Origin of the sequence: Streptomyces sp. WMMB303 (assembly GCF_029351045.1) — a bacterium.
Classification (GTDB): domain Bacteria; phylum Actinomycetota; class Actinomycetes; order Streptomycetales; family Streptomycetaceae; genus Streptomyces.
Genome location: NZ_JARKIN010000001.1, coordinates 1,252,220 through 1,367,562 on the forward strand (window position 1 = coordinate 1,252,220; position 115,343 = coordinate 1,367,562).

At 72.5% G+C, this 115,343-nt stretch carries 86 protein-coding genes, 1 tRNA gene and 3 pseudogenes (1 of these 90 cut by a window edge); 45 read left to right on the plus strand and 45 right to left on the minus strand.

Annotated features, from left to right (window positions below):
• Window positions 1–771 carry the 5' portion of a heme o synthase gene (locus P2424_RS05745; protein ID WP_276474703.1) on the minus strand. The gene continues 174 nt to the left of window position 1, outside the view, so the window shows 771 of its 945 coding nt (coding positions 1–771); the start codon lies at window positions 769–771; the stop codon falls past the left edge of the window.
• 581 nt (window positions 772–1,352) lie between these two features.
• On the opposite strand from P2424_RS05745, the gene tkt reads away from it, so the two are divergent.
• The 5 genes from tkt (at window position 1,353) to pgl (ending at window position 8,106) form a co-directional block, all read left to right on the plus strand.
• Window positions 1,353–3,428 carry a transketolase gene (gene tkt, locus P2424_RS05750; RefSeq protein WP_276474704.1) on the plus strand — a complete coding sequence of 692 codons (2,076 nt, stop codon included), beginning with the start codon at window positions 1,353–1,355 and terminating at the stop codon, window positions 3,426–3,428.
• A gap of 130 nt (window positions 3,429–3,558) precedes the next feature.
• Window positions 3,559–4,677 carry a transaldolase gene (gene tal, locus P2424_RS05755; RefSeq protein ID WP_276474705.1) on the plus strand — a complete coding sequence of 373 codons (1,119 nt, stop codon included), beginning with the start codon at window positions 3,559–3,561 and terminating at the stop codon, window positions 4,675–4,677.
• 5 nt (window positions 4,678–4,682) lie between these two features.
• Window positions 4,683–6,218, plus strand: coding sequence for a glucose-6-phosphate dehydrogenase (gene zwf / locus P2424_RS05760; RefSeq protein ID WP_019358350.1), 1,536 nt, complete (start codon window positions 4,683–4,685; stop codon window positions 6,216–6,218).
• Complete coding sequence (opcA, locus tag P2424_RS05765; RefSeq protein WP_276474706.1) at window positions 6,215–7,333, plus strand: glucose-6-phosphate dehydrogenase assembly protein OpcA; 1,119 nt, start codon at window positions 6,215–6,217, stop codon at window positions 7,331–7,333. The genes zwf and opcA overlap by 4 nt, the downstream gene beginning before the upstream one ends.
• A complete protein-coding gene (gene pgl, locus P2424_RS05770) occupies window positions 7,330–8,106 on the plus strand; it encodes a 6-phosphogluconolactonase (RefSeq protein WP_276474707.1) in 777 nt (258 codons plus the stop codon). Before opcA ends, pgl begins: the two co-directional genes overlap by 4 nt.
• 102 nt (window positions 8,107–8,208) lie before the next feature.
• Here pgl and pgi read toward each other — a convergent pair whose 3' ends face one another.
• From pgi to P2424_RS05830, 12 genes are all read right to left on the minus strand, one after another.
• On the minus strand, window positions 8,209–9,864 hold the full coding sequence (gene pgi / locus P2424_RS05775; protein WP_276474708.1) for a glucose-6-phosphate isomerase: 1,656 nt from the start codon (window positions 9,862–9,864) through the stop codon (window positions 8,209–8,211).
• 675 nt (window positions 9,865–10,539) lie between these two features.
• Window positions 10,540–10,875 carry an RNA polymerase-binding protein RbpA gene (locus tag P2424_RS05780; protein ID WP_078565500.1) on the minus strand — a complete coding sequence of 112 codons (336 nt, stop codon included), beginning with the start codon at window positions 10,873–10,875 and terminating at the stop codon, window positions 10,540–10,542.
• A 232-nt stretch (window positions 10,876–11,107) separates the two neighbouring features.
• The gene (secG, locus tag P2424_RS05785; protein WP_074998704.1) at window positions 11,108–11,338 is read right to left on the minus strand and encodes a preprotein translocase subunit SecG; all 231 of its coding nucleotides are present in this window, start codon (window positions 11,336–11,338) and stop codon (window positions 11,108–11,110) included.
• Between the two features lie 146 nt (window positions 11,339–11,484).
• Window positions 11,485–12,276: a triose-phosphate isomerase gene (tpiA, locus tag P2424_RS05790; RefSeq protein WP_276474709.1), complete on the minus strand. Its 792-nt coding sequence runs from the start codon at window positions 12,274–12,276 to the stop codon at window positions 11,485–11,487.
• 96 nt (window positions 12,277–12,372) lie between these two features.
• On the minus strand, window positions 12,373–13,584 hold the full coding sequence (locus P2424_RS05795; protein ID WP_276474710.1) for a phosphoglycerate kinase: 1,212 nt from the start codon (window positions 13,582–13,584) through the stop codon (window positions 12,373–12,375).
• Window positions 13,585–13,701: 117 nt separating this feature from the next.
• On the minus strand, window positions 13,702–14,706 hold the full coding sequence (gap, locus tag P2424_RS05800; RefSeq protein WP_276474711.1) for a type I glyceraldehyde-3-phosphate dehydrogenase: 1,005 nt from the start codon (window positions 14,704–14,706) through the stop codon (window positions 13,702–13,704).
• Between the two features lie 211 nt (window positions 14,707–14,917).
• The gene (whiA, locus tag P2424_RS05805) at window positions 14,918–15,895 is read right to left on the minus strand and encodes a DNA-binding protein WhiA (protein WP_276474712.1); all 978 of its coding nucleotides are present in this window, start codon (window positions 15,893–15,895) and stop codon (window positions 14,918–14,920) included.
• A complete protein-coding gene (gene yvcK, locus P2424_RS05810; protein WP_026004935.1) occupies window positions 15,886–16,938 on the minus strand; it encodes a uridine diphosphate-N-acetylglucosamine-binding protein YvcK in 1,053 nt (350 codons plus the stop codon). The genes whiA and yvcK overlap by 10 nt, the downstream gene beginning before the upstream one ends.
• A gap of 5 nt (window positions 16,939–16,943) precedes the next feature.
• Entirely contained in the window at window positions 16,944–17,885 is a 942-nt protein-coding gene (gene rapZ, locus P2424_RS05815) for an RNase adapter RapZ (RefSeq protein WP_276474713.1), read from the minus strand.
• A 56-nt stretch (window positions 17,886–17,941) separates the two neighbouring features.
• A complete protein-coding gene (gene uvrC, locus P2424_RS05820; RefSeq protein ID WP_276474714.1) occupies window positions 17,942–20,032 on the minus strand; it encodes an excinuclease ABC subunit UvrC in 2,091 nt (696 codons plus the stop codon).
• Window positions 20,033–20,136: 104 nt separating this feature from the next.
• Complete coding sequence (locus P2424_RS05825) at window positions 20,137–20,793, minus strand: MBL fold metallo-hydrolase (RefSeq protein ID WP_276474715.1); 657 nt, start codon at window positions 20,791–20,793, stop codon at window positions 20,137–20,139.
• 9 nt (window positions 20,794–20,802) lie between these two features.
• A complete protein-coding gene (locus P2424_RS05830; protein ID WP_276474716.1) occupies window positions 20,803–21,516 on the minus strand; it encodes a maleylpyruvate isomerase family mycothiol-dependent enzyme in 714 nt (237 codons plus the stop codon).
• Window positions 21,517–21,712: 196 nt separating this feature from the next.
• On the opposite strand from P2424_RS05830, the gene uvrA reads away from it, so the two are divergent.
• The 3 genes from uvrA to P2424_RS05845 all read left to right on the plus strand — a co-directional run bounded on the left by uvrA (window position 21,713) and on the right by P2424_RS05845 (window position 28,830).
• Complete coding sequence (gene uvrA / locus P2424_RS05835; protein WP_276474717.1) at window positions 21,713–24,703, plus strand: excinuclease ABC subunit UvrA; 2,991 nt, start codon at window positions 21,713–21,715, stop codon at window positions 24,701–24,703.
• 67 nt (window positions 24,704–24,770) lie between these two features.
• A complete protein-coding gene (locus P2424_RS05840; protein WP_276474718.1) occupies window positions 24,771–25,202 on the plus strand; it encodes a Rieske (2Fe-2S) protein in 432 nt (143 codons plus the stop codon).
• Between the two features lie 226 nt (window positions 25,203–25,428).
• Entirely contained in the window at window positions 25,429–28,830 is a 3,402-nt protein-coding gene (locus tag P2424_RS05845) for a phosphodiester glycosidase family protein (RefSeq protein ID WP_276474719.1), read from the plus strand.
• A gap of 167 nt (window positions 28,831–28,997) precedes the next feature.
• Here P2424_RS05845 and P2424_RS05850 read toward each other — a convergent pair whose 3' ends face one another.
• The 4 genes from P2424_RS05850 to uvrB form a co-directional block, all read right to left on the minus strand.
• Window positions 28,998–29,993, minus strand: coding sequence for a TerC family protein (locus P2424_RS05850; RefSeq protein ID WP_276474720.1), 996 nt, complete (start codon window positions 29,991–29,993; stop codon window positions 28,998–29,000).
• 292 nt (window positions 29,994–30,285) lie between these two features.
• Complete coding sequence (locus tag P2424_RS05855) at window positions 30,286–32,262, minus strand: TerD family protein (RefSeq protein WP_276474721.1); 1,977 nt, start codon at window positions 32,260–32,262, stop codon at window positions 30,286–30,288.
• Between the two features lie 170 nt (window positions 32,263–32,432).
• Entirely contained in the window at window positions 32,433–33,011 is a 579-nt protein-coding gene (locus P2424_RS05860) for a TerD family protein (protein WP_276474722.1), read from the minus strand.
• Window positions 33,012–33,168: 157 nt separating this feature from the next.
• Entirely contained in the window at window positions 33,169–35,289 is a 2,121-nt protein-coding gene (gene uvrB, locus P2424_RS05865; protein WP_276474723.1) for an excinuclease ABC subunit UvrB, read from the minus strand.
• A 205-nt stretch (window positions 35,290–35,494) separates the two neighbouring features.
• Between uvrB and P2424_RS05870 the strand changes: the two genes are divergently transcribed.
• The 3 genes from P2424_RS05870 (at window position 35,495) to P2424_RS05880 (ending at window position 38,616) form a co-directional block, all read left to right on the plus strand.
• A complete protein-coding gene (locus P2424_RS05870) occupies window positions 35,495–36,502 on the plus strand; it encodes a glycerophosphodiester phosphodiesterase family protein (RefSeq protein WP_276474724.1) in 1,008 nt (335 codons plus the stop codon).
• A gap of 68 nt (window positions 36,503–36,570) precedes the next feature.
• Window positions 36,571–37,134: a methylated-DNA--[protein]-cysteine S-methyltransferase gene (locus P2424_RS05875; protein ID WP_276474725.1), complete on the plus strand. Its 564-nt coding sequence runs from the start codon at window positions 36,571–36,573 to the stop codon at window positions 37,132–37,134.
• Window positions 37,135–37,299: 165 nt separating this feature from the next.
• Window positions 37,300–38,616, plus strand: coding sequence for an MFS transporter (locus tag P2424_RS05880; RefSeq protein WP_276478839.1), 1,317 nt, complete (start codon window positions 37,300–37,302; stop codon window positions 38,614–38,616).
• A gap of 121 nt (window positions 38,617–38,737) precedes the next feature.
• On the opposite strand, the gene P2424_RS05885 is transcribed toward P2424_RS05880, so the two are convergent.
• The 4 genes from P2424_RS05885 to P2424_RS05900 all read right to left on the minus strand — a co-directional run bounded on the left by P2424_RS05885 (window position 38,738) and on the right by P2424_RS05900 (window position 45,203).
• Window positions 38,738–39,520: a PIG-L deacetylase family protein gene (locus tag P2424_RS05885; protein WP_276474726.1), complete on the minus strand. Its 783-nt coding sequence runs from the start codon at window positions 39,518–39,520 to the stop codon at window positions 38,738–38,740.
• A 320-nt stretch (window positions 39,521–39,840) separates the two neighbouring features.
• Window positions 39,841–40,569 (minus strand): hypothetical protein, encoded by a 729-nt coding sequence (locus P2424_RS05890; protein ID WP_276474727.1) that lies wholly within the window; start codon window positions 40,567–40,569, stop codon window positions 39,841–39,843.
• Window positions 40,570–40,740: 171 nt separating this feature from the next.
• Window positions 40,741–42,150: an SWIM zinc finger family protein gene (locus tag P2424_RS05895; RefSeq protein WP_276474728.1), complete on the minus strand. Its 1,410-nt coding sequence runs from the start codon at window positions 42,148–42,150 to the stop codon at window positions 40,741–40,743.
• A complete protein-coding gene (locus tag P2424_RS05900) occupies window positions 42,147–45,203 on the minus strand; it encodes a DEAD/DEAH box helicase (RefSeq protein ID WP_276474729.1) in 3,057 nt (1,018 codons plus the stop codon). The genes P2424_RS05895 and P2424_RS05900 overlap by 4 nt, the downstream gene beginning before the upstream one ends.
• 223 nt (window positions 45,204–45,426) lie before the next feature.
• Here P2424_RS05900 and P2424_RS05905 point away from each other — a divergent pair, with 223 nt between their 5' ends.
• The gene (locus P2424_RS05905) at window positions 45,427–46,674 is read left to right on the plus strand and encodes an amidase (RefSeq protein ID WP_276474730.1); all 1,248 of its coding nucleotides are present in this window, start codon (window positions 45,427–45,429) and stop codon (window positions 46,672–46,674) included.
• A 31-nt stretch (window positions 46,675–46,705) separates the two neighbouring features.
• Here P2424_RS05905 and P2424_RS05910 read toward each other — a convergent pair whose 3' ends face one another.
• From P2424_RS05910 to rpsA, 4 genes are all read right to left on the minus strand, one after another.
• Complete coding sequence (locus P2424_RS05910; RefSeq protein ID WP_276474731.1) at window positions 46,706–47,101, minus strand: tetratricopeptide repeat protein; 396 nt, start codon at window positions 47,099–47,101, stop codon at window positions 46,706–46,708.
• Window positions 47,102–47,236: 135 nt separating this feature from the next.
• Window positions 47,237–47,833, minus strand: a complete 597-nt coding sequence (gene coaE, locus P2424_RS05915) for a dephospho-CoA kinase (RefSeq protein WP_276474732.1) — start codon at window positions 47,831–47,833, stop codon at window positions 47,237–47,239.
• Window positions 47,834–47,938: 105 nt separating this feature from the next.
• Window positions 47,939–48,892 (minus strand): PAC2 family protein, encoded by a 954-nt coding sequence (locus P2424_RS05920; protein ID WP_276478840.1) that lies wholly within the window; start codon window positions 48,890–48,892, stop codon window positions 47,939–47,941.
• 231 nt (window positions 48,893–49,123) lie between these two features.
• Window positions 49,124–50,647 carry a 30S ribosomal protein S1 gene (rpsA, locus tag P2424_RS05925; protein WP_276474733.1) on the minus strand — a complete coding sequence of 508 codons (1,524 nt, stop codon included), beginning with the start codon at window positions 50,645–50,647 and terminating at the stop codon, window positions 49,124–49,126.
• Window positions 50,648–51,041: 394 nt separating this feature from the next.
• Between rpsA and P2424_RS05930 the strand changes: the two genes are divergently transcribed.
• Together P2424_RS05930 and hrpB are read left to right on the plus strand one after the other, a co-directional pair.
• Window positions 51,042–52,004: a class I SAM-dependent methyltransferase gene (locus P2424_RS05930; RefSeq protein WP_276474734.1), complete on the plus strand. Its 963-nt coding sequence runs from the start codon at window positions 51,042–51,044 to the stop codon at window positions 52,002–52,004.
• Between the two features lie 190 nt (window positions 52,005–52,194).
• On the plus strand, window positions 52,195–54,729 hold the full coding sequence (gene hrpB, locus P2424_RS05935) for an ATP-dependent helicase HrpB (protein ID WP_276474735.1): 2,535 nt from the start codon (window positions 52,195–52,197) through the stop codon (window positions 54,727–54,729).
• A 255-nt stretch (window positions 54,730–54,984) separates the two neighbouring features.
• On the opposite strand, the gene P2424_RS05940 is transcribed toward hrpB, so the two are convergent.
• Complete coding sequence (locus tag P2424_RS05940; RefSeq protein WP_276474736.1) at window positions 54,985–56,718, minus strand: lytic murein transglycosylase; 1,734 nt, start codon at window positions 56,716–56,718, stop codon at window positions 54,985–54,987.
• A gap of 289 nt (window positions 56,719–57,007) precedes the next feature.
• On the minus strand, window positions 57,008–59,671 hold the full coding sequence (gene polA, locus P2424_RS05945) for a DNA polymerase I (protein ID WP_276478841.1): 2,664 nt from the start codon (window positions 59,669–59,671) through the stop codon (window positions 57,008–57,010).
• Window positions 59,672–59,842: 171 nt separating this feature from the next.
• Here polA and P2424_RS05950 point away from each other — a divergent pair, with 171 nt between their 5' ends.
• The gene (locus P2424_RS05950; protein WP_276474737.1) at window positions 59,843–62,125 is read left to right on the plus strand and encodes an FdhF/YdeP family oxidoreductase; all 2,283 of its coding nucleotides are present in this window, start codon (window positions 59,843–59,845) and stop codon (window positions 62,123–62,125) included.
• A gap of 79 nt (window positions 62,126–62,204) precedes the next feature.
• Window positions 62,205–62,657 carry a PaaI family thioesterase gene (locus tag P2424_RS05955; protein WP_276474738.1) on the plus strand — a complete coding sequence of 151 codons (453 nt, stop codon included), beginning with the start codon at window positions 62,205–62,207 and terminating at the stop codon, window positions 62,655–62,657.
• Here P2424_RS05955 and P2424_RS05960 read toward each other — a convergent pair.
• Window positions 62,593–63,351 (minus strand): annotated as a pseudogene (locus P2424_RS05960) (RNA-guided endonuclease TnpB family protein); the annotation flags it as partial. The gene P2424_RS05955 and the pseudogene P2424_RS05960 overlap by 65 nt on opposite strands.
• Between P2424_RS05960 and tnpA (P2424_RS05965) the strand changes: the two are divergent.
• The 7 genes and pseudogenes from tnpA (P2424_RS05965) to P2424_RS05995 all read left to right on the plus strand — a co-directional run bounded on the left by tnpA (P2424_RS05965) (window position 63,323) and on the right by P2424_RS05995 (window position 71,262).
• Window positions 63,323–63,775 carry an IS200/IS605 family transposase gene (gene tnpA, locus P2424_RS05965; protein WP_276474739.1) on the plus strand — a complete coding sequence of 151 codons (453 nt, stop codon included), beginning with the start codon at window positions 63,323–63,325 and terminating at the stop codon, window positions 63,773–63,775. The pseudogene P2424_RS05960 and the gene tnpA (P2424_RS05965) sit on opposite strands and share 29 nt — an antisense overlap.
• A gap of 152 nt (window positions 63,776–63,927) precedes the next feature.
• Window positions 63,928–64,734: pseudogene (locus P2424_RS05970) on the plus strand (transposase family protein).
• 700 nt (window positions 64,735–65,434) lie between these two features.
• On the plus strand, window positions 65,435–66,679 hold the full coding sequence (locus P2424_RS05975; protein WP_276474740.1) for a branched-chain amino acid ABC transporter substrate-binding protein: 1,245 nt from the start codon (window positions 65,435–65,437) through the stop codon (window positions 66,677–66,679).
• A 94-nt stretch (window positions 66,680–66,773) separates the two neighbouring features.
• The gene (locus tag P2424_RS05980) at window positions 66,774–67,703 is read left to right on the plus strand and encodes a branched-chain amino acid ABC transporter permease (protein WP_276474741.1); all 930 of its coding nucleotides are present in this window, start codon (window positions 66,774–66,776) and stop codon (window positions 67,701–67,703) included.
• Between the two features lie 5 nt (window positions 67,704–67,708).
• A complete protein-coding gene (locus P2424_RS05985; protein WP_276474742.1) occupies window positions 67,709–69,565 on the plus strand; it encodes a branched-chain amino acid ABC transporter permease in 1,857 nt (618 codons plus the stop codon).
• A gap of 6 nt (window positions 69,566–69,571) precedes the next feature.
• On the plus strand, window positions 69,572–70,549 hold the full coding sequence (locus tag P2424_RS05990; RefSeq protein WP_276474743.1) for an ABC transporter ATP-binding protein: 978 nt from the start codon (window positions 69,572–69,574) through the stop codon (window positions 70,547–70,549).
• The gene (locus P2424_RS05995; RefSeq protein WP_276478842.1) at window positions 70,546–71,262 is read left to right on the plus strand and encodes an ABC transporter ATP-binding protein; all 717 of its coding nucleotides are present in this window, start codon (window positions 70,546–70,548) and stop codon (window positions 71,260–71,262) included. The genes P2424_RS05990 and P2424_RS05995 overlap by 4 nt, the downstream gene beginning before the upstream one ends.
• 69 nt (window positions 71,263–71,331) lie before the next feature.
• Here P2424_RS05995 and P2424_RS06000 read toward each other — a convergent pair whose 3' ends face one another.
• Window positions 71,332–72,015, minus strand: a complete 684-nt coding sequence (locus P2424_RS06000; RefSeq protein ID WP_276474744.1) for a response regulator — start codon at window positions 72,013–72,015, stop codon at window positions 71,332–71,334.
• A gap of 91 nt (window positions 72,016–72,106) precedes the next feature.
• Here P2424_RS06000 and P2424_RS06005 point away from each other — a divergent pair.
• From P2424_RS06005 to pyk, 7 genes are all read left to right on the plus strand, one after another.
• Window positions 72,107–72,193, plus strand: a tRNA-Leu gene (locus tag P2424_RS06005).
• 81 nt (window positions 72,194–72,274) lie between these two features.
• The gene (locus P2424_RS06010) at window positions 72,275–73,078 is read left to right on the plus strand and encodes a helix-turn-helix domain-containing protein (RefSeq protein WP_276474745.1); all 804 of its coding nucleotides are present in this window, start codon (window positions 72,275–72,277) and stop codon (window positions 73,076–73,078) included.
• A 43-nt stretch (window positions 73,079–73,121) separates the two neighbouring features.
• Window positions 73,122–75,674, plus strand: a complete 2,553-nt coding sequence (pepN, locus tag P2424_RS06015; protein ID WP_276474746.1) for an aminopeptidase N — start codon at window positions 73,122–73,124, stop codon at window positions 75,672–75,674.
• Between the two features lie 347 nt (window positions 75,675–76,021).
• Window positions 76,022–77,524 carry an aminotransferase class V-fold PLP-dependent enzyme gene (locus P2424_RS06020; protein ID WP_276478843.1) on the plus strand — a complete coding sequence of 501 codons (1,503 nt, stop codon included), beginning with the start codon at window positions 76,022–76,024 and terminating at the stop codon, window positions 77,522–77,524.
• A gap of 5 nt (window positions 77,525–77,529) precedes the next feature.
• Window positions 77,530–78,999, plus strand: a complete 1,470-nt coding sequence (locus P2424_RS06025; RefSeq protein WP_276478844.1) for a SidA/IucD/PvdA family monooxygenase — start codon at window positions 77,530–77,532, stop codon at window positions 78,997–78,999.
• A gap of 113 nt (window positions 79,000–79,112) precedes the next feature.
• Window positions 79,113–79,814: an SIMPL domain-containing protein gene (locus P2424_RS06030; protein WP_276478845.1), complete on the plus strand. Its 702-nt coding sequence runs from the start codon at window positions 79,113–79,115 to the stop codon at window positions 79,812–79,814.
• A 199-nt stretch (window positions 79,815–80,013) separates the two neighbouring features.
• On the plus strand, window positions 80,014–81,441 hold the full coding sequence (pyk, locus tag P2424_RS06035) for a pyruvate kinase (protein ID WP_276474747.1): 1,428 nt from the start codon (window positions 80,014–80,016) through the stop codon (window positions 81,439–81,441).
• Between the two features lie 117 nt (window positions 81,442–81,558).
• Here the strand turns inward: pyk and P2424_RS06040 are convergent, their stop codons facing one another.
• From P2424_RS06040 to P2424_RS06060, 5 genes are all read right to left on the minus strand, one after another.
• Window positions 81,559–81,891, minus strand: coding sequence for a chorismate mutase (locus tag P2424_RS06040; protein WP_276474748.1), 333 nt, complete (start codon window positions 81,889–81,891; stop codon window positions 81,559–81,561).
• Window positions 81,892–82,007: 116 nt separating this feature from the next.
• A complete protein-coding gene (locus P2424_RS06045) occupies window positions 82,008–82,955 on the minus strand; it encodes an AraC family transcriptional regulator (protein ID WP_276478846.1) in 948 nt (315 codons plus the stop codon).
• Between the two features lie 167 nt (window positions 82,956–83,122).
• Window positions 83,123–86,236 (minus strand): endo-alpha-N-acetylgalactosaminidase family protein, encoded by a 3,114-nt coding sequence (locus tag P2424_RS06050; protein ID WP_276474749.1) that lies wholly within the window; start codon window positions 86,234–86,236, stop codon window positions 83,123–83,125.
• 70 nt (window positions 86,237–86,306) lie between these two features.
• Window positions 86,307–87,320 (minus strand): Ppx/GppA family phosphatase, encoded by a 1,014-nt coding sequence (locus P2424_RS06055; protein WP_276474750.1) that lies wholly within the window; start codon window positions 87,318–87,320, stop codon window positions 86,307–86,309.
• An 89-nt stretch (window positions 87,321–87,409) separates the two neighbouring features.
• A complete protein-coding gene (locus tag P2424_RS06060; RefSeq protein ID WP_276474751.1) occupies window positions 87,410–87,721 on the minus strand; it encodes a hypothetical protein in 312 nt (103 codons plus the stop codon).
• Between the two features lie 271 nt (window positions 87,722–87,992).
• Between P2424_RS06060 and P2424_RS06065 the strand changes: the two genes are divergently transcribed.
• The 3 genes from P2424_RS06065 to P2424_RS06075 all read left to right on the plus strand — a co-directional run bounded on the left by P2424_RS06065 (window position 87,993) and on the right by P2424_RS06075 (window position 89,784).
• Window positions 87,993–88,883, plus strand: a complete 891-nt coding sequence (locus P2424_RS06065; protein ID WP_276478847.1) for a hypothetical protein — start codon at window positions 87,993–87,995, stop codon at window positions 88,881–88,883.
• Between the two features lie 105 nt (window positions 88,884–88,988).
• On the plus strand, window positions 88,989–89,453 hold the full coding sequence (locus tag P2424_RS06070; protein ID WP_276474752.1) for a PPOX class F420-dependent oxidoreductase: 465 nt from the start codon (window positions 88,989–88,991) through the stop codon (window positions 89,451–89,453).
• A gap of 67 nt (window positions 89,454–89,520) precedes the next feature.
• Window positions 89,521–89,784 (plus strand): hypothetical protein, encoded by a 264-nt coding sequence (locus P2424_RS06075; RefSeq protein WP_276474753.1) that lies wholly within the window; start codon window positions 89,521–89,523, stop codon window positions 89,782–89,784.
• Between the two features lie 123 nt (window positions 89,785–89,907).
• On the opposite strand, the gene P2424_RS06080 is transcribed toward P2424_RS06075, so the two are convergent.
• The 3 genes and pseudogenes from P2424_RS06080 to P2424_RS06090 all read right to left on the minus strand — a co-directional run bounded on the left by P2424_RS06080 (window position 89,908) and on the right by P2424_RS06090 (window position 92,427).
• The gene (locus P2424_RS06080; RefSeq protein ID WP_276474754.1) at window positions 89,908–90,831 is read right to left on the minus strand and encodes an aminoglycoside phosphotransferase family protein; all 924 of its coding nucleotides are present in this window, start codon (window positions 90,829–90,831) and stop codon (window positions 89,908–89,910) included.
• A 116-nt stretch (window positions 90,832–90,947) separates the two neighbouring features.
• Entirely contained in the window at window positions 90,948–91,172 is a 225-nt protein-coding gene (locus tag P2424_RS06085; protein WP_276474755.1) for a Tn3 family transposase, read from the minus strand.
• Window positions 91,169–92,427 (minus strand): annotated as a pseudogene (locus tag P2424_RS06090) (RNA-guided endonuclease TnpB family protein). The gene P2424_RS06085 and the pseudogene P2424_RS06090 overlap by 4 nt, the downstream one beginning before the upstream one ends.
• A 25-nt stretch (window positions 92,428–92,452) precedes the next feature.
• Between P2424_RS06090 and tnpA (P2424_RS06095) the strand changes: the two are divergent.
• Window positions 92,453–92,881: an IS200/IS605 family transposase gene (gene tnpA, locus P2424_RS06095; RefSeq protein ID WP_276474756.1), complete on the plus strand. Its 429-nt coding sequence runs from the start codon at window positions 92,453–92,455 to the stop codon at window positions 92,879–92,881.
• A gap of 480 nt (window positions 92,882–93,361) precedes the next feature.
• On the opposite strand, the gene P2424_RS06100 is transcribed toward tnpA (P2424_RS06095), so the two are convergent.
• Window positions 93,362–94,669 carry an NAD(P)-binding domain-containing protein gene (locus P2424_RS06100; RefSeq protein ID WP_276474757.1) on the minus strand — a complete coding sequence of 436 codons (1,308 nt, stop codon included), beginning with the start codon at window positions 94,667–94,669 and terminating at the stop codon, window positions 93,362–93,364.
• Window positions 94,670–95,057: 388 nt separating this feature from the next.
• Here P2424_RS06100 and P2424_RS06105 point away from each other — a divergent pair, with 388 nt between their 5' ends.
• From P2424_RS06105 to P2424_RS06135, 7 genes are all read left to right on the plus strand, one after another.
• Window positions 95,058–95,441, plus strand: coding sequence for a hypothetical protein (locus P2424_RS06105; RefSeq protein ID WP_276474758.1), 384 nt, complete (start codon window positions 95,058–95,060; stop codon window positions 95,439–95,441).
• Window positions 95,438–97,093 carry a multicopper oxidase family protein gene (locus tag P2424_RS06110; protein ID WP_276474759.1) on the plus strand — a complete coding sequence of 552 codons (1,656 nt, stop codon included), beginning with the start codon at window positions 95,438–95,440 and terminating at the stop codon, window positions 97,091–97,093. The genes P2424_RS06105 and P2424_RS06110 overlap by 4 nt, the downstream gene beginning before the upstream one ends.
• A gap of 257 nt (window positions 97,094–97,350) precedes the next feature.
• Window positions 97,351–98,547 carry a nucleotide disphospho-sugar-binding domain-containing protein gene (locus P2424_RS06115; protein ID WP_276474760.1) on the plus strand — a complete coding sequence of 399 codons (1,197 nt, stop codon included), beginning with the start codon at window positions 97,351–97,353 and terminating at the stop codon, window positions 98,545–98,547.
• Window positions 98,535–100,391 carry an asparagine synthase (glutamine-hydrolyzing) gene (gene asnB / locus P2424_RS06120; RefSeq protein ID WP_276474761.1) on the plus strand — a complete coding sequence of 619 codons (1,857 nt, stop codon included), beginning with the start codon at window positions 98,535–98,537 and terminating at the stop codon, window positions 100,389–100,391. Before P2424_RS06115 ends, asnB begins: the two co-directional genes overlap by 13 nt.
• A 26-nt stretch (window positions 100,392–100,417) precedes the next feature.
• Entirely contained in the window at window positions 100,418–101,086 is a 669-nt protein-coding gene (locus P2424_RS06125) for a TenA family transcriptional regulator (RefSeq protein ID WP_276474762.1), read from the plus strand.
• Between the two features lie 52 nt (window positions 101,087–101,138).
• Window positions 101,139–102,338, plus strand: coding sequence for a cytochrome P450 (locus P2424_RS06130; RefSeq protein WP_276474763.1), 1,200 nt, complete (start codon window positions 101,139–101,141; stop codon window positions 102,336–102,338).
• Between the two features lie 2 nt (window positions 102,339–102,340).
• Window positions 102,341–102,538 carry a ferredoxin gene (locus P2424_RS06135; protein ID WP_276474764.1) on the plus strand — a complete coding sequence of 66 codons (198 nt, stop codon included), beginning with the start codon at window positions 102,341–102,343 and terminating at the stop codon, window positions 102,536–102,538.
• A gap of 84 nt (window positions 102,539–102,622) precedes the next feature.
• Here the strand turns inward: P2424_RS06135 and P2424_RS06140 are convergent, their stop codons facing one another.
• From P2424_RS06140 to P2424_RS06155, 4 genes are all read right to left on the minus strand, one after another.
• The gene (locus tag P2424_RS06140; RefSeq protein WP_276474765.1) at window positions 102,623–103,810 is read right to left on the minus strand and encodes a glutathionylspermidine synthase family protein; all 1,188 of its coding nucleotides are present in this window, start codon (window positions 103,808–103,810) and stop codon (window positions 102,623–102,625) included.
• 30 nt (window positions 103,811–103,840) lie between these two features.
• The gene (locus P2424_RS06145) at window positions 103,841–104,260 is read right to left on the minus strand and encodes a hypothetical protein (protein WP_276474766.1); all 420 of its coding nucleotides are present in this window, start codon (window positions 104,258–104,260) and stop codon (window positions 103,841–103,843) included.
• A 227-nt stretch (window positions 104,261–104,487) separates the two neighbouring features.
• Complete coding sequence (locus P2424_RS06150; protein WP_276474767.1) at window positions 104,488–106,119, minus strand: FAD-dependent monooxygenase; 1,632 nt, start codon at window positions 106,117–106,119, stop codon at window positions 104,488–104,490.
• Between the two features lie 31 nt (window positions 106,120–106,150).
• Complete coding sequence (locus tag P2424_RS06155) at window positions 106,151–107,167, minus strand: methyltransferase (protein WP_276474768.1); 1,017 nt, start codon at window positions 107,165–107,167, stop codon at window positions 106,151–106,153.
• Window positions 107,168–107,376: 209 nt separating this feature from the next.
• On the opposite strand from P2424_RS06155, the gene P2424_RS06160 reads away from it, so the two are divergent.
• Window positions 107,377–109,011, plus strand: a complete 1,635-nt coding sequence (locus P2424_RS06160; RefSeq protein ID WP_276474769.1) for an FAD-dependent monooxygenase — start codon at window positions 107,377–107,379, stop codon at window positions 109,009–109,011.
• 18 nt (window positions 109,012–109,029) lie between these two features.
• A complete protein-coding gene (locus P2424_RS06165) occupies window positions 109,030–110,055 on the plus strand; it encodes a methyltransferase (protein ID WP_276474770.1) in 1,026 nt (341 codons plus the stop codon).
• A gap of 90 nt (window positions 110,056–110,145) precedes the next feature.
• On the opposite strand, the gene P2424_RS06170 is transcribed toward P2424_RS06165, so the two are convergent.
• Together P2424_RS06170 and P2424_RS06175 are read right to left on the minus strand one after the other, a co-directional pair.
• A complete protein-coding gene (locus tag P2424_RS06170) occupies window positions 110,146–111,072 on the minus strand; it encodes an NADP-dependent oxidoreductase (protein ID WP_276474771.1) in 927 nt (308 codons plus the stop codon).
• A gap of 155 nt (window positions 111,073–111,227) precedes the next feature.
• A complete protein-coding gene (locus P2424_RS06175) occupies window positions 111,228–111,701 on the minus strand; it encodes a MarR family transcriptional regulator (protein ID WP_276474772.1) in 474 nt (157 codons plus the stop codon).
• Between the two features lie 138 nt (window positions 111,702–111,839).
• Here P2424_RS06175 and P2424_RS06180 point away from each other — a divergent pair, with 138 nt between their 5' ends.
• On the plus strand, window positions 111,840–112,379 hold the full coding sequence (locus tag P2424_RS06180) for a hypothetical protein (RefSeq protein WP_276474773.1): 540 nt from the start codon (window positions 111,840–111,842) through the stop codon (window positions 112,377–112,379).
• 151 nt (window positions 112,380–112,530) lie between these two features.
• Complete coding sequence (locus P2424_RS06185; protein WP_276474774.1) at window positions 112,531–113,847, plus strand: cation:proton antiporter; 1,317 nt, start codon at window positions 112,531–112,533, stop codon at window positions 113,845–113,847.
• A gap of 141 nt (window positions 113,848–113,988) precedes the next feature.
• Here the strand turns inward: P2424_RS06185 and P2424_RS06190 are convergent, their stop codons facing one another.
• Window positions 113,989–115,191, minus strand: a complete 1,203-nt coding sequence (locus P2424_RS06190) for an IS110 family transposase (protein WP_276478848.1) — start codon at window positions 115,189–115,191, stop codon at window positions 113,989–113,991.
• Window positions 115,192–115,343: the final 152 nt, after the last annotated feature.

Sequence of the window (115,343 nt, forward strand, 5' to 3'; positions counted from 1 at the left end):
CGGGTAGAACCAGCCGACGTAGCCGAGGGGCCACAGCAGCAGGGAGACGACGACCATCACCCAGCTGTAGACGACGATCTGGTTGGCCACCACGACATTGCCCGCCACGGCCGGGAGCATCGGCACGCCGACCCGCTTGTAGTCCTCGGTGACCTTCATCGACAGCGGCCAGTAGTGCGGCGGGGTCCAGAAGAACATCACCAGGAAGAGGATGACGGCGGCCCAGCTCAGCTCGTTGGTCACCGCCGACCAGCCGATGAAGACCGGCAGGCAGCCGGCGATACCGCCCCACACGATGTTCTGCGAGGTGCGCCGCTTGAGGAGCATCGTGTAGACGACGACGTAGAAGAGCAGCGCTCCCAACGACAGCGCGGCGGACAGCCAGTTGACCAGCAGCCCGAACATGAGGGTGGAGACCACGGCCAGGCTGATGCCGAACGCCAGGCACTCGCGCGGGCTGACCATTCCGGTGACGACGGGGCGCCGCTCGGTGCGGTGCATCAGCGCGTCGATGTCCCGGTCGATGTACATGTTGAGCGCGTTGGCGCCGCCCGCCGACAGATAGCCGCCCAGGCAGGTGATCACCACGAGCCAGAGGTCGGGGACGCCCTGGGCCGCGAGGAACATGACCGGGATGGTGGTCATGAGGAGCAGCTCGATGATCCGCGGCTTGGTCAGCTCGATGAACGCCTTGACGCGGGCACCGGTGGGCCGGTGACCGCTGGGCTCCAGCGCCCCCGCAGGACGGGATTCGACGGCCGTCACGGACACCCCTGATCGCGTCATAAGGAATCAGCGAGCCCCACCGGCGCACAGAAGGAAAGGTGCAGGCCCGGGTCAAGCTCGCGCGTACCACGCCACTTTAGACGTTGGCGATACCTCGCCCGTCATGGGGGGTCACCGTGTTGGCCCCGGGGCCCGGGCACTGCTCCGGAGCCCGGCGCCACGCGTCCGCGCGGGCCCGGGCGCGGCTCAGGGGACGGCTCGGGGACGGAGCCCGGTGCGGCGGCGGAGGGACCCCGCCGGGCCGTGCGGACCGAGGGGGTGCCGCCCTCCCGCGTATCGGAGGAACCCGGCTTCCGCGGCAACCGGGTCGTGTCCGACGGGCGGATCGGGGGAACAGACGTCAGCCTGGGAGTGGTGTTCCGGCGTCGCACACCGCGGGCCGGGAGGACGCTCGGCTGTCCGGGCCGTCTCCCCGGTCGTCGGCCGTGGCGTGAGGGTGACCACCCGTGACGACCACAGAGTGAACTGTCGAAAAGTCGCACGTCCCGGCAGAGGTACGCTCGACACCGCCCGGTGAGCGCACAGACACCGGCCATCGAACATGTGGAGAGGAGCCCTGACGCAGGGTGAGCACCAAGCCGACCACCACAGACTTTGAGTGGACCGACCTGGACCAGCAGGCCGTGGACACGGTTCGAGTCCTGGCCATGGATGCCGTGCAGAAGGTCGGTAACGGCCATCCCGGTACGGCCATGAGCCTGGCGCCCGTCGCGTACCTGCTCTACCAGAAGCTGATGCGCCACGACCCGACCGACCCGGACTGGACGGGCCGGGACCGCTTCGTCCTCTCCGCGGGCCACTCCAGCCTGACCCAGTACATCCAGCTCTTCCTGGCCGGGTACGGACTGGAGCTGGACGACCTCAAGGCGTTCCGCACCTGGGGCAGCCGTACCCCGGGGCATCCGGAGCACGGGCACACGGCGGGCGTCGAGACGACGACCGGCCCGCTGGGCCAGGGTGTCGCCAACGCGGTCGGTATGGCGATGGCGGCCCGCTACGAGCGCGGGCTCTTCGACCCGGAGGCGGCCGAGGGCGACTCGCCGTTCGACCACACGGTCTGGGTCATCGCCAGCGACGGCGACCTGGAGGAGGGCGTCTCGGCCGAGGCGTCCTCGCTCGCCGGCCACCAGCGGCTCGGCAATCTGATCGTCATGTGGGACGACAACCACATCTCGATCGAGGGCGACACGGCGACCGCCTTCTCCGAGGACACCCTGCAGCGGTACGAGGCCTACGGCTGGCATGTGCAGCGCGTGGACCAGCAGGAGAACGGCGACCTGGACCCCGAGGCGCTGCACGCGGCGCTGGAGGCGGCACGGGCCGAGACGGAGCGCCCCTCCTTCATCGCGATGCGCTCCATCATCGCCTGGCCGGCCCCCGACGCGCAGAACACCGCGGCGGCGCACGGCTCCGCGCTCGGCGAGGAGGAGGTCGCGGCCACCAAGCGGGTCCTGGGCTTCGACCCGGACCAGCACTTCGCCGTCTCCGACGAGGTCCTCGCGCACGTCCGCAAGGCCAGCGACCGCGGCCGCGCGATGCAGGCCGAGTGGGACAAGCGGATGGCCGCCTGGCGCACCGCCGACCCGCAGCGGGCCGCCGAGTTCGACCGGATCCGCGAGGGCCGGCTGCCCGAGGGCTGGGAGAAGGCGCTGCCCGTCTTCCCCGCCGGTGAGTCGGTGGCCACCCGCAAGGCGTCCGGCAGTGTGCTCAAGGCGCTGGGCCCGGTCATTCCCGAGCTGTGGGGCGGCTCAGCGGACCTGGCGGGGTCGAACAACACCACGTTCGCCGACACCTCTTTCCTTCCGGAGGGCGGCCCGCTGCCGGGCGCCGACCCGTACGGGCGTACGGTGCACTGGGGCATCCGCGAGCACGCGATGGGTTCGACGATGAACGGCATCGCACTGCACGGGAACACCCGGATCTACGGCGGTACGTTCCTGGTCTTCTCCGACTACATGCGTCCCGCCGTCCGGCTGGCCGCGCTGCTGAAGGCGCCGGTCACCTACGTGTGGACGCACGACTCCATCGGTCTGGGCGAGGACGGTCCGACGCACCAGCCGGTCGAGCACCTGGCCGCGCTGCGCGCCATCCCCGGTCTCAACGTCGTCCGTCCGGCGGACGCCAACGAGACCTCCGCGGTGTGGGCGGAGATCATGCGCCGCCACACCAGCAAGCCGGCACCGCACGGCCTGGCCCTCACCCGGCAGGGCGTACCGACCTACGAGGCCGACCCGGCCGCGGCCAAGGGCGGGTACGTGCTCCTGGAGGCCGAGGGCGGTCACCCGCAGGTGGTCCTGATCGGTACCGGCTCGGAGGTGCAGCTCGCCGTCGAGGCGCGCGAGCGGCTCCAGGAGCAGGGGGTGCCCACCAGGGTCGTCTCGATGCCGTGCCTGGAGTGGTTCGAGGAGCAGGAGCAGTCCTACCGGGACAGCGTGCTGCCCCCGGACATCAAGGCGCGGGTCGCCGTCGAGGCGGGCGTGGGCCTGACCTGGCACCGGTACGTGGGCGAGGCCGGGCGGATCGTGTCGCTGGAGCACTTCGGTGCCTCGGCGGACGGCAAGGTCCTCTTCCGGGAGTTCGGTCTCACCGCCGAGGCCGTGCACCTGGCGGCGAAGGAGTCGCTGCAGGCGGCAGCACGCTGACCGGGCGGGGCACCTCCCCGGCTCCGGCCCGGAAGGTGCCCCGGCGGTCCGGCCGCCCCCGCCGGGCGGCCGGTCCCCGCGGCGCACCCGGCACCACAAGAAGCCAACAAGCACAGGAGATGCGAATCCCATGACAGACGCACTGAAGCGCCTCTCCGACGAAGGCGTCGCGATCTGGCTGGACGACCTGTCGCGCAAGCGCATCACGTCGGGCAACCTCGGCGAGCTGAAGGACGAGCAGCACGTGGTCGGGGTGACGACCAACCCGACCATCTTCCAGAAGGCGATCTCGGCGGGCGACGGTTACCAGCAGCAGGTCTCCGACCTGGCTGCCCGCCGCGTCTCGGTCGATGAAGCCGTCCGGATGATCACCACTGCGGACGTCCGCGACGCCGCCGACATCCTCCGCCCGGTCCACGAGGCGACCGGCGGCAAGGACGGCCGGGTCTCCATCGAGGTCGACCCGCGCCTGGCGCACAACACGCAGGCCACCATCGCCGAGGCCCGGCAGCTCGCCTGGCTGGTGGACCGTCCGAACACGTTCATCAAGATTCCGGCCACCGAGGCCGGTCTCCCGGCCATCACCGAGACGATCGGCAAGGGCATCAGCGTCAACGTCACGCTGATCTTCTCGCTGGAGCGCTACCGCGCGGTCATGGACGCCTACATGGCGGGCCTGGAGAAGGCCAAGGCGCTGGGCATCGACCTGTCCCAGATCCACTCCGTGGCCTCCTTCTTCGTCTCCCGTGTGGACACCGAGGTCGACAAGCGGCTGGCGGCGCTGGGCACGGACGAGGCCGCGGCGCTGAAGAGCAAGGCGGCCGTCGCCAACGCACGGCTGGCCTACCAGGCGTACGAGGAGGTCGTCACCTCCGACCGCTGGCAGGCGCTGGAGAGGGCCGGTGCCAACCAGCAGCGTCCGCTGTGGGCGTCGACCGGGGTGAAGGACCCCGAGCTGCCGGACACGCTGTACGTCACCGAGCTGGTCGCGCCCAACACCGTCAACACCATGCCGGAGGCGACCCTGCAGGCCGTGGGCGACCATGGCGAGATCGGCGGCGACGCCGTCCGCGGCACCTACGAGGAGGCCCAGGCGGTGCTCGACGGCATCGCGAAGCTCGGCATCTCCTACGACGACGTCGTGGCGGTCCTGGAGGACGAGGGCGTCCAGAAGTTCGCGGACTCCTGGAACGACCTGCTCAAGTCCACCGAGGCCGAGCTGCGGCGCCTGGCTCCGAAGGAGGCGTAACCGAATTGAGCAGCGCGAGCGGCACAGCCAACCCGCTGCGTGACGCTCAGGACCGACGGCTCCCGCGCATCGCGGGGCCGTCGGGCCTGGTCATCTTCGGCGTCACGGGCGATTTGTCACGGAAAAAGCTGATGCCTGCGGTGTACGACCTCGCCAACCGCGGGCTTCTCCCACCGGGCTTCTCCCTCGTCGGCTTCGCCCGGCGCGACTGGGAGGACGAGGATTTCGCCCAGGTGGTGCACGACGCGGTCAAGGAGCACTCCCGCACCCCGTTCCGGGAGGAGGTCTGGCAGCAGCTCGCCCAGGGCATGCGGTTCGTCCCCGGCGAGTTCCACGACGACCAGGCGTTCGAGACCCTCCGGACCACGATCGACGAGCTGGACAAGTCCCGGGGCACCGGCGGCAACTTCGCCTTCTACCTCTCGGTACCGCCCAAGTTCTTCCCCACCGTGGTCTCCCAGCTCAAGAAGCACGGGCTCTCGGACGCGGGCCCCGACTCCTGGCGGCGCGCCGTCATCGAGAAGCCCTTCGGCCACGACCTGAAGTCGGCGCAGGAGCTGAACGCCGTCATCCACGAGGTCTTCCGGGCCAGCGAGGTCTTCCGGATCGACCACTATCTCGGCAAGGAGACGGTCCAGAACATCCTGGCCCTGCGCTTCGCCAACACGCTGTTCGAACCGCTGTGGAACCGCAGCTATGTCGACCATGTGCAGATCACCATGGCCGAGGACATCGGGATCGGGGGCCGGGCCGGCTACTACGACGGCATCGGATCGGCCCGGGACGTCATCCAGAACCACCTGCTGCAACTGCTCGCCCTGACCGCCATGGAGGAGCCCACCTCCTTCGACGCCAAGGCGCTGCTGACCGAGAAGCTGAAGGTGCTCAACTCGGTGCGGCTGCCGAAGGACCTGGGCAAGCACACCGTGCGCGGCCAGTACGCGGCGGGCTGGCAGGGCGGCGAGAAGGTGCCCGGCTACCTCGACGAGGACGGGATCGACCCGCGCTCGAAGACCGACACCTACGCGGCGATCAAACTGGAGATCGACAACCGGCGCTGGGCCGGGGTGCCGTTCTATCTGCGCACCGGCAAGCGCCTGGGCCGCCGCGTCACCGAGATCGCGGTGATGTTCCAGCGGGCGCCGCACTCCCCCTTCGACGCCACCGACACCCAGGAACTGGGCCAGAACGCGCTGGTCATCCGGGTCCAGCCGGACGAGGGCGTGACCATCCGCTTCGGCTCCAAGGTGCCCGGCACCCAGATGGAGATCCGGGACGTGACCATGGACTTCGCCTACGGCGAGTCCTTCACCGAGTCCAGCCCGGAGGCGTACGAACGCCTCATCCTCGACGTCCTGCTGGGCGACGCGAACCTCTTCCCCCGGCACCAGGAGGTCGAACGCTCCTGGGAGATCCTCGACCCCGTCGAGGAGTACTGGGACAAGCACGGCAAGCCCGAGCAGTATCCGGCCGGCACCTGGGGGCCCCAGGCCGCCGACGAGATGCTCGCACGCGACGGACGGATTTGGCGGCGGCCATGAACATCGACCTGACGGACACCACGTCCAGCCGCATCAACGCCGAGCTGGTCAAGGCGCGCCGCTCCCTCGGCTCGCCCGCCATGGGCATGGTGCTGACCCTCGTCATCGTCACCGACGAGGGGAACCACTACGACGCGCTCAAGGCTGCCAGCGGCGCCTCCAAGGAGCACCCCTCGCGGATCCTCGTCGTCGTCCGCCGCCCGGGACGCTCCCCGCGCGACCGGGCCCAGCACCGGCTCGACGCGGAGGTCCGGGTCGGCGGCGACGCCCGCGAGGCGGGTTCCGGAGAAACGATCATTCTGCGGCTGCACGGGGAACTCGCCTCGCACGCCCACAGCGTGGTGCTGCCGCTGCTGCTGCCGGACGCCCCGGTCGTCGTGTGGTGGCCCGAGGACGCGCCCGAGAACCCGTCCGACGATCCGCTGGGCAGGCTGGCCCAGCGGCGCATCACCGACGCGGCCGCGACCGAGGACCCGGTCGGCGCGCTCAGCCTGCGCGCCAGCACCTACGCGCCGGGCGACACCGACCTGTCCTGGACGCGCATCACGCCCTGGCGCAGCATGCTTGCCGCCTCGGTGGACCAGAAGCAGCTCAGCATCAAGTCGGCCGTGGTCGAGGGCGAGGAGTACAACCCCTCCAGCGAACTGCTCGCCCTCTGGCTGGCCGAACGGCTGCGGATCCCGGTCGAACGCCGGATCTCCGAAGGCCCGGGCATCACGGGCGTGCAGCTGGAGACGGGCGAGGGCCAGATCTGCCTCGACCGGGCCAACGGCGCACTCGCCGAACTCGCCGTCCCCGGACAGCCCGACCGGCACGTAGCCCTCCAGCGGCGCAGCACGGCGGAGCTGCTCGCCGAGGAACTGCGGCGGCTCGACCCGGACGAGGCGTACGCCGAAGCCATCCACTTCGGCGTCAACCGGATCTCCGGCCCGGACCCGGCGCATCCCACCCCCTCCGCACCGGCTCCCGCACCGACCGAGGCCCGGAAGAAGCCCGCTGCCGCGGGCACCGCGGCCGGCGTGGAGAAGAACGCCCGGAAGGCGGCCGGCGGCAAGCGCGGGGGCGCCGCGGCGCAGCCGGCCCCGTCCCGGCCGGCGGGGAAGGCGGAGTCATGACGGGCGCCCGCGAAGTGGTCGTGCACGCCGACAAGGACGAGCTGGCCCGCTCCACGGCCGCGCGGCTGGCCGGCCGCCTGGCCGACGCGCAGGCCGCGCACGGGACCGCTTCGGTGGTGCTGACCGGCGGCCGGAACGGCAACGCGCTGCTGGCCGCGCTCACCGACTCGCCCGAGGCGCGTGCCCGGCTGGACTGGTCCCGGCTGGACGTGTGGTGGGGGGACGAGCGCTTCCTCCCCGAGGGGCATCCGGACCGCAACCACACCCAGGCCCGGGAGGCGCTGCTGGACGCGGTGCCGCTGGACCCGGCGCGGGTGCATGTGATGCCCCCCTCCGACAGCCGGTACGCGGGCGACGCGGAAGCCGCGGCCGAGGCGTACGCGACCGAACTCACGGCCGCGGCGGGGGCCGACCCGACCGTGCGAGTCCCGGTTTTCGACGTCCTGCTCCTCGGCGTCGGGCCCGACACCCATGTCGCCTCGCTCTTCCCCGAACACCCCGCGCTGCGGGAGACCGAGCGCACGGTCGTCGGCGTGCACGGAGCACCCAAGCCGCCGCCCACCCGGCTGTCGCTGACCCTGCCCGCGATCCGTGCGGCGGAGGAGGTGTGGCTGCTCGCGGCCGGCGACGACAAGGCCGACGCGGTCGCCCTCGCCCTCGCCGCGGACCCCGGACCGCTCCAGGCACCGGCCGCCGCGGCGTGCGGGCGCTCGCGGACGCTGTGGCTGCTGGACGAGCCGGCGGCCGCCGGCCTCCCGGCGACGGGAGCGTAACCGCGCCGAGCACCGCAGGGGCCCGCCTCTCGTGGCGGGCCCCTGCGGTGTGTCCGGGCCTTTGTGACCGCGGCGTCGCACTGCGGCCCCGGTGGAGCGCGTTCAGGGGGTGCGGCCCCGCAGCGACCGGTAGCGGGCGACCAGCGCGGAGGTGGAGGCGTCCAGGCCCGGCACCTGCGCCCCTTCGGTCAGGGCGGGTTCGAGGCGCTTGGCGAGCGCCTTGCCGAGTTCGACACCCCACTGGTCGAAGGAGTCGATGTCCCAGATCGCGCCCTGGACGAAGACCTTGTGCTCGTAGAGCGCGATCAGCTGGCCGAGCACGGACGGGGTCAGCGCGGCGGCCAGGATGGTGGTCGTGGGCCGGTTTCCGGGGAACGTGCGGTGCGGGACCTGGTGCTCGGGCACGCCTTCGGCGCGCACCTCGTCCGCGGTCCTGCCGAAGGCCAGCGCCTGGCCCTGCGCGAAGAGGTTCGCCATCAGCAGGTCGTGCTGGCCGCGCAGGCCGCCGAGTTCCGCAACCGGCTCGGCGAAGCCCAGCAGATCGGCGGGGATCATCTTGGTGCCCTGGTGCAGGAGCTGGTAGTAGGCGTGCTGGCCGTTGGTGCCGGGAGTGCCCCACACCACGGGTCCGGTCTGCCAGTCGACGGGCTCGCCGCCGCGGGTGGTCGACTTGCCGTTGGACTCCATGTCCAACTGCTGGAGGTAGGCGGTGAACTGGGACAGGTAGTGGCTGTAGGGCAGTACGGCGTGCGACTGGGCGTCGTGGAAGTTGCCGTACCAGAGGCCCAGCAGGCCGAGCAGCACCGGCGCGTTGGCCTCCAGGGGGGCGGAGCGGAAGTGCTCGTCCATGAGGTGGAAGCCGGCCAGCATGTCGCCGAAGCACTCCGGACCGATGGCCACCATGAGGGAGAGGCCGATGGCCGAGTCATAGGAGTAGCGGCCGCCGACCCAGTCCCAGAACTCGAACATGTTGTCGGTGTTGATGCCGAACTCGGCCACCTTCTCGGCGTTCGTGGAGACGGCCACGAAGTGCCGTGCGACAGCGGAGCGGTCGCCTCCGAGACCGGCGAGCAGCCACTCCCGGGCCGCTTCGGCGTTGGTGATGGTCTCCACGGTGGTGAAGGTCTTGGAGGCGACGACGAAGAGCGTCCGGGCCGGGTCCAGGTCCCGGACGGCCTCGTGCAGGTCCGCGCCGTCCACATTGGAGACGAAGCGGAAGGTCATGTCGCGGCGGGTGTAGGGGCGCAGCGCCTCGTAGGCCATCTTGGGGCCGAGGTCGGAGCCGCCGATGCCGATGTTGACGACGTTCTCGATCCGCTCGCCGGTGTGGCCGCGCCAGTGGCCCTCGCGGATCCTGTTGGCGAAGGTGCCCATCTTGATGAGGACTTGGTGCACCTTGCCCATCACGTTCTCGCCGTCCACCCGGACGGTGGCCGACTCGGGGGTGCGCAGCGCCGTGTGCAGCACGGCACGGTCCTCGGTGACGTTGATCTTCTCGCCCTCGAACATCGCGTCCCGCAGCCGCGTCACGCCCGCGGCCTCGGCGAGTTGCCGCAGCAGCCGCAGCGTCTCGTCGGTGACCAGGTGCTTGGAGTAGTCGATGGACAGGTCGCCGACGCGTACGGCATACCGCTCGGCACGCTCCGGGTCGTCCTCGAAGAGCTGCCGCAGGTGTGTCCCCCGGAACGCGTCGTGGTGCCGGGACAGCGCCTGCCACTCCGGCAGCTGATCGAGTCGGGTGCGGCCTTCAGCGTTCATCGCATCTCCTCTGGGTCATCCCGCCCGTCGGGAGCGGGGAAGGATCGGGCTCCTGCCGGAGCCGCGGGAACGGGTTCACCGGCGGAGCGACCCGTCACACCCGCAGCCCCGCGGCGAGCCGGGAGCCGGCCTGTTCGGTTGTGAGAGGTGGCGGCGACCCGGAGGCCGCCGGGCCCCCGCACCGGGCTCCGACCGGCGAGGACGGGCGCTCGGGGATGAGCCGGGCCCGGCGGCCGGGCGATCCGCGTCGGCGTGCGGACGACGTCGGCCGCAGTCGCCGGGGAACCCGGCAGCGGACGCACCGGGGGCGGCAGCGTGCGGGGTCGGCAGCGAAGTTTCCGGCGCCGGGGGCGGGTTCGTCTCCCGCGAGCGGCGCACGGACCGCGGAACCCGGGGCAGGGGGTGGCCGTCGCATTCCGGAATCGGGAGCCACGCCCGCGGCGCGCAACGGGACCGAGCGAAACCGGCCCATTCCGCTCCTCTCGCCACGAACCCCGCTGCCCCCAACCTAGACGATGGACGGCTCGGCAACGCACCGCCCCCCGGTGCGTTGCCGAGCCGTCCATCGTTCGGTGTCATGGCAGCATCGGCCCGGCCGTCCGGCACCCGGCCGACGGCGGCCTCCGCGGCGTCACAGGGCCCGCTTCCCTCCCCGGGTCACCGGGGGCGGGCCCGTCAGACCTCGCCCCTGAGCTTGGCGAGCGCCTCGGCGAGGATGGCCTCGCCGTCCGCGTCGCTGCGCCGCTCCCGGACATAGGCGAGGTGAGTCTTGTACGGCTCGGTGCGCGGCGGGTCCGGGGGGTTGTCCGGGTCCTTCCCGGCGGGGAAGCCGCAGCGGGGGCAGTCCCAGGTCTCCGGGATCTGCGCGTCGCTGGCGAAGCTCGGCTGGGTCTCGTGCCCGTTGGAGCACCAGAAGGGGATCCGGAGGCGGGGCGCGGAATCGCCTCGCTCGGCCTCTCCCATGGGGCCCGCTCCGACCCGGCTGCCCCGGATCGCGTTGCCACTTGCCACGGTCGTAACTCCCTGCCTCACGGTGCCACGGAGCGTCGGCACTGCGCGCTCCGCTGCGGGCGCCCTAGTGTACGTAGGGCCCAACGCGCGCCCGGGGACCGGAGTTACTGCGTCGGTACCGGACGCGGGCCCTCATCATAGGCAGGGGGTACGACAGCCTGTCAGCCGTTGTGCAGGCGACATCTGGGAATCGCGGCCCGGGTACCGGGGCGGTGCCGCGGCATGCGCCGGCTCAGTTGTTGAACTTCATCAGCAGGCCGAGCACGACGATGAGGGCGAACCACACCAGGCCGACGACGACCGTGATCCGGTCGAGGTTGCGCTCGGCGACCGACGAGCCGCCGACGGAGGACTGCATACCGCCACCGAACATGTCGGAGAGGCCGCCCCCCTTGCCCTTGTGCATCAGCACCAGCAGCAACAGCAGGGCGCTGAAGACGATGAGGGCGATTGAGAACCCCATGACCACGGCTGGACCAACTCTCTCGGATCGTGGCTGGACACTTGACGTTACGAACGCTTGCGGGAGCCGGAGCGCAGGTCCGGCCCCCGCAAGACTACGACGGGCGACGGCCCGGCGTCACACGCCGTGGGTCACCCGCGGACAGATCACTGGTCGCGGAAGCGGACGATCTTGACGAACTCGTCCGTGTCCAGCGAGGCCCCGCCGACCAGCGCACCGTCGATGTCGGGCTGCGCCATGATCTTGGCGACGTTGCCGGCCTTGACGGAACCGCCGTACTGGATGCGCACCCGCTGGGCCGTCGCCCCGTCGTCGTCGTACAGCTCCGCGAGCCGGCCGCGGATCGCGCCGCAGACCTCCTGGGCGTCCTCCTCACCGCAGACCTTGCCGGTGCCGATGGCCCAGACCGGTTCATAGGCGATGACCAGACCGGCCGCGGCCTCGGCCGAGACGTCCTGGAGGGCGCCGTCGAGCTGGCCGAGGGTGTGCGCGACGTGGTCGCCCGCCTCGCGAACGGCCAGCTCCTCGCCGACACAGACGATCGGGGTCAGCCCGTGCTTGAGCGCGGCCTTCACCTTGGCGTTGACCAGCGGCTCGTCCTCACCGTGGTACTGGCGCCGCTCCGAGTGGCCGATGGTGACGAAGGTGCAGTTGAGCTTCGCCAGCATCGGGCCGGAGATCTCACCGGTGTAGGCCCCGGAGTCGTGCGCGGACAGGTCCTGCGCGCCGTACCGGATGCGCAGCTTGTCACCGTCGACCAGCGTCTGCACCGACCGCAGGTCGGTGAAGGGCGGCAGGACCGCGACTTCCACGGCCTCGTAGTCCTTGTCCGTCAGCGCGAAGGCGAGCTTCTGCACATGGGCGATGGCCTCGAGGTGGTTGAGGTTCATCTTCCAGTTGCCCGCCATCAGCGGGGTGCGGGTGGGCGGTGTCGTCATGCCCTTCCTTCCATGTTCGCTGCTCCGCTCGCGCGGCGCGGTGCCAGTCTCGTAGTTGCCCGCGGCCCGGCAGCCGCGCGGGCGACGCCCACGGCGTCAGTCCTCCAGTGCGGCCAGGCCGGGAAGCGTCTTGCCCTCGAGGTACTCGAGGCTGGCGCCGCCGCCGGTCGAGATGTGTCCGAACGCATTCTCGTCGAAGCCGAGCTGACGCACCGCGGCGGCACTGTCACCGCCGCCGACGACGGTGAAGGCCGGGGAGTCGAGCAGGCCCTGCGCGACGGCCTTGGTGCCCTCGGCGAAGTCCGGGTGCTCGAAGACGCCCATCGGACCGTTCCAGAAGACGGTGGCTGCGTCGGCGAGCTTCGCGGCGTAGAGCTTACGGCTCTCCGGGCCGATGTCCAGCCCCTCCAGCCCGGCCGGGATGGCGTCCGCCGCCACCACCTCCGGGTCGGCCGGCGCCTTGGTCTTCAGGTCGGGGAACTCCGCGGCCGCCAGCACGTCCACCGGCAGCACGAACTCCACACCCAGTTCCTCGGCACGCTCCAGATAGCCCTTGACCGCCGGAATCTGGTCCTCCTGGAGCAGCGACCGGCCGACCTCGTATCCCTGGGCCTTGAGGAAGGTGTAGGCCATCCCGCCGCCGATCAGCAGCCGGTCGGCCTTGCCCAGCAGGTGGTCGATGACGCCGAGCTTGTCGGAGACCTTAGCGCCGCCCAGGACCACGGCGTAGGGCCGCTCGACGTCCTGGGTGAGCTTCCGCAGCACCCCCACCTCGGTGGCGATCAGATACCCGGCGGCGTGCGGGAGGCGGGCCGGCAGGTCGTAGACGGAGGCGTGCTTGCGGTGCACGGCACCGAAGCCGTCGCCCACGTACGCGTCGGCGAGCGCGGCCAGCTCGTCGGCGAAGGCACCCCGCTCGGCGTCGTCCTTGCTCGTCTCGCCGGGGTTGAAGCGGAGGTTCTCCAGCAGCGTGACCCCGCCGTCGGCGGTCCCGCCGACGGTGGCCTTCGCGCTGTCCCCCACCGTGTCGGCCGCGAAGGCGACCCGGATGCCGAGGAGTTCACCGAGCCGCGCGGCGACCGGCGCCAGCGAGAACTGCGGGTCCGGGGCGCCCTTGGGGCGTCCCAGGTGGGAGGCCACGACCACGCGCGCACCGCTCTCGGTGAGCTTCCGGATCGTGGGGACGGCGGCCCGGATCCGGCCGTCGTCGGTGATGGTGTCGCCGTCGAGCGGGACGTTGAGGTCGGCGCGGACGAAGACCCGCTTGCCGGACACGCCCTCGGCGACGAGTTCGTCGATCGTCTTCATGGATGGCTCCTGTCGTGGGCCCGGGGAACCGGCCCCGGGAGTACACAGCGCACGAGGCATGGGACAGGGCTCGTGCGCCGTGCACGAGCCCTGTCCGTCACCTCTGTCCGCCCGGGTTCAGAGCTGGGAGCCGACGTAGCTGGTGAGGTCGACCAGCCGGTTGGAGTAGCCCCACTCGTTGTCGTACCAACCGATGATCTTGGCCTGGTTGCCGTCGACCATGGTGAGCGAGGCGTCGAAGGTGCAGGACGGCGGCTGGTTGACGATGTCCGAGGAGACGATCTGGTCCTCGGTGTAGTCGACGATGCCCTGCAGCCGGCCGTCGGCGGCCTTCTTGAAGGCGGCGTTGATCTCGTCCTTGGTGGTCTCGCGCTTGAGGTCGAGCACCAGGTCGATGACCGAACCGGTGGGGACCGGCACGCGCATGGAGATGCCGTCCAGCCGGCCCTTGAGGTGCGGGAGGACCAGCGCGGTGGCCTTCGCGGCACCGGTGGTGGTCGGAATGATGTTCTCCGCGGCGGCCCGGGCGCGGCGCAGGTCCTTGTGCGGGAAGTCCAGGATGCGCTGGTCGTTGGTGTAGGCGTGCACCGTGGTCATCAGACCGCGCTCGATACCGAAGCTCTCGTCCATGATCTTGGCCATCGGCGCCACGCAGTTGGTGGTGCAGGAGGCATTGGAGATCACGTCGTGCCGGGCGGGGTCGTACTTGTCCTCGTTGACGCCCATCACCACGGTGATGTCCTCCTCCTTGGCCGGAGCCGAGATGAGGACCTTCTTCGCGCCCGCGGAAAGGTGCTTGGCGGCGTCGTCGCGCTTGGTGAAGATACCGGTGGACTCGATCACGATGTCGGCGCCCAGCTCGCCCCACGGAAGGTTGGCCGGGTCCTTCTCCGCCATCGTCCTGAAGGTCTGCTTGCCGACCGTGATGGTGTCCTCGGTGTGGCCGACCTGGTAGGGCAGCCGGCCGAGAACACTGTCGTACTTGAGCAGATGCACCAGTGTGGCGTTGTCGGTCAGGTCGTTGACACCGACGATCTGAATGTCCGCACCCTGGTCCAGCAGCGCGCGGAAGTAGTTACGGCCGATACGGCCGAAGCCGTTGATGCCTACGCGGATCGTCACGAACCGATCTCCTCGCTAGGTACGCCGGTCAGGAAACCGGCGAGGGCTGTTTGGGATGTCCCCGACCGACTCCGACCCTACCTCTCCGGCAGGGCGGAAATCACATCGGCCGGACGGACCGGAAACCGTCTGAACCCGCCGCTCAGTCGAGCATTTACCCGCTCGTCGGACGAGTTTTCCCGCCCTTCTCAGACGAGCATTTCCCCGCTCATCAGCCAACCATTTCCTCGGACAGATTCGATTCCGTTCCCGGAATTCCAAGATCCTGCGCGCGCTTGTCCGCCATGGCCAGCAGCCGCCGGATCCGCCCGGCCACCGCATCCTTGGTCAGCGGGGGGTCGGCGAGAGCGCCCAGCTCCTCCAGCGACGCCTGCTTGTGCTCCATCCGCAGCCGCCCGGCGGCGGCCAGATGCTCGGGGACCTCCTCACCGAGGATCTCCAGCGCCCGCTGCACCCGGGCACCCGCGGCGACCGCGGCCCGCGCCGAGCGGCGCAGGTTGGCGTCGTCGAAGTTGGCGAGCCGGTTCGCGGTGGCCCGCACCTCGCGGCGCATCCGCCGCTCCTCCCAGGCCAGCACCGACTCGTGGGCACCGAGCCTCGTCAACAGCGCGCCGATCGCATCACCGTCACGGACGACGACCCGGTCCACCCCGCGCACCTCGCGCGCCTTGGCGGCGATCTGCAGCCTGCGCGCCGCACCGACGAGGGCCAGCGCCGCCTCCGGGCCGGGGCAGGTGACCTCCAGCGAGGAGCTGCGCCCCGGCTCGGTCAGCGAGCCGTGTGCCAGGAACGCGCCGCGCCAGGCGGCCTCCGCGTCGCAGGTGGCCCCCGAGACCACCTGCGGGGGCAGCCCTCTGATCGGGCGCCCGCGACTGTCGACGAGTCCGGTCTGCCGGGCGAGCTGGTCACCGCCGGCAACCACCCGGACGACGTAGCGGCTGTTGCGCCGGAGTCCGCTGGGGGCCATCACCACCAGGTCGGAGGAGTGCCCGAAGATCTCCAGGATGTCCTTGCGCAGCCGCCGGGCGGCGATCCCGGTGTCCAGCTCCGCCTCGATCACGATCCGCCCGCTCACCAGGTGCAGCCCACCCGCGAAGCGCAGGATCGACGAGACCTCTGACTTCCGGCAGCAGGTCCGGGTGACGGGGAGCCGGGAGATCTCGTCCTTCACCGCAGGCGTCATCGCCATGGGCCGATCCTTCCATGCATCCGAAAAATACGGTCGTACGCGGCGGCCAGCAGCTCCGGGTCGTGCCGGGGAGTCCCCTCCCCGGACTCCGTCCGGGCGGCGCCCCCGGCTGCCGCTACGGGCGCCAGCTCGACCCTCCCGCCGAGCTGATCGGCGGCCTCGCTCAGGGAGTCCTGGTCGGGTACGGCATCCTGGTCGGCCAGCACCACGTCGAAGGTGAGTTTAGGGGCGTGTCGCCCCAAAACCTCCAAATGACGTTGCGGGGAAAAACCATCCGTTTCCCCCGGCTGCGGAGCGAGGTTGAGCGAGAGGACCTTTCGGGCCTTCGTCTCGGTCAGCGCCTCCAGCAGCTCCGGCACCAGCAGATGCGGGATGACGGAGGAGAACCAGGAGCCGGGCCCCAGCACCACCCAGTCGGCGTCCAGGACCGCGCGGACGGCCTCGGACACGGCCGGCGGGTCGCTGGGCACCAGGTGCACCTCCTGGACCTCGCCGCGAGTGAGCGCGACGGTGGCCTGGCCCCGTACGATCGACAGCTCGTCGGGGCGCGCGGGGTCATGCCCGCGCACGCTGGCGCGCAACTCCAGCGGCACGGCGGACATCGGCAGCACCCGGCCGTGCGCGCCCAGCAGCTTGCCGACCAGGTCGAGCGCCTGGACGTGGTCGCCGAGCTGCTCCCACAGCGCCACGATCAGCAGATTTCCGACCGCGTGTTCGTGCAGGTCGCCGCGGCTCTCGAAGCGGTGCTGGACGACCTGGGCCCAGGTGCGGCCCCACTCGTCGTCGCCGCACAGCGCCGCGAGGGCCTTGCGCAGGTCTCCGGGGGGCAGCACCCCCAGCTCGTCGCGGAGCCGCCCGCTGGAGCCGCCGTCGTCGGCGACGGTGACCACCGCGGTGAGGTCGCCGGTGATCCGGCGCAGCGCCGTCAGCGAGGCCGACAGGCCCATGCCGCCGCCGAGCGCCACCACCTTGGGCTGCTGGGAGCTCAGGCCGCGCAGCGTCGCACGCCGCCCCACCAGATGCCGCAGGCTCCGCCGGGCCATGGGCGTCACTCACGCCCCATGTCCCGGTGGACGACCACCGTCTCCACGCCCCCGTCGGAGAGCCTGCGGGCGAGCTTCTCGGACATGGCGACGCTGCGGTGCTTGCCGCCGGTGCAGCCGACGGCCACGGTCACGTACCGCTTGCCCTCCCTGCGGTAGCCCGTCGCGATCAGCTGCAGCAACTCGGTGTAGCGGTCCAGGAACTCCTTGGCACCGGGCTGGTTGAAGACGTAATTGGAGACCTCCTCGCTGGTGCCCGTGTAGGGGCGCAGCTCGGGGACCCAGTGCGGGTTGGGCAGGAAGCGGCAGTCGACCACCAGGTCGGCGTCCACCGGCAGGCCGTACTTGTAGCCGAAGGACATGACCGTGGCGCGCAGTTCGGGCTCCTCGTCGCCCGCGAACCGGGCGTCCAGCTTGGCGCGCAGCTCGTGCACGTTGAGGCCGGAGGTGTCGATCACCAGATCGGCGTCGCCGCGCAGCTCGCGCAGCAGGTCGCGCTCGGCCGCGATGCCGTCCACGATGCGCCCGTCGCCCTGGAGCGGGTGGGGGCGGCGCACCGACTCGAAACGGCGCACCAAAGCCTCGTCCGACGCCTCCAGGAAGACGACCCGCCGGGAGACGTGGTAGGCCGCCAGGTCGGCCAGGGCTCCCTTGAGGTTGTCGAAGAAGTTGCGGCCGCGCACGTCGACCACGACGGCGATCCGCGCCACGTTGCCCTGGGAGCGGGCCCCGAGCTCGACCATCGTGGGGATCAGCTCGGGCGGCAGGTTGTCGACGACGAACCAGCCGAGGTCCTCCAGGCATTTGGCTGCGGTGCTGCGGCCGGCGCCCGACATCCCGGAGATGATCACCAGCTCCGGGATGGTCGCGCCCGCCTCCTCCGACTGGGCCGGGTCGAGGGTACTCACCACTGCTCCGTCTCCGCGCTGCTCGCGTTCCGCGCTCATGCTGTCATCCCCCGATGTGTCAATCTTCGTACCGATGGCGGTCTCGGCGCCATATTTCACTCATCTTCAACGATCTCACCGGTCGCGGTATTCACCGCCGGGCCGGTGGCGGCACCGGAGAGCGCCGCGGCCACCGTCTCCGCCGTCTTCCGGCCCACCCCCGGGACCTCGGAGATCTCCTCCACCGAGGCCGCCCGTAGCTTCTTGACCGAGCCGAAGTGCTTGAGCAGGGCCTTCTTGCGGGTCTCCCCCAGTCCGGGGACGGCGTCCAGCGGGCTGCCGCGCAGCCGCTTGCCGCGCTTGCCGCGCTGGTAGCGGATCGCGAAGCGGTGCGCCTCGTCGCGGACGCGCTGCAGCAGGTAGAGGCCCTCGCTGCTGCGCGGCAGCACCACCGGGTCGCTCTCGCCCGGCAGCCAGACCTCCTCCAGCCGTTTGGCCAGGCCGCAGACGGCGACATCGTCGATGCCGAGCTCCTCCAGCGCCGCCTGTGCGGCCGCCACCTGCGGTCGGCCACCGTCGACCACGATCAGTTGCGGAGGGTAGGCGAACTTCTTGGGGCGGCCGTCCTCGTCCCGGCCAGCGCCCCGGGCCGGCTGCCGGGCGGCGGCCGGCTCTCCCGTCTCGGGCGGCTCCGGGGCGGGGGCGCCGCTCCCGGGCGGCTCCGCGGCGGGTCCGGACTCGAGCTCACCGCCGAGCTCCTCGTCCGGCCACTCGCCGGTGCGCTGCTTCTCCACCAGATAGCGGCGGAAACGGCGGCTGACGACCTCGTGCATGGCGCGCACGTCGTCCTGCCCCGCGAAGGACTTGATCTGGAAGCGGCGGTACTCGCTCTTCCGCGCCAGCCCGTCCTCGAAGACCACCATGGAGGCCACCACATCGTCGCCCTGCAGATGCGAGATGTCGAAGCACTCGACGCGCAGCGGCGCCGAGTCCAGGTCGAGCGCCTCGGCGATCTCCTCCAGGGCCCGGGAGCGGGTGGTCAGGTCGGAAGCGCGTTTGGTCTTGTGCAGCACCAGGGCGTGCTGCGCGTTGCGGTCGACCGTCTCCATCAGGGCCCGCTTGTCGCCGCGCTGCGGCACCCGCAGGCTCACCTGCGCCCCGCGGCGCTCGGAGAGCCACTGCGCTATCGGTCCGGCCGGCTCGGGCAGCGCCGGGACCAGCACCTCCTTGGGCACACCGCCACTGCCGCCGCCGGTGGCCGCGTCCCCCTGCTCGGCGCCGTAGAGCTGCTGCAGCGCGTGTTCGACCAGTTCGGCGGTGCCGACGGCCTCGACCTTGTCGGTGACCCAGCCGCGCTGACCGCGCACCCGGCCGCCGCGGACGTGGAAGATCTGGACGGCCGCCTCCATCTCGTCCTCGGCCACCGCGATCAGGTCGGCGTCGGTGGCGTCGGCGAGCACCACCGCGTTCTTCTCCATGGCGCGCTTGAGCGCGTCGATGTCGTCGCGCAGCCGCGCCGCCCGCTCGTACTCCAGCTCCTCGGCGGCCTCCTGCATCTCCCGCTCCAGGCGGCGCAGGTGAGTACCGGTGTGCCCGGCCATGAAGTCGCAGAACTCCTCGGCGAGTTCGCGGTGCTCCCCGGGGGTGATCCGGCCCACGCAGGGCGCCGAGCACTTGCCGATGTAGCCGAGCAGGCAGGGCCGGCCGATCTGCGCCGACCGCTTGAAGACCCCTGCCGAGCAGGTGCGCACGGGGAAGACCCGCAGCATCAGGTCGACCGTCTCCCGGATGGCCCAGGCCTGCCCGTACGGGCCGAAGTAGCGCACGCCCTTCTTCTTGGGGCCGCGCATCACCTGGACGCGGGGGAACTCCTCGTTCATCGTCACCGCGAGCGACGGATAGCTCTTGTCGTCGCGGTACTTGACGTTGAACCGGGGCGCGAACTCCTGGATCCAGGTGTACTCGAGCTGGAGGGCCTCCACCTCGGTGCCGACGACCGTCCACTCGACGGAGGCGGCCGTCGTGACCATCGTGCGGGTGCGCGGGTGCAGCCCGGCGAGGTCCTGGAAGTAGTTGTTGAGCCGCTGGCGCAGGCTCTTCGCCTTGCCGACGTAGATCACCCGGCGGTGCTCGTCGCGGAAGCGGTAGACCCCGGGCGAGTCGGGGATCTCTCCCGGTTTCGGACGGTAGGTGGAGGGGTCTGCCATGTGACCCACCCTACTGGCGCCCGGTGACAGCGATCAGCGCGTGGCAGCGGGGGACGGGCGCGCCGCGGCGGTGCCGGGCGCCCGTCCCGGCACCGCCGCGCGGGCTACCAGCCGCGCTCGCGCCACTCGGCCAGGTGCGGACGCTCGGCACCCAGCGTCGTGTCACCGCCGTGGCCCGGGTAGACCCAGGTCTCGTCGGGGAGTCGGGCGAACAGTTTGGTCTCCACGTCGTCGATGAGCCGGGCGAAGTGGTCGGCGTCGCCGAAGGTGTTGCCCACCCCGCCCGGGAAGAGGCAGTCGCCGGTGAACAGGTGCGGGTGGCCGCTCGGGTCGTCGTAGACCAGGGCGATCGAGCCGGGAGTGTGCCCGGTCAGATGGCGCGCTGTCAGCTCGACCTCACCCACCCGCAGCGTGTCCCCGTCCTCCAGCGGCACGTCCGTGGGGACCGGGATGCCCTCCGCGTCGTACCGTCCGGCGCAGGTGCGGGCTCCGGTGGCGTCCACCACCTCCGCGAGCGCCTGCCAGTGATCGCCGTGCCGGTGTGTGGTGACGACGGAGGCGATGCCGTCGTCACCGATGAGCTCCAGCAGGGTGCCCGCGTCGTTCGCGGCGTCGATCAGGAGCTGCTCGCCGGTGGCCCGGCAGCGCAGCAGGTACGCGTTGTTGTCCATGGGGCCGACGGCGACCTTGGAGATCATCAGGTCCCGCAGCTCGTGCACGTCCGCGGGGCCGCCGACCTGTACCGTTCCGCTGTAAGGCATGCGCCAACCCTAGAGCGCGGGCAGTGCGGGCAGCGAACCCCGCGCCGAGAGGCCGCTGCCGTTGGTCCGGCCGGTCAGCCAGCCGACCAGCGCGACGGGGCTCCCGGCGACGACGAAGGGCCCCTCGCCGCCCGGTTCGGCGGCGCCGGTGCGCCAGCTCCTGCCGTCCTCCGCGCGCAGCTCGACGGCGACGGGGATGTCGGGGTGCCCGGCGAAGCGGCGCGCCATGTTGGCCAGCTCGCGGTCCACGAAGGAGCCCGGCAGGTCCTCCAGCGTGTAGCCGACCCCGAGGTCCACGTGGTGCAGCTCGACCTCGATCCAGCGGCGGAAGGGCAGCGAGGAGGCGAGGTCCGTCACACCGTTGCGGAGGGTGACGGTGCGGCTCCACTCCTCGTCGCCGAGGGCCGCGAAGCCGCGCTCCAGGCGGGCCGCGCTGGTGCGCACGTCGTCGGCGAGCGCCTCGGGGGAGCGGCCGGCCCCGTGCGCGATGTCCGCGTCGCGGGCCTCGGCACTGGCGTACATGGGTCGGCCGGCGAGCACGTTGACGAGCGCGTCGGCGTTGCGGGCGAGGTGGGTGAGCACGTGGGCGCGGGTCCAGCCGGGAAGGTGGGAGGGCTCGGCCGCCTCGGCCGCCGTCAGCCCGGCGGCAGCGGCGAGCAGGTGACCGGTCGCGCTCCGCAGGAGTTCGGTGTCGTGGACGGGCGTGGTCGCAGGCGTGGTCATGATCCAAAGCTACTGGCGTCCCTCGTTCGAGGGGAAGACAGCCGGATCCGCCGCGATTCGAATGAACGTGCTATATGGTCGAGCCCGGCTCCCGAACCCGAGGCGAACGACACTCCGGGCGGCGCCGTCCTACTCTTGGTCGGGGACTCCCGCTCGACGCGGGCTCCCCCTTCCCACACGAAAGGTGCCAACAGGCGTGGCCGACCGTCTTCTCGTCCGTGGCGCTCGCGAGCACAACCTCCGCAACGTCTCGATAGACCTCCCCCGCGACTCGCTCATCGTCTTCACGGGGCTCTCGGGCTCGGGCAAGTCCTCGCTCGCCTTCGACACGATCTTCGCGGAGGGCCAGCGGCGCTACGTGGAGTCGCTCTCCGCCTACGCACGGCAGTTCCTCGGGCAGATGGACAAGCCCGACGTGGACTTCATCGAAGGGCTCTCCCCCGCCGTCTCCATCGACCAGAAGTCGACCTCGCGCAACCCGCGGTCGACGGTCGGCACCATCACCGAGGTCTACGACTACCTGCGGCTGCTCTACGCCCGGATCGGCAAGCCGCACTGCCCCGTCTGCGGCCGCCCGATCGCCCGCCAGTCGCCGCAGGCCATCGTGGACAAGGTGCTCGGCCTGGAGGAGGGCAGCCGCTTCCAGGTGCTCTCGCCGCTGGTGCGCGAGCGCAAGGGCGAATTCGTCGACCTCTTCAACGAACTCCAGACCAAGGGCTACAGCCGCGCCCGGGTCGACGGGCGGACCGTCCAGCTGTCCGAGCCGCCGAAGCTGAAGAAGCAGGAGAAGCACACGATCGAGGTGGTCGTCGACCGCCTGACCGTCAAGGGCAGCGCCAAACGGCGGCTCACCGATTCGGTGGAGACGGCGCTCGGCCTCTCCGGCGGCATGATCATCCTCGACTTCGTCGACCTGGAGCCGGACGACCCGCAGCGCGAGCGGATGTACTCCGAGCACCTGTACTGCCCCTACGACGACCTCTCCTTCGAGGAGCTGGAGCCGCGCTCGTTCTCCTTCAACTCGCCCTTCGGCGCCTGCCAGGTGTGCACCGGCATCGGCACCCGGATGGAGGTCGATCCGGAGCTGATCGTCCCCGACGAGGACAAGTCGCTGGACGAGGGCGCGCTGCACCCGTGGTCGCACGGGCACACCAAGGAGTACTTCGGCCGTCTGATCGGCGCGCTGGCGGACGCGCTCGGGTTCCGTACCGACATCCCGTGGGCGGGTCTCCCGGCGCGGGCCAAGAAGGCCCTGCTGCACGGCCACAAGACCCAGGTCGAGGTCCGGTACCGCAACCGGTACGGCCGCGAGCGCGCCTACACGACCGCCTTCGAGGGCGTGGTCCCGTTCGTGAAGCGGCGGCACTCCGAGGCGGAGACCGACAGCAGCCGGGAGCGCTTCGAGGGCTACATGCGCGAGGTGAACTGCCCCGCCTGCGAGGGCACCCGGCTCAAGCCGCTGGTGCTGGCCGTCACCGTGCAGAACAAGTCCATCGCGGAGGTCTCCGCGATGTCGATCACCGAGTGCGCCGACTTCCTGCGCGAGATGACGCTGACCGGGCGCGACAAGCAGATCGCCGAACGGGTGCTCAAGGAGGTCAACGAGCGGCTCCGCTTCCTGGTGGACGTCGGTCTGGACTATCTGACGCTCAACCGGGCCGCCGGCACCCTCTCCGGCGGGGAGGCGCAGCGCATCCGGCTCGCCACCCAGATCGGGTCCGGGCTGGTCGGGGTGCTGTACGTGCTGGACGAGCCGTCCATCGGGCTGCACCAGCGCGACAACCACCGGCTGATCGAGACCCTGGTGCGGCTGCGCGACCTGGGCAACACCCTCATCGTCGTCGAGCACGACGAGGACACCATCAAGGCGTCCGACTGGGTGGTGGACATCGGCCCGGGAGCGGGCGAGCACGGCGGCAAGGTGGTGCACAGCGGCCCGTTGAAGGAGCTGCTGGCCAACGAGGACTCGGTGACCGGCGACTACCTGACCGGCAAGCGCGAGATCCCCACCCCCGAGGTGCGCCGTCCCGCCGACCCCGCACGGCAGTTGACGGTCCGCGGGGCGCGGGAGAACAACCTGCGCAACGTCGACGTCTCCTTCCCGCTCGGCGTGCTGACCGCCATCACGGGCGTGTCGGGCTCCGGGAAGTCGACGCTGGTCAACGACATCCTCTACACGCATCTCGCCCGCGAGCTCAACGGCGCCAAGGCGGTTCCCGGCCGGCACACCCGGGTCGAGGGCGACGACCTCGTGGACAAGGTCGTCCACGTCGACCAGTCGCCCATCGGCCGTACCCCGCGCTCCAACCCGGCCACCTACACCGGCGTCTTCGACCACGTGCGCAAGCTGTTCGCGGAGACGACCGAGGCGAAGGTGCGCGGCTACCAGCAGGGCCGGTTCTCCTTCAACGTCAAGGGCGGCCGCTGCGAGAACTGTGCCGGCGACGGCACCATCAAGATCGAGATGAACTTCCTGCCGGACGTGTACGTCCCCTGCGAGGTCTGCCACGGTGCGCGCTACAACCGGGAGACCCTGGAGGTGCACTACAAGGGCAAGAACATCGCCGAGGTCCTGGACATGCCGATCGAGCAGGCCCTGGACTTCTTCGAGGCGGTGCCGGGCATCGCCCGCCATCTGCGGACGCTCAACGACGTCGGACTGGGATATGTGCGGCTCGGGCAGTCCGCACCGACCCTCTCGGGCGGTGAGGCGCAGCGGGTGAAGCTCGCCAGCGAGCTGCAGAAGCGCTCCACGGGACGGACCGTCTACGTCCTGGACGAGCCGACGACCGGTCTCCACTTCGAGGACATCAGGAAGCTGATCGGCGTCCTGGAGGGCCTGGTGGAGAAGGGCAACTCGGTCATGGTGATCGAGCACAATCTCGACGTCATCAAGACCGCGGACTGGGTGGTCGACCTCGGCCCGGAGGGCGGCAACGGCGGCGGCCTGGTCGTCGCCGAGGGCACCCCGGAGCAGGTCGCGGCAGTGCCGGCCAGTCACACCGGGAAGTTCCTCCGCGACGTGCTGGGCGACCGCGTCAGCGACGCGTCCGTCCCGGCGGGGCCCGCGGCCGGAAAGGCGCCCGCGAGGAAGACGGCGGCCAGGAAGGCCCCCGCGAAGAAGACCGGCGCCAAGAAGGCGCCCGCGAAGAAGGCCACCGCCAAGAAGGCATCCCGCAAGCCCTGACCCGGTGTGCAGCCCTGACCGTGCGAAGCGCCGGCCGGGTGCGCCGGGCCTGCGGCCCGGACGTAGAGTGCGGCGCGTGACGACGAGCGAGGAATCGCCGGCCACGCGCCGCACCGTACTGTGCGGGGCCGCACTGGCCGCACTGGGACTGACCACCGCCGGGTGCGCCGGTGACTCCGGGAAGGGTTCGTCGGGGTCCGGCCCCGACGAGCCGGTCGAGCTGGGCGAAGCCGAAGCCGTACCGGTGGGCGGCGCGAAGCTGTACGCCGAGCAGAAGGTGCTGGTCTCCCAGCCCGAGAAGGGCGACTTCAAAGGGTTCAGCGCGGTCTGCACCCATCAGGGCAGCGTCCTGGGCGAGATCGACGGCGAGGTGGCGGTCTGCCCGCTGCACGGGAGCCGCTTCCACGTGGACTCGGGGAAGGTCGCACAGGGCCCCGCCACCGAGGCACTGCCGACGGTGCCGGTGAAGGTGGAGCAGGGGAAGCTCGTCGCGGGCTGAGCCGCTCGTAGCGCAGGCGGGCCGGCCGGGTGCGGAACCCTGCGGCCAACCGGTGGAAGATGCGCGGTGTTTCCCCCGACTTCGCTCCGCACCTCTGGTGTGGGCCGGTCCCCCTTGGGACCCTGTGCGGCACTGTGCGCAGAAAGTGCCGAGAACACTGGTCTTTGTGGGGGACGTTGTGAGACAGGTCCACGCTCGCGCAAGACTCACCGCTCCGCTGCTCCCGGTGGCCACCGCCGCCGCGCTGCTGGCCGGTCTGCTGTCGGCCGGTACGGCCCGGGCCGCGGCGGAGCAGCACACGCCCCGGCCGGCCACGGCCGCCATCGCCGGAAGCCGGGCCGACCCCGGTCCGTCCGGCGACGGCATGGAACTCTCCCGCACCACCCGGCCCATCGCACCGGGTGCGAAGCTCACCTCCTTCGACCGGCTCGAACCGGACAGCTGGCTGCGCGCGGACGCGCTCACCCTCGAGCTGGGCCGGACCCGGACCGGTACGACGGCCGACTACCTCTCCTCCGGCAAGGTCACCGAACGCCGGACGGTCGGCGACCTGGCCGCCGAGCACGATCCCGGACCGGGACGCCGCACCATCGCCGCGCTCAACGCCGACTTCTTCGACATCGACGAGACCGGCGCCCCGCTCGGCCCCGGCCTCCGCGGCGGCAAGCCCGTCCATTCCCCCGCGCCCGGGGTCTCCGAGGCCGTCGGCATCGGGCCGGACGCGGCGGGCCGCATCCTGGACCTGTACTTCGAGGGCACCGTCACCCTCCCGGCGGGCGACGTACCGCTCGGCGGCCGGAACGCCGCAGATGTCGCGGAGGACGGCATCGGGCTGTACGACGCGGACTGGGGCGGCGCCGACCGGGCGCTGACGGTCGACCAGGATCCCCAGGTCACGGAGGTGGCCGTGCGGGACGGCGACGTCACCTCGGTGGCCCGGAAGCCCGGCAGGGGCGAGATCCCGGAGGGGGTGAGCGTCCTGCTGGGCCGGGGCGACGGCGCCGACCGGCTCGCCGCGCTGCACCCCGGCGACCCGGTCGAGGTGGCCTACCGGATGCGCACCGACGACGGTTCCCCGCTGCCGCGCACGGCAGTCGGCGGCCGCGGCGTGCTGGTCGAGGACGGCACTCCGCAGAACTGGGACGGCAGGCCGAACAACACGGCGGCACCGCGCACCGCCGTCGGCTTCTCCAAGGACGGCGGCACGATGCACGTGCTGACGGTGGACGGCAGGCAGGCGGCCTCGGGCGGGGTGACGCTGACCGAACTCGCCCGGATGATGAAGAAGCTGGGCGCCTACAACGCCCTCAACCTGGACGGCGGCGGCTCCTCCACCCTGCTGGCCCGGAAGCCGGGCGGCACCGCTCTCCGGTTGGAGAACGCGCCCTCCGACGGCGAGCAGCGGGAGGTCGCGGACGCGCTGGCGCTGACGGCGCCGAAGGGGTCGGGCCGACTGTCCGGCTTCTGGGTGGAGACGGCCCTCGACCCGCGCGAGGCGGCCACCGCCGACACCATGCCGGGCGGCCACCCCGACCGCGTCTTCCCCGGGCTGACGCGGGCACTGACCGCCGCCCCGTACGACGAGACCTACGGCCCGGCCCGGGGCGCGCCGCGCCCCCGCTGGCGGACGGCGCGGCCGGACGTCGGCCGGGTGGACGCGCAGGGCGTCTTCCGGGCCCGCCGACCGGGCAGCACCTCGGTCACCGCCCGCGCCGGCGCCGCCGAGGGCAGCACGAAGCTGCGGGTCCTGGGGCCGCTGGACCGGGTACGTGCGACGACGGACCGGGTGGGCCTGGCGGACGGCGACGCCGACGGGTCGTTCGGGCTGATCGGATACGACGCGCAGGGCAACAGCGCACCGGTCGAGCCCGCGGACGCACGACTGTCCTACGACCACGCGCTCTTCTCGATCACCGCGGACGAGGACGCCGCCGACGGCAGGTTCACGGTCACGACCCGCTCCGGACAGGAGTCCGCGTCCGGCACGGTGACCGTCACCGTACGGGGGCACACCACCCGGCTGGGCGTCACCGTGGGGTTGCGCGAGCAGCCGGTGGCCGGCTTCGGCGACGCGTCCGACTGGACGTTCAGCGCGGCCCGGGCCACCGGCTCGGTGGCCCCCGAACCGGACGGCAAGGACGGTGGCGGGCTCAAACTGAGCTACGACTTCACCCGCTCGACGGCCACCCGTGCCGCCTACGCGAACCCGCCCGCCGAGCGGGAGATCCCCGGGCAGCCGCGCAGCTTCACGCTGTGGATCAGAGGGGACGGTTCGGGTGCCTGGCCCTCGCTGCACCTCAAGGACGCGGCGGGCACCGACCAGGTGCTGCGTGGCCCGCTGGTGGAGTGGCGGGACTGGCGCCAGGTCACCTTCGAGGTTCCCGAGGGGGTTGCGTATCCGCTCACGCTGCACCGCTTCTACCTCGCCGAGACCCGGCCCGCCGCACAGTACGAGGGTTCGGTGGTGCTGGACGAGCTGGTCGCCAGGACGCCGCCGGACATCGACCTGCCGAAGGTCGGGCGGCCGCACGATCCGCTGATCTCGACGGCCGCGGACACCGCCGGGCGCGACTGGCGGTTCGCGGTGATGTCGGACGCGCAGTTCGTCGCCCGCGATCCGGACAGCGAGGCCGTGCAGCAGGCACGCCGGACCCTGCGCGAGGTCCGCGCCGCCCGGCCCGACTTTCTGATCGTCAACGGGGATCTGGTGGACGAGGGAACCCCCGCGGACCTGGCGTTCGCGCGCACGGTGCTGGAGGAGGAGCTGGGGGACGCGGTCGACTGGTACTACGTGCCGGGGAACCACGAGGTGATGGGCGGTTCGATCGACCACTTCGTCCAGGAGTTCGGGCCCGCGCAGCGCACGTTCGACCACCGCGGCACGCGGTTCATCACGCTGGACACCTCGTCGCTGACGGTGCGGGGCGGCGGCTACGCCCAGTTCCAGGAGCTGCGCCGGCAGTTGGACGACGCCGCACGGGACCGCGGCATCGACTCCGTCACCGTCATCGAGCATGTACCGCCGCGCGATCCCACTCCGGCGCGGGCCAGCCGGCTCACGGACCGGATGGAGGCCGACCTGCTGGAGGGCTGGCTGGCCGACTTCCGGTCCCGTTCGGGCAAGGGCGCGGCCCTGGTGGCGGGCCATGTCGGCGTCTTCGACGCCTCCCGGGTGGACGGTGTCCCGTATCTGGTGAACGGGAACTCGGCCAAGGCTCCGGCCGCTCCGCCGGGTGCGGGCGGCTTCACGGGCTGGTCGCTGCTGGGCGTGGACCGGGGTCGGCCGCGCGACGGTGACTGGCTCTCGGTGCAGACCCGCGCCCACGTGGACGCGCTGCTGCTGGACGCGCCCGAGCGGCTCTCGGTGGGCGGGCAGGGCACCGCGTCGGCGACCGTGCGGCAGGGCAGCGGGCCGACGGCACGCCGGGTTCCGGTCGACTGGCCGGTGAGCGCGGACTGGCCCGGCTCGCAGGGGCTGTGCGTGAAGGGCGCGGTGCCCCGCGGACGCTGTGTGGCCTCCTACGATCCGGCGGACGGCACGCTGACCGGGCGCAGACCGGGCACGGTCACCCTTGCGGTGCTGGTCAACGGGGAGCGGGCTGCACAGCGGGTGACCGTCAGCCGATGATCCGGCCGGGCGGCGGGGCACCGGCCACCGGCGCCGGACGCGGTCCCGGCCCCGCCCCCTACCGGAAGGAGTGGCGGGGCGGGGCCGGGGGACGGGGGCTCCGGGAGCGGCCGGAGGCCGGTGACCGGTCAGGGGCCGGGGCCGGTGACCGGTCGGGAACCGGAGGGTCAGGAACCGGTGCGGGTCCGCTCGTCGTGCTCGGCCTCCGCCGCGGCCCGTGCCTGCTTGCGGGAGGCCGCCAGTGAGGTGATCGTCGTGATGATCAGCACGGCGCAGATGACGCCCAGCGACACCGGGATGCTGATCTCCGGAACATGGACCCCGGTCTCGTGCAGCGCGTGCAGCACCAGCTTGACGCCGATGAAGCCGAGGATGATCGAGAGCCCGTAGGAGAGGTGCACCAGCTTCTGCAGCAGGCCGCCGATCAGGAAGTAGAGCTGCCGCAGGCCCATCAGGGCGAACGCGTTGGCGGTGAAGACGATGTACGGGTCCTGGGTGAGGCCGAAGATCGCCGGAATGGAGTCCAGCGCGAACAGCACGTCGGTGGTGCCGATCGCCAGCATGACGATCAGCATGGGCGTCATCAGCCGCTTGCCGTTCTCGACGACGAACAGCTTGGTGCCGTGGTACTTGTCCGTCGAGGGGAAGCGCCGCTCGACGGCCTTGAGCAGCCGGTTCTCCTCGAACTCCTCCTCGTCGTCACCGGAGCGGGCCTCCTGGACGAGCTTCCACGCCGTCCAGATCAGGAAGGCACCGAAGAGGAAGAAGACCCAGGAGAAGGTGGAGATGATCGCGGCCCCGGCGGCGATGAAGGCACCGCGCAGCACCAGGGCGATGAGCACACCGACCATCAGCACCCGCTGCTGGTAGATCGAGGGCACCGCGAACTTCGCCATGATCAGCACGAAGACGAAGAGGTTGTCGACGCTCAGGGACTTCTCGGTGATGAAGCCCGCGAAGAACTCGCCGGACGCCTGGCCGTTCCCGAAGAGGAAGAGGCCGAGTCCGAAGAGCGCGGCGAGGACGATCCAGACGGTCGTCCAGATACCGGCCTCCTTGAGGGAGACCTCGTGCGGCTTGCGGCCGCCGATGAAGAAGTCCACCGCGATGAGGGCGGACAGGCCGACGATGGTCAGCGCCCAGGTGGTCATGGATATGTCCATGCGTGATCCTCCGGCTTGCATTCGAGCATGGGCCGGAGGTCTCTTCCACCCGGGAGCCGCCGCCCGCAGCGGCCCGGGCCGGTGCCCCGGGGCCGTTTTGTCCGGCCCGTACTGACGGGATCACCGCATGGCTGGGAATACTCCCCTCCGATACAAGAGAGAGTAAAGTAAAACCATGTAAAGGTAAAGAGCATGGTCGAGCGGGTCCGCCCCCGCAAGGGGATCGGGTGCGGTCGGACCCGGTCCCGGGCTCAGGATTCGTCCCCGGCTTCAGGCGCCGGAGCGACGGTTCTCAGCCGCCGGCCGTGCGGCGCGCGGCAGCGGCGTGCCGCAGCACCTGCGGCACGACCTGGCTGCCGGCGGGCACCCGCAGCGGCTCGTACGTCCAGGCATGGCCCACCCACGGATCGGCCAGATGATCGTCCGGGACCGGAGTCAGCCGCAGCAGCGAACGCCACAGCGGATCGAGCAGCGGCCCGAAGCCGCGCGCCTCGTCCCGGTCGGCGACCAGCAGCAGGCTGACGCCGACCGCGGGCCCCTCGTCCGCCAGGTAGCGCAATTGGTTGACGGCGCGGTCGTCGAAGCCGTGCGGGAAGTCGTGGACGACCAGGAGCTGATCGGCCAGATCCAGGTCGGGCGGAAGTGCGTCGGTAGCCCCGCTGCGTACCGCCATCCGGACGAGGTCCACGCGTTGCGTCAGCCGCTCCAGGGTGCGGGCGACGCCGGAGGCGCCCGCGGCGGGCGGGTCCGGCAGCACCCCCGACTCCACCAGCGGAAGGAGCGCGGTCGCCGCCGCGCCCCCCGGGTCGATGATCCGGAGGGTCAGCTCGCCGGGCGGATGTACAGCCAGGATGCGGGCGGCCAGCGCGGCGGCGGTCGTCTGCGCGAGACGACGCAGCTCGTCCGCGTCCGCCGCCCCTGCCTCGGGGCTCCGCGGACGGCCGCTGTCGATCCACAGCCCCCGCTCCAGGGGCAGCCGCACCAGCAGGGGAACCCGCAGCCCGGCGCGCTCCGGGAGACTCAGATCGCCCACCCGGAGCGCCAGAGGGCGCTCGGTGGGCGGCCGGTAGGCGTGCCAGACGGGGTTGTCCCAGCGGGCCAGCGCCGGTGGCAGCGCCGGTTCGACCACCTCGGCCTCGGCCTCGAGCTGCGCCGCGTCCCGATCCAGCGCGGCACGGGCCTGCTCCACCAGCGCGCTGTGCTTGGCCTCGGCCCGGGCGCGGGCCTCCGTCGCGGCGGGGCCGACCCGGGACTGCGGATCGGCGAGCACCGCGTCGAGTTCGCGCTCCCTGCGTGTCTCGGCGAAGTCGACAGCCGAACGGTAGGCCGCCACGCTCCGGGCCAGGTCCTCGAAGATGCCCCACACCTGGTTGTAAAGCCGCTCCTCCATCGACCAGCCGGGGGCGTCGCCCGCCACCGGCTGCGCTCCCTCGCCCGCCCCGGACCCCGGCCCCGGGGCGGACGGCGCGGACGGCGGAGAGCCCCCTTGGGGCTGCGCGGCCCCGGTGGTCGCCGGTGCGCGACGCGGATGGCGGTAGTCGACCGCGCCCCCGGGCGAGGCACCACCGGACGAAGCGGCGGACGGAGCGACGGGAGGCGGATCCTCCCGCGCGGGGCCCTCGCCCCGGCCCGACGCCGCGGTGGGACCCTCCGCCGTACCGCGGATCGCCGCGGCGTGCCGGAGCGGCCCCTCCGGCGGGGGTGCGACCGCGTCGTCCGCACCGGCGGCGACCGCTTCCTGGACGGCGTCGGCGAGCGTACGCGCCTCGGCCAGTCCCTGGTCGGCGAAGAGGGCTGCGAGGCCGTCCGCGTATCCCTGTCCGACAGCTCGCACCTTCCATACGCCCCGGCGCAGATACAGCTCCAGAGCGACCACGGCGGACTCGGTGGTGAGTCCCGTCACCGTGTAGCCGGCGATCTCCGTGCCGTCCGGGCCGGTGACGGCGAGGAACGGCGCGGGGAGGCCGGCGAACCCGGCGGGAGCGCCCGGCCCGGCGGGCAGGGCCAGCAGGATGCACACCCGCTCGACGTCCTCGGGCAGCGCTCCCGGATCGAGGGCCAGGCGGTGCACGGCCGCCGCCCGGCGGGAGACCTCCACCCCGGGCAGCCGCGGGGCTGCGGGGTGGGCAGTCCACTCCGCCCCGCGGATCCGCCCCTGCGCGTCGTTGAGCGTCGCCCCGGCGACGACGGGGGTACCCGCCGTCACCCGGATCTCCATCCGGGTGCCGGGCAACGGGTGGTTCTGCCCCCGGACCAGCTCGGCCGTCATCGTCGTGCCTCTCCCCCTGTGGCTCTCGTACTCGGCGGCCGGGACCGCCCGGGACCCGGCAGTCCGGAACCGCTGCCGCTCGGGCGGGCCCGCGGCGGTCGCATCGACGGTCCGGGACCGGTCACCGCGGCGGCGGGACCGGACGGTTCACGGCCTCGGCGGCGCGCAGCTCACAGCTTCGGCAGGATCGTCGGCATCAGGTCCTGGAAGGTCCGGCCGTTGGCGGGCTCGCCGAGGGCGGTCATCTGCCAGCCGTTGCCCTGCCGGTGGACCTTGGCCATGATCTGCGCGGTGTACTGGCCGCCGCCGGTGAGCGTGTAGCGGGCCGTCTCCTGGCCGGTGGTCTCGTCGACGAGGCGGCAGAAGGCGTTCTCGACCTCGGCGAAGGTCTGACCGGTGAACGAGTTGACCGTGAAGACGATCTGGTCGATGTGGACCGGGACGCGCTGCAGATCCACCAGGATGGCCTCGTCGTCGCCGCCCTCGCCCGCGCCGCCCACCAGGTTGTCACCGGTGTGCTTGACCGAGCCGTCGTCGCTCACCAGATGGCGGAAGAAGACGACGTCGACGGGCTGCTTGTCGGCGAAGAGCACCGCCGAGGCGTCGAGGTCGATCTCCTTGGTGCGCTTGCCGAACAGCCCCCGCCGCGGTGCGGCCTTCCAGCCCAGGCCCATGCGCACCGCGGTGAGGCTGGCCCCGTCGCTCTTCTGCAGGCTGATGCCCTGGCCCTTGGACAAGTTGACCGACACGTGCGTCCCCTCTCTGAACCGGGGCCGCCACAGGCCGGCGGCCACCAGATTCAGCACCCTACGCAAGAGCGCGGAGCGGCCGGGAGGCCGACCGCGACTTGTGTCGGTCTTGCAACACTCCCGGCGGCGACCCCGGACCGCGAGTGGTCGTGCCCGGCTACTTCAGCCCGGCCTCCTTCATCTGGCGCAGCTCCTTCTTGAGCTCCCCCACCTCGTCCCGCAGCCGTGCGGCGACCTCGAACTGGAGCTCGGCGGCGGCTGCGCGCATCCGCTCGGTCAGATCCTCGATGGTCTGGGCGAGGTCGGCGGCCGGCCGGTCGGTCAGCTCGCCGGAGCCGGCGCCCTTGCCCTTGCCCAGTGCGGGGGTGGGGGCCTTCCCCTTGCCGCCCTTGCCCGTCTCGTCCCGCCGGCGGTAGCCGGTGTCCAGCAGCGCCTCGGTGTCGACCTCCTCGCGGGCGATGTCCGCGACGATGTCACCGATCTTCTTGCGGAGCGGCTCCGGGTCGATGCCGTGCTCCTGGTTGTAGGCGATCTGCTTCTCACGGCGCCGGTTGGTCTCCTCGATCGCCCGCTGCATTCCGGGGGTGACCTTGTCCGCGTACATATGAACCTGGCCGGAGACGTTGCGCGCCGCGCGGCCGATCGTCTGGATCAGCGAGGTGCCGGAGCGGAGGAAGCCCTCCTTGTCGGCGTCCAGGATCGCCACCAGGGAGACCTCGGGCAGGTCGAGCCCCTCCCGCAGCAGGTTGATGCCGACCAGCACGTCGTACTCCCCGGAGCGCAGCTCGCGCAGCAGTTCGATGCGACGCAGGGTGTCCACGTCGCTGTGCAGATAGCGGACCCGGATGCCCAGTTCGACGAAGTAGTCCGTCAGATCCTCGGCCATCTTCTTGGTGAGGGTGGTGACCAGCACCCGCTCGTCGCGTTCCTCGCGCAGCCGGATCTCGTGGACCAGGTCGTCGATCTGCCCGTCGGTGGGCTTGACGACCACCTCCGGGTCGACCAGACCGGTGGGGCGGATGACCTGTTCCACATAGCCGTCGGAGCGGGCCAGCTCGTACGGGCCGGGGGTGGCCGACAGATAGACCGTCTGGTCGGTCCGCTCCAGGAACTCCTCCCACTTCAGCGGGCGGTTGTCCAGCGCGGAGGGCAGCCGGAAGCCGTGGTCGATCAGCGTGCGCTTGCGGGCGGCGTCGCCCTCATACATGGCGCCGATCTGCGGGACCGTCTGGTGCGACTCGTCGATGACCAGCAGGAAGTCCTCGGGGAAGTAGTCCAGCAGGGTGTGCGGCGCCGTGCCCGGGTCGCGGCCGTCGATGTGCAGCGAGTAGTTCTCGATCCCCGAGCAGGTGCCGATCTGCCGCATCATCTCGATGTCGTACGTCGTCCGCATCCGCAGCCGCTGGGCCTCCAGGAGCTTGCCCTGCTTCTCCATCGACTCCAGCGTCGCGGCCAGCTCGGCCTCGATCGCCGCGATGGCGCGCTCCATCCGCTCCGGACCCGCCACATAGTGCGAGGCGGGGAAGACGTACAGCTCCCGGTCCTCCGTGATCACCTCACCGGTGATCGGGTGGAGGGTGGAGAGGGCCTCGATCTCGTCCCCGAACATCTCGATGCGGACCGCGAGCTCCTCGTACACCGGGAAGATCTCGACGGTGTCGCCGCGGACCCGGAAGGTGCCCCTGGTGAACGACATGTCGTTGCGCTGGTACTGGATGTCCACGAAGCGCCGCAGCAGCGCGTCCCGGTCGATCTCCTCGCCGACCCTCAGCGGCACCATGCGGTCGACGTACTCCTGCGGAGTGCCCAGGCCGTAGATGCAGGAGACGGAGGCGACCACCACGACGTCACGCCGGGTGAGCAGTGAGTTCGTCGCGCTGTGGCGCAGCCGTTCGACCTCCTCGTTGATCGAGGAGTCCTTCTCGATGTAGGTGTCCGTCTGCGGGACGTACGCCTCCGGCTGGTAGTAGTCGTAGTACGAGACGAAGTACTCGACCGCGTTGTTCGGCAGCAGCTCCCGGAACTCGTTGGCGAGCTGCGCGGCCAGGGTCTTGTTCGGCGCCATCACCAGCGTCGGGCGCTGCAGCTTCTCGATCATCCACGCCGTGGTGGCCGACTTGCCGGTGCCCGTGGCTCCCAGCAGCACGACGCCCTTCTCACCTGCGGTGACCCGCTGCGCGAGCTCCGCGATGGCGGTCGGCTGGTCACCGCTGGGCTGGTACGGACTGACGACCTCGAAGGGCGCCACCTTGCGTTCGATCTCGGTGTTGGGCCGCATGTCCACCACGGTACGACTCGGCACCGACAACGGGGTTCCGCGCGCAAACTACGCCCCACTGGCAGATAGCTGCCAATTTTCTTCGTCGCAGGTCAGCGGCTTGACCACGGTCCGTTCAGCGCCACGTCACTTTGTCCTGGCTTGGTTGTATTGCGCATCGGGAACTGTCTCGGCAGTCCGTGCAGGTACAAGCGAGGAGTCCCGCATGTCGATACGCCCGCTGACCGCTGCCGCCGCAGGTGCGCTGCTGGGTATGAGCGCGCTCTTCCTCACCGCCACGCCGACCGCAGCGGCCTCGCCCCGCCCGGCGGGACAGACGCCGGATCCGGTCGTAGACTTCTCCGGCTTCCCGGGCTTCGGCGGCGACGAGGACCCCGACCCGGAGCTGCAGCAGCCCCCCTCCGACGCCAGAAAGCCGCACCGGTCCCCGCTCCCCGTGGCCCACCGCGGGGCGTCCGGCTACGCGCCGGAGAACACGCTGGCCGCGGTCGACAAGGCACACGATCTCGGCATCGACTGGGTCGAGAACGACGTGCAGCGCACCAAGGACGGCAAGCTGCTGGTCATCCACGACACCACGCTCTCCCGCACCACGGACGTCGAGCAGCGCTTCCCGGACCGCAGCCCGTGGAAGGTCTCCGACTTCACGCTCGAGGAGATCAAGTCGCTGGACGCCGGAAGCTGGCTGGACAGCAAGTTCGCGGGCGAGCGGATCCCCACCCTGGGCGAGTACCTGGACCGGCTCACCAGGAACGGGCAGGACCTGCTGCTGGAGCTGAAGTCCCCCGCGCTCTACCCGGGCATCGAACGCGAGACCCTCGACGAGCTCGACCGGCAGGGCTGGCTGGACCGCCGACACACCAGGAGCCGGCTCATCATCCAGAGCTTCGACAAGGGCGCGGTGCAGAAGGTGCACCAGCAGCGTCCCGAGGTGAAGACCGGCTTCCTGGGCACCCCCAAGGCGGCCGAGCTGAAGGACTACGCCGGGTTCGCCGACCAGATCAACCCCACCCACACCGACGCCACGGCCGACTACGTGAAGGCCGTCCACGCACTCAAGGGGCCGCACCACAAGCGAATGGAGATCTTCACCTGGACCGTGAACGACGCCGAGACCGCCCGCAAGGTCGCCGACGCGGGAGTGGACGGCATCATCTCGAACAAGCCGGACGTGGTCAGCGACGCCGTGCAGGGGTCGGGGCCCACCGGCTGAGCACCCCGGGCGGGCGATCCGGACGGGTGCCGACGGCGACTGTCGGTGTGCCCCTCTAGGGTGCCGGTATGACAGACACCCCGGTGCGGCCGACGGCCTGGTCCCTGCGGGAGACGCCCATCGGACCGCTGCTGCTCGCGGCCACCGCCGAGGGCCTGGCCCACGTCGTCTTCCACGCGCGGGGACGCACGCTCGACCGGGCCCTCGCCCGACTGCACGCGCGGCTGGGCGCCGAGCCGCTGCCGGCGGCGCAGGCACCGGCGCCCGCCGCCGAGCATCTCGGTGCGGCCGCGGCCGCGCTGGACGGCTACTTCGCGGGCTCCCCGGCGCCCTTCACCGTGCCGCTTGACTGGTCGCTGACGGAGGGCTTCCCCGCGCGGGTGCTGCGCGAGCTGGCGACCGGTGTGCCGTACGGGACGACGGTCGGCTACCAGGACCTCGCCGTGCGCGCGGGCGACCCCGGTGCGGCCCGCGCGGTCGGCGCCGCCATGGGCGCCAATCCGCTGCCCGTGGTCGTGCCCTGCCACCGGGTGCTGGAGAGCTCCGGCGCGATCGGCGGCTTCGGGGGCGGGTTGGAGACCAAGCGTGCGCTCCTCGCGCTGGAGGGCGTGCTGCCGCAGCCGCTGTTCTGAGCCCCGGAACCGGCCATGAGTCCGTGGTGGCGGGCGGCGCCGGGTGCCAGACTGCACGGCGTGACTGACATTCGCGACACGGCTGACGGTGATGACACGCCCGACGCGCCCGGCGGACTGCCCGGCGGGCTCTCCCGGCGCAGCACACGGCGCGGGGGGCTCGCCGTGCGCGGTCCGGAGCAGCCCGCCGCGGGGGAACCGGAGGCGGACGGCGGGATCGATCTGCGGGCCGTCCGGCGACGGGCGCGGCTGGCCCTGGTCCTCAGCCAGATCCTCGGCGGACTGGGCGTCTCCACGGCGGTTGCGCTGGCCGCCGTGCTGGCCGAGGACATCGGCGGCTCCGAGGCGGTGGCGGGGCTGGCGTCCACCTCCTCGGTGATCGGGACAGCGCTGCTGTCCCTGCCGTGCGCGGCGCTGATGGCGCGGCGCGGGAGACGGGTCGGGCTGACGTCCGCCTACGCCGTGGCGGCCGTCGGCGGGCTCGTCGTGGTGGCCGGAGCCGCGCTGCGGAACTTCCCGCTGCTGCTGGTGGGCATGGCCGCCTTCGGCGCCAGCAACACCGCCAATCTCCAGGCGCGCTTCGCCGCCGCCGACCTGGCCGAGCCGCTGCACCGGGCGCGGGCCATCTCCACGGTGGTGTGGGCGACCACGGTCGGCGCGGTCCTGGGCCCGAACATCGCGGGGCCCGCCGGGAGGAGCGTGGCCGGCCTCGGGGTGCCGGAGACGGCCGGCCCCTTCCTGTGGGGCACGGCGGTCTTCCTGATCGCCGGAGGGCTGCTGCAGGTGCTGCTGCGGCCCGACCCGCTGCTGACGGCCCGCGCGCTGGCCCGGACGGCGGCGGGCGACCGGCGACCGGACCAGGACGGCGGAGGCCGGCGGGGGGACGAGGACGGCGGAGGCCGGTCGCTGCGGGCGGGGCTGGCCGCGGTGACGGACTCGGCGCCCGCCCGGGTCGCGCTGGCCGCGATAGCCGGCTCGCACACCGTCATGGTCTCGGTGATGGTGATGACCCCGGTGGACCTGGGCGGGCACGGCGCGGGAGTGGAGCTGATCGGGCTCGTGCTCAGCGGCCACATCGCCGGTATGTACGCCTTCTCGCCCGTGATGGGCTGGCTCGCGGACCGGATCGGCAGGTTCAGCGTCATCCTGGTGGGCGCGGGACTGCTCGGGTGCGCCACCGCGCTGGCCGGGACGGCGGACGGGAACCACGCGCAGTCCGCGGCCGGGCTGTTCCTGCTCGGGCTGGGCTGGTCCGCGGGGCTGGTGGCCGGGTCCGCGCTGCTGACCGACTCCGTACCGCAGCGGGCTCGCGCCGCCGTGCAGGGCTTCTCCGACCTGATCATGAACTCGGCCGCCGGTGTCGGCGGCGCGCTCTCCGGTCTGGTGGTCGCGCAGGCCGGCTACGGCTGGCTCAACCTGCTGGCAGCGGCGCTGCTGATCCCGGTCACGGTGCTGACGGTGACCGTCGCGGTACGGCGCTGAGAAAGGCCGTTCGCGGGCGTCGTCCACGCCCCCCAGCAGGTGCGGGGTCGCACGGCGGGCCCGTCGCCGCCCGACGAGGGCGGGGCGGGCGGCTCGGGTGCGCCGTCGGGTCGGCCGCGGGTCAGCGCGCGTGGAGTTCGAAGGCCACCGCGCGCCGCCCCTCGTTCCGGTCGGCGTACATGTCCAGTCCCCCGTGCACGATCGAGCGCGCGTATGTCTCCGGGTTCTGGTCGGTGAGCGCCTCGATATAGGCACGGTGTTCCAGCAACGAGGCGACCCCCTTGCGGGCCGCCTCCTCCCCCACCGAGACCGCGTGCGTGACGGCCGGTGAGGCGAAGACGGCCACCCACCGCACTCCGTCCCACGGCAGGAAGCCTTCCACGTCGAACTGCTCGCTGAAGATCCACCGGTTGCCCGCGTCCCCCACGGCGTCCAGGACCGAGCGGCCCAGCGCGCGGTGGTCGGGGGTGTTCCACGGACTGCCGGGGCCGCCGCCCCAGGTGTCGTGGTGATTGAGGGTGAGGACCAGCTCCGGGCGGTGCCGGCGGATCGCCGCGGCGATGTCGCTCCGCAGCGCCGGCCCCTCGGCCAGGACTCCGTCCCGGTGGTCGAGGAACTCCACCTCGGTCACGCCCACATGTGCGGAGCCGGCCCGCTGTTCGGCCTCGCGGACCCCGGCGGCCTCCGCCGGGTCCATGGTCTCGATACCCGCCTCGCCCCGGGTCGCGAGCAGATAGGTGACGTCCTTGCCCTGCGCCGTCCACTCGGCCACGGCCGCGGCGGCGCCGTACTCCATGTCGTCCGGATGGGCGACGACCGCCAGGGCCCGGGTCCAGTCCTCCGGCATCGCCGCCAAGCGCATCCGCGCTCCCTGCTCCTCGGCGCCTCCCGCTGTGGCCGTCATGTCCGCTCCGCCTCTCGTCGCCCGCGCCCCGTCGGCGCCGCTGTCCATGGCAACTCCCAGGCCCCGGGCGCCTGTTCCCCGGGGGGTACAGCGCGTCTCCGCGGCCCGCCGCCGGGCAGGGGCCGATGCCGGGTGGTTCCAGGGTTCCAGCCCGACGGCGGGTCGGCATGTCGGCGGCCCGGCTCGGTGCGTGGAGCTGCGGGAACGGTGCGCGGCGCCAGCGGGCCGGCCCGGTGCGCATGCCATGACGGCGCCGCGCGGTGGGAGCGCGGCGCCGTACGGGAAGGCGTGGTTCTGCGGCGCCGGAACGGCGGGCGGGATCAGCCGTAGGGGTTGCCGCGGGGGTCGGCGGGAGCACCGCCCTGCTGCTGGCCCGGGTTGCCGTAGTACGGGCCGGGCTGCTGCGGGTGCTGCTGGGGCGGGGCCGCCGGGGCTCCGGGCGCCTGGGGCTGACCGTAGTAGGGGCCCTGCTGCGGCTGGCCTCCGGGCTGGGGGTGGGCCTGCGGAGGCTGCTGCGGCGCGTAGCCCTGCTGGGGCTGCGGCGCGTAGCCCTGCTGGGGTGCGTAGCCCTGCTGCGGCTGGGCCGGAGGAGCGTACTGCTGCGGCGCGTGCCCCTGAGGGGCGCCCTGGGCGCCCTGCCCGCCGCCGACCACCGCGAGCAGTTCCTCCAACTCGTTGCGCCAGATGCGATGCACGTTGATGCGCACCGGCTTCGCCTCACCCGGGAGCGCCATGTGGTAGAAGCTCCACAGAGGGTTGAGCTGGATCTCGCCGAAGAGCGGGCGTGCCTGGTCGCGCGGGATCGCGTGCACGATTTCCTTCGGCCGCTGGGAGAACCGGGACATCCGCTGCACCAGCAGGGCCTGTTCGGTGACCGTAATGAAGTAGTACTTGATGAGGAACTGACCGATCAGGCCGAGGAAACCGACGCTGAGCCACGGTGTGGGACCCGCAACGGCCCCGACCGACACCAGCGGACGGTCTCCGGGCGCCTGTTGGGCGATGGCCTCGGCCACCTGCTTCTTCATCGTCGCCTTGCGAAAGGCCATCGGACCGCTCCTCGCTCCGTTCGCCGCGGGTACGGCGCTGTCTCTGCGTTCGGCGCAGAGTACTCGCTCCGGGTGACAGCACCCCTCCCGGGTCCGCGGATCGGCGGCGCGGAGCGCGCTCCGCACACGGGAACCCCGGCCCGCGGGGCGCTCCCCGGGCAGCCGCGCCCGTCACCGCTGCCCGAGCCCGGTGAGGGCCTGCACCGGATCGGTCGCGGAGGGGCCCTCGGGCCACCAGTCGGCTGCGTCAGCGCTTCCGTCCCGGCCGGAGCCGCAACGGTCCCCGGGCCCCGGGCCCGAGGCGTCCCGGTAGGGGTACCAGCGACCGTCGCCCCCGAAGCGGAGCTGGACGGGGCGTGTGGTGTGGGTGAGCTGATTGCGGTGGATGGTCATCCCTATCCCCAGGCCCGCCAGGGCGCTGCGCCCGCGGTCGAAGTCACCCGCCGGCGGATCCCAGGCGGCCTCCAGCACGGCCAGCCCCGCTGAACCGCCCTGTCGCCAGGCCGCGGCGGCCCGGGCCAGCTCCAGTGGGTCCCGGCCGACCGACCGCGCCAGACCGGCGAAGCGCGCGGAGAGGGTCCGTCGACCGGTCAACTGCGGGTGAGTGGCGGCGAGGCGCACCGCGTCGTGCCAGCGCGACAGCTCGGGCAGCGGATCGTGGTCCACCACGCGGCGGGGCCCCGCGCCGGCGTCCACCGGCACAGCCGAGAGCGCGCACCGGGCCCGGACCGCCGCGTCGGCCGCGAGGAAAGCGAGAGCGTCGGCGTCGGGTGCGCCGGGCAGCTCGGGATAGACCCCCGGCTCGCTCGCGACGTCCGGCAGCGGCTGCGGCTCCGGGAGCGGAGGGCGCACGGAGGTGGCGAAGACCTCGGTGGCGAGCCGCGTGGCGCGCGGCCGCCGCCCGTCGCACAGCGAGCCGCCGGCGTGCCCGCCGGACCGGCGCGGCGGCGCCCCGCCTCCACGCCTGCGGGGGCGCCCGGCGGACGTCTCGATGCGGTCCGCACCGAGACGCGCGACCTCCGTGCGCACCGCCTCCGCGCTGCGGCCCCGCATCAGCAGCAGCGCCCAGGGGTCGGCGTCCAGCAGCCGTCCGGTCTCGTAGCCGAGGGCCGCCGCGTGCTTGCACGGGTGTCCGTGGTCCGGGCAACTGCACGCGGGCAGCAGGTCCTCGGCGCCGGGCAGCAGCCGGACCCCCGCAGCCTGCGCCACGGACACCACGTCCCAGGGGACTTCACCGTCCAACAGCGCCGCCGCCAGCACCGGGCGGGCGGCGACAGCCGTCAGAAACGCCACCCACTCCTCCTCGGACAGCACCGGCAGCCGCCATTCGGCGCGGTAGGGGCGCGCGCGGCTGCCGCGCACATACGCCAGGACGCGTCCCGTTCCCACCCGCGGTGCGGACACCGCTCCGGCACCGGCCGCTCCCCGGGGCCCGCCCCGGCCCGTATCCGCGTAGGCCCGGCCGCGCGCCAACCGGGCGGTGTCCCGCGCCGCCCCCTCCATCGCCCGCGACCAGGCAGCGCCCCAACTCCCGGCCGGATGCGCCGGGGCGGCCCCGGACCCCGGTGCGATGCCGCTCACGGCTGCCTCCGCAGCGCCACCAGATCCGCCAGTTCCGCGTCGGTCAGCTCCGTCAGCGCGGCCTCTCCCCCGCTGAGCACCGAGTCGGCCAACTGCTGCTTGGCGGTCAGCAGCCGGGCGATGCGGTCCTCGACGGTGCCCCGGGTCAGCAGCCGGTGCACCTGTACGGGCTGGGTCTGGCCGATGCGGTAGGCCCGGTCGGTGGCCTGCTCCTCGACCGCCGGGTTCCACCAGCGGTCGAAGTGGACGACGTGTCCCGCGCGGGTGAGATTGAGACCGGTGCCCGCCGCCTTGAGCGACAGCAGGAAGACGGGGACCGCACCGGACTGGAAGGCGTCCACCAGCTCCTCCCTGCGGCCCACCGGTGTCCCGCCGTGCAGGAGCTGGGTCGGGACGCGGCGTTCGGCGAGATGCGCCCGCAGCAGCCGGGCCATCTCCACGTACTGCGTGAACACCAGCACCGAACCGCCCTCGGCCAGAATCGTGCCCAGCAGTTCGTCCAGCAGCCCGAGCTTGCCGGAGCGGCCGGGGAGGCGTCCGGCCCCGCCCTCCCGCAGATACTGCGCCGGGTGGTTGCAGATCTGCTTGAGCGCGGTCAGCAGCTTCATCACCAGGCCGCGCCGCTCCATGCCGGTCGCCTCCGCGATCCGCGCCAGGGTCTCGCGCACCACCGCCTCGTACAGGGACGCCTGCTCCCGGCTCAGCTCGACCGTGTGGTCCGTCTCCGTCTTGGGCGGCAGCTCGGGGACGATGCCGGGATCGGACTTCCGGCGGCGCAGCAGGAAGGGTCGCACCAGCCGGGCCAGCCGCTGGGTCGCCTCCGGGTCCTCACCGCCCTCCACGGCTCTGGCATGCCGGGCGCGGAAGGTCTTGAGCGGGCCGAGCAGTCCGGGCGTGGTCCAGTCGAGGAGAGCCCACAGCTCGGAGAGGTTGTTCTCCACGGGTGTGCCGGTGAGGGCGATCCGGGCGGCGGCCGGAAGGGTGCGCAGCGCGCGCGCCGTCGCGGAGCCCGCGTTCTTGACGTGCTGGGCCTCGTCCGCGACGACCAGCCCCCACGCCTGCCCGGCGAGTTGCTCCGCGCTGCCGCGCAGGGTGGCGTACGTCGTCAGGACGAACCCCGCGTCCGATTCCGGTCCCCCGGCCGCTCCGGGTCCGCCGCGCTTCAGCCCCTCCAGGGTGCGTCCGGGACCGTGGTAGCGGCGTACCGGCACATCGGGCGCGAACCGGGCCAGCTCCCGCTGCCAGTTGCCCAGCAGCGAGGCCGGGCAGACCACCAGCGTCGGCGCCGTCGCGCCGCGCTCGGCGCGGCGCAGATGGAGCGCGATGAGGGTGACGGTCTTGCCCAGCCCCATGTCGTCGGCGAGGCAGCCGCCCAGTCCGAGCGACGTCATCGACTCCAGCCAGCCGAGCCCCTGACGCTGGTATCCCCGCAGCCGGGCGTGCAGCCGGGCGGGGGCGGCCACTGCGGGCCGGTCCGGGTCGGTGGCCGTACGGAGCGTGTCCCGGAGCGCCGCGAGAGCACCCACCGGCACCGCCTCCACCCGCTCCCCGTCCACCTCGGCTTCCCCGGAGAGGGCCGCGGCCAGTGCATCGCCGGGCGAGAGCAGCCCCAGGTGCCGCTTGCGCGCCTTGCGCACCAGCTCCGGATCCACCTGCACCCACTGGTCGCGCAGCCGCACCAGCGGGCGGTGCGCCTCCGCCAGCTCGTCCATCTCCGCCTCGGTGAGCGGATCCCCGTCCAGCGCCAGTTGCCAGCGGAACTCCAGAAGCTGCTGCTCCTTGAAGAAGCCGAACCCGTCGGCCGCCGAGCCCGGCGACCGCGGTCCCGGGCGCACCACCGCCGTGGCGCTCAGCAGCTCCCGGGCCAGGGCACGCGGCCAGTGCACGGCCACCTCCGCCACGGCCAGCTCCCGGGCCGCCCGGCCCAGCAGGTCGTTCAGCTCCGTCTCGGTCAGCGGCAGCACGTCGGGGGCCGGCCGCTCCAGCAGCCGCTCCAGCGGCGGCCAGACGCGCGCGGCCCGCCGCACCGCCAGCACCGTGTCCATCCGGGCCCGCGACCCCAGGTACTCCGCCTCGCCCTGCCACAGCGCGGCCACGTCCGCGACGAGTGTCGGGTCCGCGGCACTGCCGGCCTGGACGACCGCCGCCGCGACGTACGGCTCCGCAGCCTCGGTGCCGGTCCGCTCCGGGCCCGGTCGCTTCGGTCCGGGTTGCTCCCGGCCGCTCCGCTCCGGGTGGAACCTCGCCGGGACGCGCCGCCCCTCGGTGCCCTCCAAACCGACGACCGGCTGGTGGCCCTCCGGGTCCTCCGGCTCGGGACCGGCGTCGAAGACACGGTCCGCCGACAGGTCGAGCCGCAGGGAGACGCGGATACCCGCCTCGGTGCCCGCGGCCACCTCACCCGCCCACTCCCGCAGCCGCGGGTACTGTTCGGTGAGCCGCTGCCGCCCCGGGGCGGCGAACGCCGGCCCCGCCACCGCAGCCCCGGCGGGCGTGCGGGGCAGCACGTCGGCGACCGCGTCCAGGAAGTCCCGCACGAGCGCCTCGGGGTCCGGGACCCGCAGCGGCTCGTCCACCGGCCGGTTCACGGAATCGGCCGGCTCCCGCGGGGCCGGTACCGCGTGCGCCTGCGGGGGCATCGCGGCGGCCACCGCCCGCAGCTGCGCCACGTCCTCCGGGTCGAGGGGGCCCGCCCGCCACACGTCCGCGTCCCCTTCGCCCAGGCCCGGCAGCAGGCGTCCACGGGCCACCAGCCGCAGTCCGTGCAGCGCCGCCGCGCCCCAGCAGGCGGCAGCGGGGTGCGCACCGCTCTCCGTACGCGCCCGCACCAGCACGGGCAGGGCCTCGCGTACCGACAGCCGACGGGCCGGCACCGCGCGCCGCCGCACACCCTTCCCGTGCGGCCGCACCACCGCGAGCTCTCCCGGCTCCCCCTGCTCGGGCAGCTCGCCCCCGTCGTCCCGCCAGAACGCCACGCGCCCCTGCCGGGGCACCTCGCCCGGCAGGAACACCGCAGCACACCGCAGGAGGCCCGCACCGCTTCCCGGCCCCATCCGCGTCCTCGCTTCCGCCCTCGCTCCACACCACACCGGCCGACAGCAGGCCGACGGGCCGGACATCCGGCCCGCACTCGTGGACGAGTCTAGGAGCGGCCACTGACAAGCCCGTCGACGCTCAGAAAGCAACGAGGCGGAGCGCGGCGGCGACGTCCCTGCCCCCGCGGTGGGCCGCCCCGGGAAGAGGCGGCGAGGCGGCGCCCGGCTGTACCGTTTCCCCGTGACCGGGGAGAACGCGTGTACAGCAGCCGCCGCACCGGCGCGCCCGCCGGACATCGCCGTCCGCGCCCGGCTGTCGGCGGTCGGGATCGCCGCCGAGGTGGCCGCGGGCCGCGTCACGGCGCGCGAGGTGGTGCGGGAAGCGCTGGCCCGCATCGCGGAAGCCGACCCGTCGATCAGAGCGTTCACCACGGTGTGGCCCGCGCGTGCCCTGGAGTACGCGGCGGCCGTCGACCGGGCCGTCCGGGACGGCGAGCGACTGCCGCTGGCCGGAGTGCCGTTGGGGGTGAAGGCCACGCAGCGGCTCTCGGCACCGTCCGTGGCCCGGCTGGTCGCGGCGGGCTGCGTGCCGGTCGGTGCCACGGCCACCCCCGGCCCCGGAACCCCGTGGCAGACGTGGGGGGCCACCGACCGGGGCCCGACCCTCAACCCGCTGCGGGCCGACCTGAGTCCGGGCGGGTCCTCGGCCGGTTCGGCCGCCGCCGTCGCGGCCGGGATGGTCCCGCTCGCCACCGGGAGCGACGGGGCGGGCTCCGTACGGATCCCGGCCGCGTGGTGCGCGGTGCTCGGCCTGAAGCCGACGGGCGGACTGCTGCCCCTGCCCGGCAGCCCCGCCGCACGCCCCCGGCGGAGCGTGCCCGGACCACTGGCGCGCACCGCGGCCGACACCGCCGCCTGCTTCGCCGCCCTCGCCGGCACCTCCCCTGCCGCTCCCGAGCCGCCGGAGCGCCCGCTGCGCACGGCGTGGTCGGCCACCCTGGGCTGCGCCGACACCCGGCAGCCGGTTGCCGCGACGGCGCGTGCCTTCCTGGAGGAGCTGGCCCGGACCGGCGCCGTCGCGCCGCGGCCCGCCGCCGTCCGGCTGCCGGACGCCGCCGACTGCTGGCGCACGCTCCGTGCCCGCCGCCCTCCGGGGGCGGTCCCCGCACCGGAAAGCGGCACGGCGGCCGACCGCACGGGCGCCGAACTCGCGGCCGAGCTGGACCGGATCCTCGGCACGGTGGATCTGCTCGCCACGCCGACCACTCCCAACCCGCCGCACGGCCACCACGGGCCGGGAGGGGACATGAGCGTCGCTCTCACCTGGGCCTTCAACATCACCGGGCACCCGGCGCTCAGCCTGCCCGCCGGTCGGACCGCGGCCGGTGAACCGGTCGGGCTGCAACTCGTGGCAGCCCACGGCCGGGAGGCCGACCTGCTGGCCGTCGCGGCCGCCGCCGAGACGGTGCCGCAGTCGCAGCCGCACTGACCGGCCCGGGGTCCGGGGCGCGCTCCGCGGGTCAGTTGCCCAGGTCCGTCGCCCCGGGTCCGGGGGGCTCGAAGCTCTCGAAACCGGCGGCCTCCACGAAGTCGGGCCGGGGATCGAGTGCGGCGGCGAGCTTGAAGTGGGCGCGTGCCTCCTCGTCGCGGGAGGCGCGCTGGAGCGTACGGGCCAGGGCGAAGTGTGCGAAGGCGTTGTCCGGCTCGCGCTCCAGCACCCACTGGAACTCCTGCTCGGCGGACCGCAGCCGGGCCTCCAGGAAGTACGCGCGGGCGCGCAGCAACCGGGCACCCCGGTGCTCCGGGTGTTCGTCGATCACGTTGTCCAGCAGGTCGACCGCGCCGCGCGGGTCGCGCGCCGCCAGCAGCTGCTCCGCCGCGCGGAACTGGATCAGGTTCGTCTCGGGGCTCGTCACGACATTGCCCTTCCCTCGGCTGACGACTGGGCACAACGCCGGACCGCGCGCGGCCATTCCCGCGGCGGGCCGGCGGCCGAAGCGAGGGCCGGCCGCCGCACGGCCGACACGCGGCAGCGGGCGGTGGGCAGCGGGTCAGCCGCGCAGCTCGTCCCAGATCTCGCGCACCCTGGGCGCCAGCTCCGACAGCGGCCCGTTGTTGTCGATCACGATGTCGGCGACCGCCAGCCGCTCCTCGCGACTCGCCTGCGCGGCCATCCGGGCGCGCGCCTCGTCCGCGTCCGTGCCGCGCAGCCGCACCAGGCGGTCGAGCCGGGTCTCGGTGGCGGCGTCCACGACGACGACCGTGTCGTAGAGCGGCGCGAGTCCGTTCTCCACCAGCAGCGGCACATCATGGACGACGACCGCGTCCGGGTCGGCCTCCCGCGCCGCACGCTCCAGTTCGGCGGAGCGCTGGCCCACCAGGGGGTGCACGATCGCGTTGAGCGCCGTCCGCCGCTCCGGGTCGGCGAAGACGAGAGCAGCCAGCCGCGGCCGGTCCAGGCGGCCGTCCCCGGTCAGGACCTCCGCACCGAACTCGTCGACGATCGCCGCCAGGCCCGGAGTGCCCGGCTCCACGACCTCTCGCGCGATCCGGTCCGCGTCCACGATCACCGCTCCGCACTCGGCGAACAGCCGTGCGACCTCACTCTTGCCCGAACCGATCCCGCCCGTCAGACCCACCTTCACCATGCGGCCCACGCTATCGGGTGTCCGCTCCCGGGCGGCAGCCCGTCACCGCCGGGTGCCGCCCGGCCCGGGGCGCCGGGCGGGACCCCGGGGCGGGACCGGCCCGGCTCACTCCTGGCGTCCGCCCTCGGAACCCGGACCCTGCCGGCCTTCACGATCGGCGAGAAACTGTTCGAAGACCGCGCCCAGCTCCTCGGCGGAGGGCAGTTCGGCGGGCTCGGCCACCAGATTGCCGCGGGTCTCGGCACCCGCCACCGCGTCGTACTGCTGCTCCAGGCCGCGGACGACCGAGACCAGTTCCTCGTCGCCCTCGGCCAGCTGCCGTTCGATCTCGTTCTGGGTGCGCAGCGCCTCCGTCCGCAGCGCGTGCGCCACCTCCGGGAGGACCAGCCCCGTCGCCGAGGTGAGCGCCTCGGCGACGACGAGCGCGGCGTCGGGATAGGTCGAGCGGGCGATGTAGTGCGGGACGTGGGCGGCCACACCGAGCACGTCATGTCCGCTCTCCGCCAGCCTGAGCTCCGTCAGCGCCGCCGCGCTGCCCGGGACCTGGGCCTCGTCGAAGGCGGACGGCTGGCCGGGCACCAGGTCGGTGCGGTTCCCGTGCGGGGTGAGCCCGACCGGGCGGGTGTGCGGGACGCCCATCGGGATACCGTGGAAGGTCACCGACAGCCGGACCCGCAGCCGTTCCACGATCTCGCGGAGTGCCGCGGTGAAGCCCTCCCATTCGCTGTCCGGCTCCGGGCCGGACAGCAGCAGGAACGGCGCGTCCGTGGCGTCCCGCAGCAGTCGCAACTCCAGCCGGGGCGTCTCGTAGGACACCCAGTGGTCCCTGCGGAAGGTCATCATCGGCCGGCGCGCCCGGTAGTCGAGCAGGCGGTCGACGTCGAAACGGGCGACGGTGCGGGCGGGCTGGCTCTCCAGCAGCCGCTCCACGATCTGCTCACCGGTGTCGCCTGCGTCCATGAAGCCCTCGAGGTGGTACAGCATCACCAACCCGGCGCTGTCCGGCTCGGCGGCGATCGCCTCGACCGCGTCGAGTCCCGCCTGGTCCCAGGAGTACATCGCTTCCCGCTTCTGTGCCATACCTCTTCCAACGTCCCGCCCCCGCGCCCGCATTCCCCCTCCGGAGGATCGGCCGTTCCCCTTCCGGGTGTTCGGGGCCGCCGTCCGGCGGCCGCGCACCTCCCGCAGCCCGCGGGTATCCGGCGACGGGCCGAAACGGGCCGAGGCCCGCACCCCGGAAGGGTGCGGGCCTCGGTTCCGCTGTTCTGCTCCTCGCCTCGCGGCGAGCGATCAGCTCTGGCCGCCGGCCAGCTTCTCGCGGAGCGCGGCAAGCGCCTCGTCAGAGGCCAGCGCGCCCGAGTCCTCGTCCGAACCCTCGGACGAGTAGGAGCCGCCGCCCTGGCCGCCGCCGGTCCCGCCGCCCTGCGGGGTACCGGCGCCGCCGCCGGTCGCACCCTCGGCCGCGGCCTGCTCGTCGGCCTCGCGGGACTTGATGACCTGCGCCTGGTGCTGCTCGAAGCGGGTCTGGGCCTGGGCGTACTGGCCCTCCCACTCCTCGCGCTGCTTCTCGTAGCCCGGCAGCCAGTCGTTGGCCTCCGGGTCGAAGCCCTCGGGGTAGATGTAGTTGCCCTGGTCGTCGTAGGACGCGGCCATGCCGTAGAGCGTCGGGTCGAACTCGACCGCGGTCGGGTCCGCACCGAAGGACTCGTTGGCCTGCTTCAGCGAGAGGCTGATGCGGCGGCGCTCCAGGTCGATGTCGATGACCTTGACGAAGATCTCGTCGTTGACCTGGACGACCTGCTCCGGGATCTCCACGTGGCGCTCGGCCAGCTCGGAGATGTGGACCAGGCCCTCGATGCCCTCGTCGACGCGGACGAACGCACCGAACGGCACCAGCTTGGTGACCTTGCCGGGGACGACCTGGCCGATCTGGTGGGTGCGGGCGAACTGCTGCCAGGGGTCTTCCTGGGTGGCCTTGAGCGACAGGGACACGCGCTCGCGGTCCATGTCGACGTCCAGCACCTCGACGGTGACCTCCTGGCCGACCTCGACGACCTCGGAGGGGTGGTCGATGTGCTTCCAGGACAGCTCCGAGACGTGCACCAGGCCGTCGACGCCGCCCAGGTCCACGAAGGCACCGAAGTTGACGATGGAGGAGACGACGCCGGAGCGCACCTGACCCTTCTGGAGGGTGGTGAGGAAGGTCTGGCGGACCTCGCTCTGGGTCTGCTCCAGCCAGGCGCGGCGGGAGAGAACCACGTTGTTGCGGTTCTTGTCCAGCTCGATGATCTTGGCTTCGAGCTCCTTGCCGACGTACGGCTGGAGGTCGCGCACCCGGCGCATCTCGACCAGCGAGGCCGGGAGGAAGCCGCGGAGGCCGATGTCGAGGATGAGACCACCCTTGACGACCTCGATGACGGTACCGGTGACGATGCCGTCCTCTTCCTTGATCTTCTCGATGGTGCCCCAGGCCCGCTCATACTGGGCGCGCTTCTTCGAGAGGATCAGGCGTCCCTCCTTGTCCTCCTTCTGGAGGACAAGGGCCTCGATCTCGTCACCGACGGCGACGACCTCGTTCGGGTCGACGTCGTGCTTGATCGACAGCTCTCGGGAAGGGATGACACCTTCGGTCTTGTAACCGATGTCGAGCAGGACCTCGTCCCGGTCGACCTTCACGATGACGCCGTCGACGATGTCGCCGTCGTTGAAGTACTTGATCGTCTCGTCGATCGCGGCGAGGAAGGCTTCCTCGGAACCGATGTCGTTGACCGCAACCTGCGGAGTGGTGGCGGAAGTCTCGGTGCTGCTCGTCATGTGGAAAAGGGTCTCCGGTACGGACATGAAGTCGTAGGTACTGCTACGCCGAGGACCCTTCGAACGCACCACACATGCAAGTCAGCCGGACAGCCTGGAAAACCCGGAACCCGAGGGGACATACAGTCGATGCGAGCGCGGCCTGCTCCGTCCGAGGCACGCAGGCCCGCAGCGCAACTTGTAGCATACGGGGGCCGCTGGGCATGGTCAATGCGCGAAAGAGCACACCTGGGATGCAACACCCCATACCCGGCAGAACTCGCCGCTCCGCACGGCCGGATGGCGGCACGACCGGGGGCGGCAGCCAAGCCGCCGAGAGCCGGACCGGAGCTCCGGGAGCACCCCACGGCGCACTGCGGGACACCGACACACCGAGATTACGGGGAGCGCCGCAATGGAACAAAAGCACGAGGCCGGTGAGGGTGTCCACCCCCTGACCCACGGTGATCGCGCGGGTGGGCCCGGCGGCGCGCCCGGCCCGCGGGACGGCACCGGGCACGCCGGGCACGCCGGGCACGCCGGGCACGCCGGGCACGCCGAAGATATTGAGGACGCCGAGGCCGTGCGGCGGCCGGCCGGGGGCCGGGAGACCAGCCGGGCCAATCGCGGCTGGTGGGACCGGAACGCGGACGAGTACCAGAACGACCACGGTGACTTCCTCGGGGACGCGCGCTTCGTCTGGGGGCCCGAGGGCCTGGACGAGGCCGAAGCGGAGCTGCTCGGTCCCGCGGAGCAGCTCCGGGGGCTGGACGTGCTGGAGGTGGGTGCGGGTGCCGCGCAGTGCTCCCGCTGGCTGGCCGCGCAGGGCGCCCGGCCCGTCGCACTCGACCTCTCCCACCGGCAGCTCCAGCACGCGCTGCGGATCGGCGGCGGGGATCCGGGCCGGCCGGGGTTCCCGCTGGTCGAGGCGGACGCCAGGGCGCTGCCTTTCGCGGACGGGTCCTTCGACCTGGCCTGCTCCGCTTTCGGCGCGATCCCGTTCGTGGCCGACCCCGAGCGGGTGTTCGCCGAGGTGGCCCGGGTGCTGCGCCCCCAGGGCCGCTGGGTCTTCTCCCTGACCCACCCGCTGCGCTGGTCCCTGGCCGACGAACCGGGGCCCGAAGGGCTGACCGTCCTCGCCTCCTACTTCGACCGCACGCCGTATGTGGAGGAGGACGGCGCGGGGCGGACGGTGTACGCGGAGCACCACCGGACTCTGGGGGACCGGGTGCGGGAGCTGGTCGGCGCCGGGTTCCGGCTGGAGGATCTGGTCGAACCGGAGTGGCCGGAGTGGAACCAGCAGGTGTGGGGCGGCTGGTCGCCGCTGCGCGGGCGGCTGGTCCCGGGCACGGCCGTCTTCGTGTGCACGCTCGCCTGACCGTCGCGGCGACGTCGGCGGCGGCTGTGCGGGCCCTCGGCGTCTCGGGGACTCGCGCGGCGCCCGGACACACGCCGGCCGGTGGCGCCGCCCGGTGCACTGCGGCCCGCATCCCGCGTCCCTCCGGCGCCCCGGTCTGCCCCGCGCCCCGGGCGGTACGCCGGGCGTGCCGGCCGGGCACAATCGGCTGGTGCGCCATGACGACCAGTTGCAGCAGCTCCCCATAGCCGAGGCGGTCCCCCGGGTGCGCGAGGCGCTCGCCGGGTGCGGGGCGGCCGTCGTGCACGCTCCACCGGGCACCGGCAAGACGACGCTGCTGCCGCTCGCCCTGGCCGGGCTCCTGCCGGACGGCGCACCGGCGCGCACCGTCCTGGTGGCCGAGCCGCGCCGGATGGCGGCCCGGTCGGCGGCGCGCCGGATGGCCTGGCTGCTGGGGGAGCAGCCAGGCGGGCGCGTGGGCTTCACGGTGCGGGGCGAGCGCCGGGCCGGGCCCGGCACCCGGGTGGAGGTGGTCACCACGGGGGTGCTGCTCCAGCGCCTGCAGCGCGATCAGGAGCTGCCCGGTGTCGACACCGTCCTGATGGACGAGTGCCACGAGCGCCATCTGGACGCCGACACGGCCCTGGCCTTCCTGCTGGACGTGCGCGAGACGCTCCGCCCCGACCTGCACCTGATCGCCGCGTCCGCCACCCAGGACAGCGCAGCGTGGGCGCGACTGCTGTCCGCGCGGGTCGTGCACGGCCGGGGCACGAGCCATCCGGTGGAGGTGCGGTACGCGCCGCCGCCGGCCGGCCTGCGTCCGCCGCACGGCATGCGCGTCGATCCGGGACTGCTGCGCCATGTGGCGGCGACCGTCCGGCAGGCGCTGGCAGCCGAGCCGGAGGGCGACGTGCTCTGCTTCCTGCCCGGTGTCGGCGAGATCGCCCGGGTGACGGACCTGCTGTCGGGGCTGGCGGCGCGGGTGCTCCCGCTGCACGGCCGGGCACCGGCGCGGCTGCAGGACGAGGTGCTGGGCGGCGGTACCCGCGGGGACCGCCGGGTGATCCTCTCCACGGCGGTGGCCGAGTCGAGTCTGACGGTGCCCGGGGTGCGGGTGGTGGTGGACGCGGGGCTGGCCCGGGAGCCCCGTACGGACCACGCGCGGGGACTCGGCTCCCTGACCACGGTGCGGGTCTCCCGCGCGGCGGCCGAGCAGCGCCGGGGCCGGGCGGGCCGGGAGGCGCCGGGCGTGGCCTACGCGTGCTGGGCGGAGGCCGAGGAGGCGGGGCGGCCGCGTGACCCGTCCCCCGGGATCGCGGTGGCCGATCTGACGGCCTTCGCCCTGCAGGCCGCCTGCTGGGGCGACCCGCAGGCCGCGCGGCTGGCACTGCTGGACGCGCCGCCGGAGGGCGCCATGGCGGCGGCTCGGCGGACGCTGCGGACGGTCGGCGCGCTGGACGAGCGGGGCCGGGTGACCCGGCGAGGGCAGCGGATGGCCGGCCTGGGAGTGCACCCGCGGCTGGCCCGCGCGCTGCTGGACGGCGCCGCGGCCGTGGGCAGCGAGGCGGCCTGCGAGACGGTGGCGCTGCTGAGCGAGGAGCCCCCGCGGGCGTACGGGGACGACGCGGCCGAGGCCGTCCGGCGGGCCCGCGCGGCGCCGCGGGAGGACCCGTACGGAATGCGCTGGGCAGCCGAGGTGCGGCGGCTGCGGTCACTGCTGGGCGCGCGTACGGCGCCACCGGAGGGACTCGCGCACGAGCAGGCCGTGGGCACGGTGGTGGCCCTCGCACAGCCGGAGCGGGTGGCATTGGCACAGCGCGGCGGCGCGTATCTGATGGCCGGCGGCACCCGCGCCGAACTGGCCGCGGACAGCGCGCTGCGCGGAGCCCGGTGGCTGGCCGTCGCCGTCGCGGACCGGCCGGTGGGCGCCGCCTCGGCCCGAGTGCGGCTGGCGGCCGCGATCGACGAGGCGACGGCACGGGCCGCGGCGGGCGCGCTGTACGGAGTACGCGAAGAGGTGCGCTGGGATCCCGAGCAGGGCCCGCAGGACTCGCCCGGTGAGGTGGTGGCCCGTCAGGTGGAGTCGCTGGGAGCGGTGCGGCTGTCGGTGCGCCCGTTGCCGGACCCGCCGGACGCGGCGCTGCGGGAGGCCGTACTGGAGGGGCTGCGGCAGCACGGCACGGATCTGCTGCGCTGGTCACCGAGGGCTGTGGCGCTGCGCCGCAGGCTGGCGTTCCTGCACCGGACGCTGGGCGCGCCCTGGCCGGACGTTTCCGAGGAGGCACTGCTGGAGCAGGCGGAGGAGTGGCTGGGAGAGGTGCGCTCACGCGCCGACCTGGCCCGTCTCGAGGCGGGCGAGGTGCTGGCCGGGCTGCTGCCGTGGGCCTCGGGTGCGGCGGCACGGCTGGAGGAGCTGGCGCCGGAGCGCGTCGAGGTGCCGTCGGGGTCGCGGATCCGGGTCGACTACACGCCGGAGCAGCCGGTGCTGGCCGTGAAGCTCCAGGAGATGTTCGGGGCGCTGGAGACTCCGCGGGTGGCGGACGGGCGGGTGCCGCTGCTGCTCCACCTGCTCTCCCCCGCCGGGCGTCCCACGGCCGTCACCGCCGATCTCGCGTCCTTCTGGGCGGAGGGCTACCGGGGTGTGCGGGCCCAGTTGCGCGGCCGCTATCCCAAGCACCCCTGGCCGGAGGACCCCGCCGCGGCCGAACCCACCGGCCGTACGAAGGCACGCGGGCGGGCGGAGTGAGCTGGTCGGGCGGGCGGCGGCCGGGCGGGATCCCGGCCGCGGGGGAAGGCGTAGCAGGGGATGAGCAGCGAGAGCGCGGCGAAGCGCCTCGCGGGACCGGCAGGACCAGGCGCGCGCTCTCCTGCGCGTGCGGCCTCCTGCCGAAGCTGCCAGGGGCGCGCGGGAACAGTGGTGCGCAGCGGCTTCTTCGGCGCGGCCCGGCACACCGGACCGCCCCCGGTGCTCGGCACCGGGGGCGGCGGGAGGCCGTCGCGCTCAGCCCTTGACGGTGACCTTCACCTGCACGGTGGCGCCGCCCTCGGCCGTCAGCGTCAGCGTGTAGGTGCCGGGCCGGTCGCCGGCGAACAGCTCGGGCAGCGCGACGACGCCCTCGGCGTCCGTCTTCAGATCCGCGAGACGGCGGACCGGCGCGCCCTGCTCGTCCTTCCCGAAGTACGGGCCGGCGTCCTCGGCGTCGTCGCCGAACGCGGCCGTCAACGAGGTGTTCGCGACGGCCTTGCCCTTGCGGGTGGCCTTGACCTCCACGGCCTGGGCGAACTTTCCGCCCCTGTCGGCCTCCAGCGCGACCTCACTCGTCCGCGCCAGGGTGTCGGCCTGCGGAGCCGTGACCGAGGCCGCGAAGTCGACACTGCCCAGCTTCTTGCCGGGAACCGTCGCGCGCACGGTGAAGGAGCCGGTCCGGTCGCCCGCGCCGAGCGCGGGCGCTGTCGCGTTGCCCTGCGCGTCGGTGGTGACCGTCGCACTCCTGGCACCGCGCTCGAAGGCCGCTTCGGTCTCGCCGCGGACCTCGAACCGGACCCGGACGCCCTTGACACCCTTGCCCTTGGCGGTCTCCACCTTGACGACGGGGTGCCCGGCGAAGTCCTCACCGGCGACCGCGGTGAACTTCCCGGCGCCGACCCGCTCGATGGCGTGCGGGCCGGTCGGCTCGGGACTGGGCTTGCCGCCGCCGTCGTCCCCCTCGCCGGGCTTGCCGTCGCCGTCGTGCCCGTTGCCGGGCCTGCCGTCGCCACCGGGCTTCTCGGGCTCGCCGGGCTTGTTCGGTTCGCCGGGCTTGTCGTCCGCCGGGTCCGCGCCGCCGCGTCCCCCGCCCGGGCTCGAACCGCCACCGGACTCGCCGAGTCCGGGCGTGGTGGGCAGCACCGGAACGTCGCGGTCCGGCACCGGGTGGGTGCCCTTGCGGTAGTACTCGAACCAGGCCAGGACCGTCCGCAGATAGTCGCTCGAGTTGTTGTAGCTGAGGACGGCCCGGTCCAGTCCGGCACTGGAGGACAGATCGCGCCCGTCCGCGCACAGGTAGGCACCCGCGGCGAGCGCGGCGTCGTGGATGTTGTTGGGATCCTTGCGGCCGTCGCCGTTGCCGTCCGCCCCCCAGCGGTCCCAGGTGGAGGGGATGAACTGCAGCGGACCGACCGCGCGGTCGTAGGTCGTGTCGCTGTCCCAGCGGCCGCCGTCGGTGTCCTTGATGTGGGCGAAGCCCTTGCCGTTGAGCACCGGGCCCAGGATCGGGCGCAGTGTCGTGCCGTCCTTGTCGACGGCGCCCCCGCGGGCGTGACCGGACTCGACCTTGCCGATACCCGCGAGGAGTTCCCAGCGCAGTCCGCAGCCCGGCGTCCGGGAGGCGAGCGACCGGGCGGCCTTCTTGTAGGCGGCCAGCACCGAGGCCGGGATACCGGAGGTGTCCTCGGAGCCGCCGGGTTCGGACGCACCGGGCGGGTGCGGGGACTCCAGCGGCGGCAGTTCCGTGGCGTACTCGTCGTCGCCCGGTGTGCGGTCGCCCGTGGAGCCCGGCCGGCCGGCACCGCCGTCCCCGGCGAGTTCCACACCAGGCGCCTGCGAGGCGGTCAGCGCCGCCATGACGACGGCCGCGACGGCCGTGCCGCCCAGCCCCCTGCGGTATCTGGCACTGCGCAGCCCGCCGCGGCGCCGGTGTCCCGCCGCTGTGGTGGCCGCCCGCCGTGCGGCGTGCCGGCCCCGGATTCGCGCCATAGGTCAGTCCCGTCCTCTCCCCATCGGACGCAGTCACCGCGACCTTACGGCAGAGCCTGCCCCAAGTCAGCGGCCGTGCGGGGCTTCTGGCGCTTATGCCCCGCTTCGGAAGCCGGTTTTCCCGATGTTCGCCCCGCTGTTCCCCCATGTCCTCCACAGGCGCCGGTACACGGACGGCCGCCGATGGCCGGGACTCCGGGGCGCCGGACGGCGAAGCCGCGTGACGAACGGCCACGCGCCACTCGCCCGCGCCCGGGTTCTCGCCCAGCCGCCCGGATTCCGGCACGACTCAGTGCGCCGCCGACTCCCAGTCCAGGCCGACACCGACCGACACGTCCAGCGGCGCCCGCAGGGAGACCGCCGTGGACATCTCGGAGCGGACCAGTTCCTCGACCCGCTCCCGCTCTCCCGGGGCGATCTCCAGCACGATCTCGTCGTGCACCTGGAGCAGCATCCGGGAGCGCAGCCCGACCGTACGCAGCGCCGCGTCGACCTTGAGCATGGCGACCTTGACGATGTCGGCCGCCGTGCCCTGGATCGGGGCGTTGAGCGCCATCCGCTCGGCCATCTCGCGGCGCTGCCGGTGGTCGCTGGTCAGATCGGGCAGATAGCGGCGGCGCCCCATGATCGTGTGGGTGTAGCCGGTGGCGCGGGCCTCGTCGACCGTGCGGTGCAGATAGTCGCGCACCCCGCCGAACCGCTCGAAGTAGGTGTCCATCAGCTTGCGCGCCTCGTCGGGGGCGATTCCGAGTTGCTGCGAGAGCCCGAAGGCGGACAGCCCGTACGCCAGCCCGTAGGACATCGCCTTGATCTTGCGGCGCATCTCCGCGTCGACACCGCTCTTCTCGACGCCGAAGACCTGCGCCGCGACCGTGGTGTGCAGATCCTCGCCGGAGGTGAACGCCTCGATCAGCCCGGCGTCCTCGGACAGATGGGCCATCACCCGCAGTTCGATCTGGCTGTAGTCGGCCGTCATCAGCGACTCGAAGTCCTCGCCGACGCGGAAGCCGCGGCGGATGGCGCGGCCCTCGTCCGTACGGACGGGAATGTTCTGCAGGTTCGGTTCCGTGGAGGAGAGCCGTCCGGTGGCGGCGACCGTCTGGTTGAACGTGGTGTGGATACGGCCGTCGGGCGCGATCGTCTTGATCAGGCCCTCGACCGTGGTGCGGAGCTTCTGCTGCTCGCGGTAGCGCAGCATGATGACCGGCAGCTCGTGCTCGGTCTGGGTGGCCAGCCAGGCCAGCGCGTCCGCGTCGGTGGTCCAGCCCGTCTTCGTCTTCTTCGTCCTGGGCAGGCCCAGCTCACCGAAGAGGACCTCCTGGAGCTGCTTGGGCGAGCCCAGGTTGAACTCGTGGCCCACCGAGGCATGCGCCTCCTCCACGGCCTGCTGCACGGCCCCGGCGAACTGCTGCTCCAGGCCTGTGAACCACTCCCGGTTCGCCGCGATACCGGCCCGCTCCATCCCGGCCAGCAGCTCGGACGTCGGCAGCTCCAGCTCCCGCAGCATGTCGGCGGCGCCCACCTGCTCCAGCCGCTGCTCGAAGGCGCTGCCCAGGTCGTGCACCGTGCGCGCCTTGACCATCAGGGCCTGCGCCTCGGCCTGCTCGTCCACCCCGAGCGCGAGCTGCCCGTCGGCCTCGGCCGCGGGACCCAGCTCGCGGCCCAGGTACTCCACCGACAGCGCGTCCAGCGCGAAGGAGCGGCGGCCCGGCTTGTCCAGGTAGGCGGCGAGCGCGGTGTCCATCCACACGCCGTCCACCCGCCAGCCGTGGTCGGCGAAGACCCGGATCAGCGCTTTGGCGTCGTGCATGATCTTGCGGCGGTCCGGGTCGGACAGCCAGGCGGCGAACGCCCGCTCGTCCTCCTCCGGCAGCTCGGCCGGGTCGAACCAGAGGGCCGGGCCGGTGCCGGTGGCCAGCGCGACCTCGCTGACACTGCCGGTGCCCTGCTTCCACACGTCGACCGTGGCGACCCCGAGCGCGGCCGCACCGTGCTGCTCCAGCCAGGGGGCGAGCGCACCGGCCTCGGCGACCGTGCCGTCCACCTCGACGCCCTCAGCGGGCGCGGGTTCCTCGGCTTGCGCGGCAGCCGGGTCCGCCGCGAAGAGGCGGTCGCGGAAGTTCTGGTGGCGGAACTCCAGGGTGTCCAGAATGACGGCGAGTGCGTCGCGGTCGTAGGGCGTGCGCGCCAGGTCCTCCGGCGCGTCGGGCAGCTCCACGTCCCGCACCAGCTCGGTCAGCCTGCGGTTGAGCAGCACCGACTCCAGGTGGGACCGCAGGTTCTCGCCCGCCTTGCCCTTGACCTCGTCCGCCCGTTCGGCCAGCTCGGCCAGCGAGCCGAACTGGGTGATCCACTTGGTGGCCGTCTTCTCCCCCACCCCGGGGATGCCCGGCAGGTTGTCCGAGGGGTCGCCGCGCAGCGCGGCGAAATCGGGGTACTGCGCCGGGGACAGACCGTACTTCTCCTGCACCTTCTCCGGGGTGTAGCGGGTCAGCTCCGAGACGCCCTTGGTCGGGTAGAGCACCGTGACGTTGTCGCTGACGAGCTGGAAGGTGTCCCGGTCGCCGGTGACGATGGACACCTTGAAGCCCTCGGCCTCGGCCCGGGTGGCGAGCGTGGCGATCACGTCGTCCGCCTCGAAGCCGTCGACCGCGTAGCGGCGCACCCGCATGGTGTCGAGCAGCTCGCCGATCAGCTCGACCTGGCCCTTGAACTCGTCGGGGCTCTTGGACCTGTTCGCCTTGTACTCCGAGAACTCCTCGGAGCGCCAGGTCTTGCGGGAGACGTCGAAGGCGACGGCGAAGTGCGTGGGCGCCTCGTCACGCAGGGTGTTGGCCAGCATCGAGACGAAGCCGTAGATCGCGTTGGTGGGCTGCCCCGAGGTGGTGTTGAAGTTCTCCGCCGGAAGTGCGAAGAACGCCCGATACGCGAGAGAATGCCCGTCCATGAGCATCAGACGCGGTGGTGTCCCGCCGCTCTGCTGAGGGGTTGCTTCTGGTGCCGTCTTCGATGCCTTCTTAGCCACGGTGCCGATCCTCCCATGCGGGTCCGACAATCACCGGACACGGCACCGGGGGCGCCGCCGGGCTGCCCGCGGCGGCCGATGAGTGGCACCATCCGGGGTATGACTCGGAAGGCTCCCTCCAATGACCCGGTCCAGGACGCACCCCGGGTGGGAGAGCCCGCGCGAGCCGCGGCGGGACTGCCTGCCGTGGGGCACTCGCTGCGGATGGCGCGGCAGCAGATGGGCGTGAAGCGCACAGCCCTCACGCTGCTGCGCGTCAACCAGAAGGACGGCTTCGACTGCCCGGGCTGCGCCTGGCCGGAGGGCGAGAAACGGCACGCCGCGGAGTTCTGCGAGAACGGGGCCAAGGCGGTCGCCGAGGAGGCCACCACGCGCCGGGTCACCCGGGATTTCTTCGCCGCGCACCCGGTGGCCGATCTCGCCGCGCGGTCCGGCTACTGGCTGGGCCAGCAGGGCCGGCTGACCGAACCGATGTACCTGCCCGAGGGCGGGGAGCACTACGAGCCGATCGGCTGGGACGAGGCCTTCGCGCTGATCGCCGAGGAGCTGCGCGGCCTGGCGTCGCCCGACGAGGCGGTCTTCTACACCTCGGGCCGCACCAGCAACGAGGCGGCCTTCCTCTACCAGCTCTTCGCCCGCGAGTTCGGCACCAACAACCTGCCGGACTGCTCCAACATGTGCCACGAGTCGTCCGGCTCCGCACTGACCGAGACGCTCGGCGTCGGAAAGGGCAGCGTACTGCTGGAGGACCTCCACCAGGCCGACCTGATCATCGTCGCGGGACAGAACCCGGGCACCAACCACCCGCGGATGCTCTCCGCGCTGGAGAAGGCCAAGGCGGGCGGCGCGCGGATCATCACCGTCAACCCGCTGCCCGAGGCCGGCATGGAGCGGTTCAAGAACCCGCAGACCGCCAAGGGTCTGGCGGCGGGCGGCACCCCGCTCACCGACCTGTTCCTGCAGGTCCGGCTCGGCGGCGACCAGGCGCTCTTCCGGGCGCTGAACCGGATCGTGCTGGAGCGGGAGGGCGCCGTCGACGAGGAGTTCGTCCGCGAGCACACCCACGGCTTCGCGGAGTTCGCGCAGACCGCGCGGGCCACCGACTGGGCCTCGACGCTGGCCGCCACCGGGCTGGAGCGCGCCGAGATCGAGCGCGCCGCGGAACTGGTGCTCGCCTCGGAGCGCACCGTGGTGTGCTGGGCGATGGGGCTGACCCAGCACAAGCACGCGGTGCCCACCATCCGCGAAGTGGTCAACTTCCTGCTGCTGCGCGGGAACATCGGACGCCCGGGTGCCGGGGTCTGCCCCGTGCGCGGCCACAGCAACGTGCAGGGCGACCGCACCATGGGCATCTTCGAACGCCCCGCGCCCGCCTTCCTGGACGCGCTGGAGCAGGAGTTCGGCTTCGCGCCGCCGCGCACCCACGGCTACGACGTCGTCCGGGCGATCCGCGCGATGCGCGACGGGCAGGTGAAGGTCTTCCTCGCGATGGGCGGCAACTTCGTGGCCGCCTCCCCGGACACCGGGGTGACCGAGGCCGCGATGCGCCGGGCCCGGCTGACCGTGCACGTCTCCACCAAGCTGAACCGCTCGCACTGCGTGACGGGGGCGCGGGCGCTGATCCTGCCCACCCTGGGGCGGACCGAACGCGACATCCGGCCCGGCGGCGAGCAGTTCGTCACCGTCGAGGACTCCATGGGCATGGTGCACGCCTCGCGGGGGCGGCTGGAGCCGGCGAGCCCGCTGCTGCGGTCCGAGCCCGCGATCGTGGCCGGGCTGGCGCAAGCCGTACTGGGCGGGGGATCCACCGTCCCCTGGGCGGAGCTGGCGGACGACTACGGGCTGGTCCGGGACCGCATCGCGCGCGTGGTGCCCGGTTTCGAGGGCTTCAACGCCAAGGCGGCCCGCCCCGGAGGCTTCACACTGCCGCACGCGCCCCGGGACCGGCGGCACTTCCCCACCGCGACGGGGAAGGCGAACTTCACGGCGGCGCCGGTGGAGTACCCCCGGCTGCCCGAGGGGCGGCTGCTGTTGCAGACGCTGCGCTCCCACGACCAGTACAACACCACCGTCTACGGGCTCGACGACCGCTACCGGGGCATCCGCGACGGCCGCCGCGTGGTGCTCGTGCACCCCGCGGACGCGGCCGCCCTCGGACTGCCCGACGGCTCCTACGCCGACCTGACCGGCGAGTGGGACGACGGGCAGGAGCGGGTGGCCCGCGGATTCCGCGTCGTGCACTATCCGACAGCGCGCGGATGCGCCGCCGCGTACTACCCGGAGACCAACGTGCTGGTGCCGCTCGACGCCACCGCCGACACCAGCAACACACCCGCCAGCAAGTCCGTCGTGATCAGGCTCACTCCCTCGGCGGCCGACTGACGCCCGTGCGGGCTTAAGCTCGGATCGGCCGGTCGGAGACGGAGCACCGGCGCACCACGGAGGATCGGAGCAGCGGCACATGGGCGAGCAGACCACCACCGAGTTCCCCCAGGAGATCCTGGACCAGTGGAAGGGGTCGGGGGTCGACCTGCCCGCGCTGTTCTCGGCCGGGAAGCTGGGCGAGCGGATGGGCCTGCAGATCCTGCACGCCGCCCCCGAGCGGGTGGTGGGCACGCTGCCGGTCGAGGGCAACACCCAGCCCTACGGGCTGCTGCACGGCGGCGCCTCGGCCGTGCTCGCCGAGACGCTGGGTTCGGTGGGAGCGATGCTGCACGGTGGGCCGGGCAAGGCCGCCGTCGGGGTGGACCTCAACTGCACCCACCACCGCGGGCCGCGTTCGGGGCTGGTGACCGGGGTGGCCACCCCCGTGCACCGGGGGCGGACGATGACCAGCTACGAGATCGTCGTCACCGACGAGCAGGACCGGCGGGTGTGCTCGGCACGCCTGACCTGCCTGCTGCGTGACGCTTGACATCCTCCCGGCCCTGAAGGACCGGGATTCCTACTGCCCGCGTCTGCGGGCCTCGGTGGGTTCCTGCTTCAACGCGCTGCGCCGGTACGGGTACCGGTCTTACCTGCGCTCCACAGGCCGTAACGGCCAGTCCGGCCGCCTTCGCGACGTTGACCGCCGCGTTCACGTCTCGGTCGAGGACGGCCCAGCACTCCCTGCACGTCCACTCCCGGACGTGCAGGGGCTTGGGGGCGTCCTTGACACCGCACTGCGAGCACACCTGACTGGTGGGCTCGAACCGTCCGATCCTCACGAAGGTGCGCCCGTACCGTGCGGCCTTGTACTCCAGCATGTTCACGAACGCCGACCATCCGGCGTCGTGCACGGACTTGGCCAGGCGCGTACGGGCGAGTCCCTTCACTGCCAGGTCTTCCACTGCGACCGCTTGGTTCTCGCGGATCAGCTTGGTGGAGAGCTGGTGGTGGAACTCGCGGCGCGCGTCGGCGACCCGCGCGTGAGCGCGAGCGACCTTCACTCTGGCCTTGCCCCGGTTCGCGGAGCCCTTCTGCTTGCGGGACAGGTCCCGCTGTGCCTTCTTCAGCCGCTTCTCGGCCCGGCGCAGGAAGCGCGGGCTGTCGACCTTCGTGCCGTCGGAGAGGATCGCGAAGTGCCCGAGCCCGAGGTCGATGCCGACTTCAGGCGACGTCTCCGGCAGCACCTCAGAGGCGTCCGTCCCCGATATCCGCAGGGGCCGTACGGTCGTCTACAACCTGCACGCACACTTGGTGTTCGTCACGAAGTACCGGCGGGGCGCCATGGACGACGAGATGCTGACACGCTGCGAAGAGACCATGCGCAAGGTGTGCGACGACTTCGGCGCCACGCTCACCGAGTTCAACGGCGAAGCCGACCACGTGCACCTCCTCGTGCACTACCCGCCGAAGATCGCCCTGTCCGGACTGGTGAACTCACTCAAGGGCGTCTCTGCCCGGCGTCTGCGCGCCGAGTTCACCGGCCGGGTCAACCGCGCCGTCATGCACGGCCACTTCTGGTCGCCCTCATACTTCGCCGGATCGGTCGGCGGCGCACCGCTCCAGGTGGTCAAGGACTACATCGAACAGCAGAAGCGGCCCCACTGAGGTTTTCTCAGCGAAATGATCTTCGCGAAGCGGGTTGATCTTCCCGTGTGTGGCGTGATCGGACACCGAGTCACCCTGCCGCAGGCAGACGTAAAGCCCCTGGTAGGACGGTTCTCACCACAAGATCGTCCGGCAACACCAGAGGCTTCACGTTGGTCACCTATGTTGCCATGCTCGACGTCCCCCGCCACGTGCTGGAGTACCTCTCGCGCCTGCTGGCAGGGCAGCGCCGCACCATCGGCACGCCGAAGGGCTCGCGCGCGGTGGGCACCTTCCGTCAGGCGGTCCTGGTACTGGGCTGGTTCCGTGAGCGGGCCTGCGTGCACTGCCTGGCCCGGGACACCGGCATCTCGCAGGCCACCGCCTACCGCTACCTGCACGAAGGCATCGACGTGCTCGCCGGTCAGGCCCCGGACCTGCATCAAGTCCTGGACCGCTGCCGGGCCGAGGGCATGTCCCACATCATCCTGGACGGCACGCTGATCGAGTCGGACCGCGTCGCCGGCGTCCGCGAGAACGGCAACGACCTCTGGTTCAGCCAGAAACACAAGGCGTTCGGCAGCAACGTGCAGTTCCTGGCCGCCCCGACGGCGCACCGCTGTGGGTATCCGACGCAGAGCCCGGCTCCACCCCGGACATCACCGCCGCGCGCATGCACGCCCTGCCTGCTCTGTACAAGGCCGCAGCCGACGGCCTGCCCACCCTTGCCGACAAGGGCTACATCGGGGCCGGCATCGGCATCCTCGTCCCCACCCGGCGCCCGAAGGGCCAGTCCGAACGGGCCCTGCACGCAGACACACGAACCACGAACAGCCTCATCACAGGGATCCGCGCCCTCGGCGAACGCGCCGCTGCCGAACTCAAAACGCTGGCGCACCCTCCAGCACGTCACTCTCAGCCCCAGCCGGATCGGCGACATCGCACGTGCCGCCCTCGCCCTCAACGAAATCTGGAAATGATCACCGTTGAGAAAACGTCACTGAGCGGGCCGCCGCCGTGGGGCGATTCGCCCCCGCCCTGAAGGACGGGGCACTCTCGCTAAGCGCCTCGGTAGGAACCGCCGCCACACCCGGCAGGGAACCGACTCCCCTCCCCCGGCGCGGCAGGGGCCGCCGGACCGCCGCCTGCCGCGCCGCCGCCCGCCGTACCGCCGCCCCCGTACCGCCAGCCGCCGCATCGGCACCCGCCGGAGCCCACCGGAGAAGGCCGCAGCCCGCCGCCACCGGTGCGGCCGCGCCACCCGGGCGTCACATTGCGTGACGAGCAGGCGCGGTAGGGCCCATCGCGTCCCCCGAGGCGGTCGCGCCCGCGCACGCGCCCGCGCGGTCCGTACGGTATCCGGACCCGCCGCGCGGCACCGGCCGGCGAAGCGCCGGACCAACTGCGGCTTCCGGCCGCGCATCACGTCCGCCGACGGCCCGTCACCCCGGGCGGGCCGCGGAGGTGCGGCCACCGGTCGACCGGTTCCGTGACGGTGATAACAAGAAAGTCACATCCTGGATCCGCCCTCTGCCCGGCGGCACCGGCAGCGCCATAGAGTCACCGCCAGTCACGCGCCGCCGGGCGCACGACAGCACCGTTCTGTACGACTCGTACGGCCCGGCGCGCGATCCGGCCACTCACTCCATGGGGGGCCGCGCCTCGGGGAAAGGACTGATCGTGCGTCACCGTTCCTTGCTCATACTCACCGCCACCGCCACGGTGGGAGCCCTCACCCTGTCCGCGTGCGGCTCGCGCGACGACACGAGCGGAGGCAGCGACAGCGGCTCCAACACCACCGTCGTCATCGGCGTCGACGCCCCGCTCACCGGCGACCTGTCCGCACTGGGGCAGGGCATCAAGAACTCCAGCGACCTCGCGGTCAAGACCGCCAACAAGAACAACGAGGTCAAGGGCGTCACCTTCAAACTGGAGGCGCTGGACGACCAGGCCCAGGCCGGCACCGGCCAGCAGAACGCCACCAAACTGGTCGGCAACGACAAGGTCGTCGGAGTGGTCGGCCCCCTCAACTCGCACGTCGGCCAGTCCATGCAGAAGGTCTTCGGCAACGCCGGACTGGTGCAGGTCTCCCCCGCCAACACAGCCCCGGAGCTCAGCCAGGGCCCCAACTGGCAGAAGGGCGAGAAGAAGCGGCTGTTCGACACCTACTTCCGCACCTCCACCACCGACGCCGTACAGGGCCCGTACGCCGCCCAGTACCTGTTCGACAAGCGGAAGCTGAAGAAGGCGTACATCATCGACGACAAGAAGACCTACGGCGCCGGACTGGCGGGCACCTTCACCGACGAGTTCAAGAAACTCGGCGGCAAGGTCGTGGGCACCGACCACATCAACCCCGACGACCGGGACTTCTCCGCCGTCGCCACCAAGGTCGCCAAGTCCAAGGCCGACTTCGTCTACTACGGCGGCGAGTACCCGGCAGGCGCCCCGCTCAGCGCGCAGATCACCAAGGCCGGCTCCGACGCGCTGGTCGTCGGCGGTGACGCGCTCTACAGCGAGGAGTACATCAAGCTCGGCAAGAAGAACGTCGACGGAGACCTGGCCACCTCCGTCGGAGCGCCGCTGGAGACCCTCGACACCGCCAAGACGTTCATGAAGAACTACGAGGCCGCCGACTACAAGCTGCCCTACGAGGCCTACGGCGGCTACGCCTACGACAGCACCTGGGCGATCATCCAGGCGGTCAAGGCCGTGGCGGAGAAGAACGACGGCAAGCTGCCCGACGCCATGGACGACACCCGCAAGCAGATCACCGAGGCCATGCAGGACGTCCGGTTCAAGGGCGTCACCGGGGACGTCGCCTTCGACGAGTACGGCGACACCACCAACAAGCAGCTCTCCGTCTACGAGGTCAAGGGCGGCAAGCACGAGCCGGTGCGGACCGGCACCTTCGGCGAAGGCTGATCCGCACACCACTGCCCCAGTCGGTACCGCACGGCTGCGCGGGGGCGCCCGACGCGCCCCCGCGCAGCCGTATCTGACACCTCAAGGAGTCCCGGTGCAAGATCTGCCGGATCAGCTGGCGAACGGACTCGCACTCGGCGCGCTGTACGGCCTCATCGCGATCGGGTACACGATGGTCTACGGCATCGTCCAGCTCATCAACTTCGCCCACGGCGAGATATTCATGATCGGCGGCTTCGGCGCGCTGACCGCCCACCTGTGGCTGCCGGACGGCACCGGCATGGCCGTCGCCCTCCCCCTGATGATCCTCCTCGGCGTCGTGTGCGCCGTTCTCGTCGCCGTCGGCGCCGAACGCTTCGCCTACCGGCCGCTGCGCGGCGGACCCCGGCTCTCGCCGCTGATCACCGCGATCGGGCTGTCCCTCGCACTCCAGCAGGCCGTCTGGGCCTTCTACCCCGAGGCCAAGAAGGCCCGCCCCTTCCCGCAACTCGGCGGCGGCGACCTCGACCTGGGCTTCGTCGCCCTCTCCCGCGAAGACCTGTTCATCTTCGTCTCCGCACCCGTGTGCATGCTCGCGCTCGGACTGTTCGTGGCCAAGACCCGCACCGGACGCGCCATGCAGGCCACCTCCCAAGACCCCGACACCGCCAAACTGATGGGCGTCAACACCGACCGCATCATCGTGATGGCCTTCGCCATCGGAGCCGCCTTCGCCGCCGTCGCCGCCATCGCCCAGGGCTTCAAGACCGGGGAGGTCAACTTCCGGATGGGCTTCATCGCCGGACTCAAGGCGTTCACCGCCGCCGTCCTCGGCGGCATCGGCAACATCTACGGCGCCATGGTCGGCGGCCTCGTCCTCGGCGTCGGCGAAGCCATGGCCACCGCCTACATCGGCGACATCCCCGGACTCGAACAGTTCGGCGGCGGCTCCTGGAAGGACGTATGGGCGTTCATCCTGCTCATCCTCGTCCTCCTCGTACGACCCCAAGGAATCCTCGGCGAACGCCTCGCGGATCGGGCGTGATACCCATGACCACACAGCACACCACCACCCCGGCCCCCGGCGCGGCGAACGCCACCACCGCCACCGCGGGCCCACCGCCCCTCCCGCTCAGCCCCGACCCGCACACCAGCCGCACGCGGGGCCGGATCCTCGTCGGCGCCGGAGCCCTCGCCGCCTTCGCGAGCACCATGCTCCCCTGGACCTGGACCTCCGCGTTCCCCGGCAACCTGACGATCGCCATGTACCCGGCGGGCCTCCAGCTCCTCACCCTCACCGCCGCCGTCCTCACCGCGGCGCTGCTCCTGGCCACCGCGGGCGTCCCCGGACTGCGCTGGCTCACCCCCGGCGGCAGACACAGCGCCCTGCTGCTGCTCACCCTCGGCAACCTCGCCGCCACCTGGTACACCGCCGCCGCCATCGCCGTCGAACTCGGCGGCATCGTCAACTTCGAACCCGGCATGTGGATCGCCGCCGCCGGCACCCTGCTGGCCGTCGTCGGCGCCCTCGCCCTGCCCACCGACCTGCCCCCGGACACCGAAGCGGACCGGCCCGCGTCCGGCACCCGGCAGAGCCCGCCCTGGCAGCGGCTGCGCCGGGCCGTCGCCGCGCCCCCACCGGGACCGGCAGCGCCCCTGCCCGGCTGGGCCGAGATCCTGGTGATCTGCGCCGCCTGCGCCGCCGGCCTCTACGTCTTCGCCTACGGCATCGAGGCCGAAGGCGGACCGCCCTTCATCGGCTTCCTGATCCTGGCCGCCTTCGCCTTCCCCGCCCTCGCCCGAGCCGGGCTGCCCCGGCGGCTCTCCGCACTGACCGTCACACACCGCACCGTCACCCTGGCCGCCACCTTCGCCGCCGCACTGCTCTTCCCGATCACCCAGAGCAACGAGGCCTACACCAACATCGCCGTCAGCGTGCTGATCTTCGCGACCGTGGCACTCGGCCTGAACATGGTCGTCGGCCTCGCCGGCATCCTCGACCTGGGCTACGTCGCCTTCCTCGGCGTCGGCGCCTACACCGCGGCCCTGGTCTCCGGAGCCGAGACCTCCTCGCTCGGCATCCACGTACCGTTCTGGGCCGCCGTGCTCATCGGCGCCGCGGTCGCCCTCGTCTTCGGCCTCCTCATCGGCTTCCCCTCGCTGCGCCTGCACGGCGACTACCTCGCCATCGTCACCCTCGGCTTCGGAGAGATCTTCCGCATCTCCGTACAGAACCTCGACGGCGACTCCGGACCCAACATCACCAACGGACCCAACGGCATCCCCAACATCCCCGACCTGAAGATCTTCGGCTTCGACCTCGGACAGCCGCACACCGTCCTCGGCTTCGAACTCGGCCGCTTCGGCAACTACTACCTGCTGATGCTCCTGTTCACCGCGATCGTCGTGACCGTCTTCCGACGCTCCGACAACTCCCGCATCGGACGGGCCTGGATCGCCATCCGCGAGGACGAGACCGCGGCCCGCGCCATGGGCGTCAACGCCTTCCGGCTCAAACTCATGGCCTTCGCCCTCGGCGCCACCCTCGCCGGAATGGCCGGCACCGTCCTGGCCCACGTCGAGTTCTCCGTCACCCCCGAGTCCTACAAGTTCGTGCACACCGCACCACCCAACTCCGCCTTCCTCCTCATCGCCGTCATCCTCGGCGGCATGGGCACCGTCAGCGGGCCCCTCATCGGCGCGGCGCTCCTCTACCTCATCCCGGCCAAGCTCCAGTTCATGGCCGACTACCAGCTCCTGCTCTTCGGCATCGCACTCGTCCTGCTGATGCGCTTCCGGCCCGAGGGCCTGATCGCCGACCGCCGCAAGCAGCTCGAGTTCCACGAGCCGGAACAGCCCGGAACCCCCACGGCAGCGGCCCCCGGCCTCGGCACGACGGAGGCGTGAGACGAGATGACCACCACGACCACCACGCCCGCCGCCCCGCCCCCCGGCACCGGCGGCGCCGTGCTCGACGCCTCCGGCGTCACCATGCGATTCGGCGGCCTCACCGCCGTACGGGACGTCGACCTCGACGTGCACGCCGGGGAGATCGTCGGCCTCATCGGGCCCAACGGCGCCGGCAAAACCACCTTCTTCAACTGCCTCACCGGGCTCTACATCCCCAGCGAAGGCACCGTCCGCTACCGGGGCACCGTCCTGCCCCACCGCTCCCACCTGGTCACCCAGGCAGGCATCGCCCGCACCTTCCAGAACATCCGCCTCTTCGCCAACATGACCGTCCTGGAGAACGTCCTCGTCGGCCGGCACACCCGCACCCACGAGGGCCTCTTCTCCGCCCTCATCCGCGGCCCCCGCTTCCGCAGAGCCGAACGGGAATCCGAGGAACGCGCCATGGACCTGCTGCGCTTCACCGGACTGGAGGCCAAACGCGAACACCTCGCACGCAACCTCCCCTACGGCGAACAGCGCAAACTGGAGATCGCCCGCGCCCTCGCCAGCGAACCCGGACTGCTGCTCCTGGACGAGCCCACCGCCGGCATGACCGCCGTCGAGACCACCGCCACCCGCGAACTCGTCCTCGCCATCCGCGAACAGGGCACGGCCGTCCTGGTCATCGAGCACGACATGCGGTTCATCTTCAACCTCTGCGACCGCGTCGCCGTCCTGGTCCGGGGCGAGAAACTCGTCGAAGGCACCCCCGAGACCGTGCAGCGCGACGAACGCGTCGTCGCCGCCTACCTCGGCACCCCCTTCGAGGGCGAACCCGGCCAGGCCGAAGCGGCCGAAGTGCAGGCCGCGGAGGAGGCCGAAGCCGCGGCCCACCGGGACACGGCCACGGACCCGGCCGGCACGCACCCTGCGGACGCGGCCCCGGACGCGGCGGAGCCGGACCGGGCGGACCGACGGCAGGAAGGACGGACGGACTGATGGCCCTGCTCGAAGTCGAGGACCTGCGCGTCGCCTACGGCAAGATCGAAGCCGTCAAAGGCATCTCGTTCGCCGTCGAGGCAGGAGAGGTCGTCACCCTCATCGGCACCAACGGCGCCGGCAAGACCACCACCCTGCGCACCCTCTCCGGACTGCTCAAACCCGCAACCGGGAAGATCAGCTTCGACGGGCAGCCGCTCCACGGCGTCGGCGCCCACAAGATCGTCGCCATGGGGCTGGCCCACTCGCCCGAAGGACGCCGCATCTTCCCCCGCCTCAGCATCGAGGAGAACCTGCGACTCGGCGCTTTCCTCCGCAAGGACCCCGCCGGCGTCGCCGACGACATCGGCAGCGCCTACGAACGCTTCCCCATCCTGGGAGAACGCCGCAGGCAGGCCGCCGGCACCCTCTCCGGCGGCGAACAGCAGATGCTCGCCATGGCACGCGCGCTGATGTCCCGCCCCAAACTGCTCATGCTCGACGAGCCCTCCATGGGCCTCTCCCCGATCATGATGCAGAAGATCATGTCGACCATCGGCGAGCTCAAGGCCCAGGGGACGACGATCCTGCTCGTCGAACAGAACGCCCAGGCCGCCCTCTCGCTGGCCGACCACGGCCATGTGATGGAGACCGGCACCATCACCCTCTCGGGCACCGGCGAGGAACTGATGCACGACGAGTCCGTGCGCAAGGCGTACCTCGGCGAGGACTGACGGCGCCCCGGCGGTCGAGCCGCCGCACCGGAGGGCGGGCCCGGACCGGACCCGCCCTCCGCACAGTGCTCACTGCTGCTTGCGGCGCTCCTCCGCGTCGGCGATGACCGCCTCCGCCACCTGCTGCATCGACAGCCGCCGGTCCATCGACGTCTTCTGGATCCAGCGGAAGGCAGCCGGCTCCGTGAGCCCGTACTGGGTCTGCAGCGCGCTCTTGGCCCGGTCCACCAGCTTCCTCGTCTCCAGCCGCTGGGAGAGGTCCGCGACCTCCTTCTCCAGCGCCTTCAGCTCGGTGAACCGGGAGACCGCCATCTCGATGGCCGGCACCACGTCGGTCTTGCTGAACGGCTTGACCAGATAGGCCATGGCCCCGGCGTCCCGAGCACGCTCGACCAGCTCGCGCTGCGAGAACGCGGTGAGCATCAGCACCGGAGCGATGCCCTCCTCCGCGACCTTCTCGGCCGCGGAGATGCCGTCGAGCACCGGCATCTTCACATCGAAGATGCACAGATCCGGCCGATGCTCACGGGCCAGCTCCACGGCCCGCCCGCCGTCGCCGGCCTCGCCGACGACGATGTAGCCCTCCTCCTCCAGCATCTCCTTGAGATCCATCCGGATCAGGGCCTCGTCCTCAGCGATCACGACCCGCCGCGTCGCCGGAGGCACATGCTCACTCCCGCCCGCCGGGGTCGGTTCCTCGACAGGCTCTGCACTCTGGGCACTCTCGGGCTCGGGGAAGTCCGCCGCGCTCACTTGGCTCCTCGTTTCCGCACGGGTGGGAGGGTCGAGCCTACCTAGTGACCATGGAGTCGGGTTACCCGGTACACTTTCTCCGTGGTTCCTGGCCGGGTTGGCGGAACAGGCAGACGCTGATGTCTCAAACACATCTGTCCGAAAGGACGTGCGGGTTCGAGTCCCGCACCCGGCACCAGAGCAGTGCGCCCGTCACTCCTATGAGTGACGGGCGCACTGTTTTCTCCCGATCCTCCCCGGAGCGCGTGATGCTGGCCACATGAGGCCGCACGGCGATGCGAAACGGGAACAGGCACTCGATCTACATCGGCGAGGGGCCACCAACCGAGAAGTGGCCCGGTGCCTGCACGTCCCGTACGGCACGGTCGGCTACTGGCTGCATCAAGAACGGCTCCGCCGTTCCGGAAATGCCCCCTTCCCTTCCGGGGACGGGCGCAGGCGGGAATGCCCGCGTTGCGAGAGCCGCTCCTTCGACCGGAACGCTTACTCCTACCTGCTCGGGCTTTACCTCGGCGACGGCCACATCATCCAAAGCACCGGGCACCGGGTCCCCAGCCTGATGATCGCTTGTGCAGACGCCTGGCCAGGCCTCATCGCCGAATGCGAGGAGGCCATGCGGAGAGTGTTCCCGCACAACGCCGTCTCCCGGACCAGAAGGACCGGATGCTGCAACGTGAAGATGTACTCCCAACACCTGTGGTGCCTGTTCCCCCAGCACGGCCCAGGAAAGAAACACGAGCGGCGCGTCGAGCTGGTGCCCTGGCAGCGGGACATCGTCGACACCCACCCCTGGGGGCTGATCCGCGGGCTGGTGCATTCCGACGGTTGCCGCATCACGAACTGGACCACGCGTACGGTGGGCGGGGAGCGGAAGCGGTACGAATATCCGAGATACCTGTTCGCCAATCGGTCCGAAGACATTCTACGGATCTACGGCCATGCCCTCGACCGTGTCGGGGTCGAGTGGAAGCTCCTCCGTCGGGGCGCGATCCCGTACAACGTCTCCGTCGCCCGGCGTGCCTCCGTGGCGCTGATGGACGCGCACGTGGGCCCGAAATACTGAGGACGCGGTGCCCGGTGCATCCGGGTGGGGCACTATGGCGCGCATGGTCGTGTTGACGCGTGCGGAAGCGCAGGAACGGGCTCGGGTCGTGCGGGTGCGGCGGTATGCCGTGGATCTTGACCTGACACAGGGAGAGGAGGTGTTCGGGTCCACGACGGTGGTGCGGTTCACCGTGCTGGAGGCGGGCGCCGACACGTTCGTGGAGGTCCGGCCGCGGGAGCTGCTGCGGGCCGAGCTGGACGGTGCGGCGCTGGACCCGGGTGCGCTGCGGGAGGGGCGGCTGCCGCTGCGGGGGCTGGCGGCCGGGGAGCACGAGCTGCGGGTCGAGGCGGTGATGCCGTACTCGCGGATGGGTGAGGGCATGCACCGGTTCACCGATCCGGAGGACGGGTGCGCCTATGTGTACACGCAGTGCTGCATGGCGGACGCGCCGCTGGTGTTCGCCTGCTTCGACCAGCCCGATCTGAAGGCGGAGTTCGCGGTGTCGGTGACGGCGCCGCGGGAGTGGACGGTGCTGGGCAACGGGGTGGCGGCCCGGGTGGAGGGGGGCGGCGGCCGCTGGGAGTGTGCGCCGACGCCGCCGCTCAGCACGTATCTGATGGCGGTGGCGGCGGGGCCGTTCCACTCGGTGCGCACCGAGCACGCGGGGCTGCCGTTCGGACTGCATGTACGCAGGTCGCTGGGTCCGTTTCTGGAGGCGGACGCGGCGGAGCTGCTGGAGGTGACGCGGCGCTGCTTCGACCGCTATCACGAGATCTTCGACGAGCCGTATCCGTTCGACTCCTACGACCAGGCGTTCGTCCCGGAGTTCAACTCGGGGGCGATGGAGAATCCGGGTCTCGTGACGTTCCGGGACGAGTTCGTCTTCCGGTCGGCGGTCACGGACACCGAGCGGCAGACGCGTGCGATGGTCGTGGCGCACGAGATGGCGCACATGTGGTTCGGCGATCTGGTGACGCTGCGCTGGTGGGACGACATCTGGCTGAACGAGTCGTTCGCCGAGTACATGGGCTACCAGGTGCTGAGCGAGGCGACGCACTTCACGGACACCTGGACGGACTTCGCGGTGGCGCGCAAGAGCTGGGGGTATGACGCGGACGAGCGGCCCTCGACGCATCCGGTGGCGCCGGATCCGGACGCGGTGCCGGATACGGCGGCGGCGCGGGGCAATTTCGACGGGATCTCGTATGCGAAGGGCGCCTCGGCGCTGCGGCAGCTGGTGGTGTGGCTGGGTGAGAAGAGTTTCCTGGCGGGGATCAACGAGCATTTCGCGCGGCACCGGTTCGGGAACGCGACGCTGGCGGATTTCCTGGACTCGCTGGCGCGGGCGTCGGACCGGGATGTGCGGGGGTGGGCGGAGAGCTGGCTGCGGACGACGGGTGTGGACACGCTGGTGCCGCGGGTGGGCGAGTCGGAGGCCCGGCAGTGGTATGTGGATGTGGAGCACCGGGGGGAGCGGCCGCATCGGTTGGCGTTGGGGTTGTACGACCGGGCTCCGGCGGACGCGTCGCGGCTGGTGCTGCGGGAGCGGCTGGAGCGGGACGTGCCGGGTGGCGGGGGCCGGCTGACGGTGACGTTGGAGGGGCCGCGGCCGGATCTGGTGCTGGTCAACGATCTGGACTGGACGTACGCGAAGGTGCGGCTGGATCCGGTCTCCTGGGGCACGGTGCGGGGGGCGCTGTCCGGGGTGCCGGGGCAGTTGTCGCGTGCGGTGGTGTGGAACGCGGCGCGGGACATGGTGCGGGAGGGGGAGTTGGAGCCGCTGGAGTATGTGCGTACGGTGCGTGCACATCTGCCGCGTGAGGTGGACAACGCGGTGGTGCAGGGGGTGCTGGCGTTCGCGCGGGGGCAGGCGGCGGAGCGGTTCCTGGTGGGTGCGGAGCGGGTGGAGGCGCTGGGGCTGCTGGGTGAGGTGTGCGGTGAGCTGCTGGGGGTCGGTGGTGGTGCCGGGGAGGGCGCCGGGGGTGGTGCGGCTGCTGTGGGTTCGGGGGTGCGGCTGACGGCTGCCCGGTGTTTCATCGACTGTGCGACCGATCCGGCCGAGCTGCTGGCGTGGCGGAGTGCGGGTGAGGTGCCGGGGGGCGGGCCGGTGCTGGACGCGGAGCTGCGGTGGCGGCTGCTGTTGCGGTTGTCGGTGCTGGGTGCGGTGGGGGTGGAGGAGATCGAGGAGGCGCGTGCGGCGGATCCGAGTGCGCGGGGTGTGGAGGCCGCTGCCCGGTGCCGGGCGGCGCTGCCGAGTGCGGCGGCGAAGGAGGCGGCGTGGGAGGCGATGTTCGGCCCGGCGGACGCGTTGTCGAACTATGTGTTCACGGCGACGGCGCAGGGTTTCTGGCAGCCCGAGCAGCGGGAGCTGCTGCGGGGTTATGTGGAGCGGTATTTCGCGGAGGTGGTGCCTCTTGCCGAGCGGCGGGGTGCGGCGATGGCGGAGGCCGCGGGCCGGTACGCGTTTCCTGCGGCGTTCGTGGACGAGGGGACGCTGGCGCGGGGTGAGGAGTGTCTGACCTCGGGTGGTCCGGTGCCTGCGCTGCGGCGTCGGCTGGAGGATCAGTTGGACGATCTGCGGCGGGCGTTGGGGGTGCGGGCGGCGGTGGCGTGAGGCCGGCCGCGCCGTCGGCCGGGTGCGCGGGTCTCTTATCAGACGCGGGTCTCTTATCAGATCCGCCTGGGCTGCCTGGGGCGGTCTACTTCGTTCGGGCGAAGTAGCGCGGGGATCGTCGGGCAGTGGGGCGTACGGCGCCTAAGTTAGGTCGCCCTAACCACCCGTGGCCGCCGTCGTGTCGGTCCGCCGTGTTCGAAGGAGCCGCCGTGTCCGCGTTCACCGTCGATGGCCTGCAGGATGCCGTTCCCGTTCCGGGTGGCCGGTCCGGTCCGGAGCCGGGCGGGGAGCCGGGGCAGGCGCGGGCGCAGGGCCCGGAGCCGGAGTCCGGGGCGCGGGAGGGTGCGCTGGCGGGTGGTGCGGCCGGTCCGGCTGCGCTGCGTCCACTGCTCGGCGCGGTGCTGGGGGCGCTGTCGCGTGGTGCGGTGGAGCGGGGCGGGCCGCTGCCGGAGGGGGGTCCCGAGGCGGTCGCGGCGCGGCTGCGCGCTGCGGTCGGTGCGGTGCTGCCGGAGCAGGGCGTCGGTGCGCGGGAGGCGCTGGAGGTGCTGGTCGGTGCGGTGGCGCGGGGTGCTGCCGATCCGGCGGAGCCGCTGTGTGCGGCGCATCTGCACTGTCCGCCGCTGGCGGTGGCGGCGGCCGCGGATCTGGCGGTGAGTGCGCTGAACCCGTCGCTGGACTCGTGGGACCAGGCGCCGGCCGCTTCGGAGGTGGAGGCGCTGGTGTGCCGGGCGCTGGCGCGGCTGGTCTTCCCGGGCGCGGGCCGGCAGGCGGGTCCCGTCGCGGCTCCGGAGGCCGGGTACCCGCTGGCGGGTCCGGACGCCTTGGTGACGACCGGCGGTACGGAGGCGAACCAGCTCGGGCTGCTGCTGGCGCGGGAGCGGCAGGCGGCCGCGGGAGGCCGGGCCCGGGTGGTGTGCGGTGCGAACGCGCATCACAGTGTGCACCGTTCGGCGTGGCTGCTGGGGCTGGAGCCGCCGCTGGTGGTGCCGGCGCCGCGCGGTGTGCTGGATCCGGCTGCTCTGGAGGCGGCGTTGGGCGGCCTGGCGCGGGTGGATGCGGGGGCGCGGGCGCTGGTGGTGGCCACGGCGGGGACGACGGACACCGGTGCGGTCGATCCGCTGCCGCGGGTGGCCGAGGTGGTGCGGCGGCAGGGTGCCTGGCTGCATGTGGACGCGGCGTACGGGGGCCCGCTGCTGTTCAGTGCGGCGCTGCGGCAGCGGCTGGCCGGGCTGGGGGAAGCGGACAGTGTGACGTTCGATCTGCACAAGCTGGGGTGGCAGCCGGTGGCGGCGGGGTTTCTGGCGGTGCCGGAGCGGGCGGCGCTGCGGGTACTGGACCATCGGGCCGATTATCTGAACGCCGACGACGACACGGAGGCGGGGCTGCCGGATCTGCTGGGGCGGTCGCTGCGGACCACTCGGCGTCCGGATGTGCTGAAGGTGGCGGTGACGCTGCGGGCGCTGGGGCGGGTGGGGATGGCCCGGCTGGTGGAGCGTACGTGTGCGGCGGCGCGGGAGCTGGCCGACATGGTGGCGCGGGACGAGCGGTTCGAGCTGTATGCGCCTCCGACTGTCTCGACGGTGGTTTTCCGTCCGGTGGGCGGGGACGACGCGCTGGTGGCACGGGTGCGGCGGCAGTTGCTGGAGCAGGGGCGGGTGGTGCTGGGCCGGGCCGCTGTGGAGGGGCGGTTGTGGTGGAAGGTGACGGTGCTCAATCCGGCGGTGCGGGGCAGCGACCTGGCGGCGCTGCTGAAGCTGGTGGCGGAGGCGGCGGATGCGGAGCCCGCGGGACCGGTGGGCGGGGGCTTCCCTGTCGGGATGGAGGAGACCGGCGAGGGAGTGGAGGCGTGAGGGACGTGGCGCGGGCGCGGAGGGCCGGGGGCCGGAACGGCGGCGGGGACGCAGAGGCGGTGGAGCCGCTGGATCTCGCGGGTGTCGGGATCGGTCCGTTCAACCTCTCGCTGGCGGCGCTGGGCGACGGGGTGGCCGGGCTGCGGTGCGGGTTCTTCGAGCAGCGGCCGGAGTTCCGCTGGCATCCGGGGCTGCTGATCGAGGGGGCGACCCTGCAGGTGCCGTTCCTGGCGGATCTGGTGACGCTGGCGGATCCGGCCAGCCCGTGGTCGTTCCTGCGGTTCCTGCGGGAGCGGGAGCGGCTGTTCCCGTTCTACTTCGCGGAGCGGTTCCATATCGAGCGGGCTGAGTACGACGCGTACTGCCGCTGGGTGAGCGAGCGGGTGCCGGGGCTGTGCTTCGGGCACCGGGTGGACGCGGTGCGCTGGAGTGCCGAGCGGGGTCTGTTCGAGATCGACTTCACCCGGCTGCACGCGCCGGGCGAGGCCCCGGCGCTGGGCAGGTCCTATGCGCGCAACGTGGTACTGGGGATCGGCACGGCGCCGCACGTGCCGCGGGCGCTGCGGCCGTCGGCCCAGGACCCGGCGGTGCCGGTGTACCACTCCTCGGAGTATCTGGACCGGCGCGCCGAGCTGTCGGCGGCCGGGCATGTGACGGTGATCGGGTCGGGCCAGTCGGGTGCGGAGGTGTTCCTGGATCTGCTGCGCAGCCGGCCGGCGGGCCGGGAGCGGCTGCACTGGCTGACGCGCAGCCCGGCGTTCGCACCGATGGAGTACAGCAAGCTGGGGCTGGAGCACTTCACCCCGGACTACACCCGCTATTTTCACGGGCTGTCCGAGCCGGTCCGGGACGGGCTGCTGCCCCGGCAGGGGCAGTTGCACAAGGCGGTGGACGCCGGGACGCTGGCGGCCGTGCACGACGAGCTGTACCGCCGGACGCTGGATCTGGACCGGCACGCCGGTGACCGGGGCGGGGGCGGCGGGTGGCCGGATGTGGTGCTGACGCCCGGGGTGCGGGTGCGGACGGTGGGGCGGTGCGGAGGGACGCGGCTGGAGCTGCATCTGGAGCATGCCGAGCAGGAGGCGCGGGGTGTCCTGGCGACGGACGCGGTGGTGCTGGCGACGGGCTACACCGAGCGTCCGGCGGAGGGGCTGCTGGCGGCGCTGGCGGGGTACGTGCGCCGGGACGGGTCGGGCCGTCCGCTGGTGGACGGGGAGTACCGGCTGGCGCTGGACCCGGTGGTGCGCGGTTCGGTGTTCGTGCAGAACGCGGAGCGGCACACGCACGGGGTGGGGGCGCCGGATCTGGGGCTGGCGGCGCATCGCAGTGCGGTGATCCTGAACGCGGTGACGGGCCGGGAGAGTTATCCGCTGCCGCGCCGTACGGCCTTCACCACGTTCGGGCTGCGGGAGGGGCCCGTGGCGGCGGACGGCGGCGTGGGGGCGGCGGGGCGGTCTGCCACAGTGTCCGTATGACGCAGATACCGGGAACTCCGCCACCTCCGCCGCCTCCTCCGCCCCCGCCGCCACACGGTGCGGACTCCGGCACGCCGGGCGAGGGCCCGGAGGCGGGTGCGGGCTTCGGACCGCTGCCGGGGGGCTCGGGGGCGGCCCCGTTCGGCACCCCCGAAGCGCCGCGGGTGGCGGTGCGCGGGGAGGCGAGCCTGGAGTTCGACCCGGAGTACGCGCGGATCGGCGTGGTGGTCTCCGCGCGGGGCCGGGACCGGCGCGGAGCGCTGGAGGATCTGACCCGGCGGAACGCTCACGCGCTGGAGTTGGTCAAGAGCTACGGCGACGCGGTGGAGAAGCTGTCGACGGGAGCGTTCAGTGTTCAGCCCGAGATGGTGGACGGCAGTCGGCGGGAGCGGGTGCACGCCTACCACGGGCGGGTGCGGCTGCAGGCCACCGTCACGGACTTCACGGTGCTGGGCGAGTTGACGACGCGGCTCGCCGACCTGGAGTTGACGCAGGTCGAGGGGCCGTGGTGGGGGTTGTGGCGGAACTCGCCCGCGCACCGTTCGGCGCGGCAGCAGGCGGTGCGGGAGGCGGTGACCCGGGCGCGGGAGTACGCGGAGGCGCTGGGCGCGCATCTGGTGGCGCTGGTGGAGCTGGCCGATCTGGGCGCCGAGGGCAGTGGTCCGCCGCGGCTTCCGGCGGCGCCGGGCGGGATGCGGGGGTTCGCCGGGGCGCCCGCGGGTCCGCCGCCCGAGCTGGATCTGGAGCCGCAGGTGCAGACGGTGTCGGCGCAGGTGAATGCGCGGTTTGTGATGAGTCCGCCGCGATTGGGCTGAGCCGCGAGGATCACACGAGGTCCGCCGGGGTGTTCCGTCTCGACTGGTGGGACGGAACAGCCCGCAGAATCGCTCATCAGAGCAAATGCGCGCCCACTTTATTAGTTGTCCTCGGGATTCAATGGCTATTCGGTAAAGGGCGGTTGGACAATTCTCCGGCGGCGGTTCTTTACGCGCCGGTAAGTCTTAGGCTCGGGCTATGCGCCGAGCAAAGATCGTCAGCACCCTGGGCCCGTCCACCGACTCGTACGAGCAGATCAAGACGCTCGTGGAGGCGGGAATGGACGTCGCCCGGTTCAACATGAGCCACGGCACGCACGCCGAGCACGAGGAGCGCTACCACCGGGTGCGCGCCGCCTCGGAGGAGACGAAGCGGAACGTGGGGGTGCTCGCGGACCTTCAAGGCCCGAAGATTCGGCTGGGCCGCTTTCAGGAAGGCCCTGTATTCCTTGAACAGGGCGATGAGTTCGCCATCACGGTCGAGGACATGGAGGGTGACCGCGCGATGTGCGGCACCACCTATCCGGGCCTGGCAGCCGATGTCACGGCGGGCGAGCGCATCCTGGTGGACGACGGCCGGGTCACTCTGGAGGTGGCCCGGGTCGAGGGGCCCGTGGTGCACACGACGGTCGTCGAGGGCGGCATGGTCTCCGACCACAAGGGCCTCAACCTGCCCGGGGTCGCCGTCTCGGTGCCCGCGCTCTCCCAGAAGGACATCGAGGACCTCCGCTGGGCGCTGCGCACGGGCGCCGACCTGATCGCGCTGTCCTTCGTCCGCAGCGGGCACGACATCAAGGAGGTGCACCGCGTCATGGCGGAGGAGGGCCGCCGGCTGCCCGTCCTCGCCAAGCTGGAGAAGCCGCAGGCGGTGGCGAACCTGGAGGCCATCGTCGACGCCTTCGACGGGATCATGGTCGCCCGCGGCGACCTGGGTGTGGAGATGCCGCTGGAGCAGGTGCCGCTGGTGCAGAAGCGGGCCGTCAAGCTGTGCCGCAGGAACGCCAAGCCGGTGATCGTGGCGACCCAGATGCTGGACTCGATGATCGACGCGTCCCGCCCCACCCGGGCGGAGGCCTCGGACGTCGCGAACGCGGTGCTGGACGGCACCGACGCGGTGATGCTGTCGGGCGAGACGAGCGTGGGCAAGTATCCGATCGAGACGGTGCGCACGATGGGCCGGATCGTCGAGGCGGCCGAGGAGGACATCCTCGCCAAGGGGCTGCCGCCGCTGACCGAGCGCGGCAAGCCCCGGACACAGGGCGGCGCGGTGGCCCGGGCCGCCGCCGAGATGGGCGACTTCCTCGGTGCCAAGTACCTGGTGGCCTTCACGCAGTCGGGGGACACGGTGCGGCGGCTGTCGCGCTACCGCTCCCCCATCCCCGTGCTGGCCTTCACCCCGGACCCGGCCACCCGCGCGCAGCTCAACCTCACCTGGGGCGTCGAGGCGTTCCTCGGTCCGATGGTGTCGAGCACCGACGAGATGGTGGACCAGGTCGACGAACTGCTGCTGAAGCTGGGCCACTGCGAACAGGGCGACCTGGTGGTCATCACCGCCGGTTCGCCGCCCGGCGTGCCCGGCTCGACCAACCTGGTGCGCGTGCACCGGCTGGGCGAGGAGGACTCCTGAGCCCGGCGCCCGCGGGCCCGGACCCGGCTGTGCGCGGGCGGGACCGGTCCCCTGCGGGCGCCGGGCGCGGCACACCAGCCGGGCCGTGGCGCCCGGGTCCGCCCGCCCGCCGAGCGGTCAGTCGGCTCGCTGCTCCGCGCCGCCCGCGAGCTGCTCGTGGTGGCGGATGACCTCGGCGATGATGAAGTTCAGCAGCTTCTCGGCGAAGGCCGGATCCAGCTTCGCGTCCTGGGCGAGTTCCCGCAGGCGGGCGATCTGCCGTGCCTCGCGGGCCGGGTCGGCGGGAGGCAGTCGGTGGTCGGCCTTGAGCCGGCCGACCCGCTGGGTGCACTTGAACCGCTCGGCGAGCATGTGCACCACGGCGGCATCGATGTTGTCGATGCTGTCGCGGAGCGCGGTCAGTTCCGCGCGCACGGCCTCGTCGGGCCCGGGATCGCTGCTGCTGGTCATCGCCCGACCCTATCCGTCCGCGGCACCCGCCCGCGGCGGCGGATCCGGCCGCGGTGCCGGGACGCGGTGCCGGGCACGCGCGGCCCGGCGGTCGGCACCGCGCGCCGGCACGGGCCTCAGCGGTGTCCGGCGCGATGGTCCGGCGCGGTGGCCCGCGCCGCGGGCGGCCGGCGGGGCGGGGCCGCGCCCCCGCCGCGGGAGAGCATCGGCGGACGGTCGGGGTCGGGGACGCGGCTGGCGTATCCGCCGGGAACCGTGCGGGACTGGATCGCGCGGAAGCGGACCGGGGGCGTGCCCACCCGGCGGGTGAACAGCCGGGAGAAGTAGGCCGGGTCGTCGTAGCCCACGCGCCGGGCGACGGTGGCGACCGGCAGATCCGTCGCGGCCAGCAGTTCCTTGGCGCGGCCGAGGCGGATGCCCAGCAGATAGTCCTTGGGGCTGCACCCGGCGCTGCGGCGGACGGCGGCGCGCAGCGTCGCGGGGGTCATGCCGTGCCGGGCGGCGTGGTCGGCGACGGAGAGCGGGAGGAAGGCGTCGCGGGCCAGGGCCTCCAGCACGGGCGCGCCGCCGGAGGTGGTGTCGGCGCGGGCCCGGCGCAGCGCCACGAGGAGTTCGTGGACCGCCGCCGCGGCCTCCACCTCCAGCAGCGGGTTGCCGGGGCGTGCGGCCCGGGCGACGCGGGCGATGGCGGCGCGGGCCGGTTCGGCGTCGGTGAGCGGGACGAGCGGGCGGTCGGGTTCGATGCAGCCCAGTTCGGTGTAGGCGGTCACGGCGGAGCCGGTGAAGTCGACGAAGCTCTCGTCCCAGCCGCGGCCGGGCCCGGCGCCGAAGTGGTGCCGCACCCCGGGGGTGAGCCACAGCAGCGCCGGGGCGACCACCGCGCGCCGGGGGCCCTCCGGGTCGCCGGGGTCGGTGTACCAGCCGCGGCCGCGGCTGATGACGACGGCGACGTGGTGGTCGAGGGTGCGCGGGCCGACCGGAGGCAGTGCGCCGTGCTGCATCCCGACGCCGAGGCAGACCAGGCCGAGCCGGTGGTGGACCGGGCCGGGGGTGAAGTACCGCATCCACGACTGGTACCGGTGCTCGGCCACCGCACGTGCTCCCCTCACTCGTCCAGGGGAGCAGCGTACGGTGGTCGCCCCGCGCCGGTCACCGGTGCCCGTCGCCCGGTGGGCCCCGGTTGCCGGCCGCCGCAGCACACCGCCCCGGTCAGCCGGTCGTCCGGGTGCCGTCAGCCGGTGATCTCGGTGACGGTGAAGGTGTCCAGGACGAACTCGGCCTTGCCGTCGTCGCCCACCTTGCGCAGTCCCACCCACGCCTCTCCCTCGTCGGGGGCGGTGAACCGGTAGCTGTGGGTGGCGGGTTCGGTGGCGACCGGCAGGGGTGTGCGCCGCAGTTCGCGGGTGGCCGGTGCGTCGACGCCGGTGACCCAGGCGTACTGGCCGGCCTGTTCGTTCTCGTAGCGGAAGGAGACCCGGTAGGTCTTCCCTGCCTCGAAGCGGACCGTGTGCGGGAGGGTGCGGTAGACCAGCCCGGTGTTCTCGCCGCGTGACTTGAGGGACTCGGGTGCGTCGATCACGTCGTCGACGGTCTTGCCGTTCCAGCCGCGCCGGGTGTAGGGCGCGTGCCGTTGGGCGAGGTGGGTGCGCGGGTCCGTGGAGCCGCCCGCGTCGCCCTTGACGAACGGCCCCCAGCCCTGTGGCACATGGGCGAAGTCCTCGTGGACCAGGGAGCCGTGCCGCGGGGTGCGGGGTGCCCGCACCACGCGCACCTGGTCGAAGCGGACCGGTACCTCGCCCTTCCCCGCCGTGAGGGCGAGGGTGACCGGCCCGCCGCCTTCGGGCACGGTGAACCAGGTGGTCATCCGCTGGAACCGGGTGCCGTGCTTGGCGTCGGCGGCGACGAAGTTCTCCGCCGTGGAGGTGTGGGTCCAGTTCTCGGCCGTGACGCCGTCGGCGGTGCGGACGGTCAGCGCGGCCCGGCGCCGGTGGCCCGGCTCCGTGCCGACCTGCACCTGTACGGAGGCCGCGTGGCTGCCCGGCGCCAGGCGGGCGGCGCGCTGGCTGACGGAGGCGGGGCCGCCCGGGGCGAGGAGCAGTTCGGTGCCGCCGCGCTCGTCTTCCGCCACGCGCGCGGCCCCCTCGACGGTCCAGGCGGCGAGGTCTCCCGCATGGAAGCCCGGGTCGGTGAGTGGGGTGCCCTCTCCCCAGTGGGGGTCGGGCGGGGCGGGTGCGGGGGTGCGGTAGAGGACATAGGGCTGCCCGGCCTCCGCGGTCAGGGTGGCCTCGCCGTGTGCGACGGGCACCCGGCGGGGCCGGCCGCGGCCCTGCGCCGTGAGCGGGTGGAGGTACACGGCGGGGCTGTCCGCCCAGCCCGCGGGCAGTCGCCAGGTGGTCCGTCCCCCGTGCGGGTGGAAGTGGTAGAGCTTCTCGGGGTCGGTGGCCTTGCGGGGTTCCCAGGGGAGCAGGTAGCTGCCGTCGTCGTAGACCCGCCTGCCGTCGGTGGTGATGCGGCGGCGGCCGCCGGTGTCGGTGACGGTGGTGCGCTCGGGGCCCTCGAAGGTGATCTCGTGCTCGGTCCAGGTGCGGATGGGCCGGGCCTGGAGGTATTTGGCGGGCAGGCTGTGGGTCCAGATGAGTTCCTGGAAGGCGTGCCAGTCGGTCTTGCCGCGCCAGCCTTCGTAGTTGCCCATCCGGGCTGCTCCCAGGAGGGTGGGCCACTTGTCGGCGAAGACGTCCTTCTGATGGTTGCGGATGAAGCGGATGAGACGGGAGTTGACGCCGCGCGAGGTGTCGGGACCGTAGTCGGTCTCGGTCGCCCAGTGCGACCAGACCGCCGACCGCTCCAGCCCGTGGCCCCACTCCGTGGTCACCGTCCAGCCCTGTGTGCGCAGGACGCGCTGGAGGGCGTCGGAGGTCCAGCCGGATTCGCGGAAGACGTCGAGGTAGAGGCAGTTCAGCCCGTCGTCGGTCTCTTCGCGCAGGGCGCGGAAGCGGGCGGCGATGTCGCCGGAGAGCAGATCGCGGCGCTGGTCGATGCGGTAGGACTGGTCGAGCCAGTCCCACTGCTCGTCGGTCACGTCGACGAGTGTCTCGGAGAAGGCGTGCGCGACGGGGTAGGACTCGGTGGCGTTGACGTGCACAGCGAAGTCGGAGTTCCACCGTTTGCCGCGGCGCAGCAGCGTGTTGAGGTCGGCGAGGCCGCCCGCGCGCTTGTTGTGGTTGCCCGCGTAGTCGGGGTGCGCGGAGTCGTGGCCCTCGGACTGGTAGCCCTTGAGCAGCGTGAACTGGCGCAGCCCGTCGGTCGCCAGGTGGATGCGTTTGACCTGGTCGAGGGTGGCGAGGAAGGGGTTGGTGGCCTGGCTGGCGAAGTTGAAGGGGATGTGCGGCACCACTCGCAGGTACTGCTCGTCGGCACCGTCCGGATCGACCATGATGTCGCGCAGGGCGATGGCGCCGTCCTGCCAGTCGGCGGTCCCGTCCTCGTTGCGGTCCCCGGTGATCACGACCGTCGCGTACGGCAGCGGCTCGGTCCGGTCCGCTCCGGCGCCGACGGCCCGGTGGGTCCACTCGCCGCAGGTCAGCCGGGCCTCGACGGCGCCGCCGGGAGCGGACACGCACTGCCGCCACAGCCGGCCGTTGTCCCAGTCGGCGCCCTCGGTGCGGGTCGGTTCGTCGTAACTGGTGTTGGTCTCGATCGCGCCGGCCAGCTCCCCGGTGGCGACGACGGCGTAGGCGCAGCCGACCGGTTGCGGGTCGGCCGCGGTGCTGTCGGTGAGTTCGACGAGGGTGTCCCCGCTGCCGTCCCGGTCCAGTTCCACCCGGGCGGCGTAGAGCACCGGCTCGGGCTGGTCGGAGCGGACGGTGAGGAAGGCCAGGCCGGGGAAGCGGAGCGTGCCGACGCGGCCGGTGGCGCTCTCCCGGATGCCGGTGACCCGCCAGTGCACCCGGGCGCCCTCGGCTTCGATCTCGACGGCCAGTTCGGTTCCGGTCCGCAGGGTGAGGGTGTAGCCGATGCGGTGGGTGCCCGGCTCGCTGGTGACCCGGGGCCGGTGTTCCTCGCCGTCGACCAGGAGGGTGCGGACCGGGTCCCGCTGGGCGTGCAGGGTCCGGCCCGTCTCGCGGTCGGTGTAGTCGACGATGCGCGGGAAGGCCGTGTCCACGGTGACGTCGAGGAGGGGGGTGTGCAGGGTGCGGGTGTGCCGCGCGGCGGCCGCCGCCGAGTGGCCGAGGGGTGCGGGTACGGCGCCGCTTCCCAGCGCGGCTGCCGCGGCTACGCCCACCGCCATCACCGACCTGCGGGTGACCTGCCCGGTCCGGCCCCCGCGCGCCTCGCCGTTCGCCATGGTTCCGCCTCCGTTCGGCCGCCGTACCCCGGTTCGGCGTCCCAGCCTCGGTGGGCGGCGGGGCGGCTGCCTATGGACAAGCGTGCGGGGGTGTTGGACTTCCCGGCGCGGCGGACGGGTCCGACAGGGGCGGGTGGCCGGCGTCGGTCGGGTCGTCGCGGAGCGCGTCGCGTTCGAGCTGGTGGATCAGGACGCCCTCGCGCAGTGCCCAGGGGCACAGCTCCAGCGTCGGCACCTCCAGCAGCGCCATGGTGGTGTGCGCGACGACGGCTCCGGCCAGGGCCTGTCCCGCGCGGGACGGTGAGATGCCGGGCAGTGCGGCGCGTTCGGCCGCCGGCAGCCGCGCCAGCCTGCGCAGTTCGTCGCGGAGCCGGCCGCGGTGCAGGTAGCGGGGGGTGAAGGGGCCTTCGCGTCCGGGTGGTGCCCCGCACAGTCGGGCCAGCTGGTGCAGGGTGCGCGAGGTGGCCACGGCGGTGTGCGGCCGCTCCCAGCGGATGCGCGCGGCGACGTCGCGCAACTGGTGGCGCACCAGCCGCCGGATCGTCCGGAGCTGTTCGGGCGGGGGCGGATCGGTGCTGCCGAGGTACTCGCGGGTGAGCCGGCCGGCGCCGAGGGGGAACGAGAAGGCCAGGTCGGGCACTCCGGCGCGGCCGAAGGCCACCTCGGCCGAGCCGCCGCCGATGTCGAGGAGCACCATGGGCCCGGCCCGCCATCCCATCCAGCGCCGCGCGGCGAGGAAGGTCAGCTCCGCCTCCCGGCGGCCGGACATCAGGCGCAGTTCCAGCCCGGAGCGTTCGCGTACGGCCGCGAGGATGCGGGCGCGGTCGGGGGCTTCCCGCACGATGGCCGTGGCGAAGGCGGTCAGCCGGGTGACGCCCCAGTCGTCGGCCTCCTGCCGGGCGGCGGCGGCTGCCTCCGCCAGCCGCCGCACGGCGGGTTCGGGCAGCCGGCCGGTGCTGTCCACGTCGTCGGCCAGCCGCAGCCGGTACTTGACGGTGTGCACGGGGAGCGGGACTGCGCCGCCGGCGTCGGCGATCTCCAGCCGCACGGTGTTGGAACCGACGTCGAGAACCCCCACCCGCACTTCGGACCTCCGACCGGCCGCGTCCCGCCCCGGCGCGGTCCGCGAGGCGTGCGGGAGCCGGGCCGTGGACGCCCCGCAGCGGGAGTCTCTCAGAAAGCGGACACCCGTCCGGTCGCGTGGGGGCGCGAACCGGTGTGGTGCCCGGCTGCCCGGTGCCGTCCCACGGCGCAGCGGCCGCGCAGGTCCTGCAGCCCGGCCCGCACTTCCTCCCCGGTCAGTCCGGTGTGCCGGGCGATCAGCTCGACGGTGGCGGCGGCGCCCGGGGCGCCGGTCAGCTCCCGGACCGCGGCCCGCACCCGGTCGCGCAGTTCGACCGGCTGTTCGCGCAGCGCGCCCGTCCCGGGGTGCGGGTGCGCGTACGGCACACGTTCGTGGACATGGCGGTGAGGTGCTGCGCACATGGGTACTCGCTCCTCCGAGTCGTGGTGTGGCTGTCCGGCGACCGCGGGAAGCAGCTCGGATGGCACACCCGAGGTGGTCTGCGCGACCACCTCCCGCGGATGTGCCTGTTCTCCCAAGCACGTGGGATCTCTTATTACCGACGTCCCGGGCCGCAAACCCGGCTGTGTGGCCCGCTCGCCGGGCCCGTCGCTGCCCCGTCCGGTGCCCGGTGCGGCGCTATGGTGACGGTGGACCGTGTGCTGGGGTGCTGGGGTTTCTGGGGGTATGACCATGGGCGGACCGGCGACCGACCCCGTGGAACGGGGCTTTCCGCATCTGGCGACGGTGCGCGAGGCGATCACCGCGCTCTACCGGAGGCTCTCGGCGGACGGGGTACACGGCTTCGCCTCCGACGTCGCGCCCGGCGACGTGGCCTTCGCGGACGCCGACGACCTGTATCTGGGCACGCAGCGCATCGCGGGGGTGATGGTGGCGCACCTGCGGCTGCCGGAAGCCCGGGTGATCGTCAGCTTCCGGGAGGGGATGACCCACGCGGCGAACGTCGAACTGGAGGCCGGGCCCGAGTACTTCGTCGAGCTGAACGCCCGGTTCAAGCAGCACCGCCACGACATCGGGGCCGCCCTCGCGCACGAGGTGACACATGTGTGGCTGCACCGCCTGGGGCTGGCTTTCGAGGGCACCCGGGCCAACGAGATCCTCACCGACACGGCCGCCGCCTATCTGGGATCCGGCTGGCTGTTGCTGGACGCGTTCCGGCAGGACGCCCTCACCTCGCAGAAGCTCGGCTACCTCACACCCGAGGAGTTCGGCTACGTACTGGCCAAGCGCGCCCAGGTCTGCGGCGAGGACCCGGCGGTCAAGTTCACCAGCCCGCAGGCGTACGAGGCGTACGTACGAGGCCGCCGCGTCGCGGACCGGGACGAGGAGACGCCACCACTGGCAGCGGCACCCTGGGTGGAGCGGCGCCGCTACGTGCGGGACCGCCGGCACGGTGCGGCGCGCGGCGGCTCCGCGGGGTACGCCTTCGAGCCGGACGACGGACAGGGGCCGCGGGTGTCCTTCCCCTGCCCCACCTGCCGGGTCCGGCTGCGGGTTCCGGTGCGCGGCCGGGTGCGCGCCCGGTGCCGGCTGTGCGGCGCGGTGTGGTCCTGCGACACCTGAACCCGGCTCCGCCGAACGGGTCCGCTCGGCCGGCCGGGTCCGGTCGTCGGATCCGCGGGGCGCCGAGCACTCCCGCGAACGCCCGGATGGCGTAGGTTCGACGGCATGGCTCCCTCGATCGCTACCAACACCCGGGTCGGACTCGACGAACTGCTGGAGTTCGTACGGCCCCGGCACCGGGCCATCCTGCTCACCCGCCGCACGGACGGCACTCCCCAGGCGTCGCCGCTGACCTGCGGGGTCGACTCCGCGGGCCGGATCGTGGTCGCGACCTACCCGGAGCGCGCCAAGACCCACAACGCGCGCCGGGAGGCCGAGGTGAGCGTGCTGGTGCTGTCCGACGAATGGAACGGGCCGTGGGTGCAGATCGACGGTGCGGCCGAGGTGCTGGACGTGCCGGAGGCGGTGGAGCCGCTGGTCGAGTACTTCCGCGCCGTCTCGGGCGAGCATCCGGACTGGGACGACTACCGCGCGGCCATGGTCGAGCAGGGCAAGTCGCTGATCCGGGTGACGCCCCGGCGCTGGGGCCCGATCGCCACCGGCGGCTTCCCCGCCCGCCTCGCTTCCTGAGAGCCCTGACGAAACCGCCATGAAAGGGAGAGCGCAGCCCCCACGCGGTCGATGAAGTGCGGCGGTGATGGGTGACACAGGCAAGCTCGCATCGGCGAGTCTCTCCCCGAACGAGCCGGCGGAGATCGCCGCCGCGTTCGGGCTTGGCGATGTCCACGAGGTGTCCTGTCTCGCTGCTGGGCTGATGAACCGCAACTGGCGGCTCAGCTGTGACTTCGGAGTGGTGGCCCTCAAGCAGATCCTCGACGTCCCAGTGCCCTGGGGTGGCTGCACCCGCCGGATCGTACAGAAAACGGTGGGGTTCGAGTTCTTGAGCACGCCGACTTTCTGACCCGCTTTATGGGCGTGATCCGGCGACGATCCGGCCGCGGACTCCCGCTTATCGATCTTGCTCATCAATCGGTCGATAGATGAGCAGCCTCCTTCCTCTTCACCGCGGGTTGAGGACGGGTTCTCAGGCGGTGCCGAACCAGGCCTGAGCGAGGGACTCGAGCCGCTCGTCGGCGGGCACCGTCAACTCCCGCATGTACCAGGGCAGATGGCTGTAGACGTGCAGCAGCGTGTACGCCATCAGCTCGCGCGGATCGAAGCTGTGGCCGTAGGCCTTGACCAGCCGGCCCAGCAGCCGTGGATCCCCGCGGCTGACGAAGAGCCCCACGGCGACGAAGTCATAGCCACGTTCGCCGATCATGGCGGGCTCGAAGTCGAACAGCCCGGTCAGCCGCCAGCCGTCGCGGGCGACCAGCAGATGCTCGCGCATGAACTCGGTGTGCAGCAGGGCCGGTCGAGGCGCGAGGGACAGGGCGGTCGAGTCGAGGAAGCCGGGGATCTGCTCCAGCCAGGGCTCCGGCAGGTTCCGCTTCCGCTGCTGCGCAACGGCCCCCGCGCGCTGCTGGGCGACGAAGGCACCCCAGTCCCCAGGGCCCAGCACATCGGTGAGCGGCTCGGGATCCAGGGCGTGCAGGGCGGCCAGGGCCTCACCGGCCTCGTCGACGATCCGGTCTCGGTCGCGCTGCGGCACCCTTTCCCAGGCCACCGCCAGACCCTCGCCGGGGAGCCGCGACATCAGGACGTACCGCCAGCCGTTCTCGTATGTACCCGACGCATGCACCTGCGGTGTCGGGATCGGCAGCTGCCCGTCGACGTGTTCCAGGACCCGGGCCTCGATGATTCCGTCCTGCCCGGCGACTGCGGGGAAGAGCTTGAGCACATGTGCGTCCCCGACCCGGTAGACGGGCACCGATCCCTCCGCATAGCGCACCAGGGGGGCTCCGGCGAGGCCGAGGCGGGCACACAGGTCCTCGGCGCCGGCGTGCATCACCATCTCGTCGGGGATGACGGCGTCCCACTGCTCATCGGTCTCGACCATGGGCAGCATGCCGGGGACTCTAGGTTGTCCCCGGGCGCCCGGCAAAGGGGTTTCCGGCGGGCGTCGGGGCGCAGACCGGGGGTTCAGAGACGCTGACTCCGGGCCGTCTTCGACTGCAGGGGACCTCATGGGCGCCCGGCGGGCTGCTCGGCGTCGGTGTCGGATGGTGCTCGGGGTCCCGGAACGGTGACTGCGGCGAAGTTCAGGCGGGCCCCCATGTCGAGGTTCACTTCCCCGTACGGGCGGACGTGGGTCCAGAACAGCGGGGTCAGGCCGCGCCGGTCGGCGGGGGTGAGCAGGCCGGCCCACTCCGGCTCGTCCAGGACGGCTTGGAGCATCAGGGTGTTCACTTGACTTCCTCCCGGTCCTGAAGGACCGGGATTCCCATCTGCTCCCACACCGGCTTGCGCTGGGGTGCGGGTCGCTCTGGGCGGGTTCCCGCTTCACCGCGCGGTGCGGGCACGGGTGCCCGTCTTACCTGCGCTCCACAGGCTGATGCGGCCAGTCCGGCCGCCTTGGCGACGTTGACCGCCGCGTTGATGTCTCGGTCGAGGAAGGTCCCGCAGGCCCCGCAGGTCCAGGTGCGGACGTGCAGGGGCTTGGGGCCGTCCTTGACGCCGCACGCGGAGCACACCTGCGAGGTCGGCTCGAACCGGCCGATCGTGTGCAGGATGCGGCCGTAGCGTGCGGCCTTGTACTCCAGCATCGTGACGAACGCCGACCATCCCGCGTCGTGGACGGACTTGGCCATGCGCGTGCGAGCGAGTCCCTTCACCGTCAGGTCTTCCACGGCGACCGCTTGGTTTTCGCGGATCAGCTTTGTGGAGAGCTGGTGGTGGAATTCGCGGCGCGCGTCGGCCACTTGCGCGTGAGCGCGGCGACCTTGAGGCGGGTCCTGCTTCGGTTGTTGGAACCCTTCTCCTTGCGGGACAGGGCCCGCTGCGCCTTCTTGAGTTTCTTCTCCGCGCGTCGCAGGAAGCGCGGGGAGTCGATCTTTGTGCCGTCCGAGAGGATCGCGAAGTGCGTCAGCCCGAGATCGATGCCGACCTGACCGGTCGTCTCGGGCAGCGTCTGGTCCTGGCCGGTCTCGATGACGAACGAGGCGAAGTACCGGCCGGCCGCGTCCTTGATCACGGTCACCGTGGACGGTGTCGAGGGCAGGGAGCGGGACCAGCGCACGGGCACGTCGCCGATCTTCGGCAGGCGCAGCTTTCCGCCCGTCGTGATCCGCCAGGCCGCGTTCGCGGTGAAGCGGATCGCCTGCCGGTTGTCCTTACGGGTCTTGAACCGGGGCGCCCCCATCTTCGGGCGCTTGCCCTTGAGGCCGTCGAAGAAGTTCCGGTACGCGGTGTCCAGGTCCCGCAGCGACTGCTGAAGGATCACGGCCGACACCTCGCCGAGCCATGCCCGCTCCGAGGTCTTCTTCGACGCGGTCAGCCGCTTCGACAGCTCACCCGAGGGGACGAACGGCAGCCCCGCCACGCGGGCTTCCTCGCGGAGGCGCAACGCGTCGTTGAAGACCACCCGCGCGCACCCGAACGCCCGTGCCAACGCGCTGCGCTGACCGGCGCTCGGGTACAAGCGGAAGCTGTACCGAAGCCGCATAGCGATCATCATACATACTTGGTTCATGTCACCCCGATGGGAACCAAACCCCGGTATCCGCAGGGGCCGCACAGTCGTCTACAACCTGCACGCGCACTTGGTCTTCGTCACGAAGTACCGGCGGGACACCATGGACGACGAGATGCTGACGCGCTGCGAAGAGATCATGCGCAAGGTCTGCGACGACTTCGGCGCCACGCTCACCGAGTTCAACGGCGAAGCCGACCACGTGCACCTCCTCGTGCACTACCCGCCGAAGATCACCCTGTCCGGGCTGGTGAACTCACTCAAGGGCGTGTCCGCCCGGCGTCTGCGCGCCGAGTTCACCGGTCGAGTCAACCGCGCCATCATGCACGGCCATTTCTGGTCCCCCTCGTACTTCGCCGGATCGGTCGGCGGCGCGCCGCTTCAGGTGGTCAAGGACTACATCGAACAGCAGAAGCGGCCCGACTGAGCGGGCCGCCGCCGTGGGGCGATTCACCCCCGCCCTGAAGGACGGGGCACTCTCGCTAAGCGCCCCGGTAGACGCGAACGTGCGTGGAGTCGGAGGCGACCGCGGTCGAGCCCTGTCCTCACAACTCTGTGCTGCGGGCGGCGAAGCCGTGAGCCGCGCCGAGATCCTCGCCGTCAGCGTCTCCTCGGCCACTCGCAGCGCGGCGCCCACGATCCGGTCGCACCGCCCCGGAGTCGGCGGCTCGATGCTCTCCGCGCGGCAGCGGACCAGCAGTTCCACCCGCACCTGCTCCGGCCGCCGCTCCTTGCTCGCGACGTGCTCGGCGAGCCAGGCGGGTGCGGCTCCCGCCACCGATAGTGGGCCACCTCTTCCGACAGAAGAGGTGGCCCACACACGCAATCGGCGATCACACCGGATCCGCGGCCGACGCACGGGGTCGTGCGCGGTCGCGGAACCGGTGGAAGATCGCTGCGGGTGCGGTCACGGCGCGCCCTGCGCGCCGCCGTGGCGGACGGTGTGCTCCAGCAGGACGGAGGCGTCCTTGTCACCGTCACCCGCCGCGTTGACGGCGGCGAAGCGTCCGCGCACCGCGTCCAGGACGGGCAGCGGCGCCCCGGCCTGCGCCGCGTCGCCCAGGGCCAGGCGCAGGTCCTTCTCCATCAGCGTCGACCGGAAGAAGGCGGGCTCGTAGGCGCCCTTGCGCATCAGGTCGGCGCGGAAGCGCAGCACCACCGAGCTGAAGCCGCTCTCCGCGACGGAGGCGAGCAGTTGGTCGCGGTCCAGCCCCGCGGCCACGCCGTAGGCGACCGCCTCGGTGAGGGAGGCCACCTGCGCGCCGAGCAGCAGGTTGAAGATCAGCTTGAGGGTGGCGGCGGCGCCGGGTTCCCCGAGGTGGACGACCTGGCTGCCGAGGGTCTCCAGGAGGTCGCCGACCCGGGCGATGTCGGCCTCGTCGCCGCTGGTGTACACCCGCAGCTTGCCCTCGCGGGCCTGGAAGGGGTTGCCGACGACGCACGCCTCCACCCGGCGCAGTCCGAGTCCGGCCAGCCGCCGGGCGCATTCGCGGGCGTAGGCGGGGGAGACCGTCGAGGTGTCCACGACGACGGCTCCCGGGGCCAGCACCGGCGCCACCTGCGCGAACAGTACGTCCTCGACGGCCGCCTCGTCGGCCAGACTGAGCAGGACGACGTTGCGGCCCGCCGCGGCCTCCGCGGGGCTCGCGGCGACGGTGGCACCCGCCTCGGCCAGCGGAGCGGCCTTGGCCGGGGTGCGGTTGTGGACGGTCAGGGGGTACCCCGCGTCCAGCAGGCGGCGGGCCATGCCGCCGCCCATGTTGCCCAGTCCGATGAAGGCCGGCGGTTCGCGGTCCGGGGCGGCGGGAGCGGTCGCGGCGGCCTCCGTGGGAGCGGACCCGCTGCCGGGGGCGGTTCCGCCGCCGGCGACGGGCGTCCCGTGCCGGGCCGGCGCGCCGGCGGGCGGCAGCTCGTGGACGGTCTCGGTGACGACCATCTCCCCGCCCCTGCGGAACGGCTGGAGCCTGCGCCGGTTCTCGACGTGCGCCTCACTCAGCTCGAAGGCGCGGAAGGAGGGCTCGTCCGCCCAGTCGGTGAGGACGTGGTAGACGCTCTCGTCCTCGACCGAACGCAGCAGTTTCTGGCCCCGGTTGGCGGGCTCGCGCGCGATGCCGGTGGCCACCTGGCGCCAGGTCTCCTCGAACTCCTGCTCCTTGCCGGGATGGATCTCCATCCGCAGCATGACGCGGAACGGTGGCCGCGAATCAGCCTGCATGGTGTCCGCCTCCAATGCGTGGGAACGGCCCTCACGGTCACCGTCCGCGCTCGATATCCGATCGAGGCGCGCTCCGGCCCGGGTCGGCGCCCGGTGCCGCCAAGCGCGCGCAGCCCGCGACCGCGCGTGCGGCGGGCGGGCCCGGCGGGCGTGTCCCGCATCGGTACCCCGAGCCGCGGGGAGACCGCGGCTCAAGTCCTGCTCGAGGACGTCTGCCTAAGCTCGGGCCAGACCCCGACCCCGGAGAGATCACGCCATGGCACACAATCCCGACGGGGGCCTCGCCGGCGCCCCGGACGCTGCTCGCGGGCCGACCCCGGGGCCGGCCCCGCCCCCCTCCCCCGCGCCCGGGCCGGAGGGCTCCGGCACCGGAGGCGCCGCGCCGCGGGTGCGTCGTTGGCCGATCGTGCTGATGCGCGCGGTGGTGACGCTCTTCCTCCTCCTGCTGCTGGTGCAGCCGGTGCTGGCGGGCATGTTCATCAGCGGCGACGTGGACCTGCTCGAACTGCACGAGATCAACTCCCACACCATCACCTTCACCGGCTGGGTCCTGGTACTCGCGGCGGTCCTGGTGTGGCGGCCGGGACGCGGACCGCTGTGGCCGGCGGTGCTCGCGCTGCTGCTGAGTTTCGTCATCTCGACGCAGGCGGGCTGGGGATACGCGCGGGAGCTGGAACTGCACATCCCGATGGGCGTGTTCCTCGTCTCCGCCGGTACCGCGCTCGTCCACTGGGCGTACGCGTACCGCCCGGGCCGAGGGAGGCGGGGATGAGCGCGCCGCGTGCGGACAGCGGCGGCGGGCCCTCCGCGCCGGGCCGCGGCCCCGGGCGGCGCCGGCTGCTGGCCCTGGCCACCGGAGCGGGTGCCGCGGCGGCGCTGGGCGGGGCCGTGGGCTGCGGCGCGCCGCGGGCCGGTGACGGGATCTCCGGCGAACTGCTGCGCAGCGCCGCCCGGCTGCCCGAGCCGTTCCAGGTGCCGCTGCCGGTGCCGCCGGTGGCCGAGCCGGTGCGCACCCGGGGCGGTGCCGCGGTGTACGAGGTGGAGCAGCGTGCGGCCCGGCTGGAGATCCTGCCGGGCCTCAAGACCGAGGTGTGGGGGTACGACGGGCGGTTTCCCGGCCCCACCTTCGTCGGCGAGTCGGAGCGCGAACTGCGGCTGCGGGTGCGCAACGCGCTGGAGATGCCGACCTCCACCCATCTGCACGGCGGCGTGCAGCGGCCGGAGTCCGACGGGCACCCCACGGATCTGGTGCTGCCTTCCGGTTTCCCCGATCCGCGGCACCCCGAGGAGGCCGGGAAGGGCGAGTACAGCGGCTCGAAGATGGTGAAGCCGTCGGAGTGGACGATCTCGCGCGGGCACAAGGAGTACGTCTATCCGCTGAAGCAGCGGGCGACCACGCTGTGGTATCACGACCACCGGATGGACTTCAGCGCCCCGCAGGTGTGGCGCGGTCTGGCCGGAATGTTCCTGGTGCGCGACGACGAGGAGAGCGGCCTGCCGCTGCCGGAGGGCTCGCGGGACATCCCGCTGATGATCTGCGACCGGGCCTTCGAGGAGGACGGCTCGTTCCGCTACCCGTCGCTCGACCCCTCGCTCGCGGGGGAGCCCGGTGTGCGTGCGCAGTACATGGAAGGGGTGACGGGCGATGTCATCCTGGTCAACGGCGCGCCCTGGCCGGAGCTGGAGGTCAGCGCCGAGCGGTACCGCTTCCGCGTCCTCAACGCCTCCAACGCGCGCCGCTTCCGTCTCGCGCTGGATCCGGGGCCGCGGGAGGGTGCCGCGTTCGTCCAGGTCGGCAGCGACGGCGGGCTGCTGGACGCGCCGCGCACCCACGAGGAGCTGCCGGTCTCGCCCGCCGAACGGTTCGACGTCGTCGTCGACTTCGCGGCGTTCCCGGTGGGATCGGAGGTGCGGCTCGTCAACACGCTGGGGCACGGCCGTACCCGCGACGTGATGCGGTTCCGGGTGGCGCGGCGGGCGAAGCGGGGCGCGGGTGCGCCGAAGGTGCCGCGGCGGCTGGCGGACGTGGAGCGGCTGAAGGCCGGGCAGGCGGTCGTCGACCGGCAGTTCGACTTCCGGCAGAAGCAGGTGCACGGCATGCGGATGTGGACCGTCAACGGGAAGCCGTACGACCCCGGTTCGCCGCTGGCCTCGCCCCGGCTGGACTCGGTGGAACGCTGGCGCTTCACCAGCGACTTCCACCATCCGGTCCATGTGCATCTGGCCCACTTCCAGGTGTTGTCGCGCAGTGGCAAGGCGCCGCTGGACTCGGACGCGGGCTGGAAGGACACGGTGGACGTGCGGCCGTTCGAAGTCGTGGACGTCCTCATCCGGTTCGCCGGATTCCGCGGGATGTACATGCTGCACTGTCACAACCTGGAGCATGAGGACATGGCGATGATGGCGGACTTCCGCATCGTGTGACCGGTGCCGGGCCCGTGGCCCGGTATTCCGTCCGGCCGGCTCCCGGCCGAAGCCCTCGGGGCGGCTCGCGTGCGCGGGCGGCCCCGGGGGCTTCCCGCTGCCCGGCTCCTCCGGTCCGGGCCGACGGCACCGCGGACTTCGGAACCGCGCGCCGCACCTGCCGCGGCGGCGCCTCGAGCGAGCGGCGACCCGCCCCCTAGCCCCCTCGGGCACCGTCGGCCGCGTCAAGGTTGGCGGCGGAAGGGGTTGGGGCTGCGATGCGGGTACTGTTCACGACCTGGGCCTGGCCCTCTCATCTGTACGCGCTGGTGCCACTGGCCTGGGCCTGCCGCAGCGCGGGGCACGAGGTGCTGGTCGTCAGCCAGCCGGAGCTGCTGCCCCTCATCGAGCGGACCGGGCTGCCGGGTGCCGCTGTCGGCAAGGACGTCGACGGGGTCGGCATGGTGCGCGGCTATGTGCTGCCCAGCGAGGACGACCCCACGGCCGACCGGCGGGCACCGCGGGCCGGGAAGGGGCCGCGGGCGCTGCGGATGTTCACCGCGCACGCCGACTCGATGGTCGAGCGCACCGCCGAGACGGCCCGGCGCTGGCGGGCCGATGTGGTGGTGTCCGAACCGACGGCGCTGGCCGGTCCGCTGGCCGCGGCCGCTGCGGGGATCCCCGCGGTGCGGTTGCTGTACGGCGCCGATCTGATGGCGCGGGCCCGCCCGCTGCTGCCGGAGGCGCTGGCGCCGCTGGCCGAGCGGGTGGGCGTGGACCCGGAGGGCTACGACCCGTTCGGTGCGGTCACGATCGACCCGTGCCCGCCGGGGTTCCAGGTGCCGGATCCGGCCGGGCACCCGCGGCTGCCCATGCGGTACGTGCCGTTCAACGGGCCGGGCACGCCGCCCGATCCGCCGCTGCCGCCACCGGCACCGGGGATCCGGCGGGCCGTGGTGACCTGGGGGCACACGATGGCGCGGCTGGACCCGGCACTGTTCCTGGCCGGGCACGCCGCGCGGGCGCTCGCCGCGCTGCCGGGGACCGAGACGGTGCTGGCGGTCACGGCGGCGCAGCGGCCGCTGCTGGGCGAGGTGCCCGACGGCGTGCGGGTGGTCACCGACGCGCCTCTGCACACGGTGCTCGGCGGCGCGGACCTGATGGTGGCGCACGGCGGGGCCGGGACGGTGCTGACCGGCCTGCGCGCGGGGGCGCCGCTGCTGCTGGTACCGCAGTTGCCGGACCATGCCGGGCACGCCGCCCGGGTGCTGGCGGCCGGTGCGGGTGAGGTCCTCACCCGGGACGAGGCGGATGCGGAGGCGCTCCGGGACGCGGCGGCCGGGCTGCTGGACCCCGTGCGGGGCGCGGAGCGGCGCGAGGCGGCACGCGCGCTGCGGGACGGGATGCTGGCGCAGCCCGCCCCCGCGTCGGTGGTCGGCGAGCTGGAGGAGCGGGTGGGCGCATGTGCGGCATAGCGGGCTGGATCGACTTCGCGCGGGAGATGCGCGAGGAGGGCAGCGTCGTACGGTCGATGGCTGCCACCCTCGCCAACCGCGGGCCGGACGACGAGGCGGTGTGGACCGACGCGGATGCCGCGCTGGGGCACCGCAGGCTCGCCGTCATCGACGTGGACGACTCCGTCCAGCCGATGACCGCCGAGCACGACGGGCGTACCCTGGCCGTGCTCGTCCACAACGGTGAGATCTACAACTACCGCGAGCTGCGCTCCCGGTTGACGGCGCTGGGCCACCGGTTCCGCACGGCCGGGGACACCGAGGTGGTGCTGCGCGCCTATCTGGAGTGGGGTCCGGAGTGCGTGGAGCGGCTGGACGGCATGTTCGCGTTCGCCGTGTGGGATCCGCGCAGCAGGCAGCTGCTGCTGGCCCGCGACCGGCTGGGGATCAAGCCGCTGTACTACGCGCGGACCGCGGACGGTCTGCTCTTCGGTTCCGAGCCCAAGGCTCTGCTGGCCCACCCGTCGCTGGAGTGCGTGGTGGACGCGGAGGGGCTGGCCGAGCTGCTGGCCTACATCGCGACTCCGGGGCACGCCGTCTACCGGGGGATCCGGGAGCTGCCCGCGGGGCACACCGCGGTCCTGAAGCAGGGCGCCGGCGGTGCGGTGCTGACCGAGTCGCGCTACTGGTCGCTGCCCGACCGTGAGCACCCCGACACGCTGGAGCAGACGGTCGAGACGGTGCGCGGGCTGCTGCAGGACGCGGTCGGCAGTCATCTGGTCTCGGACGTACCGCTGTGCACCCTGCTGTCGGGCGGGGTGGACTCCAGCGCGCTGGCGGCGTTCGCCGCGGGTGCCGGCGGCGGGCGGCCGCGCACCTTCGCGGTGGACTTCGAAGGGCACACGGAGCGGTTCCGCAAGGATTTCTGGCACGAGGATCCGGACGCGCCCTACGCGGCCGAGGTCGCCCGGCACGTGGGCACCGACCACGAACCGGTGGTGCTGCGCACCGCGGACCTGGCCGACCAGGTGGTCGACGCGGCGGCGCTGCGGGCCCAGGACCTGCCCCGGCCGATCCCGGACATGGACCGCTCGCTGTATCTGCTGCTGCGTGCGGTACGGCAGCGTTCCACGGTGGCGCTGATGGGCGAGGTCGCCGATGAACTGTTCGGCGGCTACCAGTCCTTCCGCGACCCGACGCTGGTGGACACCGCGAACTTCCCCTGGGTGACGATGGGGCTGCGGGTGGCGCCGCACGGGATGAGCACCGGGCTGCTGGACCCCGGCCTGCTGCGCAAGATCGACGTGCCGGGCTACTCGGCGCAGCGCTGGGCGGAGACGGTGGCCGAGGTGCCCGCGGTGCCGGGCGAGTCGGAGACCGAGCGGGTGATGCGGCGGGTCGGGCACGCGCATCTCACCCGCTGGCTGCCGCTGCTGCTCTCCCGCGACGACCGGCTGAGCATGGCGGTCGGCCTGGAGCTGCGGGTGCCCTACTGCGACCACCGGCTGGTCGAGTACGTCTACAACATCCCCTGGGCGATGAAGACGGCCGACGGCCGGGAGAAGAGCGTGCTGCGGTCGGCCGTGGCCGATCTGCTGCCCGAGTCGGTCACCCGGCGCCGCAAGAGTCCCTTCCCGATCACCCAGGACCCGCACTACGGGCAGGTGCTGCGGCAGCGTTTCGACGCGGTCGTCGCCGACCCGGCCAGCCCGGTGCGGCCGCTGCTGGACGGCCCCGCCTGCGCGGAGCTGGCCGCCGAGGACCGGCCGATCGCGGTCGACGGGTGGGGCGAGCGCCGCAACGTCGAGATGGTCCTCCAGCTCGACGCGTGGCTGCGCCACTACCGCGTCCGGCTGGATCTGTGAGAGCGAACGGAGAGGGGCGAGAATCGATGCTGCTGAGCGATCAGCTCAAGGAGCTGGCCGCGCCGGTGCTGGAGAAGGTGCAGGCCCACCCGTTCTGGTCGGGGCTGCGGGACGGCTCCCTGCCGGGCGAGTCACTGGCGTACTTCGTGGAACAGGACACCGGGCATCTGCTGCCCGCCTACGCACGGGCGCTGGCGCGGACGGCGGCCGCCGCCGAGGCGGACGCGCACACCGCGCTGCTGGGCCGCTCGATCACCGGGACGCTGGAGGCGCGGGACCGGCTGCGCCAGAAGTACGCGGAGTGGGCGGAGGGTGCGGGGCTGCCCGCGGCCGGTTCGCCGCAGGCGAGTCCGGTCACCCACGCGCACTGCGCGTTCTTCAACGCCGCCGGCGCCGCTTCCTTCACCGCCGGGGTGGGGGCGCTGCTGCCGATGGTGTGGTTCAACTTCCGGGTCTCCGACGACCTGCTGGAGCGGCACACGGCCGGTTCCCGGTACGCGGAGTGGATCGAGGCGTACCACCCCGGTGCGGGATACGGCTACGCGGTGCGGGCCTTCCTGGGGCTGGCCGACGAGCTGGGCGAGACGTCGTCGCCGGCCGAACGCGACCGGCTGGTCGAGCACTTCCGCACCGGCATCCGGCACGAGTGGGCGTTCGCCGAGGCCGCCTGGGACCGCCCCGAGTGGCCGGTGTGACCGGCCCGCTTCCGTCTCCCCCACCTGATCATCGCAACCCGAAGGGACAACCGTGAGCACTCAGACCCCGCCCAGGTATCCGTTCGCCTGGACCCCGCCCATGCAGGTGCCCGAAGCGCTGCGGCATGTGCACAACAGCTCCGCCATGGAGGTGACGCTGCCGAGCGGGGACGTGGCGACGCTGGTGACCCGCTACAAGGATGTGCGCGCCCTGTTCGCCGACAAGCGTCTCTCGCGCAACATCGCGCGCCCCGACTGTGCGCGGATCTCCGCGGACAACGATCTGTTCATGGACCCGGAGATCGACCCGGATCCGCCCAAGCACACCCAGGTGCGCTCGCTGGTGACGAAGGCGTTCACCGCCCGCCGGATCGAGGCGCTGCGGCCTTATGTGCAGCGCGTCGCCGACGAGCTGCTGGACGAGATGGCGGCCGGGCCGCGCCCGGTGGAGCTGAACGAGGCGCTGGCGTTCCCGCTGCCGATCATGGTGATCTGCAAGCTGCTGGGCGTGCCCGCCGAGGACCGCGACCAGTTCCGCGAGTACGTGGACGGCTTCCTGTCGGTCACCAAGCTGCCGCCCGAGGAGGTCGGGCAGTGCCGGCAGAACCTGTGGAAATACCTGGGCGACCTGATCGACGCCAAGCGCGAGCAGCCCGGTGACGACCTGGTGAGCGAGCTGATCCGGGTCCGCGACGAGGAGGACAACCGGCTCAACGACCACGAGCTGCACTTCTGGTGCCAGGGGCTGCTGATCGCCGGCTACGTCACCACGGCCAGCCAGATCGGCACCGGCACGGCCGTGCTGCTGCACCACCCGGAGCTGGTGCGGGAGATCCAGGCGGACTGGTCGCTGGTGCCCTCCACGGTGGAGGAGCTGCTGCGCACCCAGATCATGGGCTCCTCGGTGGGCACCATGCGGTACGCCGTCGAGGACATTCCGCTCTCGGACGGTTCGGTCATCAAGAAGGGCACCAGTGTGCTGCTGTCGGAGGAGGGGGCCAACATGGACCCCGAGGTCTTCGACAAGCCCTTCGAGCTGGACATCCGCCGCCAGGAGAACCACCACATGACGTTCGGCGCGGGCATCCACTACTGCGTGGGCGCCGCGCTGGCACGGATGGAGCTCCAGGTGGCCACCGAGTCGCTGCTGCGGCGCTTCCCCGACATCAGACTCGCGGCGCCGGCCGAGGAGCTGCCGCGGGCGCTGGGCGGGTTCATGGAGGGCTTCACCGAGATCCCCGTGGAGTGGTGAACATGCTCCGCGTGACCGCGAATCCGGAGACCTGTGCGGTCAGCAGCCTGTGCGTGTACCGGCTGCCCGGTGTCTTCGACCAGGACGAGGACGGTCTGGTCGTCGTACTGGACGAGACGCCGGAAAGTCCTCTGCACGAGGAGGTCCGCCGGGCGGCCCGCGGCTGCCCGACGAAGTCCATCCACGTCACCGAGGAGTGACCCCGGACCGGTCCCGGTGCCCGCCTCCCCGCGCGCACCGGGACCGGCCGCTCCGCGGCGGGCCGGTCCCGGTGCGCGCCGCGGCTAGCGGATGACGTGCGGCAGGAACCGCGCGTACTCGTCGGTGACGAGGCCCGCGGACTCGCGGATGCCCAGGCCGGCGGCCTCCCCGTCCACCACCCAGGTGCCCAGCACCGTGCGGTTGCCGTCGAACTCCGGCAGCGGGCACAGCGCCTGGTAGCAGCACGGCTCGTCGCGCACCGACGGCTCGGTGCCGGGCTCGTGCAGCGTGACGCCCGCGCCCTCGCGGCCCAGCAGCGGCTTGGCCGCCCACCCGGTCGTGGCGGCCAGCTCCCGGGGCCCGTCCAGATAGGCGGGCAGCAGGTTCGGGTGGCCGGGGAAGAGCTCCCACAGGATCGCCAGCAGCGCCTTGTTGGACAGCAGCATCTTCCACGCCGGTTCGATCCACAGCGTGCTGCCGGTGCCGCCGCCGTTGTCGAGGGTCTCCAGCACGTGCGGACCGAACCGGTCGGAGGCCAGCCACTCCCACGGGTAGAGCTTGAAGCAGGCCCGGACGAACTTCAGCCGCTGGTCGACGAACCGGCCCGAGAGCCGGTCCCAGCCGATCTCCTCCACCGGTATCGTGACGGTCTCCAGCCCGGCCTGCTCGGCGGTCTCCTGGAGGTAGGCCACCGTCATCAGGTCCTCGCCCAGCTCGTCCCGGGCCGAGTGGGCGAAGTGCACGGGCGCGCCCGGCGGCAGCAGGGCGGCCTGCTTGCGCCACACGTCGACCAGCCGCTCGTGCAGCGAGTTCCACTGGTCGGCGCCGGGGAAGCGGTCCTCCATCCAGAACCACTGCGGGGAGGCCGCCTCCACCAGCGAGGTGGGGGTGTCCGCGTTGTACTCCAGTAGTTTCGCGGGCTCGCCGCGACCGTCGTAGCGGAGGTCGAACCTGCCGTAGAGGCTGGGCAGTTCGGCACGCCGCCGCCAGCTCTCGGACACCCGGTGCACCAGGGCCGGGTCGGTGATGCCCAGGTCCGCGAACCGGTCGGCGGCCACGATGTGCTCCGCGGCCCGCAGGCACATGGCGTGCAACTCCTCGACGACCTCTTCGAGGTCCTCCACCTCGGGCAGGGTGAGGGCGTAGTAGGCGCTCTCGTCCCAGTAGGGGCGCAGCGAGCCGTCCGGGTACCGGGTCAGCGGGTAGATGCAGCCCTGTTCCTCGACGGTCTCCTGCCAGCCGGGCCGCGGAGTGCAGGTGTGGCGTTCCACGCGGGCCTTCTCTTTCCGTCCGCGCCCGCCTCAGCCGCCGTACCCGCCGCCGTAGCCGTCATCGTCGTCGTCGCAGCCGAAGCCGGCCCGTTCGACGGCCGCCGCGTGCACGAAGGTGCCGCCCTTGGCGCGGCCCTCGTCCTCCCGGCCGCCGTAGTACCAGACGCTGCCCGCGCGCTCGGCCTGCTGCCCCGCGGTCCGGGCGGCGGGGAAGGCGGCGGTGTTCGCGCCCTGGGTGCCGCACCGGCTCGGGGGCAGGATGCGGTAGCCGCGCACGGCGTCGTAGCTGTCGGGGTCCACGCACCGCCGGTCCGGCTCCGAGGAGTATCCGGACAGCGCGACGGCCAGGGCGCCCATGCTGCCGAGCACCACGGTCGAGGAGCGCAGCCTGCGCCGCCGTCCCCGGGCGGCTTCCCGGTCGCTGCTGACGGGATTCGGCGTGCTGGTCATGCGGTCCCCCTGGATGTCTGAATGCCCGGATACGGCGGGCGTCGCGATTCGAACTGCAGCGCACACCCTAGTGGGTGCGGTACGGCGCCGCGGCGGGCCCCGCGGAGGGGCCGGGTCCGCGCGGTTTCCCACGTTTCGCGTGCCCCGGCGGCCCGATGGGCAGGCGAACGGGCCCGGCGGCCTTCCTGGCCGCCGGGCCCGGTGCACGTCCCGCCGCCGCGGACGGGTCAGCGGGGCGGGTACAGCTCCCGCACCGCCGTCCGCAAGGCCGCGGCCGGATCGGCGACGGCGCCCTCGGAGCGCCAGGCGACGAACCCGTCCGGGCGGACGAGGACGGCGCCGTCGGCCGCGATGCCGTGCTGCTCGGCCACCGCCCGGTCGTCCGCCGCGGTCAGGGTGGCTCCCGGGCCACCCACCCGGTGCGCGTCGATCCGCACGCCGGTGTCCGCGGACACGGCGGCGGCCGCCGCCACCCACGCCTGGCCGCCCTCCGCGGCCAGCAGCACCGGCGCCCGCCCGTACAGGTCCAGGGTGGAGATGTCCTCCCCGGCCCGGTCCAGCTCGATGTGCGGGGCGCGGGTGCCGGGCTCGCCGCGCAGCGCGTGCGGCGGCACCGGCGGGCCGTCTCCGTACCGGTAGCCGAAGACGGTGGTGCTGTACGCCTCGGCGGGGTCCGGGCCCTCACCTTCGCCGTCGCCGTCCGGGCCGGTGCGCTCCTGCATCATCCCGAGTGCCTGCTGGAGGGTCATCCAGGCCACCGGGTGGCGTTCGGTCTGGTAGGTGTCCAGCAGCTCGGGCCCGGACTCGCCGTCCAGGACGGCGGCCAGCTTCCAGGCCAGGTTGCCGGCGTCCTGGATGCCGAGGCTGGCGCCGAACCCGCCGGTGGGCGGCACCAGATGGGCGGCGTCGCCGACGAGGAAGACCCGGCCGCGCCGGTACTCGCGGGCGACCTGCGCGCCGATGATGAAGCTCAGCCACTTGGCGCCGCCCGCCGGGAGCTGCGGAATGATGCGCACGTCCAGGTCGGGCTGGCCGATGGCGGCGCGGACCAGTTCGACCGCCTGCTCCTCGGTGACCGTCTCCAGTGTCTCGCCCTCGGGCATGGCGGTGGCGAAGATCCACCGCTGCTTGCCGTCGTGCGCGAACAGGATGGTGGAGGGCGCGGGTTTGTCGAGGTAGCAGACGCCGACGTCGCGGCCCCGGGCCGCCCGGCTCAGGTCCGCCTCGAAGAGCACCGAGAGGGTGGTGGCGAACTCGCCGGGGCCGTCCGTCTCGATGCCCAGCTCCTGCCGGACGGGGCTGCGGCTGCCGTCGGCCGCGACGAGGTAGCCGGCGCGCACGGTGCGCTCCTCGCCGGTGGCGGTGTCCCGGAGCACGGCGGTGACTCCGCCGTCCTCGCCCTCGCCGGTCTCCTCGAAGGACACCAGTTCGGTGCCGAAGGCCAGTTCGGCACCGAGTTCGGCGGCCCGGCCGCGCAGCAGGTGCTCGAGCCGGTCCTGGTCGATGGGGGCCCACTCGCAGGGGCTGACGCCGCCGGTGGGGTCGGGCTGGTCGGTGGGGCCGCTGAACATCTCGGGCCCGGCGAGGGTCTCGGCCCGGATCATCAGCAGCTTGCTGAAGTCGGTGGCGAGACTGGCCTCGGACCAGATGGGCCCCTCCAGCCCGACCTGCCGGTAGAGCTCGACGGTCCGCGGGTTGACGCCGCGCGAGCGCGGGTGGCTCAGCGTGTCGGGGTGGCGCTCGACGACGAGCGAGCGGATGCCGTGCCAGCCGAGGAAGACCGCGGTGGACAGCCCTGTCACCGCCCCTCCGACGATCAGTACCGGAACCTGCTGCGGGGCCTGCTGGTTAGCGCTCATGGGTACGGACTCCTCTCTCGGACGGGCCCGCTCAGGCGGCCTTGCGGCAGATCACGAGCGTGTCGTAGTCGCTCAGCGGCAGCACCTCGGTGGAGGCGAACCCGGCACGCTCGGCGTGCGCGACGGCCTCGGAGACCGGGTACTCGGAGCCGCCGTCGGTGACCAGCAGCATGTCGAGGCTGATGACCAGGTTCTCGACGTGGTCGGGCTGGTCGTCGAGCATCCGGTCGTAGATCAGCAGCGCGCCCCCGGGGTTGACGGCGTGGAAGGCCTTGGTGACCAGTTCGCCGCGCTGCTGCTCGTCCCAGTCGTGCAGCACGTGCCCGAGGGTGACGACATCGGCGCTGGGCAGCGGGTCGGTGAAGAAGCTGCCGCCGTGGAAGGTGACCTTGCCGGTCAGGCCGTAGGAGGCGACGTGCTCCTCGAACAGCGGCTCCATCGGCGGCAGGTCGAAGACGTGCCCGGCGAGGTGCGGCTGCGCCTTGACGATGATGGAGCACAGGTTGCCGCGTGCGCCGCCGATGTCGAGCACGGAGTTGTGTCCGCTCCAGTCGAACTTGCCCACCAGTTCGGGGCCGACGACGTGGGTGAGCGCGTCCATCATGCCGACGAACTGCCGCAGGATGTGCGGGTTGCGGGTGACCTCCTCGAAGTCGCTGCCCGACTGCTGCTCACCGGTGCGCAGCGCCTCGGTCAGCTTGCCCCAGGCGGGGTAGAGGTTGCGGTTGGAGCGCTCCAGGAAGCCGCCCACGTAGCGGTTGCTGCCGCGCACCAGGTAGGTGCCGGCGCCCTCCGCGTTGCCGAACCTGCCGCCCTCCTCGCGGGTGAGCAGGCCGAGCGCCGCCAGCAGGTTGAGCCAGTCGCCCAGCCCGCGGCCGTGCAGGCCCAGCTCCTTGCGGATCTCCTCCTCGGTCGCGGGGCCCTTCTGGTCGAGGGTGGTGAACAGACCCAGTTCGACAGCGGTCAGCAGCGCCTTCGCGTCGCAGAACGCGTTGCTCAGCCGGATGATTCCGGCCGGGGTGCTGACATCCAGGCTGGTGTGCGTCATGCGCAGGACTCCTTCCGAAACGGCACATGGCCTGGCGCCAGGGCCGCCCCGGGAGGGTCACACCGCGAAGTTGAGCGCCCCTCGAACCGCGGTGGGGACGGCGCCGGGGCCGTGCGCCCCCGCCGGATCTCCAGTGGCCCTCAAGGGGCCGTGGCTACTCATCAGGGGTGCCGAATCCGGCCAAGCCCAGTTGTTCAGAGGGGACATGCATGTATGACGTGAAGATCCCGGTGCTGATCGTCGGCGGTGGTCCCGTCGGGCTCTCCACCGCACTGTTCAGCGGGCGGCGTGGCGTCCGCACGATGCTGCTGGAGAAGCGGGACAGCACCTCCATGCTCCCCCGCGCCCCGGGTCTGCAGGCCCGCACGATGGAGCTGTTCCGCGCCGCGGGGCTCGGGAAAGAGATCCGCGCCCTGGAGAAGGGGAACTCGCACGCCTACTTCGAGGGCGGGATCATCAAGGTCGACACCTTCTCCGACATCGACAACGCCGAACTGCTGGAGTCCCCGTCGCTGGACGGTCCGACGGTCAGCCCGGAGCGGGTGATGGGCTGCGGGCAGGACCGGTACGAGAAGGTGCTGGTCGCCAAGGCCCGCGAGTACGGCGCCGATGTCCGGTTCAACACCAGGCTGGTCTCCTTCGAGGCCGACGAGGAAGGCGTCACCGCCGTGGCCGAGGAGGCCGCGACGGGGAACCGGATCACCATCCGCGCCGACTACCTGGTCGGCGCCGACGGTGCGGGCAGCCGCGTCCGGAAGGCGCTGGGCGTCGAGCGGACCGGCCGCGGCACCGTCTTCAACGCGCTGAGCATCTACTTCCGGGCGCCGGAGCTGGAGACGCTGCTCAAGGACCGCAAGTTCATCCTGTGCTACGCCTCGGCCGGGGGCTCCCTGATGGGCCTCTCGCGGCTGCACGGCTGCGATCCGTGGCTGGCGGCGCCCATCTACTACCCGGAGAAGGGCGAGACGCCGGACGACTACACCGACGAGCGCTGCGTGGAGATCGTCCGCCGCGCGGCCGGCAAGGACATCGACGTCGAGATCATGGACAAGGTGCCCTGGCAGGGCGCCCAGCTGGTCTCCGAGACCTTCCGGGTGGGCCGGGTCTTCCTGGCGGGCGACGCCGCGCATGTGCACCCGCCCGCGGGCGGCTTCGGGGCCAACACCGGCATCCACGACGCGCACAACCTGTCCTGGAAGCTGGCGGCCGTGCACGACGGCTGGGGCACCGACGCGCTGCTGGACACCTACGACGCGGAGCGCCGCCCGCTGGGCACCGCCATGTCCGAGCAGGCCCTGGTGCGCAACCGGATCCGGCACGGCTACGCGACCGAGCAGGACCGGAAGGACTTCGTCGACGACGTGATCATCACGCTCGGCTACCGGTACCGCTCCTCGTCCGTCGTCGGCGCCGAGGGATCCAAGGTGCTCACCCCCGACCTGGAGCTGACGGGTGAGCCCGGCACCCGCGCGCCGCACGTGTGGCTGACGCGTACGGGCACCGAGGGCGCTGAGGGCACCGAGCGGATCTCCTCCATCGACCTGTTCTGGGACGGCTTCGTCCTGCTGCACGGCCCGGACGGCGGCGCCTGGGCGAAGGCCGCGGTCAAGGCGGCCGAGCGACTGGGCGTGCCGCTGCGCACCCACGCGGTGGGCCCGGAGGAGGAGCTGCGACCCGAGGACCGCGACTGGGCGGCCGCCTACGGGGTGGGATCGGGCGGCGCCGTGCTGGTGCGGCCGGACGCGTTCGTGGCCTGGCGCTCGGCGGAGGGCACCTCGGCCGTGGCGGACCCGGACGCGGTGCTCGACGACGTGCTGGCGCGCGCCTCGGCGGCGGCCTCGTGACCGGGGCGGAGCGGGCCGATGACTGACGAGGTGACGGCCCGGGCCGGACAGGTGCTCGGCCAGGCCATGGCCTTCCAGCCGGCGAAGCTGGTGCTGGCCGGGGTACGGCTGGGGCTGTTCGCGGCGCTGGCCGAGGGGCCACTGTCGGAGGAGCGGCTGCGCGAGCGGCTGGAGCTGGGCCGGCGCGGCTGCGACCACTTCCTCGCGGCGCTGGCCGAACTCGGCTTCCTGGAGCGCACGGCGGACGGCGCGTGGGCCAACACGCGGGTGTCGGGGCAGTTGCTGGTGCCCGGCGATCCGGCGTCGCTCAGCGGGTTCCTGCAGCTCGCCGACCGGGTGATGTATCCGGCGTGGGACCGCCTTGCCGAGGGGCTGCGCAGCGAGGAGCCGCAGGCGGCGACCTACTCCGGCGAGGACATGTTCGATCAGCTCTACGACAGTGAGGAGAAGAAGGACGGGCTGGTGCGGATGGCCGAGGACGCCAGCAGGCCGCTGATCCCCGCGCTGGCGGAGGTCTTCGACTGGGCGTCCTACGGTTCGGTGCTGGAGCTGGGCGGCTGCCGGGGCAATGTGCTGGCCGGTCTGGTGGGCGCGCATCCGCATCTGCAGGCGCGGGTCTTCGACCTGCCGCAGTTGGAGGAGGATTTCGACGCGCACATGGCGGCGCTGGGGACGACCGGCAAGCTCGGCTTCCAGGGCGGTGACTTCTTCGCCGGGCCGCTGCCCGAGGCCGATGTGCTGATGCTGGGGCACGCGCTGGTGGACTGGAACGACGACCAGCGCGCCCAACTGGTGAAGAACGCCTTCGCCGGAGTGCGCCCCGGTGGCGCTTTCCTGGTGTGGGACCCGGTGATCGTCCCGGGCGAGGAGAGCTATCTGCGCAATCTGCTGCGCAGCCTCAACCTCCAGCTGATGACCCCGCACGGAAAGGGCTACACGCTGGCGCAGTGCACGGGGTGGATGCGCGACGCGGGCTTCGCCCGGGTCGAGCACCGCTCGCTGGGCCACGACGTCACCCTGGTCATCGCCCACAAGGGCGGCTGACCCGCGGTCCTCGTCCGTCCGCCCGCCCCGCGCCGGGGGCGGGCGGACGTGCGTGCGCGACGCGGCTGTCCGGGGTCGGGCTGGGCGGATTCACTCCATGGTGAGCACCAGCTTGCCGTCCAGTCCGCCGGCTTCCCCGGCCCGGTGAGCCTCGGCCGCCTCGGCGAGCGGGAAGGGCGGGTGGAGCGGCACCTCCAGGGTGCCGCGCCGCAGCAGCGCCAGGGCCTCGTCGAGCGCGGCGCCGGTGCGCCGGAGGCCGTCCCCGCCGCCGGAGAACCTGGCCCCGTGCGCCTGCGCGGCCTGCGGGGAGGCGAGGGTGAGGACCCGTGCGGCGCCGCCGCGGGCGAGCCGGACGGAGTCGCCCAGCACGTCGGCTCCCGAGACGTCCAGTACGGCGTCCACCCCCTGCGGCGCGGCAGCCGCCACCCGCTCGGGCCAGCCCTCGCCGTAGCGGACGGGGGTGGCACCCAGCCTGCTCAGCCTCTGGTGGACCCGTTCCGCCGCGGTGCCGACCACCTGCGCGCCCCGGGCGAGCGCGAACTGGACCGCGAGGTTGCCGACGGCGCCGCCCGCGCCGTGCACGAGCAGGGTCTCCCCCGCGGCGACGCCCAGTTCCTCCAGCGCGCGGTGGGCGGCCTCCGCTGCGGAGGGCAGCCCGGCGGCGCGGTGCACCTCCAGGTCGTCGGGGCGCAGCCGCAGCATGTCGAGGTCGGCGACGAGCAGCGTGGCGTAGGCCTGCGAGGCGTGGCCGAAGACCTCGTCGCCCGGCTCCAGGCTGCTGACACCGTCGCCCACCGCCTCGACGGTGCCCGCGAACTCCGACCCGGGGATGTGCGGCAGCGGCACCGGCATGACGGCGGCCAGGGAGCCGCTGCGCAGCTTCCAGTCCAGCGGGTTGACGCCCGCGGCCCGGACGGCGACGCGCACCTGGTCGGGGTCCGGTTCGGGGATGTCGATACCGGTGGGCCGGAGCACTTCGGGGCCGCCGTACGCGGCGAAGGCGATGGCCTCGGGCATGGCGAGCACCTGCTTCCTGTGCGTGGGGGGAACGGAACTCCCCGCCCCGCGTTCCCGGCACGCCTCCTCCCATGCCCGCCCGCCGGCCGCCGCTCCCGCCGGTCGGGCGCGGGGCCGGCCGTTCCGGGCCGGTCGGGTACCGGCCCGCCGAGGGGTCAGCCCGCCTCGTCCCGCAGCCGCCGCAGGTGCCGCTCCTGGAGTTCGCGGCTGCGCCGGGCGAAGTCCAGCAGGAGCTCCAGTTCGGGCAGTGAGTAGCGCTCCAGGAGGGCCGCGCCTTCCTGCGCGAGCGGGCCGTAGAGGTCGCCGGCGCCGCGCTGGATCTGCTCGGTGGCGCGGACGACGGACTTGCGGCGGTCGTGCGGGTCCGGCTCGCGGGTGAGGTAGCCGAGCCGGGCCAGCCGGTCGAGCATCGCGGTGACGCTGCCGGTGGTCAGACCGAGCGCGGTGCCCAACTGGCTGGGGGTGGCGCTGTCACGCTGGGTGAGGACGTCGAGGCAGTGCAGGTCGGTGCGGTTGATGCCGAGCCGGTCGGCGGCGGCGGCGTCCACGGCGTCGGTGGCGCCCTGCAGGGCGCGGACCTCGGCGCCGAGCTGCTGCCGCAGCTCCTTCTCCTTCGGTTCGTGCGGCACGGGACCCTGTTCACTTGACATACAAGTATCTCGACTCTCAAACTAAAGGCCGTCCGATTACCTTGACTCCCAAGATAACCGGTTCCCAAGGTATTCCACCATCGGGTTGTTGCCCGGGTTCCCGAAAGGAACACTGCGATGAGCAACCAGCACACGGAGCACACACCGGACCACACAGAAGAGCAGGTCGAGCAGGTCGAAGCCTTCTACACCAATGTGAAGCGGCTGGGCCACTGGACCCGGTCCCGCACGATCGAGGTGCGCACCCGGCGCTCCTCCGTCCACCTCGACCTGCGCTCGGCCCAGCTCCCCGAGGGCGAGATCGAGCTGCGGCTGCACAGCGAGCGCAGCACCCTCAAGCTCCTGCTCCCGGAGGACGCGGTCCTGCTCGAGTCCGAGCTGTCCCTGGTCGGACGCTGCAAGGTCAAGGACCGCGAACGGCACACCGAACACCACGGCCGCGTCGTGCGGCTCACCGGAACGCTCCAGCACGGCGAGATCCGCGTCGCCCGCGGCGGAGTGGCCACGCTCAGCGCGATGTTCTCCCGCGAGTTCCTCGACGACGCCCGCACCGCGCACCGGGACGGCACCGAACCGGTACTGCCCGACCCGGGCAAGGAGCACGCGGCACCGCGGACCGGGGCACAGCGCGAGCCGCGCACGAGCCCGCCTGCCTGAGCTCTCGAACCGCCCTCGAGCACGCCCCCGTAGCCTCCCCGCCCCGGCACCGGAAGCCGCCGGTCAGGGCTGGTGCGGCCGGTCGTCCGGACGACCGGCCGCATCGCTCGGTACCGCCCGGTACCGCCCGGCACGCGCAGGGGGCGCCCGCATGACTCCGGAGCAGGTCCAGTCCTTCTTCGCGGCGCTCGCCGCCGTCCTGGTGCTCGGCCGGCTGCTGGGCGCGGCGGCGCGCCGGCTCGGACAGCCCCCGGTGGTGGGCGAACTGCTCGCCGGGGTGCTCCTGGGGCCCACCCTGTTCGACGGCGCGGCGGCCCGCTTCCTCTTTCCGGCCGACATCCGGCCCCTGCTCGCGGCACTGGCGGACCTGGGGCTGGTGCTGTTCATGTTCATGGTCGGCTACGAGTTGGACCTGACCCGGCTGCGCGGCACCGGACGCCTCGCGGTCTCCGTGTCCCTGTGCTCGGTACTGGTGCCGCTGCTGCTGGGCGGGCTGCTGGCACTGCACCTCGCCGACCGGCACGCCACCGGCGGCCGCGCCGCGTTCGTGCTCTTCCTCGGCGCCGCGATGGCGGTCACCGCCTTCCCCGTACTGGCCCGCATCCTCGCCGACAGCGGACTGGGACGCACCCGGATCGGCGGCATCGCGCTCGCCTGCGCCGCGCTCGACGACGTCCTCGCCTGGTCCCTGCTGGCGGTCGTCGCCACCGTCGCGGGCGGCGGCGGCCAGTGGCGGATGCTGCTGGCGCCCGGCTATCTGGCCCTCATGCTGCTCGTCGTACGGCCCGGTCTGCGGTGGCTCTTCCACCGGCCCGGCACCGCGCGCCGGGCCGGCTGGCAGGGGTGGGCGCGCGACCATGTGACCGCCGACCAGCTCGTCGTGGTCCTGGCCGGTCTGCTGCTCTCGTCACTGGCCACCGCCTGGCTGGGTGCCCACTTCGCCTTCGGCGCCTTCCTGTTCGGCGCCGTGCTGCCCCGCGACACCTCCCGGCACCTGCGCCTCCAGCTCACCGACCGGCTGGAATACCTCACCCGGCTCCTGCTGCTGCCGGCCTTCTTCGTCGTCGCCGGACTCCAGGTGGACCTCTCCCGCACCGGAGTGCGCGACCTGGGCGAACTCGGGCTGATCCTGCTGACCGCGGTGACCGGCAAGTTCGCCGGCGCCTACGCGGGCGCCCGGCTCAACCGGGTGCCGCCCGTGCAGAGCGGACTGCTAGCCGCGCTGCTGAACACCCGCGGCCTGACGGAGCTCGTCATCCTGACCGTAGGACTGCAACTGGGCGTCCTGGACCGCGAGCTGTACGGCCTGCTGGTCGTCATGGCCCTGCTCACCACCGCCATGACGGGCCCGCTGCTGCAGTTACTCGGCCGCCACCGCGGCGGCCTGGCGACGCTGGGCGACTTCGCCCACCCCGCGGAGCGCCCCCGGAGCGCCCGCGCCTCCCGTACGGCCTCCCGGAAGGGCTGAGCGGGCGGTGACCTCCAGGCCGGTACCGCCCGTCCCGTCGCCCCCCGGCGGATCGCGGGCACCATGGCTCCGTCCGTCTCGCCCCTGCCAGACTGGCCGCCGAGTCGGCCTGAGACCCGGGGGGTGTCCCTATGGGTTTCGTCAACCTGTAGGGGCTGGTTGGGGGGTGTAGAAGGTGCCGTCGCGGAGCATCGCGAAGAGCACGTCGGCTCGTCGTCTGGCGAGGCAGAGGAGGGCTTGGGTGTGGTGCTTGCCCTGGGCGATCTTTTTGTCGTAGTAGGTCCTGGATCTGGGCTCGGACAGGGCGGCGAACGCGGACAGGAAGAAGGCCCGTTTGAGTTGCTTGTTTCCTCGCCGGGACGGCTGTTCGCCCCGGATCGAGGACCCCGAGCTGCGGGTCGCCGGGGCCAGGCCGGCGTAAGCGGCGAGGTGGGCGGCTGTGGGGAAGCCGCTGCCGTCGCCCACGTCGATGAGGATCCTGGCTCCGGTCCTGACGCCGATGCCGGGCATGGACGTCAGGACCCGGGAAAGAGGGTGGGCATCCAGGAGTTCCTCGATCCTGGTGGCCAGCAGTTTCCGTTGGTCGAGCACGTTCTGGAGCGAGCCGGCCAGGCTCGGGACGATGAGTGCGGCCGCGTCGGTGCCGGGAACGACAACGGTCTGTTCGTCGAGCGCGGTGAAGATGTCCTCGACGAGTCGTTCGGCCATGCGCGGGGCTTTGGGACGTATGAGGCTGATGAGCCGCCGACGGCCGGCCTTGCGGATCTGGGCCGGGGAACCGAACCGGTCGAGCAGGGTGAGGACGGCCGGGTGCTGGATGCGCGGGCCCAGGACGCGTTCGAGGTGCGGGTGGATCTGGGTGAGCAGGCCGCGGAGGCGGTTGCTGATCCTGGTCGCCTCGCCGGCGAGGTCGTCGTCGAAGCCCACGACCATCTCCAGCTCGGCGACCGCCTCGTCCTCGAGGGCGATCGCGCGGAGGGTGTGAGGCATGGAACGGGCGGCGTCCGCGATGACGAAAGCGTCGCGGGCGTCGGTCTTGGCCTCGCCGGGGTAGAGGTCGGCGATCCTCCGCATCGTCAGTCCGGGAAGGTAGGCGACCTCGCAGCCCATGTCGCGGGCGACCGCGAGGGGCAGGGCCCCGATGGAGGCCGGCTGGTCGACGGCCACGAGCACGGTGCCGTGTTTCGCGGTCAGCTTGCCGAAAACCTCGCGGAGTTTGGGTTCGCTGTTGGGCAGCCGCCGGTCGAACGCCTTCTTCCCGGCCGGGGTGACGGCGGTGGCGTGGTGTTCGCCCTTGCCGACGTCCAGGCCCAGGAAGACGCCGATGTCGCTGATGTCGATCACGTGCAGTCTCCGGTCGTCCTCGCCCGGCCTTGGCACGGCACCGATCGCCACATCCACATTACGAAGAGCCTCCCGACCTGCGAAGAAGCCGGTGGTCATGTCCCTAATCAGCGGTCTGTCGATGCCTCCGGAACTGGTGACACCACCCCCCG

Excerpts from the sequence above, each read along its gene's own strand:
- tal (WP_276474705.1), top strand. The coding sequence starts at position 3,559 with ATGACAGACGCACTGAAGCGCCTCTCCGACGAAGGCGTCGCGATCTGG.
- opcA (WP_276474706.1), top strand. The coding sequence starts at position 6,215 with ATGAACATCGACCTGACGGACACCACGTCCAGCCGCATCAACGCCGAG.
- pgl (WP_276474707.1), top strand. The coding sequence starts at position 7,330 with ATGACGGGCGCCCGCGAAGTGGTCGTGCACGCCGACAAGGACGAGCTG.
- pgi (WP_276474708.1), bottom strand. The coding sequence starts at position 9,864 with ATGAACGCTGAAGGCCGCACCCGACTCGATCAGCTGCCGGAGTGGCAG.
- secG (WP_074998704.1), bottom strand. The coding sequence starts at position 11,338 with ATGGGGTTCTCAATCGCCCTCATCGTCTTCAGCGCCCTGCTGTTGCTG.
- tpiA (WP_276474709.1), bottom strand. The coding sequence starts at position 12,276 with ATGACGACACCGCCCACCCGCACCCCGCTGATGGCGGGCAACTGGAAG.
- P2424_RS05795 (WP_276474710.1), bottom strand. The coding sequence starts at position 13,584 with ATGAAGACGATCGACGAACTCGTCGCCGAGGGCGTGTCCGGCAAGCGG.
- whiA (WP_276474712.1), bottom strand. The coding sequence starts at position 15,895 with ATGGCGATGACGCCTGCGGTGAAGGACGAGATCTCCCGGCTCCCCGTC.
- yvcK (WP_026004935.1), bottom strand. The coding sequence starts at position 16,938 with ATGGCCCGGCGGAGCCTGCGGCATCTGGTGGGGCGGCGTGCGACGCTG.
- rapZ (WP_276474713.1), bottom strand. The coding sequence starts at position 17,885 with ATGAGCGCGGAACGCGAGCAGCGCGGAGACGGAGCAGTGGTGAGTACC.
- uvrC (WP_276474714.1), bottom strand. The coding sequence starts at position 20,032 with ATGGCAGACCCCTCCACCTACCGTCCGAAACCGGGAGAGATCCCCGAC.
- P2424_RS05825 (WP_276474715.1), bottom strand. The coding sequence starts at position 20,793 with ATGCCTTACAGCGGAACGGTACAGGTCGGCGGCCCCGCGGACGTGCAC.
- P2424_RS05830 (WP_276474716.1), bottom strand. The coding sequence starts at position 21,516 with ATGACCACGCCTGCGACCACGCCCGTCCACGACACCGAACTCCTGCGG.
- P2424_RS05850 (WP_276474720.1), bottom strand. The coding sequence starts at position 29,993 with ATGGACATATCCATGACCACCTGGGCGCTGACCATCGTCGGCCTGTCC.
- P2424_RS05855 (WP_276474721.1), bottom strand. The coding sequence starts at position 32,262 with ATGACGGCCGAGCTGGTCCGGGGGCAGAACCACCCGTTGCCCGGCACC.
- uvrB (WP_276474723.1), bottom strand. The coding sequence starts at position 35,289 with ATGCGGCCCAACACCGAGATCGAACGCAAGGTGGCGCCCTTCGAGGTC.
- P2424_RS05870 (WP_276474724.1), top strand. The coding sequence starts at position 35,495 with ATGTCGATACGCCCGCTGACCGCTGCCGCCGCAGGTGCGCTGCTGGGT.
- P2424_RS05875 (WP_276474725.1), top strand. The coding sequence starts at position 36,571 with ATGACAGACACCCCGGTGCGGCCGACGGCCTGGTCCCTGCGGGAGACG.
- P2424_RS05885 (WP_276474726.1), bottom strand. The coding sequence starts at position 39,520 with ATGACGGCCACAGCGGGAGGCGCCGAGGAGCAGGGAGCGCGGATGCGC.
- P2424_RS05890 (WP_276474727.1), bottom strand. The coding sequence starts at position 40,569 with ATGGCCTTTCGCAAGGCGACGATGAAGAAGCAGGTGGCCGAGGCCATC.
- P2424_RS05900 (WP_276474729.1), bottom strand. The coding sequence starts at position 45,203 with ATGGGGCCGGGAAGCGGTGCGGGCCTCCTGCGGTGTGCTGCGGTGTTC.
- coaE (WP_276474732.1), bottom strand. The coding sequence starts at position 47,833 with ATGGTGAAGGTGGGTCTGACGGGCGGGATCGGTTCGGGCAAGAGTGAG.
- P2424_RS05920 (WP_276478840.1), bottom strand. The coding sequence starts at position 48,892 with ATGTACTCCTGGGACCAGGCGGGACTCGACGCGGTCGAGGCGATCGCC.
- rpsA (WP_276474733.1), bottom strand. The coding sequence starts at position 50,647 with ATGACGAGCAGCACCGAGACTTCCGCCACCACTCCGCAGGTTGCGGTC.
- P2424_RS05930 (WP_276474734.1), top strand. The coding sequence starts at position 51,042 with ATGGAACAAAAGCACGAGGCCGGTGAGGGTGTCCACCCCCTGACCCAC.
- P2424_RS05940 (WP_276474736.1), bottom strand. The coding sequence starts at position 56,718 with ATGGCGCGAATCCGGGGCCGGCACGCCGCACGGCGGGCGGCCACCACA.
- polA (WP_276478841.1), bottom strand. The coding sequence starts at position 59,671 with ATGCTCATGGACGGGCATTCTCTCGCGTATCGGGCGTTCTTCGCACTT.
- P2424_RS05950 (WP_276474737.1), top strand. The coding sequence starts at position 59,843 with ATGACTCGGAAGGCTCCCTCCAATGACCCGGTCCAGGACGCACCCCGG.
- P2424_RS05955 (WP_276474738.1), top strand. The coding sequence starts at position 62,205 with ATGGGCGAGCAGACCACCACCGAGTTCCCCCAGGAGATCCTGGACCAG.
- tnpA (WP_276474739.1), top strand. The coding sequence starts at position 63,323 with ATGCCGACTTCAGGCGACGTCTCCGGCAGCACCTCAGAGGCGTCCGTC.
- P2424_RS05985 (WP_276474742.1), top strand. The coding sequence starts at position 67,709 with ATGACCACACAGCACACCACCACCCCGGCCCCCGGCGCGGCGAACGCC.
- P2424_RS05990 (WP_276474743.1), top strand. The coding sequence starts at position 69,572 with ATGACCACCACGACCACCACGCCCGCCGCCCCGCCCCCCGGCACCGGC.
- P2424_RS06010 (WP_276474745.1), top strand. The coding sequence starts at position 72,275 with ATGAGGCCGCACGGCGATGCGAAACGGGAACAGGCACTCGATCTACAT.
- pepN (WP_276474746.1), top strand. The coding sequence starts at position 73,122 with ATGGTCGTGTTGACGCGTGCGGAAGCGCAGGAACGGGCTCGGGTCGTG.
- pyk (WP_276474747.1), top strand. The coding sequence starts at position 80,014 with ATGCGCCGAGCAAAGATCGTCAGCACCCTGGGCCCGTCCACCGACTCG.
- P2424_RS06040 (WP_276474748.1), bottom strand. The coding sequence starts at position 81,891 with ATGACCAGCAGCAGCGATCCCGGGCCCGACGAGGCCGTGCGCGCGGAA.
- P2424_RS06045 (WP_276478846.1), bottom strand. The coding sequence starts at position 82,955 with ATGCGGTACTTCACCCCCGGCCCGGTCCACCACCGGCTCGGCCTGGTC.
- P2424_RS06050 (WP_276474749.1), bottom strand. The coding sequence starts at position 86,236 with ATGGCGAACGGCGAGGCGCGCGGGGGCCGGACCGGGCAGGTCACCCGC.
- P2424_RS06060 (WP_276474751.1), bottom strand. The coding sequence starts at position 87,721 with ATGTGCGCAGCACCTCACCGCCATGTCCACGAACGTGTGCCGTACGCG.
- P2424_RS06065 (WP_276478847.1), top strand. The coding sequence starts at position 87,993 with ATGGGCGGACCGGCGACCGACCCCGTGGAACGGGGCTTTCCGCATCTG.
- P2424_RS06070 (WP_276474752.1), top strand. The coding sequence starts at position 88,989 with ATGGCTCCCTCGATCGCTACCAACACCCGGGTCGGACTCGACGAACTG.
- P2424_RS06075 (WP_276474753.1), top strand. The coding sequence starts at position 89,521 with ATGGGTGACACAGGCAAGCTCGCATCGGCGAGTCTCTCCCCGAACGAG.
- P2424_RS06080 (WP_276474754.1), bottom strand. The coding sequence starts at position 90,831 with ATGCTGCCCATGGTCGAGACCGATGAGCAGTGGGACGCCGTCATCCCC.
- tnpA (WP_276474756.1), top strand. The coding sequence starts at position 92,453 with ATGTCACCCCGATGGGAACCAAACCCCGGTATCCGCAGGGGCCGCACA.
- P2424_RS06100 (WP_276474757.1), bottom strand. The coding sequence starts at position 94,669 with ATGCAGGCTGATTCGCGGCCACCGTTCCGCGTCATGCTGCGGATGGAG.
- P2424_RS06110 (WP_276474759.1), top strand. The coding sequence starts at position 95,438 with ATGAGCGCGCCGCGTGCGGACAGCGGCGGCGGGCCCTCCGCGCCGGGC.
- P2424_RS06115 (WP_276474760.1), top strand. The coding sequence starts at position 97,351 with ATGCGGGTACTGTTCACGACCTGGGCCTGGCCCTCTCATCTGTACGCG.
- asnB (WP_276474761.1), top strand. The coding sequence starts at position 98,535 with ATGTGCGGCATAGCGGGCTGGATCGACTTCGCGCGGGAGATGCGCGAG.
- P2424_RS06125 (WP_276474762.1), top strand. The coding sequence starts at position 100,418 with ATGCTGCTGAGCGATCAGCTCAAGGAGCTGGCCGCGCCGGTGCTGGAG.
- P2424_RS06135 (WP_276474764.1), top strand. The coding sequence starts at position 102,341 with ATGCTCCGCGTGACCGCGAATCCGGAGACCTGTGCGGTCAGCAGCCTG.
- P2424_RS06145 (WP_276474766.1), bottom strand. The coding sequence starts at position 104,260 with ATGACCAGCACGCCGAATCCCGTCAGCAGCGACCGGGAAGCCGCCCGG.
- P2424_RS06150 (WP_276474767.1), bottom strand. The coding sequence starts at position 106,119 with ATGAGCGCTAACCAGCAGGCCCCGCAGCAGGTTCCGGTACTGATCGTC.
- P2424_RS06155 (WP_276474768.1), bottom strand. The coding sequence starts at position 107,167 with ATGACGCACACCAGCCTGGATGTCAGCACCCCGGCCGGAATCATCCGG.
- P2424_RS06160 (WP_276474769.1), top strand. The coding sequence starts at position 107,377 with ATGTATGACGTGAAGATCCCGGTGCTGATCGTCGGCGGTGGTCCCGTC.
- P2424_RS06165 (WP_276474770.1), top strand. The coding sequence starts at position 109,030 with ATGACTGACGAGGTGACGGCCCGGGCCGGACAGGTGCTCGGCCAGGCC.
- P2424_RS06170 (WP_276474771.1), bottom strand. The coding sequence starts at position 111,072 with ATGCCCGAGGCCATCGCCTTCGCCGCGTACGGCGGCCCCGAAGTGCTC.
- P2424_RS06180 (WP_276474773.1), top strand. The coding sequence starts at position 111,840 with ATGAGCAACCAGCACACGGAGCACACACCGGACCACACAGAAGAGCAG.
- P2424_RS06185 (WP_276474774.1), top strand. The coding sequence starts at position 112,531 with ATGACTCCGGAGCAGGTCCAGTCCTTCTTCGCGGCGCTCGCCGCCGTC.